This is a genomic window from Vreelandella zhanjiangensis DSM 21076, assembly GCF_000377665.1.
Taxonomy (GTDB): Bacteria; Pseudomonadota; Gammaproteobacteria; order Pseudomonadales; family Halomonadaceae; genus Vreelandella; species Vreelandella zhanjiangensis.
Map to the genome: position 1 here is coordinate 171,907 of NZ_KB898648.1, position 115,343 is coordinate 287,249.

Sequence of the window (115,343 nt, forward strand, 5' to 3'; positions counted from 1 at the left end):
CGAAGTGGTGCTGGGAATCTTTATCGGCGCAGTCACCTTTACAGGCTCGGTGATTGCCTTTGGCAAGCTGGCGGGTAAAGTCGACGGCAAACCGCGCCAGCTGCCTGGCGGGCATTTACTCAATGCTGGTGCTGCAGTGCTGTCACTGCTGCTGGCGATTCTCTATCTTAATGGCGCAGGTTTCTGGACACTGATCTTGCTGGCCGCGCTTGCCTTCTTTATCGGTTACCACCTGATCATGGGCATTGGCGGTGCTGATATGCCGGTGGTGGTCTCGATGCTCAACAGCTATTCGGGCTGGGCGGCAGCGGCTATCGGTTTTACACTCGGAAACGACTTGTTGATCGTGACGGGTGCGCTGGTGGGCTCCTCCGGGGCCATTCTTTCCTACATCATGTGCAAGGCGATGAACCGCAACTTCGTTAACGTGATTCTGGGTGGTTTTGGTGGAAGCACAGGGCCAGCGGCAGAAATTGAAGGCGAGCAGGTAGCGATTGATGCCAGCGGTGTGGCCAGTGCCCTGAACGATGCCGACAGCGTGGTGATTGTGCCGGGTTACGGTATGGCAGTGGCGCAAGCTCAAAGTGCGGTAAGCGATCTGGTACGCAAGCTGCGTGCGGCGGGCAAGAACGTGCGCTTTGGTATTCATCCGGTGGCGGGGCGCCTGCCGGGGCACATGAACGTGCTGTTGGCAGAAGCCAAGGTGCCTTACGACATCGTATTGGAGATGGATGAAATCAATGACGATTTTACCAGCACCGACGTGGTGATCGTGATTGGTTCCAACGATATCGTTAACCCGGCTGCTGAAGAAGATCCCAACAGCCCCATTGCCGGTATGCCGGTATTGAAGGTCTGGGAGGCCAAGCAGGTATTTATCTGCAAGCGCGGGCAGGGTACCGGCTACTCAGGCATCGAAAACCCGCTGTTCTTCAAGGAGAACAGCCGGATGTTCTACGGCGATGCCCGCGATAGCCTGAACGCATTGCTGCCACTGGTCGATTAACGCTCCACAACGCAGTGCAACCCAACGAACAGGGCGCCCAAGGGCGCCCTGTTCGTGTTTAGTCGGCGCGTCTCGCCCACTGTCATGGTTACCAGGAAATGGCTTTTTTACCTGTAAATTAAAAATTACTATCAAGTTGGTCGCTAAATGCAAATTGTAGCTATGGCTAATGTGCTTTAAAACTGTGTCATGTCAATGAGTCGCCCGCTCGCGCGTTTTGAAAGCGTCATGTTGAGAGACGTCATTGAGTGTTCCTCTGGTTACGCCAGGGGTAAGAGCAATAAGGGGAAACGAACGCATGAGTGGTAAATGCCCGGTAATGCACGGCGGTAACACAGCCGCCAGCAAGTCCAACACCGACTGGTGGCCTAACGCCCTGAACCTGGACATCCTGCACCAGCACGATACCAAGACGAACCCGCTGGGTGAAGATTTTAACTATCGCGAAGCGCTTCAAACACTGGATGTCGAGGCACTGAAAGCGGATCTTCGCCAACTGATTACCCAAAGCCAGGAGTGGTGGCCAGCCGACTGGGGAAGCTACGTAGGCATGTTTGCCCGGGTTGCCTGGCATGCGGCAGGTTCTTATCGCCTGGCAGATGGCCGTGGTGGTGGCGGCACCGGCAATCAGCGCTTTGCGCCGCTCAACTCCTGGCCGGATAACGCCAATACCGATAAAGGCCGCCGCCTGCTGTGGCCGATCAAGAAGAAGTACGGCAACAAGATCTCCTGGGCCGATTTGATGATTCTCTCCGGCACCATGGCCTATGAAGTCGCGGGTTTGAAAACCTTCGGCTTCGCGTTCGGTCGCGAGGATATCTGGCACCCTGAAAAGGACACCTACTGGGGCGCTGAAAAAGAGTGGCTGGCGCCTTCCGACAGCCGCTACGGCGACGTGACAAAGCCCGATACCATGCATAACCCGCTGGCCGCCGTGCAGATGGGCCTGATCTACGTGAACCCGGAAGGCGTGAACGGCCAGTCCGACCCGCTCAAGACCGCCGCCCAGGTGCGTGAAACCTTCAAGCGCATGGCGATGAACGATGAAGAAACGGTAGCCCTGACTGCTGGTGGGCACACGATCGGCAAGTGCCACGGTAACGGCACGCCCGGCGATCTAAGCCCGGAGCCCGAAGCGGCTGGCCCCGAGCTTCAGGGCCTTGGCTGGATGAAAACCAAGGGTCGAGGCATTGGCCGTGACACTCTGGTCAGCGGTATTGAAGGCGCCTGGACCAAGAACCCGACACAGTGGGACATGGGCTACTTCGAGATGCTGTTTGGCCACGAATGGGAGCTGAGGAAATCCCCCGCCGGTGCTTCGCAGTGGGAACCTGTCGACATTAAAGAAGAAGATATGCCGGTAGACGTGGAAGACCCTTCCATCCGCTGCATGCCGATCATGACCGATGCCGATATGGCCATGAAGGTCGACCCAATTTACAACGAAATCTGCCAGCGCTTCATGGCGGACCCGGCGTACTTTGATGATGTCTTCGCCCGCGCCTGGTTCAAGCTGACTCACCGCGACATGGGTCCGAAGGTGCGCTACGCAGGCCCGGACGTACCCCAGGAAGACCTGATCTGGCAAGACCCGGTGCCCGCAGGGCCAGCCGACTACGACGTTGACGCCCTGAAAGCGCGCATTGCCGCCAGCGGTTTGAGTATCAGCGATATGGTCAACACCGCCTGGGACAGCGCACGCACCTACCGCGGCTCTGACATGCGCGGTGGCGCCAACGGTGCCCGCATCCGCCTGGCGCCCCAGAACCAGTGGGCGGGCAACGAGCCCGAGCGCCTCGCCCGCGTGCTGGCAGTGCTTGAACCCATTGCCCAGGAAAGCGGTGCAAGCCTTGCCGATACCATCGTGCTGGCGGGCAATGTGGGCATCGAACAGGCGATAAAAGCCGCAGGCTTAAGTGCCACGGTGCCCTTTGCCCCCGGCCGCGGTGATGCAACGGATGAAATGACCGACGCCGAGTCGTTCGAGGCGCTTGAGCCGCTGGCCGACGGCTTTCGCAACTGGCAGAAAGACACCTACGTGGTCAGCCCCGAAGAGATGCTGCTGGACCGCACCCAGCTGCTCGGCCTGACCGCGGCGGAAATGACCGTACTGATCGGCGGCATGCGCGTACTGGGCACCAACCACGCAGGTACTAATCACACAAACATCAGGCACGGCGTGTTCACCGAGCGCGAAGGCGCACTGACCAATGACTTCTTTGTGAATCTGGTGGATATGGCCAATACCTGGCATCCGGCGGGCGACCATTATGAGATTCGTGATCGTCAAACCGGTCAGGTGAAATGGACCGCCACCCGTGTGGACCTGGTGTTTGGCTCCAACTCGATCCTGCGTGCCTATGCTGAAATCTATGCGCAGGATGATCACGCCGAGAAGTTTGCCCGCGACTTTATCGCCGCCTGGACAAAAGTGATGAACGCCGACCGCTTTGATTTAGCGTAACGCCACGCGCCCCAGAAGGGGCGCGTGAGCAGTAAGTACTATTGATGTACCCAGTCTTGCCCACATCGAAAGATGCGGGCTTTTTTAGGGCAAAAGAAAAGCTTTAAAACGCTTCCCACTCGGGCTCGGTGACGGCCTTTCTGGGCTTGGGCGCTGAAGGTGCAGAAGATGCGGCCGGTAAGCGAGGGCTACTCGCTGGCGGAGTAGCGCTTGTGGAGATAGCTAGCGGCTGAGAATCACCCAGCACAAACTCGCTCATCAACTGATCCAGACGCTCGGCGTTGTTACGCATCTGCGCAGCAAGAGAGGCATTCTGGCTAACCATGGAAGCATTCTGCTGCGTCATGGTATCCATTTCCGCAACGGCGGTATTGACCTGTTCGATGCCTGCAGTTTGCTCGCGGGCGCCAGCGGTAATTTCACCAATCACGTCAGACACCTGAGTGATGCTGCGATGAATTTCCTGCATCTGCTGGGCGGCGGATTTAACAATATGGTTGCCTTCCTTGGCATGATTAACCGACACATCGATCAGCGCGCGGATATCTTGAGCAGCAGTTGCCGAGCGACTGGCCAGCGTACGTACTTCGTTGGCCACCACCGCAAAGCCGCGCCCCTGCTCGCCGGCTCTGGCCGCTTCGACCGATGCGTTAAGCGCCAGGATATTGGTTTGAAAGGCGATGGAGTCGATCAGACCGATAATATCGCTGATCTTGTTGGACGACTCGCTGATCGCGCCCATCTTGCTTTCCATCTGGGTCATGGATTCAGTGCCGCGTTTGGAAGCGCCTGCGGCTTCAATCGCCAGGCCATTGGCCTGCTCAGACGCTTGCGACGTGTGCGCCACCGTAGAATGAATCTCCTCCATGGAGGCAGAGGTTTCCTGAATGTTGGCCGCGGCCTGATCGGTACGTGAGGAAAGCTCGTGAGTGCCATCTGCCATGTCGCTGGCACCAGCGAGTACCGTTTGGGCGTTATGGCGCACTTCCTGAAGGGTGCCCTGCATACGCTCAACGAACGCATTGAAACCGCGCGCCAGATCACCGATCTCGTCTTGTGATTTAACCTCCAGACGGCGAGTCAGATCACCCTTGCCCTGAGCAATATCGGCCATGGCACTAGCCGTATGCTTGATTGGCGCAAGCGAGCGGCGTGCCGCATAGGCAACTACCACGAGAAGCAATATCAGCAGCAACCCGCCCGCCAGCAGCAGGGATTTCAGCAAGCTGTTGGTTACGGCGGTAAAGGCGGACATCGGAACGGTCACGCCGACAACCCAGGAGGTACCTTCCACAGGACTCCACATAAGCCGGGTACGTTCGCCACTGGGCATGGTGATTTCACCGGAACCGGGGGCGCCGCTGAGAATTGACTGACTCAGCGAATCCAACCCCTGATACCCCTGAGTACGGTCGGCGTCGGTATAGTTCAGCGACATGCGATACTCTTCTACCGGGTGGGCAATGACCTGACCCTGGCTGTCAATAAGCCAGCCGTAGCTCCCCTCGCCGACATTGATTGCCGAGGTGATATCAGACACCGCCGCCATGGAAACGGTGATACCTAAAAGCCCTGCACGGTTGCCACGTTCATCGAAAACGGTATCGACTACTAACGCCGTTGGCAGCCCGCTGACCATGGAGATCACCGGGTCGACAAGCAGGCTATCCTGGCTGCTTTCAGAAATGAGTGTCTTGAAGTAGGGACGTTCCGAGATGTCTAGCGGCACGCCAGCATGGGTTATTGTGTCACCCGAGGCATTAGAGAAAAAAAGCGATTCGATGGTGCCGCCCGGAGGGTAGCGTTTGGCGAGCCATTCAAGATGCGTAGCGACAGGCAAATCTTCGGCGAGACGCTCATCTTCCGCCAGCACCGCATTCCAGTTACGGTAGCCGTTGATCCAGCGGCCTATCTCGTCGGCGCGTGCCTCGACTTGCCGTGTACCGGCATTGTCGATTAGGTCAGGGATAGCTTGGTTGAGCTGCTGATTGACAATAACGCCGAGAACGACGGCAACAATCAGTAAAGGAAGAGCGACTGCACTCAGCAATTTTTGTGTTAACGACAGACGAGAGAACTTGCTCATTAAAGGCCTCGGTGAGTGAGAGGTTGGCCATTACTGGCCGGTCATGATCCACGCAGTTTTTTTATGGCGCAGAGATCGTTTTTATTGCTGGCGCAAAAGTTAATAACGACCGTTTAGCGATTAACTTAAGTGCAATTATCTTTGTTGTAGAACAATAAATGTTGAGGGTGCTTTCATTAAGATTGTTGGATACGTTATTGGCCTCCGATGTTGTTACCGCTTGTCATATCACTTTCCTCGATAAACACGCAGGATATCGGCCATGGTCGCCAGCGCGATCTCCGCCGGTGTCTTACTTCCCAGGTCCAGGCCAATCGGCATGACGATCCGCGCGATATCGGTGTCGGTCAAACCACCTGAGCGCCGTAAGCGTTCGGCGCGCTGGGCTGAGCTTTTCTTCGACCCCATGACACCGATATAAAAAGCATTAGTGCGTACAGCCTCAATCATTGCCAGATCATCAATACGCGGATCATGGGTAAGGGCAACAATCGCCGTAGCTGCGTGGCACGCTCCTGAGGCTATGAACAGCGAAGGCAGCACGGCCTGTACCTCGACACCCGAAACATTGAAACCGCGCCGCATCTCCTCGCGTGGGTCGCAGACAATCACTTCAAATCCCAGTGCCTGAGCGAACTGGGCGCAGGGTGCGGCAATGGCGGAAATGCCTGAGATAATAAGACGCAGCGAAGGTCCGATACGCAGATAAGCGGCCTGCTCATCATATGTGGCGGCTGGCCCCGGCCCTTCGGGCACGATAAAGCGCTTGCGCGAACCGTCCAGCAGTACATGGCGTATCAACGGCTGTCGCCCCATCAGCGTGGCATGCATGACTTCAAGATGGATCAGTGTGTCGGCGCTGGGCTCAAGCCGCTCGACCAGCACATCGAGGCTTCCGCCGCAGGGCAGGCGGACGGTGTCATCACTTTCGCCACCATAATGAATCAGTTGAACCGGTGAAAATGAAAGAGCCCCCTGCTCCAGGCGTTCCAGAAAATTCTCTTCAACGCACCCGCCAGATAGTGAACCTATGAAATGTTCTTTTGAGCACGCTGCCATGATCGCCCCAGGCGCCCTGGGTGACGAACCAAAGGTTGACAGTACCGTGCATAACCAGACCACTCGGCCCTGGTTAGCCCACTGGAGGGCGCGCTCGATAACCTGAAGATCAAGATGCTGCATTACAGCGTCACCTCGACGCGCTTTTCTGTGGAGATATCGCTTTGCTCAAGCTTTTGACGAACGGTTTCGGCGGTAAACGGCGGATGTGTAAAGCGAACCCCGGTCGCATCGAACAGCGCATTGGCAATGGCCGGGGCGCCGGGGAGAGATGTGGATTCGCCGACACCTAGCGACGGCTGATCCTTTCGATCCAACATTAGAAGCTGAATATCCGGAAGCTCCGAAAAGCGCAGAATGGGGTAGCTGCCCCATTCGCGATTCATGGGTAAGCCCTTTTCGAAGGTCACCCGCTCTTTCAGGGTTCGGCTAAGCGTCTGGATGACGTTGCCATGCACTTGGTGGCGTACGCCGTCGGGGTTGATCATAAGCCCGGCATCCTGGCCCACGTACAGATGTTCGATAATGATTCGGCCGCTGGCGGGATGTACCTTCAGCTCGACGACCCAAGCTGCCAGTGCGGCGCCGAATCCGGGGAACTTGCTATGCACGTACTGTGCGTAGGCAAAGCCCCGCCCGTAATGCCAGCCCGCTTCGATACGGGGGGTAGAGCAGGCTATGCGAGGCTGCCAATGAGCGCGTGTTGCCAGGGCCTTGACGAGTTCTATGGCACGCGTATCGGTCAAGTGCCTAATTCGGAAGGCAATAGGGTCTTCCCCGGCCAAGTAGGCCAGCTCATCGATGGCACTTTCATGCGCAAACGCGTTCGGCATAGCGGAAACGCCGCGTAGCCATGAGGCGCGCACGAGCGTGGGCACATCATCACAGGCAATGCGCCGATGCGGATAGCCATAGGGCGGAACGGACGTGCGGTCACCCATCTGGAAAGGCACGTCGCTGGGTTGCTGCGCGCCTGTCAGCAAAAGTGCCAGGGTCGGTGCATTGTTGGAAGGGTAGCGCGCCACGAAACGGTAGCCTGTCAGATTACCGTCGGCATCGATACCAGCTTCAACATCCATCCGCTGGGCGGCTCCCTTGGGCTCCCAGAGATGCTCCTGTTCGCGGGTGAGCTGGACGCGCACGGGGCGGCCAACGGCCCTTGATAACAACGCCGCATCAGCACCCACATCATCAGCGCAGTTGCGGCCGTAACAGCCGGAGGCCTCCATACGCGTGATGGTAATGGCGCTTTCATCCAGCAGCATCAGGCGCGACAGCTCGGCACGCAGGCTATGAGGGTTCTGCGTACCTGACCAGACGTGCAGTTGGCCATCACGGTAGTGAGCCACCGAGCATGAAGGCCCAATTGAGCCATGCAGTTGAAAAGGCCAGACATAAGCGCGTCGAACTCGATGTTGAGCACTATCAAGAGCGTCGTCGACCTGGCCTTCTTCAAGCAGTAGGCGTTGTTGCACCGGCAGTCCGTCCAATGCCTGCTCAATGTTATGCATGGGGGGCAGCGTATCGGGCTTGCGCCAAACGATATTGAGTTTACGGGCGATAGCGGCCGCCTGCTCTTCGCGTTCAGCCACAACGCCGACAAAGTCGCCAATCGTCACGATGCTGACCAGCCCTGCCATGCCGACTACTGAGCTTTCATCAACGGATGCCAGTGAATTACCGACGAAATCGCCCCGGTCATAGCCACTGTAAGGAGGTCGAATCACGTGGCCATAGAGCATATCCGGCAGACGAAAGTCATGCACGAACGTCAGTGCGCCCGTTACCTTGCCGGGAATATCCACGCGAGGTGCTGCCTTGCCCACCAGGCTGTATTGATGGGCAGATTTGAGGGGCACATCATCGGCAAGCGTCAAGGCATGCCGGGCACCGGCGAGCAGTTCGCTATAGCCGATAGCGGGCAATGCGTCGTCTAACGGTGCAATATAACCAGCACGACAATGGAGCTGATGCTGAGGTAGACCAAAATGCAGGGCGGCTCTGGAAAGTAAATATTCACGCGCCTGAGCGGCAGCACGACGAAGCGGCTCGGCAGTAATCTGAATAGTGGCGCTAGCAATCGTCGGCCCCTGATTGGGCACCTCGAACGGGTCACCCAGAATCATGGTGACGGATTCAAGCGCTACCTCAAGCTCTTCAGCCACAATCTGGGCAAGCGCAGTGCGTATGCCTGTGCCAAGATCCACATGACCGTTGAATGCCAGCACCTGGCCCGTGCTTAGTATGGCAATAAATATTTCAGGCTCAGTAGGCACGAAATTAGAATGTGTACCCGGTTGCCCCGGCGCGGGCTTGGGAGGTGTAATCGGATCCCGATACACGATAAGAAGATCTGGATCATGTAGAAGGGCTTGTCGATCATAGACTTTCTTGTCGGTCATTTGGCCTCCTTGGTTGTTTTTAGATGCTCAGGTCTTTCATGTACCGCGAGAGGTTGCTTGAGTTTAATATAAATTTATAATGTGTACGCCATAAATTGGCGGTGAATCAGGCGGTAATTCTCGCGTTATACGTAAAGTTCTGCCTAACGTTTCCCACTGCCATACTTCAGTGACATCACTGCGCATCAGCAAGGAGTTTGAATGACATCGGACCGTTTACACGACGTCCAAAAAAACGCGCACCCTACACCGTCTGAGCAGGGGTACGATTTTTCAGAACAGGTAGGCCATCTGTTACGTAAGGCCTATCAGCGCCACATTGCCATTTTCCAGCGCCATGTCTGCGATAAGCAGCTAACGGCCATTCAGTTTGTCGCTTTGTGCACAGTGATGGAGCGTGGAGCCAGCTCCTTGACCGATATCGTTAACGCCACAGCCATTGATCCGGCCACTGTTCGGGGAGTGATCAAGCGTCTCAAGGCTCGTGAATGGGTAACGCTGACCACCGACCCCAACGATCAACGTAAGGTGATGGTGGTGATTACCGAAGCCGGGGCCGCCATCGTTGAAGCGATGGTACCCAATGCCCAACAGATCAGCGATGCCACCATGCAAAACTTAAACCCCGCCGAGCGCGTGGCGCTGATGCACCTGCTGGAAAAAATGAATGCAGACCCTGATTCATCAGCAGTGAATAGCTAAGATATTAGATGGCCTGATACAAAAAGCCCCTTTAATTTGCAAAAGGGGCTCTCAGTTGCTCTTCCTGCTTGTGTACTTAAGAGCTATGGCTAAGCAAATGATCGATCGCTGCCTGGAGGTCGATGACATCGCCGTACTTACTGTCGATATCGAACAGATTCGCCTCGTGCGGGTCAGGGTGGCGATCGCCCACGCAATCGCGCACCACCATCACGCGAAAACCGTGTTGCAGGCCGTCAACGGCAGTGGCGCGAATGCAGCCACTGGTTGAGCAGCCGGTAACGATGATCGTGTCCACGCCCATGGACACCAGCATGGAAGCGAGAGAGGTACCAAAGAAGGCGCTGGCGTACTGCTTGGTAATGACCGGCTCCGTTGAATCCGGCACCACTTCAGTGCAGAACTCGGCGAAGGGGTTGCCGGCCACCATGGCGCGCATGACCGGTGATTTCTTCACCCAGATACCGCCGTCGATCTGATCCGGCGCGTGATAGAGAATATTGGTGTGGATGACCGGAGTTCCACTCTGCCGGGCGGCATCCAGAAGTGGCGGCATATTGGCCACGGCCTCGACGACGCCGGGCGCGTAGAGTGGCGACTCCTCACGCACGTAGCCCTGCATGAAGTCCACCACCAAAAGTGCCGCCTTACGCCCGAAGCCTATGCGCCCGTCCCAGACGCCCCGATAGTTCTCTTGAGCGGAATTCTCTTCCGAGTTTTCATGAACCAAGTCGTTTTGAAGCGAGCTGTCTTGAATCGCATCAGCGTTTGCCATGGGTACGCTCCTAGTAGGCGCCAGAGAGCAAAGCGCCAGCGCCAGGCACCACCGGCTCCAGATCCAGCGCTTTGAGCATGGCGTAGGTGGTGGCGATGGCAGCTGTCACCACGGGCTTTCCGGTCAGCGCCTCGACCTTGGCGACGGCCGGAAGTGAGGGCATCTGCACGCAGGCCGAGAGCACGATGGCATCTATATCGCTCAAGTCGAGACTGGCCACGATCTCGGGCAGCTTGGCCGGGTCATGACGTGCCACGTCGAGGTTGTTAGGAATTTCCAAGGCCCGATAGTCGACCACCTCAACCCCTTCCTGGCGAATGTAATCCACCACCATTTCGGTCAGCGGCTTCATGTAGGGAGCTACCACGACCACACGCTTGGCTTTCATAACGTGCAGGGCATCCACCAGGGCACCGGCACTGGTGACAACCGGCGTATCGCAGCCGTTTTCTTCAGTGCGGCGGCGCAGACGCTTCTGAGACTCGCGATGATAGCCCGGGCCCATCGACATAATGGCTACCAGGCAGGCGTACCCCATGACGTCCACGGCGGCGTCGGAAAGCTCCAGCGCGCAACGGTCGGACTCCCCGTCCATGGCGGCCAGCTCGTCCTTGCTCACGGTCTTCATGCGCATGCGGCTGGAGTGAAAGGTGAAGCGCTCGGGACGGATCAGCTGCCGCGCGGTGAGCATGGCGGGGATTTCCGTTTCCATGGTGATATTGGAGCTCGGCACGATCTGGCCGATACGATAGGTCTTGGTTTCAAGCGTCATGGCAATCGGTCTCTCAGAGTGGGGTGCCGAGGAAGTCTTCGAAGGCAGTGAAGAAGCCTTCGAAGTCATCCCAGGGAATCATGTGGCCCGCATTCGCGGCGGTAGTGATACGAATCGGCGGCAAGAGTGTCTGGATCTCTTCGCGATCTGCTTCCTGGATCACACCACCTTTGCCGGCGCAGATCAGCAGCGTCGGTACCTCAATGGCCGGAAGATCCTGATGGATATCTACGCTATGGAACTCCTCGAACGCCTGCACGATGGCCGGTGTATAGCAGGTGTGCAGCCACTCGGCGCGCAGGCGCAGCTGCTCTTCGCTCCAGGTCGGGCAGTAGGTGCGCATGGTGTCGAGGTCTGCGCCATGGGTGCAGTCGCGGATGGAGTCCACGTACCAGGGCAGCTTGCTGGGATACTCCCGGCGACCGGGGCCAGAGACGGGGGGGTCGATTAGTACCAGTTTGGCGATGTCGCGTGCACCACGGGTCATGGCGCGCAGGGCAAAGCGCGCGCCCATTGAGTGACCGGCAAGAATCACGTTTTCAAGCCCCAACGCCTCGATGAAAGCGATGATGTCGTCGGCGCAGGTGTCGATATCGTAGTCAAGATCGGGGCCTGTCGAGGAGAGCCCGCGCCCACGCACGTCCAGCACATAAGTATCGAAGTGTTGCCCTAGGCGCTCGGCGACGAATGCCCAAGTGACGGCAGGACTTGTGATGCCCGGAATCAGCACCAGCGGTTGCTTAGTGGAGGCCGACTCGCCGCCAAAGCGCAAGTAGTGCTGGCGAATGTCGTTGGCGTGAACGTTGGCACCGTAGCGGTAGGTACTGACAGAGGTCGTATCGGTCATACCGGGCTCTCCTCACTCACGGCTTCAGGCGCCTTCAGCGGCGTTTCGAACACGTCGTAGCCAAAGACCCAGGCGGGGTCCTCATCCTGACGTAGCCAGGTGTTATCGTGGGAAACCTTCTGCACGCGGGAGGCCCGCTCGAAGCGATTGGTGCGGTAGAGCTCAAAAGCTTCGCGATAGTCGTGGGCACCCACTTCCTCCAGGCAGCGCACCAGCATGGCGGCGTCCTCGATAGCCATGGCGGCCCCCTGAGCCATGTGGGGCTTCATCGGGTGGCAGGCATCGCCCAGCAGTACCAAGCGGTTGTCGTGCCATAGCGGCAAGGGGTTGCGCTCCAGCAGCGGCCACTTGGTCACCGTCTCCGTGCAATCGATCAATGCCTGAACGGTAGGGTGGTAACCCTTGAAAGCCTCACGCATCTCCTCTTGGGAGCTGTCGACGAAGGACGTGCCGTGACACCATTCGGGCTCCGGTACGCCGGTAACGTAGTAGTACTCCTTCTCGTCGCCGGTGACGAAGTAAACCATCATGTGACGATCTTCCGACCACCATTTCACGCAGGCCTCAAAATCCAGATCATAGGCCTTGAGCTTCTCGGCGGAGATGATCGCCCGGTGCGCGACCCAGCCACTATAGATCGGCGCTTCGGACCCCAGCAGTTTTTCGCGAATTTGCGAGTTGACGCCATCGGCGCCGATCACAAGGTCCGCTTCCTCGGTGGTGCCGTCGGCAAAGGTCATGCGCACTTTGCCGCCCTGGTCGTTGACATCCACCAGGCGTTTGTCGAAGAAAAGATTTTCCTGATCGAGCGTGCTGACCATCAACTCGTGCAGGTCGCCGCGGTGAACAGTGATGTATGCCGCGCCGTAATTTTCACGGGCAAAGTCGCCAAGAGGAATGCGTGACTGGTACTCGCCGGTCAGGCCGTTGCGGCTGAACCAGTGGTCGGGGTGCGAGCCCATGGTATTGAGCTTGTCCTCAATGCCGATGCGCCGCATTACCTTCATCACGTTGGGACCCAAATGGATGCCGGCGCCCAGACGGGAAAATGCCGGGGCCTGCTCGTACACCTTGGTGGGGTAACCGGCCTGCTGCAGCAAGGCGCCAGCAGCGGCGCCGCCAAGGCCTGCGCCAATCACGGCGATGGTGGGTTTGTTATTCATAACGTTATTTTCCTCGTTTTTATTGGCATAACGCACAGGGGAGGCAATAGCCAAACCTTTGGAAGGGTATTTGAAATGTTATAAAACAACGTATACACCATTTATTTTTTGGTCAAGAAAAAATAGACAGAAATCATAAGATAATTTACATCTTCATTTGTTTTTATATAAGTATTTATTAATTATGAGTATTTATATTTTTTAAGACTGTTTTTATAAAAAACTTGCGAGATGCGAGAGTAGAGTGGTATATGTTTTATAGTCGCGTATTTGTAGTGTATGCACTATTTTTAGGCGAGTTGGAACAAGCTGCACCACGCAGGTGCATCGAAGTTGGGAGCGAATCCTGGTAGATCCAATATGGCCAAAAATAATTAAAAATTATGTTAGTGCTGCCGATTAATAAGAGATATCTAAATAAATATTTGCTTTAACAATAACGATGATAATTTCCTATGACGCTGAAGCTAAAAGTGAATGGACAGAATGTTGAGCTGGCCATTCCGCCTACAACACCTCTGCTCAACGCACTGCGTAACGACCTGGCGCTAAACGGCCCGAAGTATGGCTGTGGACTGGGCGAATGCGGTGCGTGCAGTGTGCTGGTGGATGGCATGGCTGCCAGAGCCTGCGTGCTGACAGTCGCCTCGGTGGTGGGACGTGAAGTGACGACGCTGGACGGGCTGGCCGATAAGGGCCGTCTGGATCCTGTCCAACAGGCGTTTATCGATGCGCAGGCAGCACAGTGCGGCTATTGCCTGAATGGCATGATTATCAGCATCCGTTCGTTGTTGAATCACACCTCGACTCCCTCTTCCGAACAGATTGGGGCGGCGCTGGAGCATCATCTTTGTCGTTGTGGCACGCATCTGGAAATCCTGGATGCTGCCCATCGCGCTGTCGCCCTCAACGTGATGGCGTTGGGAGGCATTGATGACTGAGCGCCATTCCACGTTGAAGTCTTATACGACTGCCTTGCCCGCCGGTTTTGAGAACCTGCGCTACGGCGTGGTGGTGCGTCCGCCTCACTACCGTTGGAACGGTGAGCATTTTGCGTGTGACCGGCTGGCGCACGTTGATACATTGGCGCTTAAAACGTTGCCATATGACGCAAGGGCTGTGATTGAAGGTAATTTTGTAGGGGTCGTGGCAGACAGTATCGAAAATGCCCGCGATGCCGCGAAGTGCCTAATTCTAAGCTGGCAGGCTCACGACCCAATTGCGGCGACGCCCGCACAGAAAGCACGCGTAAATAAAAAAAGCCACAAGGCTCCGGTACACCAAAAAAACGGCGTAGCTGATATCGAAGGCAGCCACGCTGATAGATATGAACGCGACTACGGCTGGCCCAGCCGCATGCGCTGGGGAGAAACCGAAGGTTGGGTGGTTGCCGAGTACCGAAACAACCATCTTGCGGTTTGGACACAAACCACAACGCCACAAGCGCTGCGCCAGGATTTGAGTACCCTGACGGCACTAGATGCGGATCAAATAACGCTTTATACCAGCGAGGGGACAGAGCGGCGTGTAGCCTCAGGCCTTGGCCGCCATTGTGGTGACGATGCCGCCGTGGATGCCGCCCTGATGGCGCGTGCGCTGGGCCATCCGGTCGCTGTATGGCTGGATGCGCAGTACAGCATTGATGTTAAGGCTCTCGGACAAGCGCAACGCCTGTCGTTAAGTGCCGCCTTTGGGGAAGGAGATCACATCGAGCGTTATCGCTACCGGCAAGCGCATGCCAGTGGCGAGGTAGTAGCCGTCGGGCTGCTTTTGAGCGGGCGAGCCCTTGTGCCGGGTGTTTTAACGAATACTGAAAAGCCGCTGTATTCTCCGTATACCTTCCAAAACGCGCATCTATCGGCGCATACCGGACGCCTCTCGGGGCAGGCTTTGAATGATACCCTGCTGGGCATTCAGCAAACATTCGCCCGTGAATCATTTCTTGATGAAGTTGCTCATGCGCGCGGCCAGGACCCGCTGGCATTACGCCTGCGCTATCTTGGCGACGCGCGTGGTCGCGAGCTTATTGAATCGGTTGCCAAGCGAGCCGACTGGCAGATAGACCTTCCTTCTCGTTCAGCAACGAGTGATGTATTGCAGGGCCGTGGTCTGGCGTATGCACAGCTACCTGACCGTCAACAGCGCCTGGAGAGTGGCGTACGCTCTGCCTGGATTGCCGATGTCGAGGTTAACCGGATCACGGGGAACGTGCAGCTAACGCGACTGGTCGTGGGCCAGGATTCAGGCGTCGAGGTTGATACAGCGCGTTTGCAACACACGCTCCAAGCGCGTGTATTAGGCGAAGCGCGGCCGCTGCTGGGAAGTGAGCCGGCTTTCGATGAGTGGGGCGATGGCCGCCTGGAGGACAAGCAGAATAAGCCATTGGCCAGGCGCCAGCCTTCGTTAGAAAGGCAGGTGATTGCGTCAAATGAAGCACCTTCCGCGTTGCCGGTGACCCTGGAGGATACCGAGCTTTCGCCGGGTGTGGCTGTCATTGCCAATGCGCTGTTCGATGCCACGGGCATACGTTTTCGTCAGCCGCCTTTTACGGCCAGCCGGGTGCGTCAAGCGTTGCAAGAGCACGATCTGGAAGCATCCACAGGCCGTAATAGCCTTTTTTTATCCGGTAAAAGCAGATCACCACGTCGTCAGTGGTTTGCGGCTGCTGCTTTCATGACGGTTGCCGGTAGTGCGGCCATGGCCTGGCCCTGGAAAGGAGCGATTGTGCCGGTCTCCCGGCCGGCCGCGACGCTTTATTCCGATGAAACTATCGAGCGCGGGCGGCTAGTGGCGGCGGCAGGTGATTGTGCCGCTTGTCACACCGTTGCAGGTGGCGCGACGAATACCGGCGGTCATGCTTTTGAAACGCCGTTCGGCACGCTTTACAGCACGAACATTACGCCTGATGAGGCGACGGGGATCGGTCAGTGGTCGTATGCGGCGTTTGAGCGCGCCATGCGCCACGGTATCAGCCGTGATGGTCGTCATCTGTATCCTGCGTTTCCCTATACGGCGTTTGCCAAAACCAGCGATGCCGACCTCCAGGCGCTTTATGCTTACCTGATGGCCCAGCCTGCCGTATCTGCGTCAGCGCCCCAAAACGATCTATCGTTCCCTTTCAATGTGCGTGCGCTCATGGCGCCCTGGAATGCGCTTTATCACGATCCGAAACCGTTTCAACCGGACCCTGCGCAAAGCGAGCTCTACAATCGCGGCGCTTATCTCGCCGAAGGGCTGGGGCATTGCAGTGCTTGCCATAGTCCGCGCAACGCGATGGGCGCAGAAAAAGACGGCAAGTACTACTTTGCAGGTGCCATGGTAGATGGGTGGGAAGCGCCTGCCTTGAACACGCTTTCGCGATCCCCCATTGGCTGGAGCGAAAACTCGCTATACGACTATTTACGCCACGGTGAATCGGCCCTGCATGGTGTTGCATCAGGTCCAATGGCGCCTGTGGTCGCCGGGTTGAGCGAACTGCCCGAGTATGATGTCCGCGCCATCGCCCACTATGTGGCACAGCAGATGGAAGCGCCGTCAGGGAACGGTAAGGCACAGCAAGCTGAGGCCCAGCGCCGCGTGGCGGCAGCGGCGGTTAGCCCCAATGGCATGGAAGAGGGCGAGCGCCTGTTTGACGGTGCCTGTGCCGCCTGCCATCTGGATAACGGCTTGCCCTCGTTTACCCGAGCGCGGACGTCACTTGCGCTGAATACCAACCTTTACAGCGAGCGCCCCGATAACGTTATTCAATCGATTTTAGGCGGTGTGCATGCTGACACTGTCCCTGATGTAGGTAACATGCCCGGTTTTGCCGACAGCTTCAGTGATACGCAAGTCGCTACCCTGGCAACCTATTTACGGGCACGTTTCGCGCCCGACGCACCTCCCTGGCAACAACTTGAACAACGCGTTGCCGCAATACGCCAGCCTCATCACAACAATACGCACTCTTCTCTCTGACAATACAAAACGAGGTGGATCATGAAACGCAGCAAGTGGATATGGGTCGTCTGGATAGTGGTTCTTTTGAGCTGTCTTGTGCCCTACACCTTGTTAACGAATGTCGCGGCCTGGTACGGCAGTTTCCTTTTCTGGACCTGCGCGGGGCTTGTGGTTATTGCACTTAATGTTTTCATTACCAAGGATTTCGAGGAGCACGACCATGACTGAGTCAATGATCTGGTGGTCAATTGCCATCTATCTGCTGATCGCGGTCGGTATTGCCTTCCTCTCCCGTCAGGGGCCGGCGGAAAGTATGTCGGGCTACTTCCTTGGCAACCGACAGATGAATGGTTTTGTGTCGGCGCTGAGCTATAGCGCGACAACCTATAGCGCCTTCATGATGGTGGGCTTGGCGGGGCTGACCTATGCCGGTGGCGTCGGCGCGCTGGGCTTTGAGATCATCTATTTTGCCGGCGTTTCGCTGGTAGCCGTTTTCGGTCCGCGTTTTTGGGCGGTCGGCAAAAAATTTGGTTTCGTCACGCCCAGTGAAATGCTGGGACATCGCTATAACAGCAAGCATGTGGCGATGGCCGTCTCGATTGCCAGCTGCATCTTTTTGATTCCTTACTCGGCCGTTCAGCTTGCCGGGGTGGGCTACCTGCTGGAAGGCATGACCGATGGCGCCATCACGTTTACCACTGGTGTAGTAATGGCAACGGCGATAGCGGTTTTCTTCTCTTATATCGCCGGTATTCGTTCAGTGATGTGGACCGACTCGTTACAGGCCTTGATGATGATCGTTGCCTCGACGCTGGTGGCCTTTCTGGTCATCCAGGGCCTGGGTGGCTTTAGTGGTCTGTTTGGTACGCTTGCAACCGAGCATCCCGCTTCGCTCAGCGTACCTGGGCCGGGACTTTTTAGCCTGGTTACCTTCCTGGGCTTGAGCATTCCCTGGTTCTTCTTCAGCCTATCCAACCCGCAGGTCAGTCAGCGTCTTTTCATGCCGTCTTCCCTGCGCTCCATGCGTCAGATGCTGATCGGTTTTCTGGTGTTCGGCTTCATCTATACACTGGTTTCCGTGCTGTGGGGCTTTTCGGCGCTTGCTGCATTCCCCGATCTTGCGCGTGCCGACCTTGCGACACCCGCACTGCTGGCGTCTGACTTTATCCCGCCTGTGCTGGGTGTCATTGTCATGATCGGTATCATGGCCGCTGCTGTCTCAACGATCGATTCGATCATGTTGACCCTGGCTTCCATGCTGTCCCGGGATGTTTACGCCAACGCCAAACCGGGTGTGGATGAAAAGCGCCAACTACTGATGGGCAAGATCGTGATCCCGGTCATTGCGTTGCTGGCATTGGGCTTCGCTGAGCTGCAGCTGGATCTGATCGCCGTACTTTCAGTGGCGGCTTCATCAGGCCTGGTTGCCATGGTGCCTGCCATTATCGGGGCTTTCTACTGGAAGCGTGGTACCGCTGCGGGTGCGCTGGCAAGCGTCGTGGGTACCAGCGTGTTTGTGCTGGTGATGTATGCCACGGGTAATTCCCTGCTGGGTTTACCCGCCGGTATATGGGGCATCTTTGTCTCGGCATTCCTCTTTGTGGGCGTAAGCCTTGCGACCAAACCGCACAAGGCTTCGGCCGATGCCTTCCTGAGCGCTATTTCCGAGGAACTCGGGCGTAAGAAGCGTGTGCCGGTCAGTGCACCGTCATCTCAGAACGCCGCTGTGTAGGACTATTTCTACCGACGCTATCTCTCGTTAATCGTCTGCCTCGATGCTGCCAATAAATACCGTCGGCTCCGGGGCAGAGGTTACCGCCTTCAACGTCATACTGACGATATGCAGGAGTGGTTATGGATCACGCAAGCTTTACGGAAATCTGTCTTCATCAGTTGAGAATGTCCGGCGTAAAGTCCGATGAAAGGCTCATCGTACTGACCCAGGGTAACGACCGGCTCGATTATGCCGATGCTTTCATGGCCGCCGGGCAGCGTTTAGGCGCCAATATGTACCATATGCGTCTGCCGCCACCGCCTCTTGTGGGGGGGTGGAACGTCGGCACTACAGGGCTTGCTGCAATGCCCGAGGCGGTGGAAGCGCTCAAGAACTGCGACATGCTCATCGACTGTATTTTCCTGTTGTTCTCCCCTGAACAGATGGCCATTCAGGCGGCAGGCACTCGCATTCTTACCGCGGTTGAGCCGCCTGAACTGTTGGCGCGTATGCTGCCGACCCAGGAGCTTAGAGAGAAGGTCGAGATTGCCGCTGAGCTATTGGCCAGGGCCAAGGTAATGCGCATCACATCCGCCCATGGCACCGACGTGACTTACCAGCTCAATACCTACCCGACGGTTGCCGAGTATGCGTGTACCGATGAACCAGGCCGTTGGGATCATTGGCCATCCGGTTTCGTGTTTACCGGCGGTGATGACGATGGCGTGGACGGTACCATTGTCGTAGCGCCCGGCGATATCCTGTTACCCCAGAACATGTATGTCCGCGAGCCAATCACCTACACCATCAAGAAGGGCTGGATTACCGATATTCGAGGTAGTCTGGATGCTGAGCTGGTCAAGTCCTACATGGACAGTTTCAACGATGAGCGTGGCCTGGGCATGAGTCATGTTGGCTGGGGCATGAACCCAGATGCCAAGTGGCACCGCATGGTGCCCGGCGAGTTCCCCGGTGGGATGGGCATGGAGCCGCGCAGCTTTTATGGCAATGTGATGTTCTCCACCGGCCCCAATAACGAACTGGGCGGGCCCAACGATACGGCCTGCCATCTGGATATCCCTATGCGTAATTGCTCGCTATTTTTGGACGACGAGCCTGTCGTGGTTGATGGCGATATCGTTGTAAAAGATATACAGATGCTTCGAAACTGACCGTTAGCGGCATTTCAATACAAAAGGCACCCTGCGGGTGCCTTTTGACGTTTGAGCCTTTCTTAATGGCTTACTCCCACACCGCCAGCTGGCGGCGGTGAGTCACCTGAGCCTGGGTAGCGCTCACCGGACGTAGCCAGACTTCTGTGCCGGGCAGGCATTGGGAGAGCCGCGCGCAGGCACTGGGGGTGAGCGCGCCGATGCGGGGGTAGCCGCCAATCGTCTGGCGGTCATTCATCAGGACGATAGGCTGGCCATCGGGGGGTATTTGTACCGCGCCTAAGGGAATACCTTCCGAAATCACCCCTTCCAATTTGCTTTTAAGCGCTTGGCCGGTCAGTCGAATGCCCATACGGTCGGCGCGTTGGTCGACCGTCCAGGGTTGGTTGAACGCCTGATAAAGGCTACGCCCGGCAAAGTGGGCTACCTGGGAGCCCAGCACCAGAGGAAGCTGGCAGCGATTCTGTGGCATGGGCAAACCGGCATTGTCAGGCAGTTGGCGGGGAGACGGCGCATCGCCTTGCCAGCTTAGTTGATCGCCAGTTTGCAGTGGCTTGCCGTCTTCATGCAGGCCACCGATCATTTCCCGCGCGGTGCAGGCACGGCTACCGAGGACCTCCGGGGCCTGTAGCCCGCCGGGGAATGCCAGGTAAACGCGTAGCCCGGCGCGAGGCTGGCGAAACGTCAGGCACTGCCCTGCTTTGAGAGTAAAGCACGCGTTAGGGGCGAGTGGCTCGCCGTCGATACGGGCATCGAGATCGGCCCCGGTCAGCGCAAGGCAGACGTCGCTGCCGGCTTCTAATGTCAGGTTGCCGCCCATGACGATTTCCAGTGCCGCGCTATTGGCCGGGTTGCCTAGCAGCCAGTTCGCCCAGTTATAAGAGATCCAGTCGGCAGCGCCACTCTGGGTAACGCCCAGGTGGCCTACACCGAAACGCCCCGCGTCTTGAATCAGGGCAAGCGGCCCGGCCTGTTTGACGATCATGCGGCCTTGGCTCATGCGCGCTCCTCCAGTGGTGTGGTATCGCCGCCGGCGGCTTCAAACTCCGCCCTGGATATGGACGTGAAGCGTACCTTGTCACCGGGGCGAAATAACGGTTCACCGCGCCGGGCGTACTCGAATAGGGGAACCGCCGTGCGGCCCAGAATATTCCAGCCACCGGGTGAGAGCAGCGGGTAGATGGCCGTCTGCCGATCGGCGATGCCTACGCTTCCGGCGGCTACGCGTCGCCGTGGTGTCTTTAGGCGTGGCGTAGTCAGGCTTTCATCCACCAGTCCCATAAACCCATAGCCAGGAGCAAAACCAAGGGCGAACACGCTGTAGTCGTGGCCGCAATGACGCTCGATCAACTGTTCAACGCTTAACCCCGCGCGCTTGGCCACCTGTGGCAGCTCAGGACCAACGCTTTCGTCGTACCACACTGGAATTTCATGCAGCTGGCCGTTTTGGGTATCGGCAGGCTGCAAGTCTTTAAGCGCTTCGCGGGCGAGAGCCGTGGCCTCGACAAAGGCCATCGACCGGCAATCATAATGAATCAACAGCGTCGTGTAAGAGGGGACGAGGTCGATCAGCACATCCCCGAAAGCGTGACGCAGGGCGGTGTCAGCCGCCATGATCCAGGCCATGTTGCGCTCGTCGATCGCATCGAACAGACGTACTGTCAGCGCATCCATGGCAGCGGTTTCAAGACGCAGTTTCACGCAGACTCCAACGCTTTGAAGGCATCACGGATGGCACGTACGGCCGCGATGGATTCGGGATTGTCGCCATGCACGCAGAGCGTGTCGCAGGGCAGGTGAAGCGCGGTGCCGTCACGAGCGGTCAGGGCTTCGCCCTTGGCCAGCGCAATGGCCTGGGCCACGATGGTCGCTTGGTCGTGATGTACAGCACCCGCCAAGCGGCGCGATGCCAAGTGACCGTTCGCCTCATAGGCGCGGTCAGCAAAGGTCTCAAACCAGAGCGTAATGCCCATTTTTTCAGCCAGTTCGCGGTGTGGCTCGGTATCGGCGGTGGCCATCACCATCAGCGGAAGGCTTGCATCAAACGCTTGTACAGCACGCATCGCGCCTTCCAAGAGCTCAAGGTTGGCAGCCATATCGTTATACATGGCGCCGTGCGGCTTGATGTAGCTAAGCTCGACACCTTCCGCGCGGCAAATACCGGCAAGCGCGCCCGCCTGATAAAGAATCATATCTTCGACTTCAGCCGCCGAGCAGGCCATGGAGCGTCGCCCAAAACCCATCAAGTCGGGATAGCCAGGATGAGCCCCAATGCGCACGCCATGCTTGGCCGCCAGTGCGACGGTGTGGCGCATGACATGGGGGTCGGAGGCGTGGTAACCACAGGCGATATTGGCACAGTCAACGTAAGGCATGACCTCGGCATCCAGGCCAAGGGTCCAGTTACCGAAGCTTTCGCCCATGTCGCAGTTGAGTAGAGGGAGTTTTTTGTCGGTCATTATGTACTCTCCTGGTGATCGACGTCGTTGATACGAATACCAAGCGTTTTGGCTGCCTGTTTATTGGGGCAGCGTCATCGCCTGGTAATACCGATAAGCACTCATTATGGTCTCGTACTGCACCTGATGCGCCATGATGAAATCAGCATCGTAGATCGTTTCATCTGGATATTCGGTAATCAACTGCAACGGTGTCAACTGATCGTCATCGCGAGTCAGTAGGTAAGGAATCCCATGGCTAATATCAAATTCTAGACGACCGGCATGGGCTTCAAAGATATCAATTTGACCAAGGTTATAATCAACTAGGCCGGGTACCGTAGCGAGGTGCTGGGTAACGCTGGTAAGCAGTGCTTTGGCTTGGATTTCCCATGCTTGGTGATAACGCATGATAAGAAAAAAGCCCTTGGGGATAGACCACAGCTCGAAGTTGCGCGGCACATAGCCGGTCAGCGGACGCGTCCATTCATGGGCGGGATAGCCATGCAGGTTGATATGCAGATCGGCGCCGCTCAGCGCTTTAGCGCGTTCGCGAATCGCCAGCTCGAAATCGCCGTTAATCGGCTGGGCCTGAAGGTCATTGCCAAACGCCGTATAGCGGGCGGCATGATGCATGTGGGTTGGTTGCTCGGCGACGAGACGCTGCTGGAGATGATAACCATCAGGGTTTTCCAGCGGCGAGAGCACAAAGTGCGACGTGGGTCGTGAGGCCAGCTCACGCCCGGCACGCAGCGCGCCGACGATACCTGAGGTTTCGTTGGCATGCTGGGCCGCGCTGATGATTACCGCACGGTCATTACCCTTACGATAGCGGGCAGACAATATCCGCCCGCTGCGGCTCTTGGCGGTGATAACATCACCGTCGATGGCCTCCAGCAGGTTGGTTATCTGTTGCACGCCCGGCGCACGCGGTGCCTTGATAAGCGCAATATCTGCCGTTGCTTGTGCCTGTGCGGTACACAGCGGGCGTAGCGTAATCGAAATAGACGGCGGCGCATCGATACGCGTACGTATCTCGGGGACAATTTGCCCCGGCTGGATTGAACGATCGCCCAGAGGCAAGCCCGCAAGGTGCTGATAATACTCAAGCAGCGAGAAGTAGAGATCTTCATGCAGCCCTTCGGCAAGGCTAATGTGCTCCTTGCCGAAGGGGAGCAATGTATCCTGACAGGGCAGGTTAACGCTGATATTCAACTCTTCGAACAAAGGCTGCTGGGCAGGCCAAGAGGCTTGAGTGACCGTTTGCATGGCCAGCTCGAACAGTAGGGCGTAGTCGCAGGCATAAAAGGCGCTTGCGCTTTCCCCCTGAGCCGTACGCCACTGCACCCAGCCACAGGGTGAAAGCTGCTGGGTATCGACATGGTCGATGTGGCAACGATTGGGCGCGGCTACCTCGATGTGCTCAAGCTTACCGTCAGTGTGGGTGAGCGTCAGCTCATAGTAATAGAGAGCGGTTTGCGCCTCACAAACTACCGCCTCCCAGGTAAGTGTCACGGCGTCTTTAATAAGCCCTGCCAGTGGGTAAGCTTCCAGCAGAAATCGCTGAGGCGCTTCTTTAGGGGCAGGGTAGCGGATATGAATCGCGTGAAGTGGACGCTCGCCCAGCGTTTCGATAAAGAAGTGTACCAGCGGTTTATAGGCACTCAGAAAATGCGCCTGAATACCGTGAGCCGCTAATGCCCGTTCAGCCGCCTGCCGGGCAGCTAAATCATCGAACACCCAGGCGCTTAAGTGATCACCCGCAGCAAGTTGATGCTGATACTGCGCCACGAGCGTATCGACGCTGCGCTCTAGCGTAGTTTCCAGAAGCGTCTTCATCGTGAGGTCCGCCCTGTTGGGTCAAGAGCATCGCGCAGCCAATCGCCCAATAAGTTAAGGCCTAAAACGGTAAGCAAAATCGCGAGTCCAGGAAAAACGCTGACCCACCAGGCTGTTTGCAGATAGTTACGGCCTTCGGCCAGCATGCCGCCCCAGCTGGGAATCACCGGATCAATCCCCAAACCCAGGAACGTCAGGCTGCTTTCCAGCAGAATATTGTTCGCCACGTTGAGTGTCATCAGCACGACGACCGGGCCGAGCAGGTTGGGCAGAAGGTGCTGAAAAAGAATCCGCCAGTCGCGTACGCCAATCGCCTTGGCCGAAAGAATAAACTCCCGGTCCTTGAGCGACATTACCGACCCTCTCACCAAGCGGGCGTACTGCACCCACTGCGAGATAATCAGCAGTATGATCATGTTGTTCAGGCCACCCCCGATCACCGCAATGAACGTGATTGCGAGCAGTATGAAGGGCAGGGCGAGCTGAACATCGGCAAAGCGCATGACGATCATGTCGACAAAACCGCCGTAGTAGCCTGACAGCAGGCCCATGATGATGCCGATCACGACCGCGCCGAGCGCCGAGTAGAATCCGACTTTCAGCGAAATTTCGCCGCCGATGATGACGCGTGCCAACACATCGCGGCCCAGCGGGTCGGTGCCGAACGGAAAGCTTGCCTCGGTCATGGGCGGCGTCAGGCGCATGGCGAGGTTTACCTCGCTACCGCCTCCTGGAAACAGCCAGTGGGAAAACAGCACGGCAAAGGCGATACCGCCAACCAGTACAGCGCCCATGATGAACTCGATACTTTTGAAGCGCCCCAGATCAAGAGAATTTACGGACATAATGGCACCCTAGCTCTTCCGGACGCGTGGATCGACAAACCCATAGGCGACGTCGACCAGCAGATTGATGGAGATGATCATAAGCGACAGGACGGTAATAACGCCCTGCAGTACGGGGTAATCACGCGCCGCAACGGCGTCAAAGGCCAACGTGCCCAGCCCTGGCCAGTTGAAAACCCGCTCGACGACCACAATGCCACCCAGCAAGCCGCCGAACTGCAGGCCAAAGTAGGTGATCAGCGGAATCGAGCAATTGCGCAGTGCATGCTTGTAAAGCACTGCAGAATTGGAGAGGCCTTTCGCGCGCGCAACCATGATGTACTGTGACCGCAGCGTTTCCAGCATGGTGGTTCTCACCAGTCGAACGTTCGTCGCCGTCAAGATGATGCCCATGGTAGCTGCCGGCATGATAAAGCTCTGCCATCCTTCCATACCGCTGGGCGGCAGCAGATTAAAGGTGATCGAGAACAGCAGCACCAGCATGATCGCCAGCCAGAAGTTAGGAAATGAAAGACCTACCAGCGACAGGATTCGAATCATCTGATCTGGCCACTTGCCACGCGAAACCGCGGCCTTGATGCCTAGTGGAATCGAGACAACGATAGATATCAGCAGCGATGCGAATGCCAACGCCAGCGTTGCCGGAAGTGCACGGCCAATCAGTTCGCTTACCGAGGTGCCGCCCATAAAGCTGCGCCCCATATCACCGGTAACCAGGCCTTTTAAAAATTCCAGATACTGCACCAGAAACGGCTGGTTTAAGCCGAGCGCTTCGCGAATGCGTTCAAGGTCTGCCTCGGTAATACTACCGGCGCCCTGTGCGAGCATTATTGCTGGATCGCCTGTCAGGCGAATCGCAAACGACACGATCAACGTTACCGCTACCAGCACGAACAGTGCTTGCAGCACGCGATAGAATAAAAACTTGGCCACGTGGCCTCCCCCTAAATGAAGAAATGACCGTTGCCCTGGGGCAACGGTCCATCGGGATTACTCAGAAACGTCGACATCGGTCAGGCGCACCCGGTTATCGGGCGCTGGTTCGAAGTTTTGTACCCGGTTGCTGACGCCGTAGAGCGCGTTCAGGCTATAGAGCGGCATTTCAAGCGCACGCTCCTTGGTGTAGCGGGCGACGAACTGCAGCAGGGTTTCCCGTTCTTCGCGGTTGGTGATGCTGCGCTGTGAATTGAGCATTTCGTCCAGCGTGGCATCGCTGTCATAGGGGTTCCAGCGCTCACCGGAGTGGTACATCAGGTAGGCAGTGTTGTCGAAGTCAAAGGTCCAGCCGCCCCACTTCTGTTGGAACATCTCACCGGTACGCCCTGCAGGGATAATATCGTTGAGCAATACGTTCGTTTCGTAAGGCTGGATGGAGGCATTGATGCCCACCCCTTGTAGGTAGGCCGCGACGACCTGAGCGACTTCACCAAAGGTGGCATCGTTGCCGCGTACATCAATTTGTACCGACGCGCCCGGTTCAACACCGGCTTCTTTGAGCAGTGCCTGAGCGCGCTGCGGGTCGTAAGGGTAGGGCTCAAGTTCTGAATCGAAACCAAAAGACTGGGTGCCCTGGAAGCTGGCAATGACCTGACCTTCGCCACCCAGAATGGAATCAACGATCGCCTGGCGATCGATGGCCATGATCATCGCCTGACGCACGCGTTCATCGGCGGTAATGCCCGACTGGGTATTGAACCGCAGCGCTTCGACGGTTGGCGAAGGAACGCTGACCACCTGAGAATTAGGGTGATTATTGATCGAGTCGATCATACCGATCGGAATGGTCGGCGGCAGAACGATATCCACCCGACCAGACTGCAGTTCAGCTACGGCGGTTGAGGGCTCGGAGATAAAACGATAGGTGACGCTATCAAGCTTGGGCGCACCGCCCCAGTGGTCGGCAAACGCTTCAAGCTTCACATCTGAGCGCGGCGTATAGTCGACCATCTTGAACGGGCCGGTACCCACGGGGTGGGTATTGAAGTAATCGTCGCCGTGCTCTTCGATATAACCCGGCGGCACGATCATCGCGCCGTAACCGGCAAGCTTGGTCAGCAGTACCGGATCCGAGTTATATAGGAAAAAGTCGACGGTGTAGTCATCAATGACTTCCACATGAGAAATCGCCGTGTAGTTGGAACGCTGTGGCCCGCGGGAGCCCTCTTCACCCAGCAGGCGATCAAAGGTGAATTTCACAGCGTCGGCATTGAAGGGCTCGCCGTTATGGAAGACCACGTCTTCACGCAAGGAAAAGCGGATACGCTTGCCGTCGTCCAGCTCTTCCCAGCTGGTGGCCAGGCCAGGCACTAGCTCAAGGTCGGGGCCACGGTACGTGAGACCATCAAAAATATTGGTGGCGACAGAAGCCCAGTTAACCAAAAAAGTGTCGATGGGGTCCCAGCTACCCGGGTCCTGCGGCGAAGCGATGGTCAGCGAACCGGCATAGCTTGCTGATGTTGCAAGCATGGCAGCGGTGAGAGTGCAGACTTTAAATAGCGTTGTCGTTTTTTTCATTTTGCGTTTCTCCGAACCTTTATTATTTAAACCGAGGTGCTCAATTACAGGGGGGCGGAAGCTTCACTGTGTGATACGTAGTGGCCAGGCTGAACTTCGTTTAAGGGATTAACGATGGGTTCATCACCTACTTTTCTAATTGGGCTGGGAATATCGCCGTCCAGCAGTAAGTGCTGGCGCTGATGTTTGGGGTCGGCAACCGGCACGGCTGACAGCAGTTTTTTGGTATAGGCATGTTGAGGCGTATCGAAGACGAGCTGACGAGGCCCCATCTCGACAATCTGGCCAAGGTGCAGAACGGCAACCCGGTGGCTCATCTTCTCAACAACGGCCATATCGTGACTGATAAAGAGATAGGCCAGCCCTTCTTCACGCTGAAGCTGCATCATCAGATGGATAATCTGAGCCTGAATGGAGACATCCAGAGCAGACAGGGCTTCATCGGCAATGATGAGCTTGGGCTTGGAGGCGAGTGCGCGGGCGATACAGATACGCTGACGCTGTCCGCCTGAAAACTCATGCGGATAGCGTTTGGCGTGTTCGGGCTTGAGACCGACACGTTCCAGTAATTCATTCACTCGCTGGCTAACGTTTTGGCGACCATTGAGTAGCTGGTGAGTATGAATAGGCTCGGCGATGGAGAAGCCCACGGTCTTGCGTGGATCAAGCGAGGCAAAGGGGTCCTGAAAGATATACTGCACCTGCTGGCGAAGCGTCATCTTTTCACTGCGCGACATCTGTGAGACCGGTTTGCCGGAAAAGACGATTTCGCCGCTGGTGCTTTCCTGCAGCTGCTGAATCGTCCGTCCGATCGTTGATTTTCCAGAGCCGGACTCCCCTACCAGGGCGAGCGTTTCTCCTGGGTAGATATCAAAACTGACATTTTCTACTGCGTGCACGCGGTGGCTTACACCACCCCAAAAGCCTTTATTAATATCAAAGCGCGTGACGAGATTATCGACGCGAACGATCGGCTGCTCCTGCACGCGCACCGTATCCTGAACGGTAGCTTCGCCGCGGGTAACGACGTCAGCACCGTCAAAAATCACCAGCGGCTCGGAGCAGGGCAGGTTTTGGCCTTTCATGCTGCCAAGGGTGGGTACGGCGGCCAAGAGGGCGCGGGTATAGGCCTTTTGCGGCTGCTCGAAAAGCGGCTCCACTGCGGCCTCTTCAACCTTTTCGCCCTCACGCATCACGACTACATGGTCGGCTATCTCGGCGACCACACCCATATCGTGCGTGATAAAGATCACCGCCATGCCCAACTCTTTTTGCAGGTCGCGGATAATCGTGAGGATTTGTGCCTGAATCGTAACGTCCAGCGCGGTCGTTGGCTCATCGGCAACCAGTACCTTGGGCTTGCAGGCAAGTGCCATGGCGATCATGACGCGTTGACGCATACCGCCCGAAAGCTGGTGGGGATAGCGCTTTAACAGAGATTCAACATCGGCCAAACGCACCAGACGTAACAGGCGAAGCGCTTCATCACGCGCGGTGGCACGCGTGTAATCGCCATGCAACAACAGCACTTCGGTAATTTGATCGCCCACCGTGTAAACCGGATTGAGCGAGGTCATCGGCTCTTGAAAGATCATGGAGATATCTTTTCCCCTGATCTTGCGCATCTGGCGGTCGGTGAGCTGCGTCAAATCGACAGGCGCGCTGTCCGTGCTGCGTCGAAAAAGAATATTACCGCCAGCGATAGTGGCGTTGAGGTAGTGAACCAGCCCCATGATGGCCAGCGATGTCATTGACTTGCCCGACCCTGACTCTCCGACTATTGCCAGTGTTTGACCTGGATAAAGGTCGAAAGAAAGATCCTTGACGACCCGATTGGAGCCGAAAGCAATATCGAGCGAATTAACGGACAGTAGTGGGAAGGGCGGTTGTAAGGACACAGAGCTTATACCTATATTTTTTATGTAATTTATCTAGAAATTATCTGCATGGTGTTCATATGTCAATCACGCAATGCCTATTACATATCTGTCTATGCAAAAATGCGTTCACTCGAACAAGTTGCCAAATACCCTTGAAAACATGGACTATGAGCTATTAGGAACGTCAGCACGCCACGCAAAGACGCTTTTACAATCAAAGACAAATAGAAGATGAGTCATCAATGACAGAACCCAGCCAGACCGCGTCCAGAGAGCGAGAGCCAATTGTCTCATCGGAGCATTTATCGCATACGGCACACGAACTATCAGAGTTCGAGTTCGGCGTGATTATTCAAAGCCACGCATTTAACCGCTGGATGGTGCGCTGCATGACGGCAACCGGCTACCCAGAGCTAGGCGCGCTGGATGTTTTGGTACTCCATAGGGTTAACCATCGGGCGAGAGCCAAGCGCCAATCCGATATTTGCCTAGTGCTCAACGTTGAAGACACGCATACCGTCACTTATGCATTACGAAAACTCGCCAAGCTGGAACTGGTGGTTGGTGAGAAGCAGGGGAAGGAAACCTTTTTTAGTACCACTGAAAAGGGTAGGGACGCGTGTAGCCGTTATGCGGAAATTCGCGAAGCATGTCTGATCGATTCGCTATCTTCGATGGGGATTGAACGCGCTGAAATAAGTAAAGTGGCGGGCATTTTGCGCGCCATGTCTGGGCTTTATGATCAGGCTGCCAGAGCAGCCGCATCGTTATAATAATATTTATTATTTAACACTGCTCTTCGATAGGCGGCGCCGATTTTTTTGGATGATTAGCGGCTAGTTGGCCTTTTGCGTCTGACATTACCTGTGCTGCTGCCAGCGATAAACTATGCTGCGATATAAACACTGCGCCTTCATTTTGCCATCAAAGGCGTTGAATGCAGGCGTATGCTTTTACGGTAGTGCACTGATATAACAACGATAGGCGTTTAATACGCTGAGTACTGTCACAGATGCCTACGGCCACACCTTATGTAACCGCTCCGCTAATATCAATAAGAGGATGTTCATCATGCGTATTGCAACCCCACTGCTTCTGGCCACCGCCTATGGCTTGGCTGCGACAGCGTCTGTCCAAGCGGCTCAATGGAACATGGCAACACCTTATGGTGACGCGAGTTTTCACACCAAAAATACCAAGCAGTTTGCTGAAGATGTTGCTGAAGCGACCGACGGCGAACTGACCATTACTGTGCATAGCGGTGGCTCGCTCGTCTCCCACGGGGAAATCAAGCCATCGGTACGCCGCGGCACGATTGATGCTGGTGAGGTATTCATGTCGGTGCTATCCAACGATGACCCGATTTTTGAGGTGGATACGCTGCCCGGTGTAGCCGGTAGCTATGATGATGCTTACGCGTTATGGCAAGCCACCAAGCCCATGATTACTGAACTCTTTGCCTATGAAGGCTTGATTCCGCTGTACGCCGTCGCGTGGCCTGCGCAGGGGATTTATACCGCCAACGAGCTGACAGATCCGGCGCAGTTTGAAGGTTTGCGGGTGCGGGCACCTAATATCAATACCCAGCGATTTGTGGATAACCTCGGCGGTAGTCCCACCGAAACCGAAGAGTCGGACATTCCCACCGCGTTCAGTACCGGTCGTGTAGACGCCATGATTACGTCAAGCTCTACGGGTAATTCCATGACGGCGTGGGACTACGTGTCCTATTACACCGACGCCAACTTATGGCTTCCGAAAAACATCGTGTTTATCAGCCAGCGCAGTTTTGATCGTCTGGATGAGGCGACTCAGGATGCCTTGATGGAAGCGGCTGAACGCGCTGAAGAGCGTGGCTGGCAGATGAGCCGTGACGATAACGATGCGAGCCTCGCCGCGCTTGAAGAGAACGGCATCACCGTAGCGACCCCAAATGAAGAGGTTGCCGCAGCCCTCCAGGAAGCGGGCGATAAGCTCTTTCAGGATTGGCTGAACCGTGCTGATGACGAAGCGGAAGCTGCCTTGGAAGGTTATCGGGAGCAGCAGGGCAACTAAACGGCATAAAACCTTTATGGAGGCGGCGCTGGCCGCCTCTTTTCACCCACGCGCTCGGTGAGATAACGAACATGACGTTTAAATTCGACAGACTCTACCGTTTAGGTGCTTGGGGAGCCGCGGTGTGTATGATCGCGATTTGTGCCCTCATTGCACTGCAGGTGGCTTTTCGTGCCATCGATGCGCTGTTGATACTGGTGGGGCTGAATCGCCTGGGTATCAGTATTACCGGTGTTTCCGAGATGGCGGCCTATTTATTGGTGGGTGCCACCTTCCTGGGCCTGGCGTATACCTTTGTGCATCACGCCCATATTCGCGTGACGCTTTTGATTTCACGGCTGCCCTCTGCCATTCGGGTGTGGTTTGAAGTGGCCTGCCTGCTGATTGCTTTAGCGATTAGCTTGATACTCGGTTATGGCCTGATTGGGCTGGCAAGAGAAAGCCTTCAATACAACGATGTGTCATCGGGTTTTTTATCCATACCGCTGTGGATACCCCAAAGCGTTTTGGTCATCAGTGTAGGGCTACTTAGTCTTGCTCTGATCGAGGCGCTGATTATTGCATTGCGGATAGCAACACGTGACCCGTCCAGTTTTCGTGAAGCGACATCCACCGATGACAGCGAAATGCACTAACTCTCTGCCAGCACTGCTTGGCCACGTTATGTTGGAGAAGACCTTGTGTTAACACTCAGTTTGGCAACGATTTTTACGTTATTGCTTTTGCTGGGCGGGGGCGTGTGGATCGCTTTTGCCCTAATCGGTACTGCGTGGGTGGCATTGGCATTCTTTAGCCCGTTTGACCCGGGCCCGATCCTTGCCTCTGATTTTTGGGGGGCGAGCTATGGATGGGATTTAACGGCGCTGCCGATGTTTATCTGGATGGGAGAGATTCTGTTTCGCTCTGGGCTTGCGGACAATATGTTTCGCGGCCTTTCGCCCTGGCTCAACCGCTTACCCGGCCGTTTGCTGCATACCAATATTATCGGTAGCGGCATGTTCGCAGCCGTGTGTGGTTCATCCGCCGCTACCTGCGCCACCGTGGGTAAAATGACTCTGCCGGAGCTTGAACGCCGTGGCTACGACAGCAATATGGCCATCGGTACGCTGGCAAGTGCCTCGACGTTAGGCCTGCTGATCCCACCCTCCATCATGCTGATTGTTTACGGCGTAGTGACCGAGCAATCCATTTCACGACTATTTATGGCAGGCGTCGGCCCAGGCCTGATGATTCTGGCAATGTTTATGGCCTACCTCATACTCTGGGCGCTTATTAAAGGTAATCGGGAAGGCCTTACCGGCAAAGATGAGTCTGACATGGGCTTCACTGAGAAGCTGCGTAATACCTTGGCATTAATGCCAATTCTGCTATTGATTGGGGGAATCATCATTTCGATCTACGGCGGGCTGGCATCACCCACCGAAGCCGCGGCGGTCGGGGTCGTGCTATCCATGGTGATTGCCCGCTGGAACGGCCATTTTACGACCCAGATATTTAAAAGCTCGCTATTCGCGGCTATTCGTACGGCGTGCATGATCGCATTTATTATTGCCGGCGCCTCGTTTCTGACCTCGGCGATGGGCTTTACCCAAGTTCCCATGCAGCTGGCCCGCGCGATTAGCGAGATGGGATTATCTCCCACCATGCTGCTCATCGCCCTGACCGTGCTCTTGCTGATCATGGGCTGCTTTTTAGACGGTATCTCGCTTATCTTACTGGTAACCGCGATTATCATGCCGGTGGTCAGCGCTGCGGGGTTCGACCTTATCTGGTTTGGTATTTATCTGGTGGTTGTGGTGGAAATGTCGCAAATTACCCCGCCTGTGGGCTTTAACCTGTTTGTTATTCAGGGGCTGACCGGCAAGGATATTTTAACCATCACACGCGCGACGCTGCCTTTCTTCCTATTGATGCTGCTGGCGATTGCCTTGATGCATGTTTTTCCCGCAATAGCGCTTTATCTGCCTTATGCGATGAATAGTTGACCTGGCAGGCCGCGATCGCGCGGCCTGTTTTTTTAGCGTTAACCTGCGCAATGTTTAATCCGTTTTTTTCCTGCGTATTAACCCTGAACGCTGGCCCTTGAGAGAGGCATCCCACCGACTATGCTCTTTTTGATTTTCATCAGGGTAGCGTAAAGAGACTAGGGCTTGTTTTTGGTCTTCTAGTTGGGAACTCAACATTAGAGTATGTTGGAAGAGCAGCTGGTGAGCTTCCGCCAACAGGGTCATGCTATCGACCTCGACGGACGTAGTCATATTCAACGCATTGGCAAGTATGTCAGTTTGCTGTTGAACATTATGCAACACTTCATCTATTTTCAATGCACTGATATAGCTAACCGTCTTTAACTGATAAAGCACTGCAGCTAGCTGCGACGCTGGGTTTCTTGATAACCAGGCATCAGCAATTGGCCCCGACAATCGAATACAGAGTAACGCTTTGTCGTTCAATAGAAAGCTTTCATGGCTTTGGCGTATGGTCATAACAGTATGGTCGGGCATCCCCCACTTGGCTGCCAGCCATGCGCCAACCAGCGTGTGGTCACAGCCAAAATATGCCTGCTCTGACAATGTTATTTCACCATGCGATAGCGCAGTATCTGCGTATAACGCTTCCGCTTCCTCAGGGTAAGCGGCTTGCAGCGCCAATATGCCAATATCTTGTAATAACGCCAGGGTAAATGTATTGCCACTTTTGTCAGGACATAGCTGCTCAGCTAGATAACGGGCTACCAGGGCTGAAGTGATAGCCCGCTGCCAAGTCCGGTTACGATAAGTACCTCCTTGGGCATATTGAAACAGGGTAAAGCCCAGCACCACTGCCAACGTGGCATTTAAACCCAAGCGTTGCATGGCTTCTATACAGGTATGGATGGAGGTTGAGGCGCGCGCGTAATAGGCGCTGTTCGCCAGTGCAACCAGGCGCATAGTAAGCGCAGGGTCGTGCTCAATTGCCTTGGCGTAATCATTTAAAGTTGCTCGAGAGGAGCGGGCTATATCAAGTACCCGAAGCGCAACAGACGGTAAAGCAGGCAGGCTTTTACATTGTAAAAGCGACTTACTCAAAAAAGCTGGCAGCTCGTTGGTGAGTGCCATATAAAGCGAATCGCTTGGGGATGACAGGCCCGTCATATGGTCTCCTCATTCGCTGTCAGCGTAGCGGGCGGTAATAATAGTGATCCCAATATCATATACTTCCTAAGCGTTAACGTCTTCTGTAAAGGCAAAGAATACCGAGATAATGGTTAACGTTAAGGAAGATTGAAACTCCGTGGTTAACGGCGAGCATGTTTCGTTTTACGCTAGAAACGATAATTAGTATTGTACCGGCTCATTAAAATATGGCCTGCCAAACCAAGTTGCCTCCCACCAAAAACATCGCAAGAATAACCAGTCGGTAAAATAGCGCTTCATTAACGCGGCTTTGCAGCCAAAAGCCGTTACGTACGCCGATCCAGGCGATAGGTACCAGCAGCAGCGATGCCCAGGCGCTGGTGACGTTCACCTCACCCAGCCACAAATACGGACCAAGTTTGATTGCGTTAACTACCGCAAATGAGACGGCGCAGGTGGCAATAAACGTCTCTTTGGGTAGCTTGCGTGGTAGCAGGTAAATATTCAGCGGTGGGGCACCGGCATGGGCAATAAAACTGGTAAAGCCACATACGCTGGCGGCAGGCAGTGCCCAGCGGGTGGAAATGGGTTTTTTGGCCACTGGCTTGAACAGCATATAGGTGGCAAACACCAGCGATATCCCTCCAAGCACCAGGCGTATCCCCTGTTCGCTCAGACGGTCAAATAACAGCGTGCCCACCGCTACCCCGATCAGTAGCCCTGGCAAAAAGCGCCATACTTCGGCCATATCATGCTTACCCCACCATGCCTTTACCGCAAATACATCCATCACCAAGAGCAGTGGCAGCAATAGCCCTGCCGCCTGGGTAGGGCTAATCGCCAGCGCCATGAGCGGCACCGAGAGTGTGCCGAAACCTCCGGCAAAGCCCCCTTTGGAAACACCTGTCAGATAAACGGAAAATACGATTAACAGCCAAGCAATGATGGAGTAGTCAGGGAGCACGGCAATTCCTTGGCAGGCGCGGAAAGGTAAAGCATTGAATGTTAAAACCCTGCTTTATGCAGGGTTTTCATTCGCGTGGCGGTATGCGCGCGATAAATATTAGCAGGCGAAGGGAACTGTGTCCCTCTTGCCTTCTTGATAAGCTATGCTCACAGGATAATCAACGTGGCGAGCCCCAAAAAGGATAGAAAACCCACCACATCGGTAACGGTAGTCAATATCACTGCACCCGATAAAGCGGGGTCAATCTGCAGTCTTTTCAAGACCAGGGGGACCAGTACGCCTGCGATGTTAGCTAGGCTCATGTTGAGAAAGATTGCCAGGGTTATCACCAGCGTGATCAGAGGGTCGCTAAACCAGAAATAGGCAATCAGCCCGACCACTAACGCCCAAACTAGACCATTACTCATGCCTACCCATAGCTCTTTATTGTATAGCCAGCGTTTATTGTTACCCGCGAGTTGGCCCAGCGCTAAACCACGTATAACAACGGTAAGCGTCTGACTGCCAGCAATACCCCCCATGCTTGCGACTACCGGCATCAAAATGGCCAGTGCTACAATTTGATCCAGCACGGCTTCAAACTGCCCGATAACAAACGCTGCTAAAAAAGCAGTCAATAAATTAATCCCCAACCAAATGCCTCGGCTTTTAGCGCTGCGCATAATCGGGGTAAAGACTTCCTCTTCATCACTGACGCCAGACATATGCTTAAGCGTTAGGTCGGCATCATCCTGGGTGATTTCTAATACGTCAGCGGCATTTAGTTGTCCGACCAGTAAGCCGTCGCTATCGCATACGGGCACAAAGTGAAGCTCTTTGGAGCGCAGAAGCGCAGCCGCATCGCTGACTTTCATTTGGTCATTGAGGGTAAAAAAATCATTTATATAATCATCAACCACGCCATCCTGCGGCTGCTTGATTAAATCAATTAGGGTTAAGGTACCCAGTAACCGCTTATCCTTATCGGTGATCATGATCTGCTGCGACTCATCGTCGAGCAAATGATGAATTCGGATATAGCGTTGCACAGCCTCCAACGACACGCCCTGTTTTACATTAACGGTTTCTGGGTCCATATAACGACCCACTACATCATCCTCATAGGCATGAAGGTTCTCGACCTGGGCGCGAATATCTTGGTCCAGGCTGGCGTAGACGCTGGTTTTTATTGACTCATCAGCAACATCCAATACTTCAGCAACTTCTTGAGCATCCAGGCCTTTAACAATTTGCTCAACGTCGCTTGCCGATAGATCTTCGATATAATCGGCACGAATATCTTCGTCAACTTCAGCGAGAACCTCGCCTATCACCTCCTCAGGAATAAACTCCCAAAGAGAATCGCGTGTTTTGGCCGGGAAGGATTCAAGTGTCCGCGCAATGTCTAAAGTATCGAGTTCAGTAAAAAACTCGTGTAGAGCCGCTGTTTCTGGAGTGTCTAAAAGCTTTTGAAGGTGAAGCAGCAGCTCTTCGTTATTGGTATATTTTTCATCATCGCGCATAGCGTCCGTCCTTTTTGGAAACTAGGTGTTGAAGGCAATAAAATTGCAAACTCTCGGCGGCTCGCTCTGCTGAGTTTATAGACTGGTTGAATTGAAAGCCACGCGCACCCCGCTAGCCAGGCGCTGCTGAGCGGACTCCTCTAGAGAAGGCCAATGGCTAACCTAAGCTGTGTCTTTATCGATGAGGAACAATAAGGCCCAGCCTAAGTACTCTCGCCTACCTGAAGCGTAAAACTCACGTCGTGCTGACGGCGGTAGACGCTTTTACCGCTTAACCTGCGAATGAGTTCTTGAGCAGCCAAACGCCCCATGTCTTCGCGTGGAGAGAGAATAGTAGTGAGTTTTGGGGTGATATGTTGGCCTAGCGGTAAGCCGTTGAAGCCCGCAATGGCGATATCGCCAGGCACCGTGAGGCCCTGGCGCTGGGCGGCCAACAGGGCGCCTGCGGCAAGGTCGTCGTTGGCAAAATGGATGGCCTGTGTAGCGGGGTAGTCTTGTAACACCTGGGCCAGGCTTTCTGCACCTGCCTGCAGGCTGCCTAACGTATCCAGTTCTAACAAGGGGGCCTCCAGCCCCTTCGCCTTCAGCACTGCTTTATGCCCTTCGTAGCGCATCCCCGCGCGATAATCGTGAGAGAGCCGCGCGCCAACATACACCATTCGCTGATAGCCTCTGTCGACAAGATGGCTGGCCATACAGCGACCGGCAGCCACATGATCCAGCCCAACGTTAAGATCTATGCCGTTACCGAGCTCCATCACTTCCATAATCGGATGGCCACAGTTGGCTAAGAGCGTATGGCATGCATCGTTATGGCGTAGCCCGGCGGTGACCAGGGCCGAACATGACCAGCCTAAAAACGTACGCACCAGCTGATACTCACGGTCCAGATCGTAATCGGTATTGCCGAGCAGGATCTGATATCCCTGCGCTTCCAGCGTTTCCTGCAGGCCTTTGATGACTTCCACAAACACGCTGTTGATCAGCGACGGCACGATGACTGCAATCAGCCGGGAGCGGGAAGAAGCCAGGCTACCCGCTACCAGGTTGGGCACATAGCCCAGACGCTCTACGCTTTCCAAAACGCTTTGGCGGGTACTGTCGCTCACCTTGTCGGGGTGGTTCAGTGCCCGCGATGCCGTAATCGGGGAAACTCCTGCGGCCTGCGCCACCTGGCTGAGCGTGATTTGATCGGAGCGACGGCGTGACTTGTTAGCGGCCGGGAGGTCTTTAGACATTAGTCACACGTCCTTGATGTTCAACTTGTCGATATGCTGAGAGTAATCTAGAAGTAATGGTAGCGCTATCATGACAGCGCTACCATTTTCCTTGTTAAGGTGAACAATCAGAACAGATTCAAGGGAAAGTAAACCATTGCAACGCCAGCAATTCATACAACAAAAGCGAGGTGTCGACCGGTGAGTCAACACGATAAGCAATCACTTCAAGTAGGCGTTATTGGCCTGGGTGCAATGGGGATGGGCACCGCTACTGCCTTACATCACCAGGGATTTAACGTGACTGGATGTGATATTGCCGCTGGATCACGCGATGCCTTTGTAGCGGCAGGGGGCAAGAGTGTAGCAACCCCTATGGAGCTCGCTCACTGTCATATTGTGCTGGTAGTGGTCGTCAACGGTAGCCAGGTTGAGCAGGTGCTGTTTGGTGAGCAGGGCGTGGTTGGACATCTAGCGCCAGGCAGCCTGGTCATACAGTGTGCCACGGTGGCTCCCAGTCAGGTGAAACAGCTAGGCGAGCGGATGGCGGCAGAAGGATTGATGATGCTGGATGCACCGATTAGCGGCGGTGCTGCAAAAGCCAAAAATGGTGAGCTATCAGTTATGGCATCGGGCGCCGCGGAGGCATTTAACTACGCAAGTGACGTGCTTGATGGCATGGCCGCCAAGGTTTATCGCCTTGGCGATGACCCCGGCGTGGGGTCCAGTATGAAGCTGGTTAATCAGCTGTTGGCAGGCGTGCATATCGCGACCGCCGCTGAAGCCATGGCGTTGGGAATCCGGATGGGACTGGATCCCGAGGTTATCTTTGAGGTGATTACTCACTCGGCGGGCAATTCCTGGATGTTCGAAAATCGTGTGCCGCATATTCTCAAAGGTGACTACACGCCGCTTTCTGCGGTGGATATCTTTATTAAAGACCTCAATATCGTGCACCAGACCGGGCGCGAGCTTTCGATGGCCACGCCGGTTGCCGCCAGCGCGTTGCAGCAGTTCACCTCGGCCAGTGGAGCAGGCTTTGGTCGAGAGGATGATTCTGCGGTTATCAAAGTCTATCAGCGGCTATCAGGCATTACGTTGCCTGAAGCGGCGAACGATGCTCAGGGAACCTAAGCATGAGCACGGAGCAGAGCATAGCCCTTGAAAAGATAGCCCTTGGAAAAACAGACCTTGGAAAAACAGACCTTGGGAACATAGTCCTTGGAGCGATCGCCGACGACTTTACCGGGGCAACCGATCTTGCCAATAACCTTGTACGCGGCGGTATGCGCTGCTTACAGGTGATCGGCGTGCCGCAGGAGACGATTGATCTCCAAGAAGTTGATGCCGTAGTGGTAGCTTTGAAATCGCGCTCCTGCCCGGTTGATGAAGCCATCACGGATTCCCTCGCGGCTCTTGAGTGGCTGCGTAGTCAGGGCGCTCGGCAGCTGTTCTTTAAGTACTGCTCTACTTTCGATTCTACTGATAAAGGCAATATCGGCCCCGTGGCCGATGCGCTGCTGGATCGCCTGGGTGCCTCTCAAACGGTGATGGTGCCGGCGTTTCCAATTAATGGTCGTACGGTTTATCAGGGCCATCTGTTTGTGGGTGATCGCCTGCTTAACGATAGCGGTATGCAGCATCATCCGCTCAACCCGATGCAGGACGCTGACCTGGTTCGAGTCCTATCCCGTCAAACAGCCCATCCGGTAGGCTTGCTCGGTCACTCGGTAATAGCCAAAGGCGCCAGCGCCGCTTTCGACCACTTATCCGCACTTGCCGAGCAGGGCACTCGCCATGTGATTTGCGACACGCTCGATGAGCAGGACCTGGATATATTGGCAGAAGCTACCGTGCTGATACCGTTGGTGACCGGTGGCTCCGGCCTGGGGCAAGCCTTGCCCGCTCAGTACCGTGCTCAAGGCTGGCTGGAGTCCATTACCGAACCGGGGCGTTTGCAACCCGCATCAGGCAGCACGCTGGTATTGTCCGGGAGTTGTTCTAAAGCAACCCTGGCGCAGGTAGCCGATTTCCTGGTACGTCATCCCGAGGGCGGTTTTGCGCTAGACCCTTTATCGCTTGCCGAAAGTGATCAACAGTGGGAACAGGCGCTAGCCTTTGCTCGGCAGCAGCTAACGGCACAGACCCCGGTATTGATTTACGCCTCGGCGGATCCAGAGAAAGTCAGCGCTGCCCAGCAAGTATTGGGTGCCGCGCATGCGGGCGCGCTGGTCGAAGAGGCACTGAGCCAATTAGCGATCACGCTGGTTAACGAAGGCGTTGGGAAGTTACTGGTCGCCGGGGGCGAAACGTCGGGGGCAGTAGTCTCGGCGCTGGGAATTTCCACCCTGCGTATCGGTGAGCAGATTGATCCCGGCGTGCCTTGGACTCAGGCGCCGCTGGCGGGACGTGAAGCACCGCTCTCACTGGCGCTGAAGTCGGGTAACTTTGGCAGTGTCGATTTCTTTACCCGAGCCTTTGAGGTGCTGGCATGAGCGTTCACCTGCGCCACCATCACCAAAATAGTCTGCGCGAGCAGATCAGCACGCTAGGCAAATCGCTGTTTGATCGCGGCCTGACCATGGGCTCCAGCGGCAACATCAGCGTGCGTTTAGAGGAGGGCGGCTGGTTGATGACGCCCACCAACGCCTGCCTGGGAAGACTTGACCCGGCGCGAATCTCCCATCTGGATGATAACGGCCAGCTGCTTGATGGCGATAAGCCCACGAAAGAGCAGTTCCTGCATATGGCGATGTACGCAGAGCGCCCCCAGTCGGGCGCCATTGTGCATCTTCACTCTACCCACTCGGTAGCGGTCTCGTGTTTGCCGGAAGTGAACCCTTGCGACTGCATTCCCCCGCTCACCGCCTACTATGTCATGCGGGTAGGCAAACTGCCGCTAGTGCCCTATCACATTCCCGGCGACCCAAAACTAGGCGAGGCGGTGCGGGGCTTGGCGGGTAAACACAGCGCTGTACTGCTTGCCAACCACGGCCCGGTAGTGGCCGGCAAAAATCTGGAAGCCGCGGTGTACGCCACCGAAGAGCTTGAAGAGACGGCCAAACTGTTTTTGCTACTGCGCGGCGAAAACCCACGGGGGCTCACGCCTGAGCAAGTCGCGGAGCTTGAGGCGCGATTTCCTCGAAATTAACCTACATTACGACTACAGATAAAAACAAAGAGGTATCGATACGTCATGATTCGATTAGCCGCCAACCTTAGCATGCTGTTTAACGAGCACGATTTTATGGACCGTTTTTCGGCGGCGGCTGATGCGGGGTTTAAAGGGGTCGAATACCTGTTTCCCTACGCCTATAGCGCTCGAGAGCTGCGCCAGGCACTTGATGAAACACACTTAGCGCAAGTGCTCTTCAACTTGCCGCCGGGGGACTGGGACGCCGGTGAGCGAGGCCTTGCCAGCCTGCCTGGGCGCGAAGCCGAGTTTCGTGATTCGGTCGTCGAGGCGTTGCGTTATGCCGAGACGCTTAACTGCCCACATGTTCACGCCATGGCAGGCTTGCTGCCTGAAAATGCCGACGCGACGACCCAGGCCGATCATCAGGCTACCTACCTGCGTAACCTGCGCTACGCCACTACTGAGGCTGCCAAGCTGGGCAAGGACATATTGATCGAGCCTATCAATACCCGTGATATGCCCCATTACTTCTTATCAAGACAGGCGCAAGCCATGGCGGTATTGAAAGCGCTGGGGGCGAGCAATCTGAAGCTACAGTTTGATCTCTACCACTGCCAGATCATGGAAGGAGACCTTATTCGCCATCTTGAGCGCCAGTTCAGCGCTATCGGCCATGTTCAAGTGGCGGGAGCGCCGGAACGGCATGAGCCCGATGTTGGCGAGATCAACTATCCGGCGCTATTTGCCAGGCTAGAAGCGCTGGGCTATAGCGGCTGGGTTGGCTGCGAATACAGGCCGGCCGGCGATACGCGCCAAGGTTTGGGCTGGGGTCGACATTATGGGCTTCACTCATGAGTAAGTAGCCAAAACATGGTCTCAAACGCTAACAACCTACAATAAAGCGAGGACACCTTAATCATGCATATCTTAATCACGGGCGCCGCCGGTTTTCTGGGACAGCGCCTTTTACATCGACTGATCAACCGTAAAGAGCTGTGCGGTCAGCCGATCACCCACTTGGCCCTGGTCGATCAAACCCAGGCTGCCGTACCCGACGCGCCTGATATAACGATCCGTAACGATGCCGTGGATATTACTGCTCCAGATGCGCTGGGTAGTGCGCTTGATCGAAAGCCCGATGTCATCTTCCACCTGGCTGCGGTCGTAAGCTCCGCGGCTGAGGCCGATCTGGATCTGGGGATGGCGGTCAATTTTGATGCCACTCGCGCTCTGCTGGAAGGTTGCCGTGCCCGTGGTCTGCATAAGACGCGCCTAGTCATGGCAAGCTCCGTGGCGGCTTACGGCGGGGATCTTCCCGATGTGCTGGATGACATGACGGCTTCGCAGCCGCAAACGTCTTATGGCACGCAAAAAGCAATGTGTGAGCTTCTCATCAACGACTACAGCCGACGCGGCCTGATTGACGGCAGAGTACTGCGTTTGCCGACTATTGTGATTCGCCCTGGGCGGCCGAATGCCGCGGCGTCGAGCTTTGCGTCCAGTATTCTGCGCGAGCCCTTAAACGGGGAGGAAGCCATTTGCCCCGTACCGTTGGATCAGGCGCTTTTTGTAATGTCACCAGATAAGGTGATCGAAGCGTTGATACATGGCGCCGAAGTGCAGGAAGAAGCGTTGGGTAAATTTCGCGCGTTCATTCTGCCGGGCATCACCACCAATGTTTCCGAAATGCTCGAGGCGTTGCGTGAGGTGGCGGGCGCTGAAGCGGTGGCGCGTGTACGTCATGAGCCAGACCCGCGTATCGAACCCTTGGTGGCAAGCTGGCCCGCGCGCTTTGAAACTGCTAAAGCGAACCAGCTGGGTTTTGTCGGGGACCGAGATTTCAAGCAGATTATCGATGCCTATGTGGCAGAGCATCGCTAATGGATCTTCGCCTGCCTGGCGGGCGAGCAATAAGGGGCTACTACTCCCCATCGTTCTTACCAATAAATACAATTAGGAGTATCACCATGACCACTCGTTTCGCTCGGCGTACGCTTGCGACCGCCATCGGCACCGCTACCACTCTGGCCCTGGCAGGTCTGTCATTTCAGGCTCAGGCCGCCACAGAGGTAAGTGTGGGCTACGCTATCTCCAGTGACTCTCACTATGGCGCCGGTTCGCGGGCATTTAAAGAGACCCTCGAAAACCTCTCTGATGGTGCTTTTACCGTAACGGATCACCCCAGTGGCTCGCTCGGCGGGGAACGGGCCATGATCGAGGGGCTGCAAATAGGCACCGTCGATATAGTCATCACCTCCTCCGGGCCATTGGGTAACTTTGTGCCAGAGACCTACGTTCTCGACCTGCCGTTCCTGTTTACCAGCTACGAGCAGGCTCGCTGCGTGCTTGATGGCGAGATTGGCCAGGAACTGCTCGATAAGATGGGCGACCATGACCTGGTCGGCCTGTCCTGGTCGGAAAATGGCTTTCGCCATATCACCAATAGCCAACGCGCTATCGCAACGCCTGAGGATGTCCGTGGCCTGAAGATACGCACCATGGAAAACCGCATCCATCAGCAGGCTTTTCAGGGATTAGGCGCGAGCCCGACACCCATGGCCATGCCAGAGCTATTTACTGCCTTGCAACAAGGCACGGTGGATGGTCAAGAAAATCCCCTTACGGTCATTGTGGCTGCGAACCTCTATGAGGTGCAGGACCAGCTATCGCTGACTGGCCACGTCTATTCGCCTGCCATTCTGCTCGGCTCACCGGTCTTGCTTGATGGGCTAAGTGAAGAAGAGCGCGCCTGGTTTGATGAGGCTGCCCAAGCCGCTACCGAGGCGACCCGCGCTGAGGTATCACGCTTGGAAGAGGAGGGCGTGGCATTCCTGCAGGAGCGTGGTATGACAGTGACCGATAACGTTGATCCAGCACCTTTCCAGGAAGCCGTGGAAGCGGTCCACGCCGATTTCGTTGAGCAGTACGGCGATGAGATGCTGGAACGCATTCGCAACAGCAGCTGCTGAACCCATCCTGTGGCGCCCTTGGGCGCCACTTTCCTATTACCTGGCGGATGAGGTGACTCATGGTGTTCTGGTTTCTGCGTGTCGAACATGTATTGACTCGGTTGGCGCTGGCGATTGCTATTCTGATGCTGATCGTCTCGGTATCGCTGGGGTTCTATCAGGTGCTCACGCGATTTCTCTTCAATGCGCCCTCAACCTGGTCGGAGACGCTGTCACGGGCGACGATGATCTGGTGCGTGTTTATGGCCGCTGCCGCCACGTTCCGCGGCGGCTTTATGATGGCCGTAGAGGTTATCTACAAGCTTGTGCCCAAGCCCACCCTGCTGGCGCTTGAATGGTTTATCGGCCTGTGCTGTCTCCTGGTGCTCTTTGTATTGGTGTTCTACGGCATCCAGATGACCCAGCGGGTCAGCAACCAGACGTTGTCCGCACTTGAGGTCTCGATGTCCTGGGCATATGCGGCCATTCCCGTAGGCAGCGCCTTTGCGATGCTGGCCGTTATTGCGCGGCTGCTGGCCCAAAGTTGCGGTCTTGAAGCTTTAGGGCCAATGCATGATGAGGCAGTCGAGCAAGAGATAGCAGCAACGTCCGCCATGCCGCCTGCTACCCCGAGTGAGCCGCGCTTATGAACTTAGCCATTGGTCTTTCTCTGTTGATTTTGTTCGCCACCGGCGTGCCGATCGCGATCTCCATTTTGCTGGCATCGATCATCGGCATTGAGTTTTTTTCGCGCTTTCCCTTGATGATGGTGCCTCAACAGCTGTTTGTAGGGCTGGATAACTTTCCGCTGATGGCGATTCCTTTTTTCATCTTGGCGGGCAACCTGATGGCGGCCGGTGGTATTTCTAGCCGACTGGTTGATCTGGCCAAGTCAATCGTGGGCGGCGTTCAGGGCGGGTTGGCGATGACCTGCGTGCTGACCTGCATGATGTTTGCGGCAGTTTCAGGCTCTAGTGTGGCGACGACCTTTGCTATCGGTGCGATTCTTATTCCAGCAATGGTCAAGCACGGTTATCCCAAACCCTTGGCCGCCTCCATCCAGGCTTCATCGGCAGAACTGGGGGTGCTGATTCCGCCCTCTATTCCCTTGATTCTATTTGGGGTAAGTACCAATACCTCGATTGGCCAACTGTTCATTGCAGGCATTGGCCCAGGGTTGTTGGTCGGCGGTGCGCTGCTGGTCTTTGTTTATATTTTCTGCAAGCTGCGCGGTTTTGGTCTTCAAGATCGCAATGACCGCACCCGCTTCACGACAGCCTTCCAGCGCGCCTGGGCGGCGATGCTGATGCCGGTGGTGGTCATCGGCGGCATCTATGGCGGTATTTTCACACCCACTGAAGCCTCGGCAGTGGCGGTGTTTTATGCCTTGGTCGTCGGCGCTTGCTACCGTGAGCTTAAGCTTGTCGACCTGATACCCGTGCTGCGCCAAAGTGTTGTGTCTACCGCCGCGGTAATGCTGATTATCTCAGCGGCCGCTCTATTTAGCTTTCTGATCAGCCGCTCCGGCCTTCCCGCCCAAGTCGCCGCTGGGGTCACGGCGATGTTCGAAAGCCCTTGGGCTTTTTTGCTGGCCGTCAACGCCCTGCTTCTTGTGGTGGGAATGTTTGTAGAGACCGGCGCCGCCATTCTGGTACTGGCGCCAATTCTAACCCCGATTGCCATGCAGTTTGGGGTTCACCCAGTGCATTTCGGGCTAATCATGGTGGTCAATCTGGCCCTGGGGATGATTACACCGCCGCTGGGCGTCAACCTGTTTGCCGCGTGTGCAGTGGCGAAGATTTCCATTGATCAGATGCTGCCCTGGCTAGTGCGCTTTGTGCTGGTGGTGCTGACGTGTCTGATGGCAATTACCTATATGCCCTGGATCTCCATGGGGCTGGTTAATCTACTGTATGGCTAGGAGCCTGTTGATGATTGATTTCGAATTTCCACCCCAGGCGGCGTTGATAGGCAATACCTGGGTCGATACCGGCGCGACGCTACCCGTAGAGGCGCCCGCCCGTGGCGAAGTCGTCACGCATATCGCCCGCTGCACTTCCGAGCACGTCGATGATGCCGTCACCGTAGCGCGGCGCGCCTTTTCTGGTGAGCTGGGGGAGTGGGCTCAGTGGAGTGCCCGCCAGCGCAGCGCCTGGCTATTTAGCTTTGCCGATGCCATCGAGGCCAACCATGAGCATCTATCGGTTTTAGAATGCCTGGACACGGGGAAACCCTTAACCCAGGCGCGCGCAGATATTAAAGCCTGCGCGCATTACTTTCGCTTTTACGCCGGTGGCGCCGATAAATTACATGGCGAGACCCTGCCTTATGAAGAGGGCTACACCGTCATGACGCTGCGTGAGCCGTATGGTGTTTGCGCTCAGATTATTCCCTGGAATTACCCGTCACAGATTTTTGGCCGCTGTGTGGCCGCCGCCTTGGCTGTTGGCAATACCGTAGTTCTCAAGCCTGCCGAAGACGCCTGTTTGAGCGTCTTGAGCCTGTCAAAGCTGGCGATAGATTGCGGCTTGCCAGCCGGAGTGCTCAATGTGGTGCCGGGGCTTGGGCGGGAAGCCGGTGCTGCCCTGGCCGCGCACCAGGGTATTGATCACCTCTCGTTCACCGGGTCGCCTGAGACCGGCACCCAGGTAACCCAGGCGGCGGCAAAGCATCACGTCCCCGTCACGCTAGAGCTGGGTGGCAAGTCGCCGCAGATTGTCTTTGCAGATGCCGATCTGGAGGCGGCTTTCGAAGCGGTGGTGCGTGGGATTATCCAGAATGCCGGGCAAACCTGCTCGGCGGGAAGTCGCCTGTTGATACAGCGCGATATATCGCAAGCGTTTACGGATCGTCTGATAGAGCGCTTCTCAACACTGCAGTGTGCGTCGGGCGAGGAAGACGCTGACTGTGGCCCGCTGATCAATGCCCGCCAAAAATCGCAGCTCGATAAGCGGCTAGCCATGGCCGAAGCAGACGGTATTCGAGTTGCGGCAAGAGGGCAGCTCGCTAAAAACGCCTCACCGGCTGGTCATTTTGTTGTCCCGCATCTGCTTACCGATATTCCCGATGATCATGACGTGCTGCGCGAAGAGCTGTTTGGCCCCGTGCTGGCCGTTCAGATATTCGACGATGAAGCGCAAGCGCTGCGTCTGGCCAATGCAACCGATTTCGGGCTGTGTGCCGGTGTCTGGACGCGCGACGGCGGCCGCCAATTGCGCTTGGCAAGAGGCATTCGCAGCGGCCAGGTTTTTATCAATAACTACGGCGCGGGCGGCGGTATTGAACTGCCTTTCGGCGGTGTCGGGCGCTCAGGATTCGGGCGGGAAAAAGGCTTCGAGGGACTGCGCAGCTATACCCGGATAAAAACGGTCGCCATTCGCCATGGCTAGAACAAAATCATAACTACATTAGGCTAGGAGCTTATTCATGAATCAATCCGTTCGTACAGAGCATCGCATCGGTATGGTGGGTGTAGGTTTAATGGGCCACGGCATTGCCAAGAACATTCTCAACGCGGGGTATTCCCTGGCCTTTCTGGACCACCCAGGCAATCAGCCCGTGGACGATCTACTGGCAGCGGGCGCCGTGCCGTGCTCAAGCGCGCGGGAAGTGGCTGAAAAAGCCGACGTGGTATTGCTGTGTGTAACGGGGTCGCCCCAGGTGGAGGCCGTGCTGTTTGAGCCAGATGGCGTGCTGGAAGGGCTTGCCCAAGGCGCCATTGTAGTGGACTGCTCTACCTCGTTGCCAAGCTCCACGGCTAAGGTTGCCGCCAGGGTAGAAGAAGCGGGTGGCCACTTGGTCGATGCGGCGATGACGCGCACTCCCAAAGAAGCCGAGGAGGGGCGGTTGAACCTTATCGTCGGTGCAGATGAGACGCTGTTTGAAGCGTTGCACCCGTTACTCGAAAGCTTCGCTGAGGTCATTACCCACGCAGGAGACGTAGGCTCAGGGCATACCCTTAAGCTGCTGCATAACTACGTGTCGTTGGGCTTTTCAGCCGTATTGGCCGAGGCGACTGCGGCTTCCCGGCGGGCGGGGATCGATGACCACGCTTTTCTGGAGGTCTTGACCAAGGGCGGCGGGGGCGGCGTGGTGCTGGAACGGCTACGTCCCTTTATTGAAGCAGGCGATGCATCGGGGTTTCGCTTTAGCGTGGCGAACGCGCATAAAGACTTGGGCTACTACCACACCATGACCGATGAACTGAATACGACAAGAAGCGTGGCTGGCGCGGTGGCGGCGCTGTATGCCGGTGTGGAGGATCAGACCATGGCGGTACCGGAGTTGATTCGCCTGCTTGAGACGCGCAACGAATCCTGATAGCGGTACAAATTCGCCAGGCGCATAGCTTGGCTGAATGGGGTATCAGCTAGGGTCAGTGGTAATCAATAAGGGCAAAGCTCAATGAGCTTTGCCCTTATGTTTTAATTGAGCTTACTGAATAGCTTAATCCCTTGGGAACCGGGCTTCCAATTCAGCAACCTGTTCAGGCGTCAGCGCGCGCGGGTTTTCGCCGCGCAACAGCAGAAACAGCTTCGCCGTTTCCTCAAGCTCTTCAGTGGCATACACCGCCGCTTCAAGGTTTTTACCGGCGACGACCGGGCCGTGGTTGGCAAGCAGCACGGCGCTGTGCTTGCCTGCCAAGCCGCGTACCGCTTCGCCCAGCTGTTGGTCGCCCGGGATATGGTAAGGCACCAGGGGAAGCTTGCCCACGCGCATGGCGTAATAGGCGGTGAGAGGCGGAATGCAGTCGCAGGGGTTGATACCCGGCAGGCAGGAAACCGCCACCGAATGCGTGGAGTGCAGGTGAACGATGGCGCCGGACTGAGGGCGCTCATCGTACATCGCCATATGCAGAAACTGCTCTTTGGTGGGCTTATCACCACTGATCAGTTGGCCCTGGGTATCCAGATGCGAGATGCGTGCAGGGTCCAGGCGCCCAAGGCAGGCGTTGGTAGGGGTCATCAGCCAGCCGCCGTCATCCAGGCGCACGCTGATATTGCCGCTTGAACCCATGGTCAGGCCACGATCAAACAGTGATTTACCCAGCGTGCTGATCTGTTCGCGCAGGCAGTTCTGGTCGTGATTACTCATGCCAATACCTCAAACGCTCGGGTGAAGAAATCAACGCCCCCAAAGTTGCCTGACTTGAGCGCCAGTGAAAGCGGTGCCTCGCGGTTAGCTAGTGCCGCCTGTGTCCAGGGCACGCCGGGGTCGATCTGCTCGCCGATACGTAGCGCTGAAATGCCCAGGGCAGATACCACTGCCCCCGAGGTTTCGCCACCGGCAACCACCAGCCGACCAACGCCTTCAGTAACCAGAGTAACGGCAAGCTGGCTTAACGCTTCTTCGACTAGCAGGCCAGCTTGCTCTACGCCCAGTTCCGCCTGAGCGGCCTTGACCTTTTCAGAGTCCGCCGAGGCATAAATCAGGGCAGGCGCATCTTGTTCAAGGCGCTCGAACGCGAAGGCCAGCGCCTGCTCCCACTGTTTGTCGCCCTTGGCCAGGGCCTGTGGGTCAAGCGCAAAGCCAGCGCCGGGATGGCGGGCTAAAAAATCAGCGACCTGAGCAAGCGTTGCCCGTGAGCAGCTGCCTGACAGTACCAGCATATTGCCAGAGGCGGGCTGAAGGCGGCCGGGCTCTGCAATCTCGGCAAGCCAACCCTGCTTGCGGTACTGAGCGGGCAATGCCTGTCCAAGCCCCGAGCCGCCGGTTACCAGAGGCATCGTTACCGTTGCCTCCGCCAGTGCGTCAAGATCGCTGTCATCGACGGTGTCACAAATGACGTGGCGTATGTTTTCAGCTGCTAAAGCGTCAAGGTGTTGGCGAGTAGCTTCGGCCCCTTTGGCTAGCGTAGCGCGGTTGGCCAAGCCAACGGCGTGGGAAGTCTGGCGCGAAAGCACGCGTACCAGATCCGCATCGGTCATGGGCGTCAGCGGGTGATGCTGCATGCCGCTATCGTTAAGCAGACGGTCGCCAACGAACAGGTGCCCTTGATATACCGTACGGCCATTAATCGGAAATGCCGGGACCATCACGGTTTGCGAGACGCCAAGCCGATCGAGCAGTGCATCGGCCACCGGGCCGATGTTGCCCTTGTCGGTTGAATCAAAGGTTGAGCAGTATTTAAAAAATATCTGCCGGGCACCCTGTTCACGCAGCCATTCAAGAGCTGCTAGTGAGTCGCTAGTGGCCTCTTCAACCGGGCAGGAACGCGACTTAAGCGCCACAATCACGGCATCCACGTTGCTTAAATCGGGCGGGGTGGTCGGCACGCCAATCACCTGAACGCAGCGCATGCCGCCGCGTACTAGGTTATTGGCAAGGTCTGTGGCACCGGTGAAATCGTCGGCGATAGCGCCCAGTACGATGGTCATAGCATTCTCCAGGATACGGGCTTCAGGTAATGGCCTTGCGACGTGCGCGTTTGATCAGCGGCGTAATCAGCGTGACGGCCAGTAGAACGAAAGCAATGCTCAGCAGCGTGGCGCTGATAGGACGCTCAATAAAGATGCTGAAGTCGCCTTGTGACATAGACAATGCACGGCGCAGCTCGCTTTCTGCGATAGGGCCTAATACCAAACCTAAAATGATGGATACCAGGGGGAAGTTGATCTTCTCAAGCAGATACCCCAGTACGCCAAAGCCAAGCATCAGCCATACATCAAACATCGAATTGCGCACCGAATAGGTACCCACGATGCAGCACATGATGATGATAGGGCCCAGCGCTGAATAAGGTACGTTCAACAATTTGGTGAACAGCATGATGAACGGTTTCGAGAACAGCAGAATCATGAAGTTGACGATAAACAGCCCGGCAAAAACAGCGTAGATCAAATCGCTACTGGTCAGCATGAACATTGGCCCAGGCTGTAAACCGTGCATGATAAACGCGCCTAGAATAACGGCCGTTGTGCCGCTACCCGGGATGCCCAGCGCAAAAAGCGGCACCAGTGCACCCATGGCCGCTGCGTTGTTGGCAGACTCAGGGGCGGCAATACCTTCCGGCGCGCCCTTGCCAAATTTCTCGGGGTGCTTGGACCAGCGCACCGTTTCGCTATAGCTCACCATCGCTGCGGTACTGGCACCGATACCCGGCAGGATGCCGATGACGACCCCGATAATGGATGAGCGCGACAGGGTCATGCCAATCTGGCGCAAAATGGGAAGATCGAAAATCTTGACCTTCACCTTTTTCAAGGGCTGATGGCTTTTATGGTCCAGCGTGCGTTTCATGACTTCTGAAACGGCAAACAGACCCACAATGACCGGAATCAAGCCCACGCCTTCGGCCAGGTTAAGATTGCCAAAGGTAAAGCGGCTGGTGCCGGTGAGCGGGTCAATGCCAATGGTTGCAATAAATAGGCCTAGCGCCGCCCCAATCAAGCCAAATATGAGACGACCGCCTAGTGAAGCCACCACGGTTAAACCGAGTACCGCCAAGGCAAAGTACTCGGGAGATGAAAACTTCAAGGCCATTTTGGCCAGCATGGGCGTGAATATAATAAGTGCTACGGTACCCACAAGCCCGCCGATAGCCGAGCTTAAAACACCGATGCCCAAGGCTTTGCCTGCCTCGCCACGCTGCGTCATGGGATAGCCGTCAAACGCCGTCATCACCGCTTCAGGCGTGCCGGGAGCCCGATAAAGGATAGCGGTAATCAGGCCCGAAAAGACCGTGGCGCCATAAATGGCGGTCAGCACCATAAAGGCTGTGGTCGGCTCCATGCCATACGTAACCGGCAGCAGGATAACCACCAGAATAACGCCACTGATGCCGGGCAGTGCGCCGCCGATAAAGCCGATAAACACGGCAGAGGTTAAGAGCAGCAGGTTGAGTGGCTGCATCACCACGGCTAACCCGCCCAAAAAATGTTCTAGCATGGTCGACTCCCTAGAAGGTTGGGTCTGTTATGGGTCAGCCTTACGGCATGGGGATACCGAGCAGCGAAACGAAAACGCCCTGCATCAGTACGCCAGCAATAACTAACGTAATGGCAATGGTCAGCCATGAGCGGGCGCCTAGCAGCAACGTGCCGATAAACGTAAATATCAGGCTGGCGATTAAAAAGCCCACGCTTTGCATCAATAGCGTGTAGGCGATAGCCGCCGCTATAAACCACCAGTGACGGGTGCGGCCAAGGGAGAAGCGTGACGAAGTTGGCGCGGTTTCAACTGGGGTATCCTGCGTGCCTTGCGGCTCCGATATCATTGCCTGCTTTCGGTCACGCCACGTGATAGCGAGTAGAACAATGCCCAGCGTAAACAGAATGATCAGCAGTGTCAGTGGCCAAACGCGTGGGCCGATAAAGGTGGATACTTGTGCAGAGCTTGGGAATTGCAGCGTGGGATAAAGACTCACCACCGCGAGTGACACGACCCCAAGCGCAAAAAGAGTGATCCTGGCGTGCATGGTAAACCTTGACGGGGATAGTGGAAGAACGGCCCCGCAAGGCCGGTCTTTCAGATGGATATAGGAGGGGACATGCCCCTCCACCAACCAGTAGCTGCTGGTTTAGTCGTTTTGCAGCAAACGCGAGTAAAGCTCGTAGTTGTTCTCAAGCCGCTGACGATACTCGTCGCTGCCCATCCAGCCTGCACGGTAATCAAGGTTTACGCGCTCTGCGTAGCTTTGGTACTCCTCGGAGTCATATACGTCTTTAAAGGCATCTTCCAGACGCTTCATGATCGGCGCAGGCGTATCAGCATGCACAAATATGGCGCGATCGTTGCCGTCTGTCAGATCCCAGTCGTTTTCAACCGTAGTCGGCACATCTGGGTAGTCTTCAAGGCGCTCATCGCTGAAGACCAGAATTGGCATCATCTGGCCGGCTTCGATGTAGCTTAATAGTGGGCTTAGCGAGGTGGTGGTCGCATCAATATTGCCGCCCAGCACGTTCGCAGTGGCGTTGCCGGTGCTGTCGTAAGGGATAAAGTTCATGTCTAGCCCAGACGCATCACGCAGCGACAGGAAAGCTACATGATCTGGACTTGCCGTATGGGTGCCCCCAACGGTGACTTTGCCGGGATTTTCCTCAGCGTATTTCACGAAGGATTCAAAATCAGGAAAACGCTCCGGATTAACAAAAAGCGCCATTACGTCAGACTGCATACGCGCAACCGGCGTTAATTGATCCAGGCCCACTGGGTTCTGGCCTGCCGCAAGTGAAGTCACAAGCGTAGTGGAGGCAAAGTCCAGAGTGTGGCCATCAGCTGCGCTTGTCGCGGTACGCTGGTGGGCTAAAGCGCCGGATGCGGCTGGCAGGTTAACCACTGTAATACGCGCGCCGCCAATGGCTTCTTCAAACATCGGGCGAACGACCCGAGCAAAGTTATCAGTACCACCGCCAGCACCCGCAGCTACCAGGAACTGGATCGGTTTGCTGGGGAAATCATCGGCATCGCTGGCGCTTGCGCTGGTAGCCGCGCCAAGCATGGCAAGAGCTAGAGTGGCGTATTTAACACTATGTTTGATAAACATAATTTTCTCCAAGGTGATTATTGTTGCTTTTAGGGTCCATCAATATAGGAAGTAAAGCACCTTAAAGGCGCTCTACCGTTAGTTACTGGCTGTCGCCTGCATAAAACAGTTTGTCCTGTTTAAGGCGAAGCTCATGTAATCGGGAAGATGGTAACGTGACATCGGCTAAAGTAATGGGTTGATTAGGCGCGATATCGCGAATAACTTCGGCGCCTGGTAACAGATAAAAGGGGACTTTGGCGTCATCTGAAAGCGCCGCGGCGGGGTGAATTTCCGGACGCAGCCCTTCGATGTGCCGATGATGGCCCTTCATCTCAAGCCGCTGGCCCGCCTTAATCGCTTGGGTGGCGCGCGCGGTCAGGTCGAATTTAGGCGTGGTGGCATGGCCGCCACCGGACGTTAAGCCGTTGAGTACCACATCCAGCAGCGAGATAGGCGCTTCCAGGCCCAGCAAATGGCGCGGCAGATAAACCATGGCGCTATTGCCGCTGCGGCTTAGTACGTGACCTTTATCGCGCAGCAGTGTCCAGACATGCGGGTCTTCACAGCGCACCACCACAAACACACCGCCAGCAAAGCTCAGCTCGTCTGGGCGGCGCAGGCAGTTAAAGACTTCAAGGCGCTCGTTACCTTCCAGAACACCGCCCTCTGCCTGGGTATCCAAAAGTGTAGGTACTTCTGTGGTTCTCAATACCATGGCATGAAATTCGGGCAGGTCTGGCTGCAGGCCGGTTGCGTTGGCAACGTTGACCATTTCACATAGGTCAGGCACTGAAATCTGCGGAATAGCGGATAGAGCCTCGCCGCGGGATTTGACTGTGGCGCGCGCATCGCTATCGTCAAGCTTCCAGAGTGCGGCCATTTCAGTGGCATCGTACTGGGTACCATTACAGGTCACGGTGCCTTGCGCTTCATCCCAGATAAAGTCGTATTCGCTGCTCTTGCCAGCAGAAACGATCTCAAACCCTAGCGTTCTGGCCCATGTGACAAGGCCAATTAGTAGGCTTGGCTGGTCGCCATCCAGCGGCGTGAAAAGACGTCCCTGGTCTTCGGCCAAGCGAGTCAGGTAAGGCCCGACCACCGATTCGGTTTCCTTGGTGGCAATACCGACATGTTTACCCGCCAGCAAGGCCGCTTCTGCATAACGGGCGCCGACATCAGGAATACCGGTAGACTCAACCAGAATATCGAACGGAAGTGCCGCGACCGTTTCGAAAGAAGCCGTGGCAATAAAAAAGCCTTTCTGCCAAGCGTCTTCGGCATCGCTTTCAGAATGGCATACCATTATTTGCGTGTCGGGAATACCCGCATGGCGCAAGGCTTCAGCCGCCTTTTCAGGATTGATGTCGATCGCAATGCGCGCCGACAATCCTGGCATCTGGCGGGCTTGACGCAATACGCCACGACCAAAATCACCAGCGCCCGCGATACAGGCTTCAACTACCTTGTTCGTGTCAAAGTGTTGTAAGTAATTCATAGATAAAGGGTATTCCCTGTTTGGGTCAAGACTTTCCGAACGGTGACATGAACTTATTAATGCTTCTTTGCCACGCAAACGTAGTATACAGATGCTGGAATGTAGTGGTATACCATTTTGGGGGTCAATATAAGCGGTGTAATACTTTAGTCTTGTGAAACCAGTTGAATGAGTTAAGGTATTGATTTTAATTATTTAATTAAAACGTCTATAGGCGTGTGCTTATTTGAAAGGAATTTTTTGGTATGCCATTCTTGATGATTGCTAATAAAAGTGAATAACTCCATGGAAGATATCGCTCCAACCCATAACGCTGGGCTTGTTGAAAAAGTCGCGCATTATTTGCGCGAACATATCGTCATGGACCATTTTCAACCGGGACAGCGGTTACCCGAGCGCACGCTGGCAGTTGAGTTACAAGTGTCGCGTACGCCGCTACGCGAGGCGCTCAAGATTCTCGCGACAGAAGGTTTAGTGGTGATTTCCCCCAATCGCGGGGCTGTGGTTGCGGATGTCAGTGCTGCGGATATGAAAGAAAAGGCCTATGTATTAAGCGTCCTTGAGCAGTCAGCCGCGCAACTGGCATGTGTCAGGGCTAGCGACGAAGATATTGCTGAGTTACAGGCGCTGCATTACGAAATGAAAGCTTCTTTCTTAAGAAGGGATCGGCAGAACTACTTTCGGCTTAATCAAGATATCCACAACCGGATCGTGGCGCTTTCAGGGAACACGACCCTGATTGATATACACGCCAACCTCAGTCGGCAGCTTTATCGGGTGCGCTATCTGTCCAATCAAAAGACCGATAAATGGGCGAAAGCCATGGAGGAGCACGAGGCCATCATGGCGGCTCTGGAGGCCCGCGACGCCGCACGCGTCGGCGATGAGCTGCGCAACCATCTGGGTAAAACGTGGATCAAATATGCTAATGGGGAGCCGGTCAGCGGCGAGGCGTCATAAGCCGGGTTGTATAGGTTGTTACAAATGAACGGCTGTTTGCCGATCAAGCTGTCCTGTGGACAGAAAGCACTAATCCCGAGTGGCGGGTTCTGGCCGGGTGATAAGCCAAGCTGCCACCCCAATCAGCAGGGCGATAATGGCCCAGCGTAGCCAGCCACTGCCCAGGTGCAGCAAGATAAACAGGGCGCTGGCGCTGATCATGCCGACTGCAATGAATTTGGCGCGCCGCGGAATGGCGCGCTCACGCTCCCAGTTGGTGATAAGTGGCCCTACATAGCGGCGCGAGCGAATCCACGCTTCAAAGCGCGGAGAGCCTTTAGAAGCGCAGTAAACGGCGCCCAGCATAAACTCAGTGGTCGGCAGCAAGGGCAAGAAGATACCGATGACACCAATGCCGAAACTTAGCGCAGCAAGGCCTACCCATAAGGCACGTACTAGCGTGATGGGTTCTTTTGCTGAGGGCTTTTGCGGCGAGCTAATGGGCGGTTTCTCGTTCATGCATCCAGCTTCTCATGGATAACAGTGATTAGCGATGCGCCAAGTCAGTTTTGCCTGGCTAATACGTTGATGTGCTAAGCATACTACGCCGTATTTAAAACTGCTTAACTCTCTCGACGCATTAGCGAGCGAGGGCAAGAAGCGGAGGTGAGGCTTTGTGGCTCGTGGTCGCTTGAAACTCTGCGCCGTACACATCAGCGATGCGTTCGGGGGTTAGCACGTGATGGGGCTTGCCGTAGGCGATGCGTTGCCCCTGATGAAGTAGCCACACCCCGTCGGCGTAAGTAGCGGCCAGGTTCAGGTCGTGTAGGACGCATACGATGGCCATATGATGCTGTGTTGCCCAGGTGCGTAGTTGACGCATTAGCCGCTGCTGCTGGCCAATATCCAGTGCGCTGGTAGGTTCATCCAGCAGAAGCAGACCGCCATCTCTTGCGGTTTTTGAGCGCCGCGAGAGTAACTGGCAGGCGCCGCGAGCAATCATCACTCGCTGGCGCTCGCCGCCCGAAAGCGAGAGTACGCTGCGCTTGGCGAGCGGGACGAGGTTCAGGTCATCGAGCAGTTCGGCGATGAGTGCTTTATCGGGGTTGCTCCCCAGACACACCAATTCTTCCACTCGCCAATCGAACCCGACAGGCTCCTGCTGAGCGACAAGCGCACGGCGGCTGGCGAGTGCAGTAATCTCCCACTCGTCAAGCAAGCGACCATCCAGCTGTACGGTGCCCTGTTCGCAGCGGCGATAGCCTGACAGCATGCTGAGCAGCGTACTCTTGCCCGCACCATTAGGCCCTACAATAGCGAGCAGTTCGCCCGGATGGAGCTCGCCACTAATAGGTGCTAGTGCGGGAATTGAGGCTAGCCCCGCTTGATGCAGGGTCAGCATGACGGGCTCCGGCGCATAAGCAGATACAGAAAGTAGGGCCCGCCCAAAAGGCTTGTTAGCAGCCCGACCGGGATCTCGGCAGGTGCACCTAGCGTACGTGCCAGGGTATCGGCGACCACTAACAGCAGCGCCCCGCCCAGCATTGAGGCAGGCAGGAGTAGCCGGTGTCCAGGCCCTAGCCAAAGCCGTAAACAGTGGGGAACCAGCAGGCCAAGAAAGCCAATGACCCCGGTGAGCGCTACGCAAAGCCCGACGCCAAGTGAGGTGGCCACAACAATGCGGCGTTTCAGGCGTTTGGCATCCAGCCCCGCCGCATGGGCTGTGGTTTCGCCTAGCTGAAGCAGGTCAAGCTCGCTGGCGCTGCGCATTAGCATCCACAGTGCCAGACTAATCAGTACCAGAGCGATAGCGGTGGTTCGCCATAAGGCATGGGTTAGCGTGCCCATGCCCCACAGGCTCAGTTGGCGAAGCTGTTCATCGCTGGCAATAAACGCAAGAACACCGCCCCCGGCACCGGCCAGGGTGTTAATCGCCAGGCCCGCTAGCAGCAGGGTCATAACGGCGGCACTGCCACCCTGGCGTTTGGCCAAGCCAAACACGATCACACATACGCTCAGCGCGCCCAAAAAGCCAGCAGCAAACTGGCCGTAAAGGCTGTTGACGGCGCTATCCTGAAAAATAACGATCCATAGCGCCACAAATAGCCCGGCACCGCTGGCAAGGCCGAGCAGCGTTGGGTCGGCTAAAGGATTACGAAATAGCCCCTGCATGGCAGCGCCGCTGCCCGCGAGCATGGCGCCTACGGCAACCCCTAGCAGCAAGCGCGGTAAGCGCAGCTGCCACCAAACCTGTGTGCTGAGCGTATCTGTATTGCCGCTTAGCAGTGCCCATGGGGAAAGCCCTAACGCACCCGATGCAGCGCCCCACGCCAAGGCAAGTAACAGCGCAAGCGTTAAACCGATAAGGACTCGTGGAGTGCGCCCCATCGGTCGCATCGTACGCTGACGACAAGCCGTTAAGCTGACCATTACGGCGCAGCCAGCGCAGTGGGCGAGGCGTTGAGCAGCGCTTCAACATCCTGGCGTAAGGCTAACAGTTGGTCGGGCGCACGTGGCCCAAAGCCCAATAGTGCCTGATCATCGATAACGATTAACCGCTGCGCTTGGCCTGCCGGAGTAAGTGCCATGCCGGGTAATTGCCATAAGGCCGTTGGGCCGCCCATGGCGTCTAAACCGCGCGCCGACATAATGATCAGCTCAGGCGCCTCGCGCACCAGCGCCTCGGTGCCAACACTGTGGTAGCCCTCCATTGCTGCAAAGGCGTTTTCCAGCCCGACGGCTTCAAGTGCCGTATGCGCCGCGGTTTGGCGACCAGCCGCACGCGGCGTTAAGCCGCTATGCTGGAGAATAAACATCGTCCGGGTTGAAGGTAAAGAGGGCAAATCGGCCAGGTATTCAAGCTTGTCAGTCAAGGTTTGCGCTAAAGCGTTGGCTTGTTCACGCCGGTCAGTGTAGCTACCCACCGCACGAACCTTTTCAGCAATGGCCGCTAGCGTAGCGGGTGCGCTAACCACATCCAGCGTAACGCCGACAGCGTCCAGCTGCTCAAGCACTTCTTTAGGGCCGGCATGCTGATTGGCAAGGATACGGTCAGGCTGAACCGACAGTACGCTTTCGGCCGAGAGCTGGCGCAAATAACCCACGGAGGGCAGCGCTGTCAGGGTCTCGGGATAGAGAACCGTATCGTCGCGGGCGACCAGATTAATGTCAGTATTCAAGGCCGAAAGCGTTTCAGCAATATCGCCGCCCAGCACAACCCAACGTTCGCTGGCGCTCGTTTCCAGGCTGAACAACAGCGCAAGCAAAACGCCGGAGAGCAGTCGAGCATGCTGCTTCATGCCACGGCCTCACGCTGACGAAGCTCATTCAATAGCTGCCGCCAGGCGGCGGATTCTGGGTTGCCCTCGCGGCGCTCGGCATATAGTTGCAGGACTAATGAGCCTTGTGCGTCAAATGCTTCAATGCTGGTGACGCCTCCATCACGATTGGGTTTAGACACTTGCCACACCTGATCAATGGCGGTGTCGTCCAGGTGCAGGGTAAAGCTATCGCCAAACAGATTCAGCCAGCCCCGTGCGCGCTGGGGTGTGGGCAGCGTGCCCGTGCGGATTTGTACGCAGCCGGGGCTGGCGACAAACAGCATGAGTGGCAAGGCGTGTTGGCTTGCCTGATGGAGCAGGTTTTCCAGTATGTTAGCCGGTAGTGCACGGGTGTAGTGGCCCTCCATCAGCTGGTTGGCCTCAATACGCTCCAGACGATGGCGCTGCAGCAGAGCGAAGAATTGATGCACGTCCTGCATCGCTCCCCATTCGCTCGCAAGATCGGGGACATTGGGAAGCGGGCGTTTAAGGCGCGGTGCACTCTGGGTGAACGCTGGAGTGTCCTGGGTGCCGAGTGCTGCTAACGCGTTCCAGGCGCTGGGAAGCGGTGTTTCCAGCGCAAAGCATTTGTGCACGGCGCAGCCGTGCTGGTTAAATATTTGCAGGCTCCAGCGCCACTCCTTTGAGCCATCTGGTGAAGGCATGGCATCGCGAATCAAGCACACCCAGTGCCAGTGGGGATACAGCAAGCGAAGATCCAAACCGCCAGGGTCGAGCAGCAGACCTGTTTGGGATCCGCCACGCAGTTCAGGATAGACCCCGGTTTGTTCAAGGACGGCCAGGCGTGAGCGGGTCAGCGATTTTACGCGGCCAAGCGTGGGCAGATAGCTTGCGATCTCGCTGGGTGGCAAGGGCAGTGTCCATACATCACGGCCCAGGCGAGCCGCCTGTAACTCGCCTTCGCTAATGGCCAGACGCTCGGCAATGTCGATGGCGGGCAGGCGCGGCTGGGCCGCCCGCGCAGCATCAAAGGCTTCCAGAATAGCGATTTGTTGGGATTGAGTCATAGCGCACCTATATCGGGTTCACTGAATGGATTTACCACTGCCAGTTGAGGGTAGCGAACAGGCTGCGCCCATCGCCTAAGCTGCCATCGGGGCGGTACCACACTTTATCGCCCAGGTTAGCCAGGCGTAGCGAGGTATCGATGGCGGGGGTAAGGCGCCAGGCCAGGTGCACATCGTGCAGCCCATAGCCGGGCAGACGCTCGTCATCGCCCTGTTTATCAAAATCACGCGCCAAGCGGCTTTGCCAGCCGATACGCACATCATGGTTGTAGAGCGCCACTTCACTGCCGAGGGTCACTTCCATGGGTGTCTGGCTGCCTAGCGCGCCGCCGCTGTCGCGATCTTTACCGGAAACTTCTGAGAGTCCTATAAAGCTTGTAAGTAGAGGAAAGGCGCCGGGCTGCCAGGCAACGCGAGCGTCATAGCCCCATAGTTGGGCGCGCTGTACGTTCACGGCCTGAGTGGTACCCGCCATAATGTCGACCTGGGTGTCGATAAAGTCATCGGCGCGGGTGTCGAAGTAGCTGGCGCGCACCTGCCAGTCGCCTTGATGCCAGACCACACCACTTTCCCAGGTATGGCTGGATTCAGGAGACAGGTTAGGGTTAGGCACCCAGTAATTGTCAGGTGTACAGAAGAAAGGCCCGGCGCAGAAACCGGCAAAGTGGCGCTCGTTGGCGTATAGCTCAGAAAGGCTCGGCGCGCGGAAGGCTTCGGCGTAACCGGAGAACAGCATCAGCGCTTCATCGGGGCGCCAGGCCAGGCGAAAACGTGGCGAGACCTGGTCATGCACGCTATCGGCATCGCCTTGGCCGGTGGCGTCGTAACGGTCATAGCGGGCCCCCAGGCCCACATCAAACTGGCCGGCACCGCCCTCTGCTAGGTAGCGGCCAGCGGTTAGCGTGGTGTCTAAATAAGCGGCCTGGGTGTCGATATCGGCTTTCGGAAAGCCGTTGGCGTTACCCTCCGGGCGCTGACGCGCCTGCTCCAGTTCGCCACCAAATACCAATGTTTGGGAGAGCCAGCCGTGATTGATGGTGTGGTAGCCATCGCTTTGCAAGCCAACGCGTTCCAGCGTGCGGCTGGCTTGGGGCTCATCAATATCCTGCTGACTAAACGTCAGTCGTGAGGTGATTTCTGTCGCTTGGCCGGGCTGCCAGCGGTGGCCAAGCTGTAGATTGTTACTTTCGACATTCCGGTCGCGCAGCGGGTTACTGGCATCGCGTGATAACTGCTGAGGGTTAGCGGGCTGGGTGGCACGCTCATCGTAATGCTGCCAGCTGATAAACACCCGCTGATCGCTACTCGGCTCCCAACCGCCTTTGACCAGCAGGCTGTTGAGTGAGGCATCGTCTTCGGCCTCCTCGCCACCTGCGCGGCGAATATCACCGGACTCGCTACGGCCTATTGAAATCAGGCCATCCACTTGACCACTGGGTGCAGCGTGACGCCCAAAGGCTGTCAGACTGCCACGCAGCTCATCATTCGCTGTAGCGCCGCCAACCGAAAGCCGGGCGCCGCTGTCTTGGCCGGGGGCAAGCAGGTCCTTGGCTTCCACGCTCGTGAAACTTACCACGCCGCCCATGGCGTTACTGCCATAAAGGCTTGATAGTGCGCCGCGCGCTATCTGCACTTCCTGGATCAGCGCAGGGTCCAGGAAGAAGTTGCCTACGTGGCCAGTGGAAATATCCTGGCGAACGCCATCCAGACGAACCAGCACGCCCTGGCGGCCAAAACCCCGCATGCTCAGCGTTTGACCGTTACGCCGCCCTGGCCCGGCCACGTGCAGGCCTGGTTGACGACTCAGTACATCTTCAATGCGGCCAGCGGTAGCCAGAACGGCATCATCACGGTCAATAATATCGATAATCAACGGTGCGCGAGAAAGGTCGGTAGGCGCCCGCGTGCCGGTAACGGTCACTGGATCCGCCGTTGACTGCGCTAACGCAGGGGCGATAAACAAGGGGCAAAGAGCGAGGTAAAGCGGGCAAAGCGAGTGAACACGTTTCATGAGCCAGACCGTTCCAACAATAAGGAGGAAATAGGCGCTGGCTGGGTGCGTGGGCTACCTGGCTGGCGTTAAGGGGTGTAAGAACTGATTGAGCGTTACGCCGTTAAAATAAGTTTTCCGCTTTTGGTAATGCGCAATACGTAGCGGCGATTGTCATGTTGAATCACCAGTTGGCCTTGTGGCCCAAGCAATTCGCGGCTTTCGACCTCGCGAGGCGCAGGCGTATTGTCTGATGCTGTACCCCTATCGGCAAGCTGCATGAGATACTGTTCCCTATGTTAATGATAATTATTGCCGATAAGATAGCAGGCCATTTGCGCCAGCTCAAGTAGCTGAATAAGGAACCTGACCAAGCGTAGGGGAAGGGGAGAGAAAGGCGTAGACAATGAAAGCGCCTTGAATCGTGCGTTAAGTCGTAATATGGCCTTAAAAGTTATGCATGAAATTTAGGCGAGCTATTAACTATCAGCTCACCTAAATTAATAAGACTTAAAATTGGCTTTCAATGAAGCCATATCATATAGGTTGGATATCAATAATTAACCGTTTGTTGGATAACGTACGGCCAATACGACCAACCATTGATGGCTACTTCATTAAATGGGTTTTATCCCGCTTTTTGGTTAACCAGCGTCTCAGCCAACTGGGTTAGCTTATTATCGGTGTTCTTTTCTTCTTCAAGCGTTTCAGCCAGAATATTTTTGGCTTCGGTATAGCCTAGCTGCTCGGCAAGAGCACACAGTGTACCGTAGGTCGCAATTTCATAATGTTCGACTTTCTGAGCCGCGCCGATCAGGCCTGCATCGCGCACCGGGCCTTTCTCAGTCGCATCGATCAGCTCTTGGCCTTCTTCGATTAAACCTTCCATTGCATGGCACTTCATGCGCTTGATTCGGATATCTGGCAGGCTGTCAGCTACTTTTTCAAGCCTTTCCAGCTGGCCTTGGGTTTCTTCCAGATGGTGCTTGAATGCCTCAGCCAGTTGGGGGTCATCAGCTGCCCGAGCTAATTTGGGTAGCGCCTTTGTTATCTGCTTTTCAGCACTGTTCGTGTCGGAAAGAAGATGAATGAAAAGGTCCTTGGCGTTTTTAATAACCATCGTATCGCTCCTGTTTGATTAAAAAGGATCATCCGTAATAAACGTTTACAGCCCTTTTAAAGCTAGCAGGGAATTTGTGCTGGATAAATTTACGTAAGTTAAGCTTTTAGTTGTATATTAAGTATTTTAATACATCATTTTTTAAAGTTTTCAAAAAGGAGAGTTGATGAAAGTTAAGGTGGTAAAGGTGGCTGAATAATATACGCGCTACAGCCCACCGATAAGCAATTGAGCAGCCACGGTAAACATCATAAGCGCTACGCCAATATCAATAAGACGCCAGGTAACTGGGCGCGCAAGCCAAGGCGCAAGGCTTGCGCCACCTAAGGCCAGTGCGCTGAACCATATAAATGAGCCGCTAGTGGCCCCCAAGGCGTAGGCGCCGGGCATCGGCTGCTGGGCGCCGAGTGAGCCAATCAGCAATACGGTATCTAGGTAGACATGTGGGTTAAGCAGCGTGACCGTCAGCGCGGCTAGCATTACGGCGCTTAACGAGCGGCATGATGTGTCAGTCGCCCGAAGCGCTTGCGGACGCCAGGCGCGGTATAACGCCTGGCTGCCATACCAAAGCAAAAACGCAATGCCGCCCCAGCGTGCGATAGCAAGCAGTAGCGGGCTTTGCGTCAATATACTTGCCAGGCCAAATACGCCCGCGGTTATTAGCGTGGCATCACATAAAATGCACAGCAACGCGACCGCTATATGATGCTCGCGCCGCAAGCTTTGCGATAAAACGAACGCATTCTGCGCACCAATCGCCATGATCAATCCAATCGCCACCAGCAGGCCGTTGCTATAACTCTGCCACATTGCGTGTATTCCTTATTAATCGCTATTTAAGGCGCGTTATGCCGCCCGTAGTGGCCCAGTTTGCTAGAATCATTTTTATAAGCAAAATGAATACTCCTGATGCCCTATAAGGAAAACTGATTGCTCGACTATAAATTGCTGGCAGCCCTGGCCGCCGTGGTAGAACAGGGCGGGTTTGAGCGCGCCGCGCATATGCTGGGGATATCCCAGTCGGCGGTATCGCAGCGGGTCAAGCTGCTGGAGGCGCGTATCGGCCAGCCGGTGTTAGTGCGCGCGACGCCGCCTGCTCCAACCGAAATCGGTCGACGGCTGCTCAACCATGTACAGCAGGTACGCTTACTCGAGCGTGATCTCACGCGCCAGGTACCCGCGTTGGATGACGCAGTGCCGGAGCGCCTGCGCCTGGCGATTAATGCAGACAGTCTGGCCACCTGGTGGCCCTCGGCGGTGAGTGGTTTTTGTGCCCACCAAAACGTACTGCTGGAGCTGGTCGTCGAGGATCAGGAGGTGGGATTAAAGCGTATGCGGGCAGGCGAAGTGGCAGGCTGTGTATGTGCGGCCGAGCGCCCTGTCGCGGGGGCAAACAGCGTCGCGTTAGGCGCCATGCCGTATCTGGCGGTTGCAAGCCCAGCTTTTATGAAACAGTACTTTGCTGATGGCGTGGGTGCAGACGTCTTACCCCAGGCGCCAGCTATCGTGTTTGGTACCGATGATTTGCTACAGCATCGCTACCTAGCGGCGCTTGGTATTATCGGCAGCTTTGCCTATCACCTGTGTCCTTCATCGGAAGGCTTTGTACGTTTGCTGGAAAGCGGACTGGGTTGGGGAATGGTGCCGGAGCTTCAGGTGCGTGATGCGCTGGCCCAAGGCAAGCTGGTGGAGCTGATACCTGGGCGCGCCATCAATGTACCGCTCTATTGGCATTACTGGCGCAACGGCGGGCGCTTGCTGGCAGGTTTGACGCAGCACCTTCGCCGTGAAGCGTTAGAGGCATTGGTGCCGCTTTAACCGCGATTAAATCTGTCAAACAACTGTCATCATTTGTGGTTAGGGTGCTTCTTTTTATTCACGGTGCTACCCGATGCCCATTCCTGCGCTTGCTATTGAAGGTCTGCATAAATCGTTTGGCGATAAAAAGGCACTGGACGGTATCGACCTTCACCTGTCGAGCGGCAAAGTGCTGGCCCTGCTAGGGCCATCAGGCTGTGGTAAAACGACATTGTTGCGCTGTATCGCTGGGCTAACCGGGATTGATAACGGACATATTTCTCTGGACGGGCAGATTGTAGCTCAGCCTCAGCGCCATTTGAGTCCTAATGATCGCAAGCTCGGCATGGTCTTTCAGGACTATGCGCTCTGGCCGCATATGAGCGTGGCGCAAAACGTCGCGTTTCCTCTGGAAATGCAGAGCGTTAACGCCAAGGCACGCAAACAGCAGGTGGCCTGGGCGCTGTCGCTGGTTGGCCTTGGCGACTATGCCGACCGCCAGCCGGGTTCGCTCTCCGGCGGGCAGCAGCAGCGTGTTGCTCTGGCCCGCGCCATCGTGGGCAAGCCCAAGCTTTTGCTGATGGATGAGCCGCTCTCCAATCTGGATAAAGGCCTTCGTGACAATCTGGCGTTGGAAATCCGAGCGTTGATTGAAGAACTCGCGCTGACGGCCGTTTTTGTCACCCACGACCAGCATGAAGCCTTTGCCCTGGCCGATGAGGTGGCAGTGTTGCAGGAGGGGCGTTTGCAGCAGGTGGCTTCTCCAGAAGCGCTTTATCAAGCGCCCGCCACCCCCTCTATTGCCGAGTTTATTGATGCCGGTGCGTTACTGAACGGGCACTTCGATGCAGATGGATTTCATGTCGCAGGCCAAACGCTACGCGTCATGACTCGACGTAATTACACCGGCCCGGCACGCCTTCTGCTGCCTCGCCAGGCTCTGACGCTGACGTCACCAACTCAGGCCGACGTAATTGCCAAGGTAAAAGGCCGGCTGTTTCAGGGCGACCATACCGCACTAACGCTGTCGCTTGATCAACATACCCATATAAAACTGCGCGTTCACGACACGCTGGTGCCGCTGGAATCCGTTGGCCTAGCAGTGGATATCGCATCACTGCGCGCCTGGCTACCCTCTGGCGAGGCGCTTTCATGTACTCCTCTACATGCTGCTGAGCTTTGTTAACGCATTAACCCCACCATAAGGAATGTTGCATGTTTTCTCGATTGCTTTCCCGCTCTGCGCTGGTTTCGCTTACGGGCGCCGCACTGTTTAGTCTGGGTAGTCAGGCTCATGCTCAGGCGCTGACGGTCTACTCAGCAGGCCCGGACTCACTGATTGAACGTCTGGCGGCCGATTTTACCCAGCAAACCAACATTGATGTGAATGTGTTTCAGAGCACGACAGGCCAATTGATGGCCCGATTGGAAGCCGAGCGCGCCAATCCGCTGGCGGATGTGGTCATTTCCGCCTCGTGGGACAGCGCGACGTCGCTTTCGGAAGATGGCCTCTTGCACGCTTATCAATCGCCTAATGCGGCCAACGTACCTGACTTTTTGCAGGCTGATGACTACGTCGCTCAGGGTGTTTCGGCGCTGTCGCTGGTCTGGAATAAAAATAGCGACACGCCGCCACCCAGCGACTGGGCTGACCTGGCTGACCCAGTTTACGCCGATCAGGTAACCATGCCTGATCCTGCTCAGTCGGGGACCGCTTTTGAACTGGTGGCCGGTCTCTTGACGGCGACGGGGGAAGACGCAACGTGGTCGCTGCTGGAAGCGCTGATGGACAACGGTATGGTGGTGCCCGGGCCTAACGCGCGCGCGCTGAACCCGGTATTGCAGGGCGCCAAGTCGGTAGTGTTTGGCGCCGTCGATTATATTGCCCTCGCCCAGCAGCAAGACGGTGAGGCGATTGAGGTAATTTTCCCAGAAAGCGGTACGGTTATCGCGCCGCGTCCGATGATGATTCTCGCTTCAAGCTCCCTGCAACATGAGGCCGAGCAGTTTATCGATTTCGTGCTTTCTGACCAGGGCCAGCAGCGGGTTGCGGAAAGCTACCTGATGCCAGCGCGTAGCGATATCGAAGCGCAGCGTCCGACGCTTAATGAGTTGACGCTGATTGATATCGATAGCGATGCAATGAACGAGCAGCGTGGCGTCATTTTAGAGCGTTTTCGTGAGCTGACGGGCGGCTGATGAAATCGATCAAGGCCCTCAACCTGCCCCGCTTGGACGGGGCAGGCATCGTGCTGTTGCTCACGGTGCTGATACTGCTTTTGTTAGTGGGTTTGCCGCTGCTGTATATTGTTTTGCAGGCCATCTTTCCGCTGTGGTCGCGCGGCGATCTCTCCGGCGCGTTTACACTTTTTGTACCCACCCTTGTCGACCCTGCGCTACTCAAACTGCTGGGTAATACATTGCGCCTGGGCCTTGCTGTGGTTGTGGCCTGTGCCGTATTAGCGGTACCGCTTGGCGCGCTGCGGGCGCTTACCCGTGTGCCGGGCGGCGCGGTATGGGATCTGATTTTTCTGATTCCATTTATGATTCCGCCGTATATCGCGGCGCTCTCCTGGATGTTGACGCTTCAGCCGCGCGGTTATGCGCAGCAGTTAACGGGTATTGAAGCGAGTCAGTTTCTGTTTTCCTTCTACGGTATTGTGTTCGTGATGGTGCTGAACGTCTTTCCCGTGGTCTATTTTGCCGTTTCGCGCACCATGATGAGCGTGGGCGGGCGTTACGCGTCGGCTGCCCGCGTTTGTGGCGCGGGCAAATGGCAGGCGCTTTGGCGCGTCACTCTGCCTCTCTCAACGCCCGGTATTGCAGCCAGTCTGCTGCTGGTTTTTGCACTCACGATCGAGGAGTTCGGCACGCCAGCCACACTGGGCGCGCAAGCGGGCTATCACGTTTTGGTAACCGGGATTCATCAGCGCTTTTCCGACTGGCCAATCGATATCCCCGGTGCTGCCGTGCTGTCGCTGCTGCTTGTGATGCTGGCGATGGCCGCGTTCTATATCCAGCACTGGCTGGTAACGCGGCGCTCGTTTATCAGCCAGACTGGCAAGCCGACCACGGGTGAGCGCGCCGAGCTTGGAAAATGGAAGTGGCCGGTCATGGTGTTTTTTTCAGCCGTAGCGTTTATCTCGGTCGCCGTTCCACTGCTGGCCGTATTGGCCACGGCCTTGACGGGGACGCTATCGGGCGGGCTTACGCTGGATAATCTGTCGCTACGCCACTTCGAGGCGCTGTTTGCCAATCGCGGTGGTGCCATGCAGGCATTGGGAACGAGTCTCAGCCTGGCCGTTGGTGCCGCCTTAATCACGGGCGTATTGGGCGCTCTGATTGGCTATCTGGTGGTGCGCGCTCAGGTACGTGGTAAAGGGGTGCTCGATTTACTCTCGCTGCTGCCCAATACCCTGCCTGGCGTCGTTGTGGCGGTAGGTTTGATTCTGGCGTGGAACCAAAGCCACTGGCCTATTCAGGTGTATAACACCGGGGCGATGCTGCTGCTGGCGTATGCGTGCCTGCTGCTTCCTTACCCCGTGCGCTATGCCAGTGCGGCTTTCCGGCAGATGGGCGAGAGCCTGGAGGCGGCTGCCAGGGTGTGTGGTGCCGGGTTTGTCACGACGTTTCGGCGTATCTTGCTGCCGACGCTGGCGCCGAGTCTTCTGGTATCCATGCTGCTGGTGTTTGCCATCGCTTCCAGAGAATTGGTGGCATCGCTGATGGTGGCGCCAGCAGGTATGAGCACCGTATCGACGTTTGTATTCGGGCAGTTCGAGCAGGGCTCGCCGGGGGTGGGAATGGCAATGAGCGCCGTGGCGATTTTTACCACCACGGCGCTATTGGTCGGGCTAACGGCCTTTAGCCGCAAACGCCTGCCTATCACCAGCTAGATGGGCCTTTAGAAAATGGCGCGGACGGCAAAATACAGGACTGAAGGGGCAAGCAGCGCGCCGAGGCCAGTGTAGAACGTGGCCGTCATGGCACCATAAGGCACCAGCTTCGGGTCAGTGGCGGCAAGGCCTGCTGCCACGCCGCTGGTGGTGCCCATCAAGCCGCCGAAGATCATCGCTGAACGTGGGTTATCCAGGCCGATATGACGGGCAGCGACGGGGGTTAGAATCATCACCAGAATCGATTTGAATAGACCTGCGGCAATCGAAAGGGCGATGATCTCTGAAGACGCGCCGATTGAAGCACCCGCAATGGGCCCGACAATATAGGTTACGGTACCGGCGCCAATGGTTGTCAGCGAAACAGGGTCGCGATAACCGAACGCGTAGGCTACCGCCACGCCGGCAATGAACGATACGAACACACCCAGAAATAGAGCGATAATACCGCTGAGACCCGCCTCGCGAACTTCCTGAAAACGTACCCCGTAGGCTGTGGCAATAATCGCCAGATCGCGCAGCATGCCACCGCCCATTAAGCCTAGTCCGGCAAACAGGCTGATATCGGCAAGACCTCGCGTACCGCCCGTATGAATACCGCCAAAATAGGCCAAGCCTAGCCCCACGATAATCGCAATAGCCGAGCCGTGAATACGCCCTTTGGTCAGCTTATCGCTGATCAGGTAGGAGAGATACATGGCGCCGCCCACTAAGGCAAACGCCGCTATCAGGTGCTGTTTCTCAAGCTGAGTGACTAACGATTCAATCATAATAGTGACCTCCAGTTAGCGGGCATGGCGCGCGCGAGCACGAGCATGAGACGGTGAGGAGGCACTTAACACTTTACGCGGCTTGTGGGGCGGAGTGCTTTCCTGAGTATCGGAGTCCTTGGGGCGGCCAAGCTTGTTGAGAAAGGGGATTAACGCAAAGCTTGCGACTACCGCGACCAGGCTTGCAAGTAGCGCAATCAGGCCGCCATCAAACGCGGCGGCGACATTCTGGCTAGCGGCCATCGCGACCACAATTGGAATATACATGCCGTTCCAGAACTTGATGCCGTCTTCCGTGCTGGCGGGCATCTTCTTTTTGTCCATCAGATAGCCGCCCAGGAAGATCAGCATCAGCATGGCAATGCCAACACCCCCTACGTTCGAATTTACGCCGAGCAGCATGCCCAGCACATCACCAGCCCACAGGCCGACCAACATACACCCTGCCAGAAGGGCAACACCGTAAATCACCATGGCACAATTCCTGTCTTATCGTTGTTGTGAGGAGCACATTTTATGGCCGCAGTCAGGGCTTGGCCCGATCCCCTGCGGCGCGGGAAGTAGGCTCAAACGTTAGCCGTCGCACGCTCCTGAGTGAATGTATCCGTGTAGGTAGTGCGCAGCTGATTCTTCTGAATCTTGCCCATCACGTTGCGCGGTAGCGTATCGGTAAAGAAGACTCGCTTAGGCTGTTTGTAACGGGCTACCTGATCCTTGAGAGCTGCGAGTATCTGCGCTTCGCTAATCGCGTCTGAAGCGCTGGGCACGACCACTGCCACAACCCCTTCGCCAAGATCACCATGCGGCACGCCAATCACAGCCGATTCCACCACCCCCGGTAAGTCATCGATCAACTGCTCGACTTCTTTCGGATAGACGTTGTAGCCACCGGAAATCACCAGGTCCTTGTCACGGCCCACGATGTTCAGGTAACCGTGCTCGTCGATAAGCCCCAGGTCGCCGGTGATAAAGAAGCCGTCATCACGAAACTCGGCCTGGGTTTTTTCCGGCATACGCCAGTAACCCTGGAAAATATTCGGGCCGCGTAGCTCAACCATGCCGGTTTCGCCCTGAGCGAGCGCCTTGCCACTTTCGCGGTCAGCGATACGCACTTCCACACCGGGAAGCGGCATGCCGACCGTGCCCGGGCGGCGCTTACCGTGGTAAGGGTTGGAGGTGTTCATATTGGTTTCGGTCATGCCGTAACGCTCAAGAATGGCATGGCCGGTGCGCTCTTCGAATGCTTCGTGGGTTTCAGCCAACAAGGGTGCCGAGCCTGAAATAAACAGGCGCATATTGGCAACCACCTCGCGGTTCAAACGCTCGGAGGCAAGCAGGCGGGTATAGAAGGTCGGCACGCCCATCAGCACGGTGGCGTGGGGCATGAGATCCAGCAGCTCATCAACGTCGAGCTTGGGCAGGAACGTCATCGAAGCGCCGTTGATCAGCGTGATGTTGCACGCCACAAACAGGCCGTGGGTGTGGAAAATCGGCAGTGCGTGGATCAGATGATCCTGCTCGGTATACTGCCACGCTTCGCTCAGTGACTGGCTATTGGAGGCCAGGTTCTTGTGGCTGAGCATGGCGCCCTTGGAGCGTCCGGTGGTGCCGGAGGTATAAAGAATCGCCGCCAGATCGTCGCCTGCTACTTCGCATACCTGTTCGGTTTCCGGTGCATTGGCGACTTTTTCCATCAGGCTGCCGTCGGCCTTGGTGCCCAGGCTTTCTACATGGGCAACGCCACTGGTGCTGGCGCGCTCTTGAGCCTCTTTGAGTACTGCCGGGCGGCACACGTAAAGCTGTGGTTGCGCATCTTCGAGGAAGTAGGCAATTTCGCTGTCGGTATAGGCCGTATTGAGCGGCAGATACACTGCGCCGACCTGTAGGCAGGCAAGATACAGCATGACGATTTCAGGACTTTTATCGACCTGGACGGCGACCCGGTCGCCCGGTGAAACGCCTAGTTCCAGAAGGACGCTGGCCATTTTCCGACTGGTCGTTAGGACATCGCCATACCGGTAGCGCTTACCCTCCAGCGTATCCATCAACACCTTGTTGGGCTGGCGTTCAAAGTGCGGGTAAAACTGCAGGTAAAGGTTGTGGTTCATGAAAGGTGCCTTGTTATTTTGCGAGCGCTAATCGTTAAGCGCTCGCTTCGGTATTGAAATGCTGGCTAGCCTGGCTTGCCAGTCGACGAATATCATTGGCGCATACCACGCTGTGATCGCGGGTATAGGCTTCATGGTTTTGTTCGATGCGGTCCAGCTGATAGAGGTAGTTGACCATCAGCCCGTGTGCTTGTTGGTGCCCTTTGGGGGAGGTGTCGCCCAGCCAGTTAAGCCGGTGAAGGCTTGCGCCATTGCCTAAATGAAAGCGTGCGACAGGATTAAGTGGCTGGCCGCTTCGGTGCTTGGCCTCGACCAGATAGTGCGCGGCGAGGCGCATGAATTCCTTATGCGCGGCCGCCGGTAGCTCGTTTGTTTCAGGGTTATCCAGAAAGGCTTCCAGAGGATCGGACGGCGTGATGGCCTGAGAGGCACGCTGCTCGGCCAGCCAGTCAGCAAAGCCCGGTACCGGTGACAGGGTGACGAAGTTCTTGAGCTGCGGCAGTTCGCGACTGAGCTCCTGAACCACCTGCTTGATCAAGAAGTTGCCGAACGATACGCCCTTAAGCCCCGCCTGGCAGTTGCTGATACTGTAGAAGACTGCGGTATCGGCCTCATCCAACGGCACCTCTTCGCCGTGTTCCAGAATGCGCTGCACGTTGTCGGGGATACCTTTGCATAGCGCCACTTCCACAAAGATAAGCGGTTCATCACCGGTTGCCGGGTGAAAAAAGGCGTAACAGCGGCGATCTTCCGGGTCCAGCCGGCGGCGCAGGTCACGCCAGTCACTGATGGCGTGCACGGCTTCGTATTGAATCAGCTTTTCCAGCACGGCGGCGGGCGTGTTCCAGTCGATGCTTTCCAGCACCAGAAACCCACGGTTGAACCATGAATTAAACAGATGGGAAAAGTCGCTATTCAGCGCGGCAAGCTCGGGTGCGTGACGTAGCTGCTTGAGCAGGTCGGCACGCATTTTCACGAGCTCAAAGGTGCCGCCCGGGCAAAGGTTCAAGCGGCGCAGTAAATCCTGGCGACGTGGCTCACAGGCGTTAAACAGCTTTTCAAGGGCTGCGTTATCTTCAGTCTCACAGTAAGCCTGGTACGCGGCATGGATGGCCCCCGGCTCGGCAGCGTAATCACTGGCAAGCAGCGAGAAGAAGGCCTGGCGTTCTTCGGGCTCTAACTGCTGATAGTGGGTTAAGGCGCGTTGCGCGGTCATTATCTGGGAAGCTTCACCGCCGCGCTGCATCAGCGTTTCACAAGCCGAAGAGAGAGCGTGAAGGTGCGCATCACTGCTTTGCGTGGCGTTAGCAGCGCTACCCAATAGGCGAGTACGCGTGCTGATATTGGAGAGTAGTCCTTGAAGAAACGTCATGTTCACATTCATGCACATCGACCTCTGGATGGACAATTCGCTAGCAGCGCACGCTCGATGACGCTAGAGAGATGTATCAGGTGGCTTGTTATATATAACAAATAGAGGTTTAAAATATCTGGGTCAAGAGGCAGAAGGGTAGACATAGGGCGAAGAGGCCGCTGAAAGCCACAGCCAGGCGGGTTTAGCTGGAATGGTGAGGTGCAAATGAAGTGTGAAAAGCGTATTGCAGAGCAAGAGAGTGGCTTCGGTACAGAGGGCTTAAAGCTGCTGCGCGGTCAGGACATGGCATAGAGCGCATATCGCCATGATCATCACCGCACAGCCGTCAAACTTTCAGGCAGGCGTTTAAAAATGCTTACGCGTTTTATCTGCGCTTAGCCATTATTCGGCGTCGCGGTTGATGTTAAACGGCGACCACGCCTGGCGGACCGGCATGATTTCCAGACGGTTGATATTGATATGCGCAGGCAGCGTGGCGAGGTAATAAAGCTGCTCGGCAATATCTTCGGCCTGTAGCGGCGTGGTGCCGCGATAAAGCGCATCAGACGCCTCCTGGTTGCCCTTGGTGCGTACCAGCGTGAATTCAGTTTCTGCCATGCCGGGGGCAAGGTCGGTCACACGAATACCGGTGCCCAGCAGGTCACAGCGCAAGTTGTAGCTAAATTGCTGCACGAATGCTTTGGAGGCGCCATACACATGGCCGCCGGGGTAGGGCCACTGGCCAGCAACAGAACCAAGGTTAAGAATGCTGGCGCCTTCCCCCTGGGCAAGCAGGAGTGGAAGTGCGGCGTGGGTAACGTTAACCAGGCCCGTGATGTTGGTGTCGATCATGGTGTGCCAGTCTTTAAGATCGACCTTCTGTGCCGGTTCTGGAGCTAGCGCCAGACCTGCATTGTTGATCAGGCAGGTGAGTGGTAAAAAGCTTTCGGGTAGCTCGCCCAGTGCCTTGGTGACAGCATCGCTATCGCGAACATCCAGGGCCAGAGTGAGTACCGGCACCTGCTTGGAAAGCTCTTCCTCCAGCGCTTTTAAGCGCTCTTCCCGACGGCCGGTCAGAATCAATGACCAGCCGGCTTGTGCAAAACGCATGGCGGCGGCTTTACCAAAGCCAGAGGTAGCACCGGTAATTAAAACGCTAGGCATCGCGACGACTCCTTCATCAAGGGGGGCAAATAGGCTCAGCTCTAATGTAGCCTGTTTGGGCTTGTTTGATGAAGACTTGGTAAGTATTAATAAGCAGGCTGTATTTCCATGTCTGCTTTTAAAGTGATGATTTTCTAATTGCTCTATGTATAGCGCTTTGCTTTGCCCGCTGCTGTGTTTTAGCCGACAATGCAAAGCATCGCGATGGCTGAGCTTGAGGATTTTACATGCAGGGAAACGGATTTTTTGATCGGGTAGGCGAGACCATTGGCGATGTGATTCGTACAGTGGTGGAGTTTTTACTGGCTATCTTCACTAACTTCTTCGGTGCGTTGGAGGAGTTTGTCGATGGGTTAAGCCGCTCGCTGGGGATCAATGCTTCTTTCTTCAGTATTCTGGTACTGATTATCGGGCTTTGTCTGCTGTGGGGTGGCGTGAAAGCCATACTCCGCGGGTCGATATTCGGAGCCATTTTCAGAATTGTGCTGGCGCTATTTATTCTTTCTTGGCTAATAATGTAATTAAGAGTGCCAGACTGAAACATAAGTAAGCATGCTAAGTATTTGTATTGATAGCGTTAATTCGGGTAGGCGTTTAAGGCGTGAGTTCAGCTCATAACGCTATGACGATTTATCATTTGCCTATTTGTTGCAATTTGCCATCATTTCGCACTTCTTTAGTGCAAAGTGAGCGAGATGAAAACGTATCTTGGCAAAATGCGTGGCGAGCCGATTCAGCGTAATCGGGTAGGTTGGCAAGACGCCGTGTGGTCCTGGCTGGGGGCGTTTACCGGCATGGCGGTCATTTGCTGGTTAAGCGCCTCCTGGCTTTCCCAGCAGCTGCTGATTGTGGGCTCGTTTGGGGCAACGTCAGTACTCATTTATGCCGCCCCTGAAAGTCCCTTTGCCCAGCCAAGCCACGTGCTGTTTGGCAGCGTGCTTTCGGCCTGCATAGGCGTCGGCTGCTATCAGCTGCTCGGGGCGACGCCGATTTCCATGGCGCTTTCGGTATCTCTTTCAATTTTGGTAATGCAGCTAACCCATACCGTGCACCCGCCAGGTGCAGCGGCGGCTCTAATTGCCGTAGGCGGCGGTGCTAGCGTGCATCAACTGGGCTGGTGGTATCCGCTGTTGCCTATCGGCATGGGCTGCGTGGTAATGCTGGTGATCGCCATTCTGGTCAATAATCTGGCTCGCCATCGCCGCTACCCGCGCTACTGGTAACTCTTCAACGGTTAAGCCATTAATGCCTAAAGGCTATTTAACTGCTGCTCTAGTGCGAAGATATGCGCATCCTCAACCTTCAAGTGACGCAGCGCCTGGGCTAGATTGACCAGGTAGTCGCGGTTGGGGCCGCTAGGGCCGGAGGCGCGGGCAATCTGATTTGCCATGGCTTCAAGCGAGGCCGGCCCTAGAAAAGCAGGATTATCCTCGGTGGCCAGATACACCAATCCTTTTGTTTGCTCTTGAGAGCCATCGGTAAAGTATACCGGCGTCAACTCACGCAAATAGCCGTTTTTTTCGCGATGATCCAGCGGTGCCAAGGTTTCTGGCGTAATGCGGTAAGCCATACCATGGCAAATGGCGTCGGAAACAGGGGTTAATGTGACCACGCGTCCAGGGGATTCCAAGGTACCGCGATGGTCGTGGGAACCCTGCCAGAAGCGGCGCTCCCAACCGGTAATATAAGCGCTGCGTCTTTCCAGATACGCAAAATCCGCTTTCCAGATCAACGACCCGTAGCCAAATAGCCAGATGTCGGCGTTTTCATCCAAGTGGTTGCGCTGCTGGTTAATGGCCGTGGTATCGATCAACATGGGTAATCTGAATGTGGCTTAAAACGCCATGGTACCATGCCCTAGCACCTTCTTCTGGAGCGATCATGCGCGCTATTTTTCTCGTCGATAATGGCTCACTACGTCCGGCAGCCACGCTAAATTTACGCCGCGTGGCGGTTGCCCTCAGCCAGCAGATAGGCGAAACGGTACAGGCCGCCTCGCTGCTCCACTCCAATAAGATCCCCGCTGATCAACTCGATGGTACGCCCGCGCTGACCCTTGGCCCTGCGGCTGAGCGCAGCGCTGAGCAAGGGGCTACCGAGATCATCGTAGTGCCGTTCTTTTTCGGCCCGAGCAAAGCTTTGACCGGTTATTTACCCGAGCGCATGGCGACACTGCAGGCAACGTTCCCAAACGTTAGCGTGCGCGTCGCCCAGCCGCTGGTAGACGAGCGCGGTGGCAACGATCTGCGTTTGGCTCACCTATTGGCTGACAACGTGCGTGAGCACCTTAACGGCAAGCCGACTCGCGTTGCTCTTGTTGACCACGGCAGCCCGATTGCCGAGGTGACCGCTGTTCGTAATCGACTGGCCGGGCAGTTGAGTGCCCTTTTGGCAGACGACGCCTTGTGTGTAGCGGCAGCGTCAATGGAGCGGCGTGAGGGTGAAGAGTATCGCTTTAATGAGCCTCTTTTGGAAAACCTGCTGGACTCCGATGAGTTTCAGGCCGGGCCGGTAATTCTGGCCATGCTGTTTTTGTCACCTGGCCGCCACGCGGGTGAGGGCGGCGATATCGATGAGATCTGTCGCGCGGCACAAAAGCGTCATTCAGCGCTTAGCGTGGTGACCACAAAGCTTGTGGGCGAGCATCCAGACGTTGTGGATATTCTCTATTCCCGGTTGCGCCAAGCAATTGATGGCGAACGTTTTCTGCTCAAGCTGCCTGCGCTGCCCCGTACGCCACATTAGTCGATAGGTGTAACCACGCCCAAGAGCGCGTAGAATCGCGAGCCTTTGTACGCGCAATTCGCCAACCAGGGTCCACATCTTGATCGCTACCGCCAATATCACCATGCAGTTTGGGGCCAAGCCCCTGTTTGAAAACGTTTCCGTCAAATTCAATAACGGCAATCGCTACGGTCTGATTGGCGCCAACGGTTGCGGTAAATCGACCTTTATGAAGATCCTGGGCGGTGAACTTGAGCCCTCTTCGGGTCAGGTCATGCTGGATCGCAGCACGCGGCTGGGTAAGCTGCGTCAGGATCAGTTCGCCTATGAAAACGAGCGGGTCATCGATACCGTGATCATGGGTAATACTGAGCTTTGGAAGGTTGCCGCCGAGCGCGAACGTATCTACAGCCTGCCGGAAATGAGCGAAGAAGACGGAATGGCCGTGGCCGACCTTGAAGTACGCTTTGCCGAGCTTGACGGCTACACCGCCGAAGCCCGCGCGGGCGAACTGCTTCTGGGTCTGGGGATTCCCATTGAGCAGCACACAGGGCCGATGAGTGAAGTGGCTCCCGGCTGGAAGCTGCGCGTGCTGTTAGCCCAGGCGCTGTTTTCAGACCCTGATGTGCTACTGCTCGACGAGCCTACCAACCACCTGGATATCAACACCATCCGCTGGCTGGAAGATATTCTGACGGCGCGTAACAGCACCATGATTATCATCTCGCACGACCGTCACTTCTTAAACAGCGTATGTACGCATATGGCGGATCTGGATTACGGTGAGATTACCCTGTTCCCGGGTAACTATGATGACTACATGACGGCGGCAACCGCCGCGCGTGAGCGTCAGCACTCGGATAACGCCAAGAAAAAAGCCCAGATTGCTGAGCTTCAGCAGTTTGTCAGCCGCTTCTCGGCGAACGCCTCAAAAGCCAAGCAGGCGACCTCGCGGGCGCGCCAGATCGATAAAATCAAGCTCGAAGACATCAAGCCTTCCAGCCGGGTAAGCCCGTTTATCCGCTTTGATCAGAACAAGAAGATTCACCGCAATGCGGTCAACGTGGACGCGATTACCAAAGGCTATGATGGCAGTGAGCCGCTGTTCGACCGGTTCTCAATGACTGTCGAAGCCGGTGAGCGTATCGCAATCATCGGCCCCAACGGTATCGGCAAGACAACCTTGCTGAAAACCTTGGCGGGCGATCTGCGCCCCGATAAAGGCGAAGTGAAGTGGACTGATGCGGCCGACGTTGGCGTATTTGCTCAGGACCACGCCGATGACTTTGCCGTCGATATGACGCTCTTCGAGTGGATGGGGCAGTGGACCCAGGGTGGGGAGCAGGTAGTGCGCGGGGCGCTGGGGCGCATGCTGTTCTCAAGCGACGATATCGGAAAGTCCATTAAGGTTATTTCCGGTGGTGAGCAGGGGCGGATGCTGTTTGGCAAGCTAACCCTGACCAACCCTAACGTGCTGCTGATGGATGAACCGACTAATCACCTGGATATGGAGTCTATTGAGGCGCTTAACCTGGCGCTGGAAAACTATCCAGGCACGTTGCTGTTCGTAAGCCACGACCGTGAGTTCGTCTCAAGCCTAGCCACGCGCATTATCGATATGCAGCCAGAAGGCATTGTCGATTTCAGCGGCAGCTATGACGACTACCTGCGTAGCCAAGGCGTTGTGTAAGGCTAGCCAATAATCTGCTGGTAAGTCTCTTCGGTAGCGCTTTGATGCTGGGTATCCAACACATCGGCGTTAAACAGCGCTGCCGCTTCTTTCGCAATCGCCACAAAGGCAATCATCTGTTGATTGCGGCGTTTGCGCAAAGGTGGCTTAACGATCAGGCTGATGCCTTTGATAGGATCGTCAGCGCTTTCGTCTCTGAATAGATCCGGCAGCTCGCCAGGTAAGAAAGCGTTGGCAATCGTAATGGGATTGGCGGGTTGTTGACCGGCGACCAGAAATATCTTCTTTAACGGGTCGTAGTCGGCATTGATCTGTTTAAGCCACTGGGTAAGCGTCTGCTCGGTGACTTGCCCGGGTTCCGCAAAAATAATAAATAAAGAGTGCTGAGAAACCTTGGCGGCAGGTTTGGCATGGACAGGGGCGGGCGCTGGTTCGGGCACGTCGCTCACGGCCACTTTCTCTTGCGACTGTTTTTTCAAGACGGCTTGCGCCTTTTTGCGCTGCCGAATGGGGCGAACGATAAACACGAAAAGAGCCAACGCCACGCAGCCCAATAGCATGGAACCCAGTGCCAGTAGTGTTGCCAGCGATGTATTTTCCAAAACTTGCCTCTCCTTGTTTTTCGATCATTGATACTACCGTTTCCATGGACTATTTCATGGTCACTATTCCATAACGACTATGGCTGCTTGAGCCGCAACATGGCGGTAGCAAAGCAAACGCGTCTTGGGCGTCATCCCCGCTCTGCTTTGTACAGCCTCTTAGACTACCAGCCTTTCCCGACGTTGAAGCATAAAAAAAGCACTACCTAAGTAGTGCTTGGGATAGTTCTTTTCAATCAGTTAGCGTTTAAAGCCTACGCCATGGTTAGCCAATACGGTCATAACCGTTATCCATGAACGGATAGTCGGTATAGCCTTTCTCGTCACCACCGTAAAACGTGTCGTGATTGGGTTGGTTAAGCGTAGCCCCTACACGAAAGCGCTCGGCCAAGTCAGGATTGGCAATATAGGGTCGCCCGAATGCCACCACATCGGTAGTTTTATCGTTAATACGCGCTTCGGCGTGTTCGGCATCGTAGTTACCGCAGTAGATCAGACTGCCGGTAAAGCGCTCGCGCATCTGCTCACGAAAACCGTCAGGGAACTGGATGTCGCCACCCGCCCAGTTAGGTTCGTTCAAGTGCAGGTAGGCAAGACCGCGCTTGGAAAGCTGCTCTGCCATATAGAAGGCCATCTCTTTCGGCTCATCATCGGTCAGGCCGAACAGTTCGATGAACGGCGTCATACGAATGCCCACCCGATCTGCGCCATACACCTCAATGACCGCATCAATGACCTCTAGCGGGAAGCGGGCGCGGTTTTCGATCGAGCCACCGTATTGATCGGTACGCTGATTGGTGCCCGTCGCCAGAAACTGGTTGAGCAGGTAAGCGTTGGCCGCGTGTACTTCCACCATGTCAAAACCGGCACGCTTGGCGCGAACGGCGGCCTGGCGGTAGTCGTCCACAATGCCGGGAATTTCGTCGGCCTCCAGCGCACGGGGTGTGCTGGTGGGGTGCTGCCCGGCGGTACCGTCTTCAAACTCAACAAAGCACTGGGCGCCTTCGCCTTTCAATGCGCTAGGTGCCACTGGCTGCTCGCCGTTGGGTTGAACCATTTCATGAGAAACGCGGCCAACGTGCCACAGCTGTAGCGCAATACGTCCGCCTTTAGCATGTACGGCATTGACGACGCCTTGCCAGCCAGCTTCCTGTTCGTCGGTCCAGATACCCGGCGTGTAAACATAGCCGCGTGCGGTTGGAGAAATGTTGGTGGCCTCACTGATGATCAAGCCCGCGCCAGCACGCTGGCCGTAATAGGCTTCCTGCATCTTGCCAGGAACACTATCGGGAGTACGAGAGCGGGTAAGCGGTGCCATGATCACTCGATTGGGAATCGACAGGCTACCAAGTTTGGCCGGGGTAAAAAGCGTTTCATACGCCATGCAGTGAACTCCTTTTGTGCGCTTGGTTTAAAGTGATGGTTAGAATAGACCAGTTTACTAGTAAGCGCCAAATTGTTGCTTCCTAAATTTGACTAGCCCCTTCCACCAAGCTCGTTGATACGAATGGCAGCTTATGCAAGTGGGAGCAGATGTGCGGAAAAGAAGATGCCTACCAAGCGACGCAGAACGCCGCTTGATAGGCTTGTCAGGAAATCAGGACGTGGTGAAGAACGTTTAATGGCTTATTTAATAGCCGACCAGATGCCCGACGATCAATCCGACCCAGGCCAGCATATAGACCAGCGCCATAAAGGGCAGAATAGCTTTTAGCCACTGTGCGTAAGAAACGCGCCCCAGCGCGAGCATGGCCAGCGTGCCACCTGAGGTGGGGATAATCAGATTCGTTAAGCCATCGCCTACCTGAAAGGCAGTAATCATCAGTTGCCGGCTCATGCCGACAAGATCAGCGACAGGGATGAGAATAGGCATGGTTACCAGCGCCTGGCCGGAGCCTGAGGGTATAAATAGATTGATTACCCCTTGCACCACGCTTGCCATGATAGCGGAAAGCACCGAAGGCATGCCGTCGATCAGTGAGCTAAGCGAGTTAACGATGGTATCGATAATGACCGCCTGCTCTAGAATAACCTGAATGGAAGCCGCCAGACCGATCACTAACGCACCCGCCGTTACGCTGGCCGCACCTTCTATCATTTGCTTGGCAATGCCGTTGGCCGACAAACCATTGATAGCCCCAATCAAGATAGCCAGCAGTAAGAAGATTCCTGCAATTTCATTAATGTACCAGCCGCGGGTAAAAACACCGGCCAGCATGGCAATCAAACCGCCGACAAAAACAATCAGGGTAAGCACATTGCGCCCGGAAAGCCGGTACTCACTTAAATGTTTGCTGAGTGACTCCGCGTTGTCAGGTTCTTGAAACTCCATTTTCACGACGCGCTTACAGATATACGCTGCCAGCAAGCCAAGTGATGACAGCACTAACAGTGTTCTAAGCCAGGCACCTGAGAAGGTGGGTAATTCAGCAATGCCCTGGGCGACCCCTACGGTATAAGGGTTAATCGGTGAAAGGGCAAAACCTATCCCAATACCCCCAACGGCCATTGTAGTGCCCACTAAACTTGAGCAACCAATGGCGCTGGCAATCAGGACGGCGATGGGTACCAGGGCGATATTATTTTCAAAACCGACGGCAATACCGAAAAAGCCATAGATAAAGGTGCCTACCGTGATAATGACATTGCGCCGCTCGACGCCAACACGGTTAACGGCAACGCCAATCACGTTTTCCAACGCGCCTGTCTTTTGCAGAATATGAAAAAGGCCGCCGGCGATAAATACGATAAACAGGTAGCGAGAGGCGTTAATTAATCCTTCAGGAATAGCCACGAAGATATTAAATAAGGGAATGTTGGCAACATTATCGAGATAGGTGAATGAACCGGGTACAACAACGGTGCGGCCATCTTGCGTAATACGCTCAAATTCACCGGCAGGAATAATAAAGGTCAGCAGATATGTCGCGACCAGTATTATGAAAATGAGCACCATGGGATCAGGGACTACTCGGTACCACTTTTTCGGTTTTTCGTGATCGGGCAGGGGAGTTTGTTCAGTCATGAGGGACCTTTTTAGAATTGATGCTTTAGTATCGAGTGCTCATTTTAAATCAACATCAGAGAAGAATGTGTCAAGCAGAGTGACCAATAGGCCCTCGCGTGTACGAAAAGGTATATCCATACACGCGAGGGCCTATCTATCAGAAAACAGGTGAGAACTATAAGAGCGCGATAATTATCGGCGCAGCCAAAGCCAGCGGCGTTTGGAAGGCACTGCCATCATTTGAAGCGCGGTATCAAGCGGCAGCATGATAGCCGCTAGCTGGCGGTAGCACAGGGCGCTACTCAGCACGCCCGGGCACTGCTTTAACAAGAGCTCACATTGCTGTGAGGCAACAAATAATTGCTCGACCGTGGGCGCAGCAAACAGCGGTTTGGCCTGTTGGCTGCAGCGCATCAGCTCGCGCGATAACATCGAAAGCATTCCCGCATCCAGCCAGCAGGGGAGCGGGTCGTCCAGGCGACCTGCGATCGAGTGTTGAATCGCTTCAAACGAGGTTCGTAAAAACACGATGGTTTGGCGAAGCTGTCGCTGTTCACTGGTCATGTCGCTTACCTGCGTATTATTACTGGCTAAATGATTCCAAAAAGATATTGTTTCTCATTTTCATCTATCGAGACGATAGCGCCAGACAATTGCCCTGTCAATCAAAGGTGCGGGCTTTGCGTATTGCCCAGCACCTTTAATGTTTAACGGCTAAGCAGGTAAATCCCTTGGGCAAAATAGAACACGCCAATACCGGTGACAATCCAGCGAGTCCATGTGCGGAAGTTGGCATCGGTCAGGCGATGCAGAATGCGTGTGCCCGTTTGGGTACCTAGAATGGCAAACGGCGCTGCCAGCAGTACCATGCCCCATTCCCCAGTGCTAAGCGAAAGTGCGGCACCCAGGTAAAAGAGAATTTTAATACTATGGGCAACCACCTGGATCATCGCCTTGGTGGCCACGACCTGGCGGCGATCCATATGCGAGCGGACGAAGAAGATATCAATCAGCGGCCCCGAAACCCCGGCGGCAATGGTTAACCCACCAGACGCCATGCCGCAACACAGCGCATGGCTTTTGCGATTAGCGTCCAGATGAAACCAGCGCTTGGGCATCCACACCAGAACCGGCATCAGACCGATGAGGATCGAGACGGTGGCCGCATTGGGGCTGTAGTTAAACAGCAGCAGCAGCCCCGCTGCGCTCAGCACGCCCAGCGTCATAAACGCGACAATACGCCAGACAATAAATCGCCGCGATAGCCACGCACGTGAGCCGTTGGCGGTAAGTTGGATCACGCCATGCACCGCCATGGCAGTGCCCGCAGGAAAAATAATCAGCAAAAACCACAGCAGCACCAAGCCGCCCGCCATGCCGAAGATGCCTGACAGCATCGAGGTTAAAAAGACAACAAAGACAAACGCTGAACCGATGAGTAGTGACATGTTAGGGCTTCTTAACGACGGCAATTAACTACGGCAAAAGGGCCAGACCTGATAAAAACGGCGGCATTGAAACTCGGCTTCGCAAGCATTGAGCTGGGCCTGATAGCGGCTTGTGCGGGTAGCAATCTGTTGCCCGGCGCGCAATACATGCGGCTTATTACGGTAAGTACCGCGTCGATAGCCGCCAGCCCCTTCGTGATAGGCGTAGTAGAGGTGTTCTGGGTTGGTCAGTGAAATGCCCGCCTGCTGCTGGGAGCGGCGGTTATACCAGCCGATAAAGTCAGTGGCGTGCTTCATGCTGGTACGCCGGGCAAATAGGCTGCCGGCCTGGTCGCGGTACTCGCCCCATACCGGGTCCTGCGCTTGGGCATAGCCTTTTGCCGAAGAGGGGCGAGGGCCGGGAATAAAGCCAAGGTAGTACTTGCGATCCGGGCGGACATGGCTTTTGAAGGAAGATTCCTGCTGAATGAACGCCATCTGGGTAGCAATTGAGGTACCCCATTTTGCCTGGGAATCCCGCGCGTAGTCGTACCAGGTAGGCTGTTCGCGGAATATCTCGCAGATATTGCTCTGATCCTGCGGAGGGTTGGGCGCAAACGTTGCACAGCCTGAAAGCAGTAGAACGATGCCGATCAGTCCCCAGGTGCGTAATGTCATGCACCAGGACAACGTCGCAGCGGAAAAACTATCAACAGGGCGAAGCATGATGAGTTCCTTGTGGATAATATTGTCGTCACTGACTTTTTTATGATTATGGATATCAGGTTTTTTATAGGCGGCTAGCGTAACAGGTTTTCCAGACAGCGGCGCAGCCGCTGAGCCTCGCGGGCCAGCGTCTCACCTGAAAGCATCCCCACCCCCATTACCAAACCAACGCGTGGGTCATTCGCGGCGCACACCGGGCTTAAAGGGCGCACGATCAAATGTTCCTTAAGCAGTGCTTGGGCAAGCTTTACGTCATCAATAGGCGGTTCAAATTCCACGCACAGGCTGATGGCGCTACTGGGCGGTGAAATACGCTTCAGCCGAGGCAAGGTACGCAGCTGGTCATGCATTACCTGTTGGCGGCCCAGGTAATCGCGCTGAATGCGCCGGCACCAGGCGTCCAGGTCACCATCAAAGATAAACTGGGCGAGTACCGCCTGATCCAGCATTCTCCCCTCCCGAAACAGCTCGCTGCGCAGGCGATTCATGGGTTCGGATAGCTGGCGCGGCACCACCAAATAGCCCAGCCGTAGGCCGGGAAACATCATTTTGGAAAAAGAGCCCACCAGAAAGTGACGCTCAGACTGTGGATCAAACAGCAGATTGGCATGGTCGTCGCGGCTGAACTCGTAGTCATCTTCAATGATGTACGCAGACGCTAACGCATCACACAGGCGCTGCTTATCGTGAGCGCTGGTGGGCACGCTAAGCGGGTAGTGATGGGAGCCGGTGAGATACGTGAGCTGCACAGGGGCAGACGCCACGGGTAGGTTATGGCCCTGGCCGGGCTGCCACGGCAACATTTCAATATTTAACCCTGCAGCGGTAAATACGTTGCGCGCTCCCCAGTAGCAGGGCGACTCCATTACCACGGTATCTCCCACATCCGCCAAGGCCACGGCGCACAGTTCAATACCGTTGTGCGTACCATCGGTAATAATGATCTGATCAATATCGCAGCGAATATTGCGCCAACGCTCCAGAAAATCGCGTATTGCACGCTTTAAAGGCCCGTAGCCACCGGTCGAGTAGGAGAGCAACAAGGCGTTTTGCGGCACGGTCACGCTGGAATATAGCTGGCGCCACTTACGCATGGGGAACTGGGCAATATCCGGAATGCCCGGCACAAAGGCACCGCTTTGAATCAGACTGGCGCCTGGGCCTTGGAGTACTTTCTGCGCGCGTTGAGAAAGCGGGCGTTCCTGAATAAAGGCAGCCGGTTTGGTTGCTGGCTTACGGGTCCAGGTGCCCTGGCCGTGGGCCGTTTTAAGCAAGCCTTCGTTAAGTAGCGTATTGATCGCTAACGCCAGCGTTTGACGGGCGACCCCCAGGCTTTCTGCCAGCTTGCGATGAGCCGGCAAACGCATCCCCGAAGGCCACTCCTGAGTAATCGCATAGCGCAGTGCCTGTTCGATACGCACCTGCTTGCTCAGCCGTTCAGGTTGAAGTGCATAAAGATGCACAAGTTGGTGCACGACCTGTTCACGCTCCATTAAAAGCCCCTTTATCTCCTCCAAAAGCCCTAATAGTGCGGGCTTTCAAATGATTAACGTGAGTCGATTGCGCACCAATATGGTGCAAGCCAAAAGTGGTCTAGTTAAACACAAAAGTGGTATATACGCGTTCTTTGCCCAGCCTGCTAGCGTGTTGAGATACCGTTTAAATCGGTATCAGGATACTGCGCCATAGAGCGCCTACGACAACATCCAATAACTTGCAGGACACTTAGCCATGACCGCTCCCTCTTCTGAACAGGATAAGCTCGTCCGGGTACTCGCCCGCGGCGATGTATTGGCACTCGCCTTTGGCGCCATGATTGGCTGGGGCTGGATTGTTCTTACCGGCACGGCGATTCAATCGGCTGGCAGCCTGGGCGCTATTCTAGCCTTTATCGTCGGCGGTTTAGCTATTGTACTCGTGGGCCTGACCTACGCCGAGCTCGCCTCTGCCATGCCCAAAGTGGGCGGTGAGCACGTTTACAGCTATCGTGCCCTGGGCCATTTGCCCTCCTTTCTATGTACCTGGGCGATCATCCTCGGCTACTTGAGCGTGGTGGCGTTTGAAGCCGTCGCACTGCCCACGGTTATCGAACACCTAGCGCCTAATTACGCCGTTGGGCACCTGTGGACGATTGCCGGCTGGGAAGTAAAAGCCACCTGGGTGGCCGTAGGTGTGGGCGGTTCGCTCGCCATGATGCTGATCAACTACTTCGGTGTTACTACCGCCTCGCTGGTACAGAAGGTTGTTACCGGCATGATTCTCCTGGCGGGCGTGATGTTTGTGACAGGCTCCCTGTTTGAGGGTGAGGCCATCAACATGATGCCGCTTTTTGCCCAAGGTGATAACGGCACCATGGCGGGGATCATTGCGGTGTTAGTCATGGTGCCCTTCCTGTTTGTGGGCTTCGACGTCATCCCCCAGGCTGCGGAAGAGATCAATCTGCCTTATAAAGCCATCGGTAAGGTGCTGATGCTCTCGGTCATCCTGGCGGTCGTGTGGTACGCGCTGATTATCCTGGCGACCAGCCTGGCGCTTGACAGTTCTGAGCTTGCCGCAAGCTCCTTGAGCGTCCCGGACGCCATGGGCGCGCTGTTTAACGCTTCCTGGGCCAGCAACTTGATGGTAGTGGCAGGTATTGCCGGCATCATTACCAGCTGGAACGCGTTCTACATTGGCGGCTCGCGGGCCATCTATGCGCTGGCTAAAGCCGGCATGCTGCCCGCGCCGTTTGGCAAGCTGCACCCGCGCTACAAGACGCCCACCAACGCCATCTTCCTGATGGGCTTTCTCTCCTGCATCGCACCGTTTTTTGGTCGCCCGGCGCTGGTCTGGATCGTTAACGCCGGTGGCCTGGGGATCGTGATTGCGTACCTCTTTGTAGCCATCTCCTTTATGGTGCTGCGCGTTCGTGAGCCGGATATGCCGCGCCCGTTCCGCATTCGTCACGGAAAACTGTGCGGCACCCTGGCCATCGTCCTTTCATTTGGCATGGCCTGCCTCTATCTGCCGGGCAGTCCGGCCGCGTTGAGCGGTGCGGAGTGGAGCATTTTTGCTGGCTGGTCGGTATTGGGCATTGCGCTGTATATCCACGCGCTCTACACCTACGGCCGCGCCTATAGCGACCGGCACATGATGGCGGATCTGTAAGCCGTCTACGACATTCACAGGAGCATTGCATGAGCTTTATTGAAAAGTGGTTGCACGAAGCCGTCCCCGCCCTGGTAGGCGGCGAGTGGCGCAAGGGCACAGAGACCTTTGCCGTGGACAATCCCGCCACCGGCGAGACCATCGCCCGCGTTGCAGAATTAAACGCAGAGGATACCCGTGATGCGGTCGCCGCCGCTTATGAAGCAGGTAGCGCTTGGCGCGCTACCCCGGTAAAACAGCGCTCGGCCCTGCTGCGCCGCTGGTTTGAATTGATCACTGAACATGCCGATGACTTAGCGCGGCTGATGACCTTGGAGCAGGGCAAGCCGCTTTCGGAAGCCAAGGGCGAGGTCACTTACGGCGCCTCGTTTATCGAGTTTTTCGCTGAAGAAGCCAAGCGTATGGCCGGGGAAACTCTTCCAAGCCACGGCGCCGACAAGCGCCTGTTAGTACTGCGCGAGCCGGTAGGCGTAGTTGCCGCGATCACGCCCTGGAACTTCCCGCTGGCGATGATTACCCGCAAGTGCGCCCCGGCGCTCGCCGCCGGCTGCACCGTGGTGATTAAGCCCGCTGAAGCGACGCCCTTAACCGCACTGGCCGCGGCTTATCTTGCCCTGGAAGCGGGCCTGCCTGCAGGCACCATCAACGTGGTGACCGCCTCCAAACCAGCGGAAGTCGGCGAAGTGCTCACCACCGACCCGCGGGTGCGCAAGGTATCGTTCACCGGCTCCACACCGGTGGGTAAGCGCCTACTCGCCCAATGCGCCAGCACCGTGAAGAAGACCGCCATGGAGCTGGGCGGCAACGCGCCGTTTATCGTGTTTGACGACGCCGACGTGGACGCTGCGGTGGACGGTGCTATCGCCTCCAAATTCCGCAACGCCGGGCAGACCTGCGTGTGCACCAACCGCTTTCTGGTCCAGGACGGCATTTACGATACGTTCGTCGAGAAGCTCACCCAACGTGTGAGTGCGTTGAAGGTGGGTGACGGCTTGACGGAAGGCAACACCATCGGCCCGCTGATCAATCAGGCCGCGGTCGATAAAGTACAGCGCCACGTCGACGACGCCATGAACCAAGGTGCGCGCCTGATGTGTGGCGGTGAGCACCACACCGCTGGCGCTCGCTTCTTTACGCCTACGGTACTCGCCGATGTGACGACCGCCATGGCCGTGGCCGATGAAGAAACGTTTGGCCCCGTCGCGCCCGTATTTCGGTTTACGCGTGATGAAGAGGCCATCCAGATGGCCAACGATACGCCGTTCGGCTTGGCAGCCTACTTTTACGCCACCGACTACCGCCGCATCTGGCGCACCATGGAAGCGCTTGAATACGGCATGGTCGGCGTCAACGAAGGCCTCATCTCGACCGAGCTTGCCCCGTTTGGCGGTGTAAAAGAGTCCGGCTTGGGCCGTGAAGGCTCCCACCACGGTCTCGATGAATTTACTGAATTGAAATACGTCTGCGTCGGCGGCTTATAAGGGGAATGGACATGACTAATCACGAACTGAACGAACTCAAAAACCGCTATGTGGCCAACGGCGCAGCGACTCCAAATACGGCCTTTGCCGAGCGTGCTGAAAACGCCGAGCTTTGGGATGCCGACGACAATCGCTGGATCGACTTCGCGGGCGGCATCGGCGTTTTGAACCTCGGCCATCGCCACCCGAAAATCGTTGCCGCCGTAGAAGCGCAGCTCCACAAGGTTATGCACACTAGCGCCGCGGTGATCTCTTACGCGCCTTATGTGCAGCTGTGTCAGAAACTGTGTGAACTGACCCCGGTACGTGGCCCCGAGCGTAAAGCCATGCTGGTCAACACCGGTGCCGAAGCGCTGGAAAACGCCGTGAAGATTGCCCGCGCCGCCACTGGCCGCACCGGCATCATCACGTTTGATGGCGCCTTCCACGGCCGCACCATGATGACGCTGGCCATGACCGGCAAGGTGCTGCCCTACAAGAACGACTTCGGCCCGATGCCGGGCGACGTATTCCGCGCCCCATTCCCGAATCCGCTGCACGGTATCAGCGAAGAGGCGTCACTCGATGCCATTCGCACGTTGTTCAAGACCGATATTGCGCCGCATCGCACGGCGGCCATCGTGATCGAACCGGTACAAGGCGAAGGCGGCTTCTACATCGCCTCACCGGATTACCTGAAAGCCCTACGCGCCCTGTGCGACGAGCACGGCATTCTGCTGATCGCCGACGAAGTGCAGTCCGGCTTTGCGCGTACCGGCAAGCTGTTTGCGCTGGAGCACAGCGGCATCGAGGCGGATATTCTGACGACCGCCAAGAGCCTGGCCAACGGCATGCCACTTTCCGCGGTAGTGGGCTCAGCCAAGGTGATGGACGCCTCCGGCCCCAACTCGCTCGGCGGCACCTACAGCGGTAACCCGCTCTCTTGTGCTGCGGCGCTGGCGGTCATTGACGTAATCGAGGAAGAAAACATCCTTGAGCGCAGCGCGCAGATGGGTCGCTTGCTGGCTGAACGTTTTGGCGTCTGGGAAAAACGCTTCCCCGCCGTGGCGCACGGCCGCCAGCTGGGCGCCATGGCCGCGTTCGAGCTTTTGGATAGTAACGGCAAGCCCGACACCGCGATGACCCAGCAAATTTGCGCGAAAGCGCGTGAGAAAGGGTTGATCCTGCTTTCCTGTGGCTTCTACGGCAACAGCATCCGTATTCTGGTGCCGTTGACCGTTTCTTCCGAGGTGCTGGAAGAAGGCTTAAGCATTATCGAGCAGTCGCTGGAAGCGCTTAGCTAATACATCGCGTAGGCAACTAGAGCCTGTCACCGCCAACAGCATGCGCTGTTGGCGTTTTGGTTTTTAAGGCGCTGATGTAAGCAACAGGCCGTCCGCTGACGGCCTATCTGCCGATCAAGAAGTGAGTGGCTTAATCCAGCACTTCGGGCTCGTTGGCATTGGCCGGGGTGAGCAGGTAGTAGAGTGCGGGCACTACCAGCAGCGCCAGCAGTGTGGCCGAGATCAGCCCGAAGATGATCACTAGTGTCAGCGGTCGATACGCGGCGCTGCTTATCGCCAGCGGCACGAGTCCGACGATAGTAGTCACGGCGGTAGTCAAGAGCGGGCGCAACCGGCGGGCGGCACCTGCAGAAGCCGCCTCGGCCACGCTCATGCCCTCCCTGAGAAAGCCGTTCATGGTATCCACCATGATGATGCCATTGTTGATCGCGATGCCGATCAGCGATACCAGCCCGATCATGGCGAAAAACGAAAACGAGATGCCGAACGCCCAGAAACCCAGCGCGGTGCCAATGATCGCCAGCGGCATGGTGGCAAAGATGATCAGCGCCTGGCGGAAGCTGCTGAACACGATCACCAGCACGCCGACCACCAGCACGATAGCCACCAGCATGGCGATGCCGATCGAGCCGACGGTGTCGGCGGTCTCGGCAGATTCGCCGCCCACCGCGATGCGATACCCTGCGGGCCAGTCGCGCTGCAACTCCTCAAGGCGCGGCGCAACGTCGTTCATGATCTCGGTTACGGTGCGGCCCTGGTTCTTGGCCAGAACGGTCAGCGCGCGCTCGCCATCGACATGGGAAATCGCAATCGCGCCTTCCGACTGTACAGGGCTTAACAGCTGGAACATGGCGATGGAACCGCCGTCCGGTAGGTAAGCGCGCACTCGCGAGAACTCCTCGACATTGCTCGGTCCGCCCGCTTCGCCCGGTTGGCTGGGCCACTCCATGCCTAAGCGGATGTCGATATCGTCGGTTTCGCCGGAGGTGGCGAAGGTGCCGATGATATCGGAGCTGTAGGCGATGCGTACCTGGGCGGCGAGCTCTTCATGGGTGATACCGAAAAAGCTCAGTGCGTCACGATCCGGGCGCAGCGCCAGCTGGGGCTGCGGCGCGCCCAGGTTGTCGCGTACGTCCACCACGTTCGGGGTTGAAGTGAGTACCTGCTGCACCTGCATCGAAAGCTCCTTCAAGGTATCCATGCTGCCGCCAAGCAGCTGGATCTCAATGGGATCCCCCGGTGAGGGACCGCCGCTTTCCGGCACCACGAGCAGCTCGGCGCCCGCGACGTTACGGGTCAGGAAGTCGGAAAGCTCTACGCGCAGCTCTTCCGCCAGCACGTAGGAGTCTGCGTCGCGCGCCTCGCGCGCCTTGAACATCGCCGAGAAGCCGATGAAGTTCTCGGCATCGCTTGGCTGCAGCGAAGAGGCACCGCCTCCGCCGGCAAACGGGCTCTTAAGCCCCACCAGCTTGATGATGCTTTCGAAGTAGGGCTTGTCGCGTAGTATCTCGCCGATCTGATCGGCCACGACCTGAGAAGTCTCCAGCGGCGCGGTGGGCGGTAGCTCGATATTGATGCCCAGCCGCTCACCGTCCGCAGCCGGGAAGAGTTCGAGACGCGTTTGAGTAAACGCGAATAGCGAGATCACGAACAGGACAACGGCGCCCAGTATCCAAAGCCAGGCACGGCCGCGGCTGGCTACGATATAACGGCCGTTAAAGCGTTCCACTCCGTCGACGGCGCGCTGGGTTACACGATCCGCCAGTCCCGGCTTTTCCTCACCTTCCGCGCGGCGCTGTTTGCCCAACAGCACCCGTGACAGCGGTACCGCGCAAAGCATCGCCACGGCGAACGAGAGCACCAGGCAGATGATGATCGTGGTGGGCAGTACGCGGATAAAAGCGCCCATGGTACCGCCAATCGACATCAGCGGCGCCATGGCCAGAATCGTGGTTACCTGGGCTGCAAAAATGGGCACCGCGTAGCGTTTGACGCTGATCAGCACGGCCTGGCCGAAAGTGCGCCCATGGCGGTAGATTTCGTCGTGCAACCCCTCCATCAGGATAATGAAGACATCGATGATCATCACCAGCGCGATCACCATCCCGATGATTACCAGTTCGTTGAGCGAATAGCCAAATGCCCAGATGGCCAGCAGCACGCCAGCAAAGGTAATCGGCACGGCCAGCCCCGAGACGATCGCCTCACGCCAGGAAATGGTGATAAACAGGATGACAAAGACCACCAGCATGGTCTGCAGGGCGCTGACAAAGACTTCCGTCAGTGAATCCCATATCTGCACGGCATCGTCTTGCAAAACGGAGTAGTGCACCTGGGAGGGCCAGGTGTTGGCCGCCTCCAGATCGGCGAGCGTTGCGCGAATGCGCTCCACCACCTGCACCGTATCGGCGCCCGGCGTTTTGGTAATCGACATCTCAAGCGATGCCTCAAAATCGCTGCCGCGCTCGCTGAAAAACGCCCGCGACTGTTCGGTTTCCTGCATGCGCTGAACGGTGGCTACCTCGCCCAGAGTCAGTGCGCGGGAGCTCTGGTTGTTCTCAAGCCTTGATACGGGCAGCGTGCGCAGGTCATCGATATCCGAAAAGCGTCCTTCCAAACGTACCACGGCGCCCATGTTCTGGCTGCGCACTTCGCCAAAGGGCTGTTCGATGTTGGCCTGCTGCACGGCGTCGCGGATGGCGGTGGGCGAGAGCCCCAGCGCCAGCAGCCGCTCGGGGTTGATCAGGATCTGGACGATATCTTCGCGCTCACCGCCGATATTGACCTCGTTGATGCCCTGCACACGCTCCAGGGCATCGCGAATTTGGCGTGCGGTCTGGTTGAGCGTGGCGGAGCCGGCGCTCCCGTGCAGCGCCAGAGTCAGTATTGGACGGTCGTCCACCGAACTCTGGTTGATGCTGGGGCTTTCGACGTCCGAAGGAAAGCCCGATTCCGCATCGGCCACGGCGGCGCGCAGCCGTGTCATGGCATCCACGGTATCGGTTGATGCATCGAACTCGACGGAAATCACCGACAGCGAATCGAAAGAGGCGCTGTTGACCGTGTTCACGCCGCTGAGCGTGGTGATTTCGTCCTCGATCAAATCGGTGATCTGCTCTTCCACTGAGCGCGGATCGGCGCCTGACCACACCGTGGTGATGCTTGCCTGGGGAATGTCCAGCGCGGGCAGCGCTTCCTTGACCAGCGCCGAGTAGGCGAACAGCCCGCCCAACACCATCGTGACCGTCAGCAGAATACCGAAGATCGGCTTGAGAAAGAAAAAGCGCATCAGCCGGTGGGCGTTACGCACTTCATCGCTTTCGCGCGGCGTCGGCAGTGACGCCTGTGTGGACTCCGAACTCATGGCTGGCCCTCGATAAGCGTCACGCGCTCGCCATCGCTCAGTCGGGTGCGCCCTTCGGTTACCACCTGCTCACCGGGGGAAAGCCCCTCAAGCACTTCGCGCCGATCGCCGGCCTGCTGGCCGAGCTGTACGCTGCGCTCTTCTACCCGGCCGCTCGCCTCATCGTAGACGAATACGAAGGCCTGATCGTTGAGAAAGCGCAGGGCATTGAACGGCACGCTCAGCGCATCGGTCTTCTCGGGCTCGGCCATCCAGACGGCCACGAAAGCGCCGTCCTGCAAGCGCGGGTTGTCGCTGGTGGTGCGAATGATGATCTCGAAAGTGCGCGACTGCGGATCGACCGACGGGCTGATCGCGTGTACTTCACCTACTTCGCTGTCGCCGAGCTCCTCGGGGTCCAGGCTATCGGCGTGCTGTGGCGGGCGCCCACCGATAATGGCACGCGCACCCACTTCGACGCGGTCGAAATTATACGCTGGTAGGTCGACTCGCACTTCGAAGCGCGAAGGGTCGATTACCAGCGCCGGTACCGTCTGAAGCGCCCCCTGCTCGGAGGCGGTATCCACGGTGCTGGGCATAAAATAGCGGCCCTGCTCGATGTTAAGGCGCGCCAGTACACCGTTGATGGGCGATACCAGCCGTGACTCCTCGAGCATGACCTCGGCCTGGGCGATCTGTGCGCGGGCGTTGTCGCGCGTGGCTAGCGCTTGCTCGACCTCCACACGCGCCTCGTCCAGCTCCTGGGCAGACGCCGAGCGCTGGTTGATCAGCGTCTCGTAGCGATTCTGGGTGACCCGCGCTAGCGACAGGCTGGCTTCGGCCTCGTTCAACGACGCGCGGGCGGAGGCCAGCTCCGCCTCTAAACGCCCGGGGGCCTGATGAGCAATCAGTTGGCCCTCTTCCACCGGCATGCCTACCCGCAAGTCCTGGTCCACAAAGGTGACCTTGCCCTGCTCGGTAAAGGTCAGGTACTCCCGGCGCAGCGAGCGAGCGGTGCCCTGGCTGTATTGCCATCCCTGCAGGGCGATCACCTCAGCAGGTATGACGCTGACGCTGACCGCGGGCTCTTCCGGAACCTGCGCCTCAGCGCTATCTTGCCCACCTTTTTCTCCACTACTGTCTCCACCACTACAGGCGCTCAGCAGCAGTAAAAGCGCAAGGCTAAAGGCGGCGATGTGTTTGATGTTCATAATGCAGACGTTCCTGTTGAGGACGGATCAAACGCAGAGACGGCGTCAAAACCGCCTCCCAGGGCAAGATGCAGGTCGATGCGATTTTCCAACCGATCGTATTGGGCCGTGATAGTGGCGCTGCGGCTATCCAGTGCGCGCTGGTAACTTTCCAGCACATTCAGGAAGGGCTCAATGCCCTGCATGTAGCGGTTGAACGAGACGCGAACCGCTTCCTCGGCGTAGTCGGCCGCTTCATTGCTTTCCACAACGCGCCGGTCCAATAGAGCGTCCACTGAAAGCGCCGTCTCGACTTCTGATAGTGCCGTTAGCGCGACATCCACGTAGCCGTAAAACGCCTCATCGCGCTGTCCTTCAGCAGCGTCAGCCTGGGCACGTAGCCGCCCGCCCTGAAAAATGGGCTGTACGATATTGCCTGCAATCGTCCAGATAAAAGAGCCGCTGCTGAAAAGGTCCGCCAGTTCGCTACCCGTCGAGCCGGTGTTGCCGGTCAGTGAAATGGAAGGCAGAAAGGAGCGCTCTGCGGCATTTAGCCGGTAGTCCGCTGCTTGAAGCGCCCACTCGGCGCTGCGCACATCGGGGCGACGAGCCAAAAGCTCGGCGGGAACCCCGGCCGTGGGAAGCGGCGGCACGGCAGGAAGTTCGCTGGTTGTGATCAGTTGTCCTGCAGGGTACTCGCCCATCAGCGTTTCCAACTGGCGCGTCACGCGGGCCAGGTTTTCCCGGCGTTGCTCAAGCCCCGCCTTGGCAGAGCCCAAGTTGGCATAAGCCAAGGTGACATCGGTGGGCGAGACGATCCCGGCATTGGCGCGATTCTCGACCTGACGCGCAAACTCGCCGAGTGCCTTTACGGTGCTTTCGGATAAATCCACCTGGGCTCTTGCCTGCACGATGCCGAGATAGAGTGACACTACGTCGGCGACCAGGGATTGATGCATGCCTCTTAGCTGCTCGCTGGCAGCGAGAAAATCCGCCTGCCCTGCGTTGGATAGAGACGAGAGCCGCCCCCATAAATCGATTTCCCAACTGACATCCAGCGACGCGCTATGGCTATTGGAGATGCTTTTTCCGCCGCCTTCAGACCCCGGTACCGGGGCACCCTGGCGCTGCTGTCGAGAGCTGTTCAGCCCGGCGCTGATCTGAGGAAAGAGATCCGCACGATCACTGCGTGACTGCGCCTCGGCGATACGCGCCTGGGCGATGGCCTGGGCAAGCCCCGGGTTATAGTCCAAGGCATTTCTAACGAAGATATTCAGCTCTTCGTCCTGGAAATCCTGCCACCACGTATCGCCAGCAAACACCTGCTGCCCGGGTGATGCCAAAAAAGCACCAGGGAGTTCCACCGGTAGCGGAGGGGGCTTAGGAGAAGGGGTGGCCGCACAGGCGGTTAATAACACCCCCAAGCTTGAAAGATAAACGAGTCTGCTAAATCCATTGAAGGGCATCGGCATGTGTTCAGTCCGTTGAAAGGAGTCGTAGCATTACTTCGCGGTGGCTGGCCTTGATGGCGGCGATCTCAGAGGCAGCACTTTCGCCTCCAATGATCATTTGCCAGAACATGGCCAGTACTGCCGGTGAAAACGCCAAGGCAATTTGTCCAGATGTCAGCGTGGTGTGTGACGTATGCTGGCGCAGGTAGCTTTCCAGTGCGCGTTGACGTTTTTGGATATAAGGCCGATAGGATTGCTGATACCACTGCTGGACTCTCTGCGGGTTTCTGCCGCTTTCGACGAGCAACAGCCGCATGATGGTGAGCCTGCGTGTCGTTTTGCTATCGCCATAGAGCATGTCGAGAAAGCTATCGACGGCGGATTCCAGCGTGCCTTCGCTGCTCAGTACCCAGGCGTCATCGGTCACGACCGGCAGCATGATCGTATCGAGCAGTGCTTCGAACAGCGCTTCCTTGCTGGTGAAATGCGCATAAAGACCCGCTTTGGTGATGCCTGCCTTACGTGCAATACGCTCAACCGTGGCCCCTTCGAATCCTGACATACTGAATTCGTCGAGCGCGGCATCCAGAATGTATTGGCGGCGAACCTCAGAGGGCAGGCGCGTGCGTTTTCTCGGGGAAGAGTTGTCCGTTTTGGATGTCTGCGTCATGGGGAGCTAACCGAGTAGAAACCGCTAATAAAATGTTACTATACACTAACGACCATTTGGTAGTTAAACGCTCGCTCGCCGATCCGGCCACAGGACTTATGACATGACGTATACATACACACATCGCCGATCATTAACGTTAGCGCTCGCCTTTGGCAGTTTTGCGCTCAGCGCGACGGCGTTAGGGGCTCAGTGGGAAGGAACCCTGGGGGCAGGGGCAATTTACGCGCCAGACTATCTGGGCAGTGACGATTACGAGTGGACGCCTTTTCCGGCCTTTGAAGCCACCTACGACGACACGCTGTTCGTCAGCATGCGAAACGGCATTGGTTGGAATGTCATTAATCGGGATGGCTTTAAAGTGGCGCCCTTTATCGGCTACACCTTCGGCCGCGACGATACCGGCGATATCAGCAATCTGGAGGAGGTCGACGGCGGCGCCACGGCCGGCCTGCGTATCAGCTACCAAGGTGGCAGCTGGCGCTACAGTGGATCGGCCGAAACGCCCTTCACCGGCGATATTGACGGCTACCGGCTTGCGGCCAGCGCTACTTATGTCAACCGGTTTAGCGAACGTACCGTCATTACGTTTGGGCCTGAACTTGCTTACACCAGTGACAAGTGGACAGACGCGCTGTTTAGCGTCTCACCAAATGAGAGCGCAAGGTCAGGCATTGCCGCCTATGAGTCCGATGATGGCGCTTTCTCAGTAGGTGCCAATGCATCGTTGAGCTACTACCTGACGCCGCAATGGTCGGTCACTGGTGTCCTTGGCGTATCGAAGCTCACCGGTGATGCCAGCGATAGCCCGATCGTTGATGATCTGGGTAGCGATGTGCAGTGGCGTACAGGTGCGTTCATCAACTACCACTTCTAATCGAGATTGCTTTCACTGCCCGGCCCGCCCTCGTCAAACAGCGAAAGCTGTTGACGGTTGGCGGGTTTTTTCGGTTTAGAGTGGCGTTTTGGCGGGCGGCGCTGGCTGGCGAGTTTGTCCACAATGGCCTGGCTGGCTTCTTTGGCTTCGGGCGTGCGCCTGAGCTCGTAAAGCGTCTTTTTCCAGTGGCGGGCTTCGGCTTCAAAATCGTAGGGCAGGGGATAGTGCTCGCCGGGCTGAAAGCCGAAGCGTGTTTGCAGGCTTTGGGGTAGCGCCCAAGGCGTGGCGCGCCACTCTATGGGCAGCACGGTGAGCTCCGGCACCCAGCGGGCGACAAACTCGCCGCTCGGGTCGTTGTCCTCGGCCTGCTTGACGGGGTTGTAGACCCGAAGCGCGTTGGTGCCGGTCGCGCCCGCCTGCATCTGCACTTGAGGATAGTGAATACCGGGCTCGAAATCGGTGAACAGGCGCGCCAGATGTAGGGCGGGCTCATGCCAGTGCAGCCCGAGGCCAAAGGTGGCGTGAGAGATCAGCATGGCGCGCATGCGAAAGTTGATCCAGCCGGTGTGAATCAGACAGCGCATGCAGGCATCCACCAGCGGAACGCCGGTTCGGCCCTGTTTCCAGGCGATCAAGTTGGGATGTTCAGAGCCGCGTTCGCGCAGGCCGCGCAGCGACGGGTGCAACGTGTGCGACTCCATGCCGGGCTCGCTTTCAAGCTTTTGAATGAAGTGGCAGTGCCAGTGAAGCCGCGAGGCAAGGGCGCGCAACGAACGACCCCAAGCGGAGTCGTCTGCGTGCTTCTTGCGCTGGCGGCGCAGCGACTGCACCACTTCACGCATGGAAAGCGTGCCCCAGGCCAGGTGCGGCGAAAGCCGCGAGCCGAATTCCTCGGCAAGCAAGGGCTTTGATATCGAACCCCGGTAGCGCCGCCCGCGCTGGGTGATGAAGCTGTGCCACAACGCCCGGCCCGCCTGACGGCCCCCGGGCTGGCGCTCGGGGCAGGGCGTGGCGTCGAACCCGAGCGTCAGCCCGTGAAGCTCGTCGGCTTCAATATGATGAAAGGCTTCCCAGCCTTGGGCTACTTGTGCATTTTGTGGAGCCGGACAGGTCGGTGCGGTCATCAGCGCCTCCCACTGCGCTTCCCAGGCACTGCGGTCCGCCACGCGGGATTTCAATCCGCGCACTACACCGTGCTGGCGTGCTTCGTGCCATGGGGTTTGGTGCTCTCGACACCACTCCTTGACTTTGAGATCACGGGCAAAACTCCAGGCGTTGCCGGTTTCTTCATGCGAGTGCAGGACGATATCGCCATAGTGCGCTTTGAGGGCGACCAGCAGATCCAAGATATCGCCCTGCCACAGGCATAGCGGCAACCCACGGGTTTTAAGTGCTTGCGTCAGATCCAAAAGCGAATCGGCGGCAAACTGCCAGTGACGCAGCGCGCTGTCCGGCGCCTGCCACTGCCCCGGTTCAATGGCGAATACTGGCAGCACAGGCCCTGCTGCGGCGGCGTTTGAAAGCGGCGCATGATCGTGTATGCGTAAATCGCGTTTGAACCAAACCACCTGGATGCCGGTCTTTGCCATAACGCCCCCTTAGGCTACCTTGGGCTATCCGTGCCCAATTGACGACGTTACCATCAAGCACTGCAACGCCACCATCTCAAAAGGAGTAAGCGCATGTATATCGCCATGAACCGTTTCCGGATTGCCCCAGGCCGCGAAGAGGACTTTCTGGAGGTGTGGCGCAACCGCGATTCGCATCTGGATGAGGTGCCGGGCTTCAAGCAGTTCAAGATGCTTCAGGGGGCCAGCCAGGAAGACCACACCGTGTTTATTTCTCACAGCGTATGGGAATCGGAAGAAACCTTTCGTGCCTGGACCCAGTCAGAAGCCTTCCGTAAAGCGCATGCGGGTGCCAAATCGCCAGAAGGTATTTACTTGGGGCCGCCCAAGTTTGAAGGTTATGAAGTGGTGCTTTAAAGAGCACGACTATTTTTAAAGCAATATTACCTTTAGTTAATTAGCCCGCAAGTCAGCGGGCTAGCAAGCGGTGCTATTAGTATAATTGCAAATTCTTAAATTGCGCTGTAACCAGTTCAAAAATGATAAGCCATTTTGGGGAGTGAATAGTTTTGAACCTAGGCAATATGATAGCGCGACAAGTACATAGTAGGCAGTTAGGTAAATTGGCATCGGAGGTCTTTTCAAACGGCAGGGTGGCTTATTGCTGGGTTGCCTAAATCCAGCGCCTGCAACTTTTTCTTCAATCACCATGAATCATTAATGCTATCGTGGGTATAGTTTAAAAATTCAGGCGACGAAAGACAGGCAACGCGTATTGATTTTAAAGGCGCACCTAGATAAAAACTTATAAGTTGCCCAAGCATAAGAGATTAAAATTACTGATTGAATGCAGAGTAGTCAGATATAGCAGATATACATTAATATCATGCTTTATATGATTTTTACGTCAACCCAATATTGTGCCGGTTTAAATTTTAAAATGATGAGAATATATTGATTGTTTATAGTTTGGATCAGGCTTTTTGTTGACTTAAGTTTTTATGGTGAATGTTAAGCTAGTTGGTTAGATAAGATGTAAATAGCATGCTTAAAGTTGGTTGCTGGATTTTAATTATATTGCTGTACCTAATAATAAAATATTAAGATGAAAATGTGCTCAAGGTTTTTGCGGTTTTAGGTTAATGTTTGATGCTTGTTTTATGTGCGCTGGTCGTCAATTAAAATATAGTTCTAGTGGTAGTTTGAACAAAGATCGTTACAATAGTTGAATAAAGAACGTTAAGTATTTTTTAAAAGAGTGAGGATGGAGTGTGTTTCTAGGATTGAATGATAACGATGTCCGTGATAGATCAGAACAAGGTGGGTTATCCAGCGTTGCCTATGAAGCTATCATGCGCATGATACTCGCTCGCGAGCTTTCTGGGGGCGATATCGTACAGGAAAGGCGTCTGGCCGATGAGCTGAATATGTCTCGTACGCCTGTACGCGAAGCCTTGCGACGCCTTGAGGCGGAAGGTTGGCTGGTGAGATTAAATGCGCGCACCATCGGGGTAAAGAAGATTGCCATCAATGAGTATGTGGCGGCGCTTCAAGTAAGGGAGCTGCTCGAACCCGAGGCAGCAGCCTTGGCGGCAATGAAATCGCAAACGAAGATGATTGCGGAATGGGCTGCAAAGCTCTCTACCATCAGGCAATCGAAGCAAATTGGCCTCAAGCAGCAGTGGGAGTTTGATCAAACGCTTCACATGGGCATCGCGCAGGCGACAGGTAATGAAGTGCTGCTCAAGATCATCTCCGAACTGAGAAAAACGACGCAGATATTTGAAAACCAGACGCTGCCCGCCAAGTCGTTTCCTGGTTACGATGCCCACTTGGCGATTATCGATGCCATTGTAGAAGGCGATGCCGATAAGGCGCGCAAGGCTATGCTGGATCATTTACGCGAAACGAAAAGAAATATATTCGAAGCGATCTAGTTTTAATTTACTTTTAAGGCACTAGTTTGGTGCTTCAGAGTCTCAATTTAAACGATTTAGCCCTTTTTTTACTTATACTAAAGGTTTAATGGTAGCAGTAAAGTAAAGTATTTATAAGAATGCACAGGGTTTGTGCAATCCACATAATTTCTCACCTTTTTGAAGCATAAAGGCGATCAGGCGTCTTCTGTTTTATAAGTTGACAGCTGGTATACCACTGGTCTACAAATAGGTTATCAACTTCTAAGAGAAACAATTATGAAAAAATCTATAGCTGTTGGGATTGCTGCAATTGCCTCTGTATGTTCCACATTTTCTTGGGCTGAGAATTTAACATTGAGGGCAGGTCATTCGGCCAATTTGAGCGAGCCTTATCAAAAGGGCTTGGAAAAGTTTGCTGAAGTAGTGGAGCGCGAAACAAACGGTGAAGTTACCGTTCAAATATTTCCTAACAATCAGTTGGGCAACGAGCGGGAAATGATCGAAGGAGTGCTTTTAGGCACTCTGGATATTACCGTTCCTACCAACGGTGTCTTGACTAATTTCGTTCCTGAACTGTCGCTTTTCGACCTGCCTTTCCTGTTCGATGACCGTCCGCACATGTATCGCGTCATGGACGGTGAGGTGGGCGAGCGTCTGGCCGGTTCCATGCAGGAGAATGGCTTTCAGTTGCTGGGGTTCTATGAGGCAGGTATTCGCCATATCGTGACCAAGGAGCCGGTCAACAGCATCGAAGATCTTGAGCGGCAAAGCATCAGAACCATGCAGATTCCGGCCCACGTCGCCGCTTTCAACGAGTTTGGTGCCAACGCCGCGCCACTTGCCTACAGCGAGCTTTATGCGGCGCTAGAATCCGGCGTGGTGGACGGCGCTGAAGCCGCCTTCACCAACTATCAGGCGCAGCGGTTTTATGAAGTGGCGCCGTACCTTGCCGAAGTGAGCTGGACCACGCTGGTCGCGGATCTGATCATGTCCGAGCAGCGCTTTTCAAGCCTGCCCGAAAACGTGCAGCAGGCGTTAATGGTAGCCGGTAAAGAGTCTGCGGAGTACGAGCGCCAGGTATACGCCGAGATGGACGCGCGCATTCGCGAAGAGCTTTTAAGTGCTGGCGTCGAGTTTACCCAGCCCGATCTGGAACCCTTCCGCGAAAGAGCTCAGGCGGTCTATAGCAAGTTCGTCGATACGGATCAAAAACAAGAGCTTTTGGACACTATCGAGCAACTACGCTAGCAGGTTAGATAGTCAGGGCTATAAGTAATTATTATGAATAGCCCTGCTTCTTCAGGGGGGAGTTATGGCACTTATAGTGCAAGTAGCCAAACGAGTGTTGCAGGGTATCAGATTCTTGATTGCCGTATGTGTCGTTGTCTTGTTCAGCTATATGGTCGTCGCGATACTGACACTTGTAGCAGGACGCTACATCTTTGGATTCTCTGTGGCAGGGGCTGCTGAAACGGCTACCTTCGCCCAGATATGGGTTATTTTTCTAGCCGCTGGTATTGCCATGCGTGAAAAACTTCATATCGGCGTTGATATTCTTTATGAAGTCCTTCCCGCTGTTCTCAAGCGAATTACCGCACTTTTTATTCTGCTTTTGGGCAGCTGGTTTTTATGGCTGGCTATTCTCGGCAGCCAGCGGCTACTTCAAATCGGCCAGATGCAAACTTCGTCGGCGCTAGGTATTCCCATGTGGATACCTTATCTCTCCTTGCCGGTAGGGCTGGGCTATTTCTTCCTCGAATTCAGTATTGCTTATTTAAAGAAGGTTTTCGCTAAAGAGTGCGCTGACAATAATAAAGAGGAAACCGCATTATGATAATGGTCATGGTGTTATTCGTACTTCTTTTAATTGCCGGCGCCCCCATCGTGTTTACCATGGGCGTCTCGGCGAGTCTCGTGCTGATGGGTGAGGGGATTCCCAGTAGCATCATTTCCCAGCGTCTGTTCGCGGGGCTAGACAGTTTTACAATCATGGCCATTCCGTTTTTCGTCCTGTCGGGGCTTTTGATGGAGCGCGGCGGTATCGCGCGACGCATGATTGATTTTGCAACCGCGCTGGTCGGCTGGATTCGAGGGTCGCTGCTGCTGGTATCGGTGGTGTCGGGCACCGGTCTTGCCGCCGTGTCGGGCTCAGGCTCTGCCGATACGGCGGCCACCGCCTCTCTGATGCTGCCCGAGATGAGAAGGCGTCGTTACGATATCGATTTTGCCGCTGGTTTGATGGCTGCGGCGGGCTCTTTGGGCCCCATCATTCCTCCCTCCATTATGATGATCGTGCTGGCCTCTGTGGGTAACGTCTCGGTAGGTGATATGTTTATCGCAGGTATTGTGCCGGGGTTTCTAATGGCGCTGGGTCTGCTGCTTGCGGGGTATTTTCACGCTCGCCGTTATGGCGGTGTGTATAGCCAGGTACAGCCTTTCTCTTTGAAGGAGCTGGGCGTGACCGCTTGGAAGGCCATCCCGGCCTTCCTGATGCCCATCATTATTATCGGCGGCATTGTCGGCGGCGTTTTTACCCCGACCGAAGCCGCCTCGGTAGCTGTTGCGACCGGAATGCTGGTGGGACTCTTTATCTATAGAGAACTCAAGCTTCGTGATCTGCCACGCTTGATACTGCGGGCGGCGAGTATTTCGGCCTCCGTAATGATGATCATTGCCGTGGCCAACATCTTTTCGTGGCTGGTCGCCAGAGAAGGCGTACCCCAGCTGCTGGTGGGGTTTTTGCAGTCCTTATCCGACAACCCTTGGGTATTTCTGGCGCTGCTCAATGTGGGGCTGGTGTTTGTCGGCATGTTCATGGAAAGCATTGCCGCCATCTTGATCCTGGTGCCGGTATTGATGCCCGTCGCGCAGAGCTACGGCATCGACCCGCTGCATCTGGGCGTAGTAATTATCATCAATCTTTCCATCGGCATGATCACGCCGCCCTACGGTATCACGCTGTTTGTCGCCAGCAGTATTGCTCAGCGCCCCATCATGCGCGTTGCAGCCAAAATCGTCCTGCCCTTGAGTTTCATGCTGGCCGTGCTCGTACTGGCGACTTACGTCCCTTATGTCGTGACCGCCTTACCCGATTTTTTTAGATCCCGTTAACGTTGAGCCGGAGAGTTAAATGTCCCAGTTTGCTGGTACTTATAGTGTTCTTATTACACCTTTCGATAAAGATCTGAACGTCGACGTAGAGAGACTACGCACGTTTATCGATTGGCAGATTGAGCAGGGTATCCATGGATTGATCCCGCTTGGCAGTACCGGTGAATTTCTTTCGATGACCGACGACGAGCGCCGTCTAGTGGCCAAGACCGTGATCGATCAAGCCGCCGGACGTGTTCCCGTGCTGGTAGGTACCGGCGCTGAAAATACCAATGATGTCATACGTTACAGCCAGGAAGCCGAACAGCTTGGTGCAGACGGGCTGATGATCATTCCGCCTTACTACAGTTGTCCCACCGAAAACGAGCTTTATCACCACTACAAGCAGGTATCCGACGCCGTCTCGCTGCCAATCATGATCTATAACAACCCCAACGCGGCTAACGTGGACATGATGCCCGAAACGGTGGCACGGCTTGCCGAGATCGAAAACGTGGCTTACATCAAGGAGTCGACGCTAGAGATTACGCGCGTGCGCGATATCCTAAGACTTTGCGGTGACAAAATAGGTGTGTTTGGCGGGGTTTTGGGGTTTGAGTCCTACGTGGAAGGTGCGATCGGCTGGGTAGCGGTTGGCTCCAACGTCATGCCTAAGGAGTTTGCCGATCTATACACCGCCACGGTGGTGGAAAAGGATCTGGATCGCGCCAGGGAGGTGTATCGCCACATTCTGCCGGTCATCGATTTCGTGTTCGGTCATCGCTACGTATCCGGCACCAAGGCCTTACTTGAGTCGATGGGCAAAAGCGTGGGGAATCCACGTCCTCCCCGCCTTTCCTCGCCCCCCGAAGACAAGGCATGGGCTGATGATATCGTTCGCAAGCTTTCGCTGAAGTAGGAGGCTTTAATGGACGCGCTGGGACACAGGATCTCAAAAAACGCTAAAGAGATAACTTTTACTTTCGAAGGCGAGAAGGTCGGTGCCATTGAAGGCCAAAGCTTGGGCGCGGCACTTGTCGGCGCGGGCCATCTGTCTCAGCGCGAAGGCCGCCTGGAAGGAACCCATGGTCATTATTGCGGCATGGGCGCATGTTTCGAGTGCCTAGTAAGCGTTGACGGCCGCTCTGGCGTGCGCGCCTGCATGACGCCTGTTCAGCAGGGACAGGCGGTCAAGCATCATCCCTATAAAACTCCGTTCGTTATCGATGCGCAATGCCAAAGCACTGCCCGAAAAGCGTCTCATGACGTCGTGACGACAGACGTACTGGTCGTCGGTGGAGGGCCTGCCGGTTTGCAGGCCGCGCTTTCAGCGCGCGAAGCGGGGGCGAGCGTGCTCTTGATCGATGAGCGCACAAGTCTGGGTGGTCAGTATTTCAAGCAGCTGTCATCGGCCTATTCAACAAAAGACGGCAATGCGCCGGATAAGCAGATGCAGGCGGGTCGCGCGCTGATCGATGAGCTCGAAAAAGCGGACGTTCAGCAGTGGCGCAATACGCTGGTCTGGGGAGCGTTTCGTGAGCGTGCCGATCAGATTCAAATCGGAGTCGAGCGAAACGGCCAGGCGCTGATCGTCGAGCCCCGGGCCATCGTTATTGCCACCGGCGCCACCGAGCGGCCCTACCCCGTACCCGGCTGGACGCTTCCCGGCGTGATGACCACCGGTGGGCTGCAAACGCTGCTGCGCTCCTACCGCACGTCACCGCCTGGGCCGATTCTGGTCGCGGGCAACGGGCCGCTCAACCTGCAGGTCGCGGCCGAGTTGGTTGCGGCAGGCGTCGATGTAGCGGGGGTAGTGGAAAGTGCGAAACTGACGTCGTTGGCAGCGTTTAGCCAGACCGGGCAAGCGACCCGCCATGCGCCTTCCTTGATCGGTGCCGGGCTTGGCTATTTGCTTACTCTCAAGCGTGCCCGCGTACCTATTCTCGATGGCTACGCGATTGCGGCGATCAAGGGCGAAAGCGCCGTCGAAAGTGTGGTGCTGGCGCCTGTTACCTCCGAGGGGGAGCTTGGGCAGCCGACTCGACAACTTGATGTGAAGGCGATAGGGCTTGGCTATGGCTTCCAGCCGCAGGCTGAAATCAGCCGGTTGCTGGGCGTCGAGCACCATTATGCGCCCGCCACGGCTTCAGCCCTCAAGGTGCTTTCAGCCGCGCGCGCGGTGGACGGCAGCTGCAACGTCGAGGGCGTTTTCGTTGCCGGTGAGGCCGGCGGATTCGGCGGCGCCCAGCTGGCGCTTGCCCAAGGTGCGCTTTCGGGCATCTCTGCCGCCAGACACTGTGGTTATCAAACGGATGTCCCTACCTCGCGCTGGCAGGCCCGGCAGCGAAAGCATCGGCGTTTTCAAAAAGCGCTTTGGGGCGCCTTCGCATCGCCGCTCAAGCCGCTAGCGGGTGTTACCGACGATACGATCGTCTGCCGCTGCGAAGGCATTACCGCCAAAGAGATACTGAGCGGACTTGATGCATGTAGCGACGTGGCCTCGATCAAACGTCAGACCCGCGCGGGCATGGGGCGCTGCCAGGGTCGCTATTGTGCCTCGACGGTCAGCATGCTGATCTCCACCGATAAAACCCCAGGCAGTCAGTTTGATCTCCCAGCTCCGCAAAACCCTATCAAACCGATTGCCATTGGAGCTTTAGCCATTGAAAAGGGTGAGTGGGCGGGCCATCGGCGCGTAGAGACGCCGTCAATGTCTGTTCATCAAGAGCCCACCAATTCTCAAGCCGCTCTTGAGGTCGACGTATTGGTGATCGGCGCTGGCGTTGCGGGAAGCTCTACCGCCATGGCACTGGCCAAGCAGGGTGTCGAGGTGGCGGTATTGGATCGCGGACTGCCCAACGGTCAGGCATCAGGCGGCAATGCGGGCAGCTTGCATGTTCAGCTGCTGTCGTTCGATTTTGGCGCGAAAGCCGAAAGGGGAGGTGGCCCCGCCGCCAGCACGCTGCCGCTTCAAAAAGCCAGCGCCTCGCTTTGGGAGACCTTGGCTTGCGAGCTCGATAGCGATATCGAGTTCAAGCGTAGCGGTGGCATCATGGTCGCTGAAAGCGACGCGCAGATGCGCTTTCTTGAGAGAAAAGCGACATTGGAACGCTCGCTGGGAATCGATACACAGATTGTCGACCGAGCCGATATCGAGCGTAAGCTACCCGCAATCTCCGATGCCGTGATTGGCGGGGCGTGGTGTAGCGAAGAGGGGAAAATCAACCCGCTACTTGCCACCCCCGCCCTAGTTCGGGCGGCCAAGCAGGCCGGCGCGCGCTTTTTTACCAGCGATGCGGTTAAAAGCCTGGAACATGCTAACGGCAAATGGTTGGTCACCACCGGTAGCGGCTGTCGATATCGGGCGAATAAGGTGGTGAACGCTGCCGGCGCCTGGGCGGGGGAGATCGGCAAACTGGCCGGGGTACACGTACCCGTTCACGCGGCCCCTTTGCAGATGATCGTCACCGAAGCCGCCGAGCCCATAGTAGACGTGCTGCTTGCCCATGCCGATCGCCACCTGACGTTGAAGCAGGCGGCTAACGGCAACGTGATCATCGGGGGCGGCTGGCCTGCGGGGCTGAGTATTCCCTTTGGCTACCAGCGTCCGCTTCTGGAAAGTATTGAGGGCAACTTATGGGTCGCGCAGCATGTGCTGCCGGCATTGAATCAACTGCGCGTATTGCGCTCATGGGCGGCGATCAATATCAACATAGACGGCGCGCCGATACTGGGTGAAGTGCCGCATCGCCCGGGCTTTTACAACGCGGTGACGTCCAACGGATTTACCTTGGGGCCGTTGGTTGGCCGGATCACGGCAGATTTGATTATCCGCGGCAAGAGCGATTGGGATCTAGCGCCTTTTTCGCTTGATCGCTTTGAAGGGCAGCCGGTAACGTGAGCGGGGTGACGATGCCGGCGCATCGCCCGCTTCGCGGCATCGCCTGCATGCTCGCCGCTGCGGCGCTTTTCGTGGGCATGGACTCTCTGGCCAAGTATCTGGGCGATCACTACTCGCCGGTGCAGCTGGCGTGGTCGCGTTATAGCGTTCACTTGGTTGTACTGGTCTTGCTGCTGGCCCTCATGGGGCGGCTCACTCGGACCGAGCTCGAAAGCCGTGCGCCCTGGGGGCAGTTTGGCCGGGGGCTGCTGCTGCTTGGCGCTACGCTATTTGCATACCTGTCTGTGCGGGTTCTGCCGCTTACCCAAGTCTACGTCGTCAACTTCAGCTCGCCGCTGATCGTTACGCTGCTGGCCATACCCCTTTTGAAAGAGAAGGTCGGCGCCAAGCGCCTGCTAGCGGCCGTGTGTGGATTTTCAGGCGTCTTGATTGCGGTGCAACCCGACGTAGATGGCCTTGATGCCAATCTTTTGTTGCCGGTCGGCATGGCGGTCTGTTTTGCGCTCTATCAATTGGCGACGCGCTACTTCGCCGGCCAGGATTCCGCGCTTACTTCGCTTTTGTATACCGCCGCCGCTGGCGGCGTGGTAAGTACCTTGGCGGTTCCCTTTTTCTGGGTGCCTGTTCACCGCGAGGACATTGCCTTGTTCGTGCTGATCGGTGTGCTGGGCGCGCTTAGCCACTTCGCGCTGATCGAGGCCATGCGATCGGCCTCGGCGTCGCTGGTATCTCCTTTTTTATATTCGCAGCTTATCTGGGCCACGCTCATCGGCTACTGGTTTTTCGGCGACTACCCGACGAAAGCCACCTTTGTCGGCGCGGGTATTGTTGCTTTGGCAGGCAGTTATCTGATTTTCAATGAACGTCATCGACATTAAACAGTAAATAGAGAGGAAATTTTATGAGCGAGCAACCGAAAACGGTACTGATGTTTGTCAACGGTCAGGCGATGTCCGGTGGAAGTATCAATTTTGCCTTGCAGGACGCTAAGTTTCTGGGAGCCGTTAAGACCGCCGCTAAGTATCGTTTTTACTCCGTACGCGATGAGTTCCCAGGGCTATGGCCTGTAGAGCAGGACGGACAAGCCATCCCCGGCGAGCTTTATGAGCTCCCTTACGCGCAGCTTCGTGAGTCACTGCTGCCTAATGAGCCCTCCGAGCTGGAACTGGGTGTTATCGAACTCGAAGATGGTAGCGGCTCGTTGAGTATGAAAATGCGTGAAGAGGAAATCAATAGCGAGGGTGTCGTGGAGATTACCGACCAGGGCGGCTGGCTTAAGTATCTAGCTGCTAAACAGGCATAGTCTTCAGAATAACTAAGAAATAATAGCTGAGATAGTAACGGTTAACGTATCACTATAATAGTAAAGGCACCTTTATGACCGGATTCGATTTGATCATCCGTAATGGAACCGTGGTTACCGCAAGCGATACCATGCTGTGCGATGTGGGTATCCGAAACGGCAAGGTGGTGGCATTGGCGGACAAGTTAGGTGCGGCTGATCGTGAGATCGACGCGACCGGCTTATTGGTTATGCCCGGCGGAATTGACAGCCACGTTCATCTGGCGCAGCCGACAAGCGACGGCAGCGTCATGGCTGATGACTTCGAGTCTGGGACCCGGTCGGCAGCCTGCGGCGGTAATACGACGGTTATACCTTTCTCGCTTCAGGAACGGGGCAAGTCGCTTCTCGCATCGGTCGAGGAACACCACCAGCGTGCCGCAGGCAAGTGCTACATCGATTACGCCCTGCACGCCATCATTACCGACCCGACGCCCCAGGCACTGGAAAAGGACTTGCCCGAGGTGGTTCAGGGCGGGGTAACGTCGATCAAGATCTTCATGACCTATCAGGACATGGCGTTGAACGACGGCGAGATATTCAAGGTGATGGAGGCCACGCGTCGCGAAAATGCCCTGACCATGGTGCACGCCGAGAATTTCGACGCGATCCAGCAGATGACCGAACGCCTGGAGAAGGCGGGACAGACCGGGCCGCGCGGCCATGCCCAGTCGCGTCCTATCGTGGTCGAGCGCGAAGCGACCCACCGTGCGATCAGCTTTGCGGAGCTGGTGGATGTGCCCTTGTTTGTCGTGCACGTATCCGGCGGCGACGTCATCGAGCAGATCGAGTGGGCGAAACGTCGTGGTTTGCCTATCTACGCTGAAACGTGCCCGCAGTATCTCACGCTGACCGCAGACGATCTGGATAACGCCGACATGGAGGGCAGCAAGTACGTATGCAGCCCGCCGCCGCGTGACGAAGCCAATCAGAAGGCCTGCTGGGATGCGCTGGCCAGAGACGTTTTCTCGACCTTTACCTCTGACCACTGCCCGTTCATCTACGAAAGCGAGACGGGCAAGAAGAAAGCGGGCGCCGATACCAGCTTCAAATATGTGCCCAATGGCATTCCCGGCGTCGAGACGCGTCTGCCGATTCTGTTCAGTAAAGGCGTATCGGAAGGGCGTATCAGCCTGAACCAATTCGTTGCGCTATCGGCGACGAACCACGCCAAGGTGTACGGCATGTATCCACAAAAAGGCACCATCGCGATCGGCTCCGATGCCGATATCGCGATCTGGGATCCTGCCAAACGCGTGATGCTGTCGCAGACCATGCTCAATCATAACTGTGACTACACGCCCTACGAGGGTATGGAGTTGACCGGTTACCCCGTTACCGTGCTTTCCCGCGGTGAGCTAGTGGCTGAAAACGGGCGTCCGGTGGGCAGCGCTGGAAAAGGCAGGTTCGTTCCTCGAGGCGTATCCAGTCTGATCCCTCAAAAGCGCCGGTAAACGCTCATCGCTTCGATGAGCTTTCTCTGGTGGGTCGGCACCGCCGTGCGTATCGTTGGCCTACCGGAGATAGAGTTCTCCTTTACCCACCAGCACCGCGTGACCTCCCACCTGTACCAGATCGCTTTCCATGTATGTCTCGATCACGCTGGGTCGGCCCATCTCCATGCCCATGCCCTGATGAATTGTCCAGCGCGTCGTTTGTGCCGACAACGTGGTGGGATTGCAAGCCGAGTAATGCCGCCGCCGTTTCCTGGTCCAGTGTGCTTGGCGTAATGCTGGCGGGCCTTGCGGTCGTAAACACGGCTTTCTCACCCGAGTAGTGAATGGAAAGCTCTCCTACAGGTGGATGGAGCACCAGCGTTTGCGTGCGGTTAATCAAGCCAAGCTCGGCTAGAAGCTGTGCGGTGCCGACGGTCGGGTGTCCGGCAAACGGCAGCTCCTGGGTGGGTGTAAATATCCGCATCGGGTAGTGGTTTGGCTCAATGGGCGCACTTAAGAACACCGTTTCGGCAAGATTAAGCTCATTGGCGATTGCCTGCATGGTGGCCGCTGGCAGCCCGTCGGTGTTTAAAAATACCGCCAGCTGATTGCCCGCGAAAGGCTGGCGGGTAAATACATCAAGTAAGTAATATTCAGCGATTTTCATACTGGTCTCTTTAATTTGTGTGTTTCCAAAAGGATTTACGGCCCTCCTTTTGCGCCTGGGCACGAGTGATTCCGATATCTCTTAGCAGTCGGTCATCAAGTGTCAGCAACTGGCGGCGGCTGCGGCGACGCTCGCGATAGGCACGCATTTGAGAACGTAGCTGATAGCGAAGCTGAATAAGGCTAAAGCGGGACATGGCGAATCCTCCAGTGGTTTGCCACTTCAGGTTACGCAATCGGCTATTGGCAATACAGATATAGACTTCTGTATTTTATCAATACAGATAGCGTATCTTATCTCTCTGTATGGCGCCTTTAAAAGGTGTCTGTATTGCTTTGGAAGGAGGTGAGCTATGACGCGCTATGAAAAAGTCGCGACTGTATTGCGCGAACGTATCGAACACGGCATTTACCGTGTGGGTGACCGCCTTCCTTCCATTCGTGCTGTTTGCGAGGAGATGGAGGTCAGCATCTCGACAGCACAAGAGGCTTACCGCCAGCTAATAGATACTGCTTTGATCGAGTCGCGGCCTAAGTCGGGCTATTTCGTGCTGCCAAGCCGGGTGCCGAGCGTGCTGCCGTCGGTATCTCGCCCCGCCCAACGGCCGTTGGATATTTCCCAGTGGGATCAGGTGCTGGAGCTTGTTGCTACACAGCGTGACGATAATCGACTTCTGTTGGGCCGCGGCGTGCCGAATCTTGATTATGAGACGCTAAAGCCGCTATCGAAAATCCTTGCTGGCCTGCACCGCAGTAGTGATCTCAATGGCTTCAATTACGATAAGCTGAGCGGCAGTCCTGAGCTTCGCCAGCAGGTGGCCAAGCTTGCCGTGGCCTCGAACTGTCTGCTTCACCCCGATGACATTCTGATCACCACAGGATGTCAGGAAGCGCTTGCCATTTCGCTGCGCACGCTTACCCAGCCCGGCGATGTGGTGGCGGTGGATTCACCGAGCTTCTACGGCACCATGCAGATTCTCAAGGCCAACGGGTTGAAGGCCTTGGAAATACCCACCGATCCACAAACCGGCATTAGCCTGGAGGCGTTGGAACTAGCGCTGGAACAGTGGCCCATCCGTGCGATACAGGTGACGCCTACGTTCAATAATCCGCTGGGTTATACGATGCCTGAGGCGCGTAAGCGGGCGCTTTTTCAGCTTGCCCAGCGCTTTGATGTGGCGATTATTGAAGATGATATCTACGGCGATCTGGCCTTCACCCAGCCCAGGCCGTGCACTATTAAATCCTTTGATGACGACGGGCGCGTACTCCTATGCAGTGGTTTTTCCAAAACGGTGGGGCCAGGCTTGCGGGTCGGCTGGCTGGCGCCGGGACGCTATCGTGATCAAGCGCTGCACATGAAGTACGTCTCGACCGGAGCGTCGGCCACATTACCGCAGCTAGCGGTGGCAGAGTTCGTTGCCAAAGGGCACTACGAGCGCCATCTTCGTTACGTCAACCGCCAGTATCAGCGCCAGCGGGATATCATGATCAGTTGGGTGCAGCGCTATTTTCCTGAAGGTTCAGGCATTAGCTACCCACAGGGAAGTTTTTTGTTATGGGTGGAACTGCCAGCAGCGGTGGACTGCGTACGCCTCAATGAGCGGTTGGCGCAAAAGAACCTCCATGTGGCGCCAGGCTCGCTGTTTTCCGCCTCCGGCAAGTTTCGTCAATGCCTACGCTTGAACTACGCGTTTACGTTAACACCTGCCATAGAGGACGCCGTGCGCAGTGTGGGCGAGCTTGCCACTGAAATGGTCGCGCAAGCTCGAACACATACGGATGCTTAAACCAGCGTGCTTTCTTCAGCCTGAAAACGCGATAAGCGCTACGTGAACCAACCTTGAAATAAGAAATGACCGTGTAAACGGTGGCTTTGGTCTGGCGGGCCGCTCGTAATAGGGTTATGAAGGAAGCGCGCTTTTGAAGGCGCATTTTCAAGCCGCGGCGAGTGATGAAGCTACGCCGCGCGAACCGCACAAAGGAGATGGCCATAATGTTACGTTCACTTGGATGGATAGCTTTCACGACCATGGGCCTATCAATCAGTGTCGCCAGTGCTCAGGCTGACACACAACGTGCGGTCGATGAGCAAACAATGGCACCGGAGGTAATAGCCGCACAGCTGAGCGATACCTGTGTTTCTATTGATGAATCGCTCGGTATTGTACCGCAGCACTATGCGATGGATGATGGCGACTTATGGCTTGTGCCGTGTAACGCAGGCGCGTACCAGACTTCCTATGAAGCCATTTATCAAGCGGAAGACGCCGAACCGCGCAAGCTGCTATTCGCCCTATGGCGTAACAGTAGCTGGACCGGCACTGAGTTGCTTTTTAATCTTGAGTTTGATTCCGAGACGGGCATTCTCAGCGATCAATACAAGGACCGAGGCGCCGGTGGCTGCGGCGGCGAGCGCTCCTGGCAGTGGCAAGAGGGTAATTTCCGGCTGGTTGAATATCGCGCTAATGAAGCGTGCGAAGACGAATCGCAGTCATTTCCAGTGGTCTTTAAAGCCGAGTAACGTCGACTTCTCCGCCGGAATCCTGAACGCTCGCTTTCGTTATTGGAGGCGAGCGTTTTACGTCAGGTCCATAAAGGGGTTATAGGCGACTTCCCAGTAGTGGCCTTCTGGATCGCGAAAGTAGCCGGAGTAACCGCCCCAGAACACTTCTTCCGCGGGTTTGATCAGCTCGGCGCCTGCCGCAACCGCTTGTTGAAGCACTTGATCAACGGCTTCTTGGCTGGCGACGTTGTGGGCCAGGGTGATACCGCTGAATCCACCTTTTGAGTCATCG

The 115,343-nt window shown here is 56.2% G+C and carries 102 protein-coding genes (2 of these 102 only partly in view); 47 read left to right on the plus strand and 55 right to left on the minus strand.

Annotation, left to right across the window (positions count from 1 at the left end; translation table 11 throughout):
- A protein-coding gene (locus tag D467_RS0107915) for an NAD(P)(+) transhydrogenase (Re/Si-specific) subunit beta (protein ID WP_018916968.1) crosses the window boundary here: on the plus strand, nucleotides 1–1,006 show its 3' portion. Its footprint begins 437 nt before the window's first position; 1,006 of the gene's 1,443 nt are visible here — the last part of the coding sequence; its start codon lies off the left edge, out of view; the stop codon is at nucleotides 1,004–1,006.
- A 298-nt stretch (nucleotides 1,007–1,304) separates the two neighbouring features.
- Nucleotides 1,305–3,470 carry a catalase/peroxidase HPI gene (katG, locus tag D467_RS0107920; protein WP_040460243.1) on the plus strand — a complete coding sequence of 722 codons (2,166 nt, stop codon included), beginning with the start codon at nucleotides 1,305–1,307 and terminating at the stop codon, nucleotides 3,468–3,470.
- 103 nt (nucleotides 3,471–3,573) lie between these two features.
- On the opposite strand, the gene D467_RS0107925 is transcribed toward katG, so the two are convergent.
- The 3 genes from D467_RS0107925 to D467_RS0107935 form a co-directional block, all read right to left on the minus strand.
- Nucleotides 3,574–5,556: a methyl-accepting chemotaxis protein gene (locus tag D467_RS0107925; RefSeq protein ID WP_018916970.1), complete on the minus strand. Its 1,983-nt coding sequence runs from the start codon at nucleotides 5,554–5,556 to the stop codon at nucleotides 3,574–3,576.
- A 228-nt stretch (nucleotides 5,557–5,784) separates the two neighbouring features.
- A complete protein-coding gene (locus tag D467_RS0107930; protein ID WP_018916971.1) occupies nucleotides 5,785–6,738 on the minus strand; it encodes an XdhC family protein in 954 nt (317 codons plus the stop codon).
- Entirely contained in the window at nucleotides 6,738–9,017 is a 2,280-nt protein-coding gene (locus D467_RS0107935) for a xanthine dehydrogenase family protein molybdopterin-binding subunit (RefSeq protein WP_018916972.1), read from the minus strand. The genes D467_RS0107930 and D467_RS0107935 overlap by 1 nt, the downstream gene beginning before the upstream one ends.
- A gap of 201 nt (nucleotides 9,018–9,218) precedes the next feature.
- Between D467_RS0107935 and D467_RS0107940 the strand changes: the two genes are divergently transcribed.
- Nucleotides 9,219–9,719 (plus strand): MarR family winged helix-turn-helix transcriptional regulator, encoded by a 501-nt coding sequence (locus D467_RS0107940; protein WP_018916973.1) that lies wholly within the window; start codon nucleotides 9,219–9,221, stop codon nucleotides 9,717–9,719.
- Nucleotides 9,720–9,795: 76 nt separating this feature from the next.
- Here D467_RS0107940 and D467_RS0107945 read toward each other — a convergent pair whose 3' ends face one another.
- The 4 genes from D467_RS0107945 to D467_RS0107960 are packed head-to-tail and all read right to left on the minus strand — an operon-like array spanning nucleotide 9,796 to nucleotide 13,276.
- Nucleotides 9,796–10,494: an isochorismatase family protein gene (locus D467_RS0107945; protein WP_018916974.1), complete on the minus strand. Its 699-nt coding sequence runs from the start codon at nucleotides 10,492–10,494 to the stop codon at nucleotides 9,796–9,798.
- A gap of 10 nt (nucleotides 10,495–10,504) precedes the next feature.
- Entirely contained in the window at nucleotides 10,505–11,266 is a 762-nt protein-coding gene (locus tag D467_RS0107950; RefSeq protein ID WP_018916975.1) for a maleate cis-trans isomerase family protein, read from the minus strand.
- A gap of 13 nt (nucleotides 11,267–11,279) precedes the next feature.
- Nucleotides 11,280–12,113, minus strand: a complete 834-nt coding sequence (locus D467_RS0107955) for an alpha/beta fold hydrolase (RefSeq protein ID WP_018916976.1) — start codon at nucleotides 12,111–12,113, stop codon at nucleotides 11,280–11,282.
- Nucleotides 12,110–13,276, minus strand: coding sequence for an FAD-dependent monooxygenase (locus tag D467_RS0107960; RefSeq protein ID WP_018916977.1), 1,167 nt, complete (start codon nucleotides 13,274–13,276; stop codon nucleotides 12,110–12,112). The genes D467_RS0107955 and D467_RS0107960 overlap by 4 nt, the downstream gene beginning before the upstream one ends.
- A gap of 455 nt (nucleotides 13,277–13,731) precedes the next feature.
- On the opposite strand from D467_RS0107960, the gene D467_RS0107965 reads away from it, so the two are divergent.
- The 5 genes from D467_RS0107965 (at nucleotide 13,732) to D467_RS0107985 (ending at nucleotide 20,101) form a co-directional block, all read left to right on the plus strand.
- A complete protein-coding gene (locus D467_RS0107965; RefSeq protein WP_018916978.1) occupies nucleotides 13,732–14,217 on the plus strand; it encodes a (2Fe-2S)-binding protein in 486 nt (161 codons plus the stop codon).
- Entirely contained in the window at nucleotides 14,210–17,233 is a 3,024-nt protein-coding gene (locus tag D467_RS0107970; protein WP_018916979.1) for a c-type cytochrome, read from the plus strand. The genes D467_RS0107965 and D467_RS0107970 overlap by 8 nt, the downstream gene beginning before the upstream one ends.
- Nucleotides 17,234–17,254: 21 nt before the next feature.
- Nucleotides 17,255–17,443, plus strand: a complete 189-nt coding sequence (locus tag D467_RS0107975) for a hypothetical protein (protein WP_018916980.1) — start codon at nucleotides 17,255–17,257, stop codon at nucleotides 17,441–17,443.
- Entirely contained in the window at nucleotides 17,436–18,947 is a 1,512-nt protein-coding gene (locus D467_RS19110; RefSeq protein ID WP_018916981.1) for a sodium:solute symporter family protein, read from the plus strand. The genes D467_RS0107975 and D467_RS19110 overlap by 8 nt, the downstream gene beginning before the upstream one ends.
- A gap of 122 nt (nucleotides 18,948–19,069) precedes the next feature.
- Nucleotides 19,070–20,101, plus strand: coding sequence for a 2,5-dihydroxypyridine 5,6-dioxygenase NicX family protein (locus D467_RS0107985; protein ID WP_018916982.1), 1,032 nt, complete (start codon nucleotides 19,070–19,072; stop codon nucleotides 20,099–20,101).
- 70 nt (nucleotides 20,102–20,171) lie between these two features.
- On the opposite strand, the gene D467_RS0107990 is transcribed toward D467_RS0107985, so the two are convergent.
- From D467_RS0107990 to D467_RS0108025, 8 genes are read right to left on the minus strand one after another with little or no spacing between them, the layout of a single operon-like run.
- Nucleotides 20,172–21,101 carry a 5-oxoprolinase subunit C family protein gene (locus D467_RS0107990; protein WP_018916983.1) on the minus strand — a complete coding sequence of 310 codons (930 nt, stop codon included), beginning with the start codon at nucleotides 21,099–21,101 and terminating at the stop codon, nucleotides 20,172–20,174.
- The gene (locus D467_RS0107995; protein WP_018916984.1) at nucleotides 21,098–21,802 is read right to left on the minus strand and encodes a 5-oxoprolinase subunit B family protein; all 705 of its coding nucleotides are present in this window, start codon (nucleotides 21,800–21,802) and stop codon (nucleotides 21,098–21,100) included. The genes D467_RS0107990 and D467_RS0107995 overlap by 4 nt, the downstream gene beginning before the upstream one ends.
- A complete protein-coding gene (locus D467_RS0108000) occupies nucleotides 21,799–22,560 on the minus strand; it encodes a 5-oxoprolinase subunit PxpA (RefSeq protein ID WP_018916985.1) in 762 nt (253 codons plus the stop codon). The genes D467_RS0107995 and D467_RS0108000 overlap by 4 nt, the downstream gene beginning before the upstream one ends.
- 60 nt (nucleotides 22,561–22,620) lie before the next feature.
- Complete coding sequence (locus D467_RS0108005; protein ID WP_018916986.1) at nucleotides 22,621–24,378, minus strand: M14 family metallopeptidase; 1,758 nt, start codon at nucleotides 24,376–24,378, stop codon at nucleotides 22,621–22,623.
- On the minus strand, nucleotides 24,375–25,223 hold the full coding sequence (locus D467_RS0108010) for an ABC transporter permease (protein WP_018916987.1): 849 nt from the start codon (nucleotides 25,221–25,223) through the stop codon (nucleotides 24,375–24,377). Before D467_RS0108010 ends, D467_RS0108005 begins: the two co-directional genes overlap by 4 nt.
- Before the next feature lie 9 nt (nucleotides 25,224–25,232).
- Nucleotides 25,233–26,156, minus strand: coding sequence for an ABC transporter permease (locus tag D467_RS0108015; RefSeq protein WP_018916988.1), 924 nt, complete (start codon nucleotides 26,154–26,156; stop codon nucleotides 25,233–25,235).
- Nucleotides 26,157–26,213: 57 nt separating this feature from the next.
- Nucleotides 26,214–27,737, minus strand: a complete 1,524-nt coding sequence (locus tag D467_RS0108020; protein WP_018916989.1) for an ABC transporter substrate-binding protein — start codon at nucleotides 27,735–27,737, stop codon at nucleotides 26,214–26,216.
- Nucleotides 27,738–27,781: 44 nt separating this feature from the next.
- Nucleotides 27,782–29,635: an ABC transporter ATP-binding protein gene (locus D467_RS0108025; RefSeq protein ID WP_051081713.1), complete on the minus strand. Its 1,854-nt coding sequence runs from the start codon at nucleotides 29,633–29,635 to the stop codon at nucleotides 27,782–27,784.
- Nucleotides 29,636–29,859: 224 nt separating this feature from the next.
- Here D467_RS0108025 and D467_RS0108030 point away from each other — a divergent pair, with 224 nt between their 5' ends.
- The 4 genes from D467_RS0108030 (at nucleotide 29,860) to D467_RS0108045 (ending at nucleotide 33,657) form a co-directional block, all read left to right on the plus strand.
- Nucleotides 29,860–30,390, plus strand: coding sequence for a winged helix DNA-binding protein (locus D467_RS0108030; protein ID WP_018916991.1), 531 nt, complete (start codon nucleotides 29,860–29,862; stop codon nucleotides 30,388–30,390).
- Between the two features lie 298 nt (nucleotides 30,391–30,688).
- A complete protein-coding gene (locus D467_RS0108035) occupies nucleotides 30,689–31,672 on the plus strand; it encodes a TRAP transporter substrate-binding protein (RefSeq protein ID WP_018916992.1) in 984 nt (327 codons plus the stop codon).
- Nucleotides 31,673–31,743: 71 nt separating this feature from the next.
- Complete coding sequence (locus tag D467_RS0108040; RefSeq protein ID WP_026285669.1) at nucleotides 31,744–32,307, plus strand: TRAP transporter small permease; 564 nt, start codon at nucleotides 31,744–31,746, stop codon at nucleotides 32,305–32,307.
- Between the two features lie 45 nt (nucleotides 32,308–32,352).
- Nucleotides 32,353–33,657, plus strand: coding sequence for a TRAP transporter large permease (locus D467_RS0108045; protein WP_018916994.1), 1,305 nt, complete (start codon nucleotides 32,353–32,355; stop codon nucleotides 33,655–33,657).
- Between the two features lie 54 nt (nucleotides 33,658–33,711).
- Here D467_RS0108045 and D467_RS19115 read toward each other — a convergent pair whose 3' ends face one another.
- The 4 genes from D467_RS19115 to D467_RS0108065 form a co-directional block, all read right to left on the minus strand.
- Nucleotides 33,712–34,806, minus strand: coding sequence for an HDOD domain-containing protein (locus D467_RS19115; RefSeq protein ID WP_018916995.1), 1,095 nt, complete (start codon nucleotides 34,804–34,806; stop codon nucleotides 33,712–33,714).
- Nucleotides 34,807–35,008: 202 nt separating this feature from the next.
- On the minus strand, nucleotides 35,009–35,752 hold the full coding sequence (locus D467_RS0108055) for a sulfite exporter TauE/SafE family protein (protein ID WP_018916996.1): 744 nt from the start codon (nucleotides 35,750–35,752) through the stop codon (nucleotides 35,009–35,011).
- A 149-nt stretch (nucleotides 35,753–35,901) separates the two neighbouring features.
- Nucleotides 35,902–37,257, minus strand: coding sequence for a magnesium transporter (gene mgtE / locus D467_RS0108060; RefSeq protein ID WP_018916997.1), 1,356 nt, complete (start codon nucleotides 37,255–37,257; stop codon nucleotides 35,902–35,904).
- Between the two features lie 203 nt (nucleotides 37,258–37,460).
- Complete coding sequence (locus D467_RS0108065; RefSeq protein WP_018916998.1) at nucleotides 37,461–38,495, minus strand: LacI family DNA-binding transcriptional regulator; 1,035 nt, start codon at nucleotides 38,493–38,495, stop codon at nucleotides 37,461–37,463.
- A 180-nt stretch (nucleotides 38,496–38,675) separates the two neighbouring features.
- Here D467_RS0108065 and ltnD point away from each other — a divergent pair, with 180 nt between their 5' ends.
- The 10 genes from ltnD to D467_RS0108115 all read left to right on the plus strand — a co-directional run bounded on the left by ltnD (nucleotide 38,676) and on the right by D467_RS0108115 (nucleotide 48,878).
- The gene (gene ltnD / locus D467_RS0108070; protein ID WP_018916999.1) at nucleotides 38,676–39,608 is read left to right on the plus strand and encodes an L-threonate dehydrogenase; all 933 of its coding nucleotides are present in this window, start codon (nucleotides 38,676–38,678) and stop codon (nucleotides 39,606–39,608) included.
- A gap of 2 nt (nucleotides 39,609–39,610) precedes the next feature.
- The gene (gene otnK / locus D467_RS0108075; protein ID WP_018917000.1) at nucleotides 39,611–40,969 is read left to right on the plus strand and encodes a 3-oxo-tetronate kinase; all 1,359 of its coding nucleotides are present in this window, start codon (nucleotides 39,611–39,613) and stop codon (nucleotides 40,967–40,969) included.
- Entirely contained in the window at nucleotides 40,966–41,625 is a 660-nt protein-coding gene (gene otnC, locus D467_RS0108080; RefSeq protein ID WP_018917001.1) for a 3-oxo-tetronate 4-phosphate decarboxylase, read from the plus strand. The genes otnK (D467_RS0108075) and otnC (D467_RS0108080) overlap by 4 nt, the downstream gene beginning before the upstream one ends.
- Before the next feature lie 45 nt (nucleotides 41,626–41,670).
- Nucleotides 41,671–42,465 (plus strand): 2-oxo-tetronate isomerase, encoded by a 795-nt coding sequence (otnI, locus tag D467_RS0108085; protein ID WP_018917002.1) that lies wholly within the window; start codon nucleotides 41,671–41,673, stop codon nucleotides 42,463–42,465.
- Between the two features lie 63 nt (nucleotides 42,466–42,528).
- Nucleotides 42,529–43,491, plus strand: coding sequence for a D-erythronate dehydrogenase (denD, locus tag D467_RS0108090; RefSeq protein ID WP_018917003.1), 963 nt, complete (start codon nucleotides 42,529–42,531; stop codon nucleotides 43,489–43,491).
- 86 nt (nucleotides 43,492–43,577) lie between these two features.
- Nucleotides 43,578–44,579 (plus strand): TRAP transporter substrate-binding protein, encoded by a 1,002-nt coding sequence (locus tag D467_RS0108095; protein ID WP_018917004.1) that lies wholly within the window; start codon nucleotides 43,578–43,580, stop codon nucleotides 44,577–44,579.
- 59 nt (nucleotides 44,580–44,638) lie between these two features.
- A complete protein-coding gene (locus D467_RS0108100) occupies nucleotides 44,639–45,208 on the plus strand; it encodes a TRAP transporter small permease (RefSeq protein WP_018917005.1) in 570 nt (189 codons plus the stop codon).
- Entirely contained in the window at nucleotides 45,205–46,479 is a 1,275-nt protein-coding gene (locus D467_RS0108105) for a TRAP transporter large permease (RefSeq protein WP_018917006.1), read from the plus strand. Before D467_RS0108100 ends, D467_RS0108105 begins: the two co-directional genes overlap by 4 nt.
- Before the next feature lie 10 nt (nucleotides 46,480–46,489).
- Nucleotides 46,490–47,947 (plus strand): aldehyde dehydrogenase family protein, encoded by a 1,458-nt coding sequence (locus D467_RS0108110; RefSeq protein ID WP_018917007.1) that lies wholly within the window; start codon nucleotides 46,490–46,492, stop codon nucleotides 47,945–47,947.
- Nucleotides 47,948–47,984: 37 nt separating this feature from the next.
- The gene (locus D467_RS0108115; protein ID WP_018917008.1) at nucleotides 47,985–48,878 is read left to right on the plus strand and encodes an NAD(P)-dependent oxidoreductase; all 894 of its coding nucleotides are present in this window, start codon (nucleotides 47,985–47,987) and stop codon (nucleotides 48,876–48,878) included.
- A gap of 126 nt (nucleotides 48,879–49,004) precedes the next feature.
- On the opposite strand, the gene otnC (D467_RS0108120) is transcribed toward D467_RS0108115, so the two are convergent.
- From otnC (D467_RS0108120) to D467_RS0108145, 6 genes are all read right to left on the minus strand, one after another.
- A complete protein-coding gene (otnC, locus tag D467_RS0108120; RefSeq protein WP_018917009.1) occupies nucleotides 49,005–49,652 on the minus strand; it encodes a 3-oxo-tetronate 4-phosphate decarboxylase in 648 nt (215 codons plus the stop codon).
- Entirely contained in the window at nucleotides 49,649–50,935 is a 1,287-nt protein-coding gene (gene otnK, locus D467_RS0108125; protein WP_018917010.1) for a 3-oxo-tetronate kinase, read from the minus strand. The genes otnC (D467_RS0108120) and otnK (D467_RS0108125) overlap by 4 nt, the downstream gene beginning before the upstream one ends.
- A 22-nt stretch (nucleotides 50,936–50,957) precedes the next feature.
- Nucleotides 50,958–52,445 carry a tripartite tricarboxylate transporter permease gene (locus D467_RS0108130; RefSeq protein WP_018917011.1) on the minus strand — a complete coding sequence of 496 codons (1,488 nt, stop codon included), beginning with the start codon at nucleotides 52,443–52,445 and terminating at the stop codon, nucleotides 50,958–50,960.
- Between the two features lie 40 nt (nucleotides 52,446–52,485).
- On the minus strand, nucleotides 52,486–52,974 hold the full coding sequence (locus D467_RS0108135) for a tripartite tricarboxylate transporter TctB family protein (RefSeq protein WP_018917012.1): 489 nt from the start codon (nucleotides 52,972–52,974) through the stop codon (nucleotides 52,486–52,488).
- 102 nt (nucleotides 52,975–53,076) lie between these two features.
- Nucleotides 53,077–54,042 (minus strand): tripartite tricarboxylate transporter substrate binding protein, encoded by a 966-nt coding sequence (locus D467_RS0108140; protein ID WP_018917013.1) that lies wholly within the window; start codon nucleotides 54,040–54,042, stop codon nucleotides 53,077–53,079.
- An 82-nt stretch (nucleotides 54,043–54,124) separates the two neighbouring features.
- Entirely contained in the window at nucleotides 54,125–55,519 is a 1,395-nt protein-coding gene (locus tag D467_RS0108145) for an NAD(P)H-dependent oxidoreductase (protein WP_018917014.1), read from the minus strand.
- A 285-nt stretch (nucleotides 55,520–55,804) separates the two neighbouring features.
- Here D467_RS0108145 and D467_RS0108150 point away from each other — a divergent pair, with 285 nt between their 5' ends.
- The gene (locus D467_RS0108150; RefSeq protein WP_018917015.1) at nucleotides 55,805–56,479 is read left to right on the plus strand and encodes a GntR family transcriptional regulator; all 675 of its coding nucleotides are present in this window, start codon (nucleotides 55,805–55,807) and stop codon (nucleotides 56,477–56,479) included.
- A 69-nt stretch (nucleotides 56,480–56,548) separates the two neighbouring features.
- Here the strand turns inward: D467_RS0108150 and D467_RS0108155 are convergent, their stop codons facing one another.
- The 9 genes from D467_RS0108155 to D467_RS0108195 all read right to left on the minus strand — a co-directional run bounded on the left by D467_RS0108155 (nucleotide 56,549) and on the right by D467_RS0108195 (nucleotide 64,726).
- Nucleotides 56,549–56,977: a YbaN family protein gene (locus D467_RS0108155; protein WP_018917016.1), complete on the minus strand. Its 429-nt coding sequence runs from the start codon at nucleotides 56,975–56,977 to the stop codon at nucleotides 56,549–56,551.
- Nucleotides 56,978–57,098: 121 nt separating this feature from the next.
- Nucleotides 57,099–57,860, minus strand: coding sequence for an ABC transporter ATP-binding protein (locus tag D467_RS0108160; RefSeq protein ID WP_018917017.1), 762 nt, complete (start codon nucleotides 57,858–57,860; stop codon nucleotides 57,099–57,101).
- Nucleotides 57,854–58,846, minus strand: coding sequence for a FecCD family ABC transporter permease (locus D467_RS0108165; RefSeq protein ID WP_018917018.1), 993 nt, complete (start codon nucleotides 58,844–58,846; stop codon nucleotides 57,854–57,856). Before D467_RS0108165 ends, D467_RS0108160 begins: the two co-directional genes overlap by 7 nt.
- Nucleotides 58,847–58,887: 41 nt before the next feature.
- A complete protein-coding gene (locus tag D467_RS0108170) occupies nucleotides 58,888–59,757 on the minus strand; it encodes a heme/hemin ABC transporter substrate-binding protein (protein ID WP_018917019.1) in 870 nt (289 codons plus the stop codon).
- The gene (locus D467_RS0108175) at nucleotides 59,754–60,806 is read right to left on the minus strand and encodes a heme degradation protein (protein ID WP_018917020.1); all 1,053 of its coding nucleotides are present in this window, start codon (nucleotides 60,804–60,806) and stop codon (nucleotides 59,754–59,756) included. The genes D467_RS0108170 and D467_RS0108175 overlap by 4 nt, the downstream gene beginning before the upstream one ends.
- Nucleotides 60,807–60,837: 31 nt before the next feature.
- Complete coding sequence (locus D467_RS0108180) at nucleotides 60,838–62,817, minus strand: TonB-dependent receptor domain-containing protein (protein WP_018917021.1); 1,980 nt, start codon at nucleotides 62,815–62,817, stop codon at nucleotides 60,838–60,840.
- Nucleotides 62,818–62,912: 95 nt separating this feature from the next.
- Complete coding sequence (hemP, locus tag D467_RS19680; RefSeq protein ID WP_018917022.1) at nucleotides 62,913–63,077, minus strand: hemin uptake protein HemP; 165 nt, start codon at nucleotides 63,075–63,077, stop codon at nucleotides 62,913–62,915.
- A 347-nt stretch (nucleotides 63,078–63,424) separates the two neighbouring features.
- On the minus strand, nucleotides 63,425–63,916 hold the full coding sequence (locus D467_RS0108190; protein ID WP_018917023.1) for a YciE/YciF ferroxidase family protein: 492 nt from the start codon (nucleotides 63,914–63,916) through the stop codon (nucleotides 63,425–63,427).
- A 207-nt stretch (nucleotides 63,917–64,123) separates the two neighbouring features.
- A complete protein-coding gene (locus tag D467_RS0108195) occupies nucleotides 64,124–64,726 on the minus strand; it encodes a LysE/ArgO family amino acid transporter (RefSeq protein ID WP_018917024.1) in 603 nt (200 codons plus the stop codon).
- A 120-nt stretch (nucleotides 64,727–64,846) separates the two neighbouring features.
- On the opposite strand from D467_RS0108195, the gene D467_RS0108200 reads away from it, so the two are divergent.
- From D467_RS0108200 to D467_RS0108215, 4 genes are all read left to right on the plus strand, one after another.
- Nucleotides 64,847–65,734 (plus strand): LysR family transcriptional regulator ArgP, encoded by an 888-nt coding sequence (locus D467_RS0108200; RefSeq protein ID WP_018917025.1) that lies wholly within the window; start codon nucleotides 64,847–64,849, stop codon nucleotides 65,732–65,734.
- 73 nt (nucleotides 65,735–65,807) lie between these two features.
- On the plus strand, nucleotides 65,808–66,899 hold the full coding sequence (locus D467_RS0108205) for an ABC transporter ATP-binding protein (RefSeq protein ID WP_018917026.1): 1,092 nt from the start codon (nucleotides 65,808–65,810) through the stop codon (nucleotides 66,897–66,899).
- Between the two features lie 29 nt (nucleotides 66,900–66,928).
- The gene (locus D467_RS0108210) at nucleotides 66,929–67,912 is read left to right on the plus strand and encodes an ABC transporter substrate-binding protein (RefSeq protein WP_018917027.1); all 984 of its coding nucleotides are present in this window, start codon (nucleotides 66,929–66,931) and stop codon (nucleotides 67,910–67,912) included.
- A complete protein-coding gene (locus D467_RS0108215) occupies nucleotides 67,912–69,609 on the plus strand; it encodes an ABC transporter permease (protein WP_018917028.1) in 1,698 nt (565 codons plus the stop codon). The genes D467_RS0108210 and D467_RS0108215 overlap by 1 nt, the downstream gene beginning before the upstream one ends.
- Nucleotides 69,610–69,617: 8 nt before the next feature.
- Here the strand turns inward: D467_RS0108215 and madM are convergent, their stop codons facing one another.
- From madM to D467_RS0108245, 5 genes are all read right to left on the minus strand, one after another.
- A complete protein-coding gene (gene madM, locus D467_RS0108220) occupies nucleotides 69,618–70,379 on the minus strand; it encodes a malonate transporter subunit MadM (protein ID WP_018917029.1) in 762 nt (253 codons plus the stop codon).
- Nucleotides 70,380–70,394: 15 nt separating this feature from the next.
- Nucleotides 70,395–70,853 carry a malonate transporter subunit MadL gene (madL, locus tag D467_RS19120; RefSeq protein WP_018917030.1) on the minus strand — a complete coding sequence of 153 codons (459 nt, stop codon included), beginning with the start codon at nucleotides 70,851–70,853 and terminating at the stop codon, nucleotides 70,395–70,397.
- Between the two features lie 92 nt (nucleotides 70,854–70,945).
- Nucleotides 70,946–72,487, minus strand: coding sequence for a malonate--CoA ligase (locus D467_RS0108230; RefSeq protein WP_018917031.1), 1,542 nt, complete (start codon nucleotides 72,485–72,487; stop codon nucleotides 70,946–70,948).
- Nucleotides 72,488–72,521: 34 nt separating this feature from the next.
- A complete protein-coding gene (locus D467_RS0108235) occupies nucleotides 72,522–73,859 on the minus strand; it encodes a malonyl-CoA decarboxylase domain-containing protein (RefSeq protein ID WP_018917032.1) in 1,338 nt (445 codons plus the stop codon).
- Between the two features lie 384 nt (nucleotides 73,860–74,243).
- Nucleotides 74,244–75,005, minus strand: coding sequence for an SDR family NAD(P)-dependent oxidoreductase (locus D467_RS0108245; protein ID WP_018917033.1), 762 nt, complete (start codon nucleotides 75,003–75,005; stop codon nucleotides 74,244–74,246).
- 227 nt (nucleotides 75,006–75,232) lie between these two features.
- Between D467_RS0108245 and D467_RS0108250 the strand changes: the two genes are divergently transcribed.
- Nucleotides 75,233–75,526, plus strand: a complete 294-nt coding sequence (locus D467_RS0108250; protein WP_018917034.1) for a hypothetical protein — start codon at nucleotides 75,233–75,235, stop codon at nucleotides 75,524–75,526.
- Nucleotides 75,527–75,700: 174 nt separating this feature from the next.
- Entirely contained in the window at nucleotides 75,701–76,228 is a 528-nt protein-coding gene (locus tag D467_RS0108255) for an HPP family protein (RefSeq protein WP_018917035.1), read from the plus strand.
- Between the two features lie 26 nt (nucleotides 76,229–76,254).
- On the opposite strand, the gene D467_RS0108260 is transcribed toward D467_RS0108255, so the two are convergent.
- Nucleotides 76,255–76,821 (minus strand): gamma-glutamylcyclotransferase, encoded by a 567-nt coding sequence (locus tag D467_RS0108260; protein WP_018917036.1) that lies wholly within the window; start codon nucleotides 76,819–76,821, stop codon nucleotides 76,255–76,257.
- A gap of 65 nt (nucleotides 76,822–76,886) precedes the next feature.
- Here D467_RS0108260 and D467_RS0108265 point away from each other — a divergent pair, with 65 nt between their 5' ends.
- Nucleotides 76,887–77,750 (plus strand): sirohydrochlorin chelatase, encoded by an 864-nt coding sequence (locus D467_RS0108265; protein WP_018917037.1) that lies wholly within the window; start codon nucleotides 76,887–76,889, stop codon nucleotides 77,748–77,750.
- A gap of 79 nt (nucleotides 77,751–77,829) precedes the next feature.
- Nucleotides 77,830–79,419: an ABC-F family ATPase gene (locus D467_RS0108270; RefSeq protein ID WP_018917038.1), complete on the plus strand. Its 1,590-nt coding sequence runs from the start codon at nucleotides 77,830–77,832 to the stop codon at nucleotides 79,417–79,419.
- Nucleotides 79,420–79,421: 2 nt separating this feature from the next.
- On the opposite strand, the gene D467_RS0108275 is transcribed toward D467_RS0108270, so the two are convergent.
- The 7 genes from D467_RS0108275 to D467_RS0108305 all read right to left on the minus strand — a co-directional run bounded on the left by D467_RS0108275 (nucleotide 79,422) and on the right by D467_RS0108305 (nucleotide 86,674).
- A complete protein-coding gene (locus D467_RS0108275) occupies nucleotides 79,422–80,021 on the minus strand; it encodes a cell division protein ZipA C-terminal FtsZ-binding domain-containing protein (protein WP_018917039.1) in 600 nt (199 codons plus the stop codon).
- A gap of 265 nt (nucleotides 80,022–80,286) precedes the next feature.
- The gene (locus tag D467_RS0108280) at nucleotides 80,287–81,405 is read right to left on the minus strand and encodes an alkene reductase (RefSeq protein ID WP_018917040.1); all 1,119 of its coding nucleotides are present in this window, start codon (nucleotides 81,403–81,405) and stop codon (nucleotides 80,287–80,289) included.
- Between the two features lie 246 nt (nucleotides 81,406–81,651).
- Complete coding sequence (locus D467_RS0108285; protein ID WP_026285673.1) at nucleotides 81,652–83,046, minus strand: YfcC family protein; 1,395 nt, start codon at nucleotides 83,044–83,046, stop codon at nucleotides 81,652–81,654.
- Nucleotides 83,047–83,220: 174 nt separating this feature from the next.
- Nucleotides 83,221–83,592: a hypothetical protein gene (locus tag D467_RS0108290; RefSeq protein WP_018917042.1), complete on the minus strand. Its 372-nt coding sequence runs from the start codon at nucleotides 83,590–83,592 to the stop codon at nucleotides 83,221–83,223.
- 143 nt (nucleotides 83,593–83,735) lie between these two features.
- Nucleotides 83,736–84,476, minus strand: a complete 741-nt coding sequence (locus D467_RS0108295; protein ID WP_018917043.1) for a sulfite exporter TauE/SafE family protein — start codon at nucleotides 84,474–84,476, stop codon at nucleotides 83,736–83,738.
- Nucleotides 84,477–84,500: 24 nt separating this feature from the next.
- Nucleotides 84,501–85,181 carry a transglycosylase SLT domain-containing protein gene (locus tag D467_RS0108300; RefSeq protein ID WP_018917044.1) on the minus strand — a complete coding sequence of 227 codons (681 nt, stop codon included), beginning with the start codon at nucleotides 85,179–85,181 and terminating at the stop codon, nucleotides 84,501–84,503.
- 74 nt (nucleotides 85,182–85,255) lie between these two features.
- Nucleotides 85,256–86,674, minus strand: coding sequence for an aminotransferase-like domain-containing protein (locus D467_RS0108305; RefSeq protein WP_018917045.1), 1,419 nt, complete (start codon nucleotides 86,672–86,674; stop codon nucleotides 85,256–85,258).
- Between the two features lie 238 nt (nucleotides 86,675–86,912).
- On the opposite strand from D467_RS0108305, the gene D467_RS0108310 reads away from it, so the two are divergent.
- The 3 genes from D467_RS0108310 to gabT are packed head-to-tail and all read left to right on the plus strand — an operon-like array spanning nucleotide 86,913 to nucleotide 91,092.
- Nucleotides 86,913–88,328 carry an APC family permease gene (locus tag D467_RS0108310; protein ID WP_018917046.1) on the plus strand — a complete coding sequence of 472 codons (1,416 nt, stop codon included), beginning with the start codon at nucleotides 86,913–86,915 and terminating at the stop codon, nucleotides 88,326–88,328.
- A 29-nt stretch (nucleotides 88,329–88,357) separates the two neighbouring features.
- Nucleotides 88,358–89,809 (plus strand): NAD-dependent succinate-semialdehyde dehydrogenase, encoded by a 1,452-nt coding sequence (locus tag D467_RS0108315; RefSeq protein WP_018917047.1) that lies wholly within the window; start codon nucleotides 88,358–88,360, stop codon nucleotides 89,807–89,809.
- An 11-nt stretch (nucleotides 89,810–89,820) separates the two neighbouring features.
- On the plus strand, nucleotides 89,821–91,092 hold the full coding sequence (gabT, locus tag D467_RS0108320) for a 4-aminobutyrate--2-oxoglutarate transaminase (protein ID WP_018917048.1): 1,272 nt from the start codon (nucleotides 89,821–89,823) through the stop codon (nucleotides 91,090–91,092).
- Between the two features lie 130 nt (nucleotides 91,093–91,222).
- Here the strand turns inward: gabT and D467_RS19125 are convergent, their stop codons facing one another.
- Genes D467_RS19125 through D467_RS19545 form a run of 4 tightly spaced genes read right to left on the minus strand, consistent with a single transcriptional unit; the run spans nucleotide 91,223 to nucleotide 97,746 of the window.
- Nucleotides 91,223–94,456, minus strand: coding sequence for an efflux RND transporter permease subunit (locus D467_RS19125; RefSeq protein ID WP_018917049.1), 3,234 nt, complete (start codon nucleotides 94,454–94,456; stop codon nucleotides 91,223–91,225).
- A complete protein-coding gene (locus tag D467_RS0108330; protein WP_018917050.1) occupies nucleotides 94,453–95,646 on the minus strand; it encodes an efflux RND transporter periplasmic adaptor subunit in 1,194 nt (397 codons plus the stop codon). The genes D467_RS19125 and D467_RS0108330 overlap by 4 nt, the downstream gene beginning before the upstream one ends.
- Nucleotides 95,643–97,097 carry an efflux transporter outer membrane subunit gene (locus D467_RS0108335; RefSeq protein ID WP_018917051.1) on the minus strand — a complete coding sequence of 485 codons (1,455 nt, stop codon included), beginning with the start codon at nucleotides 97,095–97,097 and terminating at the stop codon, nucleotides 95,643–95,645. The genes D467_RS0108330 and D467_RS0108335 overlap by 4 nt, the downstream gene beginning before the upstream one ends.
- A 4-nt stretch (nucleotides 97,098–97,101) precedes the next feature.
- Nucleotides 97,102–97,746 (minus strand): TetR/AcrR family transcriptional regulator, encoded by a 645-nt coding sequence (locus D467_RS19545; protein ID WP_081621231.1) that lies wholly within the window; start codon nucleotides 97,744–97,746, stop codon nucleotides 97,102–97,104.
- Nucleotides 97,747–97,849: 103 nt separating this feature from the next.
- Between D467_RS19545 and D467_RS0108345 the strand changes: the two genes are divergently transcribed.
- Nucleotides 97,850–98,623 carry a MipA/OmpV family protein gene (locus tag D467_RS0108345; protein ID WP_018917053.1) on the plus strand — a complete coding sequence of 258 codons (774 nt, stop codon included), beginning with the start codon at nucleotides 97,850–97,852 and terminating at the stop codon, nucleotides 98,621–98,623.
- On the opposite strand, the gene D467_RS0108350 is transcribed toward D467_RS0108345, so the two are convergent.
- Nucleotides 98,620–100,212 (minus strand): cryptochrome/deoxyribodipyrimidine photo-lyase family protein, encoded by a 1,593-nt coding sequence (locus D467_RS0108350; RefSeq protein WP_018917054.1) that lies wholly within the window; start codon nucleotides 100,210–100,212, stop codon nucleotides 98,620–98,622. The genes D467_RS0108345 and D467_RS0108350 overlap by 4 nt on opposite strands.
- A 93-nt stretch (nucleotides 100,213–100,305) precedes the next feature.
- Between D467_RS0108350 and hmuQ the strand changes: the two genes are divergently transcribed.
- From hmuQ to hydA, 10 genes are all read left to right on the plus strand, one after another.
- The gene (gene hmuQ, locus D467_RS0108355; protein WP_018917055.1) at nucleotides 100,306–100,608 is read left to right on the plus strand and encodes a heme-degrading protein HmuQ; all 303 of its coding nucleotides are present in this window, start codon (nucleotides 100,306–100,308) and stop codon (nucleotides 100,606–100,608) included.
- 854 nt (nucleotides 100,609–101,462) lie between these two features.
- Nucleotides 101,463–102,128 (plus strand): GntR family transcriptional regulator, encoded by a 666-nt coding sequence (locus D467_RS0108360; protein ID WP_244147814.1) that lies wholly within the window; start codon nucleotides 101,463–101,465, stop codon nucleotides 102,126–102,128.
- 258 nt (nucleotides 102,129–102,386) lie between these two features.
- Complete coding sequence (locus D467_RS0108365) at nucleotides 102,387–103,358, plus strand: TRAP transporter substrate-binding protein DctP (RefSeq protein ID WP_018917057.1); 972 nt, start codon at nucleotides 102,387–102,389, stop codon at nucleotides 103,356–103,358.
- A 76-nt stretch (nucleotides 103,359–103,434) separates the two neighbouring features.
- Nucleotides 103,435–103,944 carry a TRAP transporter small permease gene (locus D467_RS0108370; protein WP_244147816.1) on the plus strand — a complete coding sequence of 170 codons (510 nt, stop codon included), beginning with the start codon at nucleotides 103,435–103,437 and terminating at the stop codon, nucleotides 103,942–103,944.
- Nucleotides 103,941–105,221 carry a TRAP transporter large permease gene (locus tag D467_RS0108375; protein WP_018917059.1) on the plus strand — a complete coding sequence of 427 codons (1,281 nt, stop codon included), beginning with the start codon at nucleotides 103,941–103,943 and terminating at the stop codon, nucleotides 105,219–105,221. Before D467_RS0108370 ends, D467_RS0108375 begins: the two co-directional genes overlap by 4 nt.
- A 19-nt stretch (nucleotides 105,222–105,240) precedes the next feature.
- Complete coding sequence (gene dapA / locus D467_RS0108380; RefSeq protein ID WP_018917060.1) at nucleotides 105,241–106,119, plus strand: 4-hydroxy-tetrahydrodipicolinate synthase; 879 nt, start codon at nucleotides 105,241–105,243, stop codon at nucleotides 106,117–106,119.
- Nucleotides 106,120–106,128: 9 nt separating this feature from the next.
- Nucleotides 106,129–109,101, plus strand: a complete 2,973-nt coding sequence (locus D467_RS0108385; RefSeq protein WP_018917061.1) for an FAD-dependent oxidoreductase — start codon at nucleotides 106,129–106,131, stop codon at nucleotides 109,099–109,101.
- Entirely contained in the window at nucleotides 109,098–109,979 is an 882-nt protein-coding gene (locus tag D467_RS0108390) for a DMT family transporter (protein WP_018917062.1), read from the plus strand. Before D467_RS0108385 ends, D467_RS0108390 begins: the two co-directional genes overlap by 4 nt.
- A gap of 23 nt (nucleotides 109,980–110,002) precedes the next feature.
- Nucleotides 110,003–110,404 (plus strand): allophanate hydrolase-related protein, encoded by a 402-nt coding sequence (locus tag D467_RS0108395; RefSeq protein WP_018917063.1) that lies wholly within the window; start codon nucleotides 110,003–110,005, stop codon nucleotides 110,402–110,404.
- 74 nt (nucleotides 110,405–110,478) lie between these two features.
- A complete protein-coding gene (hydA, locus tag D467_RS0108400) occupies nucleotides 110,479–111,897 on the plus strand; it encodes a dihydropyrimidinase (RefSeq protein ID WP_018917064.1) in 1,419 nt (472 codons plus the stop codon).
- A gap of 82 nt (nucleotides 111,898–111,979) precedes the next feature.
- On the opposite strand, the gene D467_RS19550 is transcribed toward hydA, so the two are convergent.
- On the minus strand, nucleotides 111,980–112,546 hold the full coding sequence (locus D467_RS19550) for a PhzF family phenazine biosynthesis protein (RefSeq protein ID WP_051081714.1): 567 nt from the start codon (nucleotides 112,544–112,546) through the stop codon (nucleotides 111,980–111,982).
- Nucleotides 112,547–112,556: 10 nt separating this feature from the next.
- Nucleotides 112,557–112,742 (minus strand): YjiS-like domain-containing protein, encoded by a 186-nt coding sequence (locus tag D467_RS0108410; RefSeq protein WP_018917065.1) that lies wholly within the window; start codon nucleotides 112,740–112,742, stop codon nucleotides 112,557–112,559.
- A gap of 156 nt (nucleotides 112,743–112,898) precedes the next feature.
- Here D467_RS0108410 and D467_RS0108415 point away from each other — a divergent pair, with 156 nt between their 5' ends.
- Both D467_RS0108415 and D467_RS0108420 read left to right on the plus strand, forming a co-directional pair.
- Entirely contained in the window at nucleotides 112,899–114,335 is a 1,437-nt protein-coding gene (locus tag D467_RS0108415; protein WP_018917066.1) for an aminotransferase-like domain-containing protein, read from the plus strand.
- 206 nt (nucleotides 114,336–114,541) lie between these two features.
- Complete coding sequence (locus D467_RS0108420) at nucleotides 114,542–115,069, plus strand: DUF1176 domain-containing protein (protein ID WP_018917067.1); 528 nt, start codon at nucleotides 114,542–114,544, stop codon at nucleotides 115,067–115,069.
- Between the two features lie 57 nt (nucleotides 115,070–115,126).
- On the opposite strand, the gene D467_RS0108425 is transcribed toward D467_RS0108420, so the two are convergent.
- Nucleotides 115,127–115,343 carry the 3' portion of a VOC family protein gene (locus D467_RS0108425; protein WP_018917068.1) on the minus strand. Its footprint extends 188 nt past the window's final position, so 217 of the gene's 405 nt are visible here — the last part of the coding sequence; its start codon lies off the right edge, out of view; it ends in the stop codon at nucleotides 115,127–115,129.

Bases quoted from the DNA above. Each gene is read 5' to 3' on its own strand.
- katG (WP_040460243.1), top strand. From the start codon at position 1,305: ATGAGTGGTAAATGCCCGGTAATGCACGGCGGTAACACAGCCGCCAGC.
- D467_RS0107925 (WP_018916970.1), bottom strand. From the start codon at position 5,556: ATGAGCAAGTTCTCTCGTCTGTCGTTAACACAAAAATTGCTGAGTGCA.
- D467_RS0107930 (WP_018916971.1), bottom strand. From the start codon at position 6,738: ATGCAGCATCTTGATCTTCAGGTTATCGAGCGCGCCCTCCAGTGGGCT.
- D467_RS0107935 (WP_018916972.1), bottom strand. From the start codon at position 9,017: ATGACCGACAAGAAAGTCTATGATCGACAAGCCCTTCTACATGATCCA.
- D467_RS0107940 (WP_018916973.1), top strand. From the start codon at position 9,219: ATGACATCGGACCGTTTACACGACGTCCAAAAAAACGCGCACCCTACA.
- D467_RS0107945 (WP_018916974.1), bottom strand. From the start codon at position 10,494: ATGGCAAACGCTGATGCGATTCAAGACAGCTCGCTTCAAAACGACTTG.
- D467_RS0107950 (WP_018916975.1), bottom strand. From the start codon at position 11,266: ATGACGCTTGAAACCAAGACCTATCGTATCGGCCAGATCGTGCCGAGC.
- D467_RS0107955 (WP_018916976.1), bottom strand. From the start codon at position 12,113: ATGACCGATACGACCTCTGTCAGTACCTACCGCTACGGTGCCAACGTT.
- D467_RS0107960 (WP_018916977.1), bottom strand. From the start codon at position 13,276: ATGAATAACAAACCCACCATCGCCGTGATTGGCGCAGGCCTTGGCGGC.
- D467_RS0107965 (WP_018916978.1), top strand. From the start codon at position 13,732: ATGACGCTGAAGCTAAAAGTGAATGGACAGAATGTTGAGCTGGCCATT.
- D467_RS0107970 (WP_018916979.1), top strand. From the start codon at position 14,210: ATGACTGAGCGCCATTCCACGTTGAAGTCTTATACGACTGCCTTGCCC.
- D467_RS0107975 (WP_018916980.1), top strand. From the start codon at position 17,255: ATGAAACGCAGCAAGTGGATATGGGTCGTCTGGATAGTGGTTCTTTTG.
- D467_RS19110 (WP_018916981.1), top strand. From the start codon at position 17,436: ATGACTGAGTCAATGATCTGGTGGTCAATTGCCATCTATCTGCTGATC.
- D467_RS0107985 (WP_018916982.1), top strand. From the start codon at position 19,070: ATGGATCACGCAAGCTTTACGGAAATCTGTCTTCATCAGTTGAGAATG.
- D467_RS0107990 (WP_018916983.1), bottom strand. From the start codon at position 21,101: ATGAGCCAAGGCCGCATGATCGTCAAACAGGCCGGGCCGCTTGCCCTG.
- D467_RS0108000 (WP_018916985.1), bottom strand. From the start codon at position 22,560: ATGACCGACAAAAAACTCCCTCTACTCAACTGCGACATGGGCGAAAGC.
- D467_RS0108005 (WP_018916986.1), bottom strand. From the start codon at position 24,378: ATGAAGACGCTTCTGGAAACTACGCTAGAGCGCAGCGTCGATACGCTC.
- D467_RS0108010 (WP_018916987.1), bottom strand. From the start codon at position 25,223: ATGTCCGTAAATTCTCTTGATCTGGGGCGCTTCAAAAGTATCGAGTTC.
- D467_RS0108020 (WP_018916989.1), bottom strand. From the start codon at position 27,737: ATGAAAAAAACGACAACGCTATTTAAAGTCTGCACTCTCACCGCTGCC.
- D467_RS0108030 (WP_018916991.1), top strand. From the start codon at position 29,860: ATGACAGAACCCAGCCAGACCGCGTCCAGAGAGCGAGAGCCAATTGTC.
- D467_RS0108035 (WP_018916992.1), top strand. From the start codon at position 30,689: ATGCGTATTGCAACCCCACTGCTTCTGGCCACCGCCTATGGCTTGGCT.
- D467_RS0108040 (WP_026285669.1), top strand. From the start codon at position 31,744: ATGACGTTTAAATTCGACAGACTCTACCGTTTAGGTGCTTGGGGAGCC.
- D467_RS19115 (WP_018916995.1), bottom strand. From the start codon at position 34,806: ATGACGGGCCTGTCATCCCCAAGCGATTCGCTTTATATGGCACTCACC.
- mgtE (WP_018916997.1), bottom strand. From the start codon at position 37,257: ATGCGCGATGATGAAAAATATACCAATAACGAAGAGCTGCTGCTTCAC.
- D467_RS0108065 (WP_018916998.1), bottom strand. From the start codon at position 38,495: ATGTCTAAAGACCTCCCGGCCGCTAACAAGTCACGCCGTCGCTCCGAT.
- otnK (WP_018917000.1), top strand. From the start codon at position 39,611: ATGAGCACGGAGCAGAGCATAGCCCTTGAAAAGATAGCCCTTGGAAAA.
- otnC (WP_018917001.1), top strand. From the start codon at position 40,966: ATGAGCGTTCACCTGCGCCACCATCACCAAAATAGTCTGCGCGAGCAG.
- otnI (WP_018917002.1), top strand. From the start codon at position 41,671: ATGATTCGATTAGCCGCCAACCTTAGCATGCTGTTTAACGAGCACGAT.
- denD (WP_018917003.1), top strand. From the start codon at position 42,529: ATGCATATCTTAATCACGGGCGCCGCCGGTTTTCTGGGACAGCGCCTT.
- D467_RS0108095 (WP_018917004.1), top strand. From the start codon at position 43,578: ATGACCACTCGTTTCGCTCGGCGTACGCTTGCGACCGCCATCGGCACC.
- D467_RS0108100 (WP_018917005.1), top strand. From the start codon at position 44,639: ATGGTGTTCTGGTTTCTGCGTGTCGAACATGTATTGACTCGGTTGGCG.
- D467_RS0108105 (WP_018917006.1), top strand. From the start codon at position 45,205: ATGAACTTAGCCATTGGTCTTTCTCTGTTGATTTTGTTCGCCACCGGC.
- D467_RS0108110 (WP_018917007.1), top strand. From the start codon at position 46,490: ATGATTGATTTCGAATTTCCACCCCAGGCGGCGTTGATAGGCAATACC.
- D467_RS0108115 (WP_018917008.1), top strand. From the start codon at position 47,985: ATGAATCAATCCGTTCGTACAGAGCATCGCATCGGTATGGTGGGTGTA.
- otnC (WP_018917009.1), bottom strand. From the start codon at position 49,652: ATGAGTAATCACGACCAGAACTGCCTGCGCGAACAGATCAGCACGCTG.
- otnK (WP_018917010.1), bottom strand. From the start codon at position 50,935: ATGACCATCGTACTGGGCGCTATCGCCGACGATTTCACCGGTGCCACA.
- D467_RS0108130 (WP_018917011.1), bottom strand. From the start codon at position 52,445: ATGCTAGAACATTTTTTGGGCGGGTTAGCCGTGGTGATGCAGCCACTC.
- D467_RS0108135 (WP_018917012.1), bottom strand. From the start codon at position 52,974: ATGCACGCCAGGATCACTCTTTTTGCGCTTGGGGTCGTGTCACTCGCG.
- D467_RS0108140 (WP_018917013.1), bottom strand. From the start codon at position 54,042: ATGTTTATCAAACATAGTGTTAAATACGCCACTCTAGCTCTTGCCATG.
- D467_RS0108145 (WP_018917014.1), bottom strand. From the start codon at position 55,519: ATGAATTACTTACAACACTTTGACACGAACAAGGTAGTTGAAGCCTGT.
- D467_RS0108150 (WP_018917015.1), top strand. From the start codon at position 55,805: ATGGAAGATATCGCTCCAACCCATAACGCTGGGCTTGTTGAAAAAGTC.
- D467_RS0108155 (WP_018917016.1), bottom strand. From the start codon at position 56,977: ATGAACGAGAAACCGCCCATTAGCTCGCCGCAAAAGCCCTCAGCAAAA.
- D467_RS0108160 (WP_018917017.1), bottom strand. From the start codon at position 57,860: ATGCTGACCCTGCATCAAGCGGGGCTAGCCTCAATTCCCGCACTAGCA.
- D467_RS0108165 (WP_018917018.1), bottom strand. From the start codon at position 58,846: ATGGGGCGCACTCCACGAGTCCTTATCGGTTTAACGCTTGCGCTGTTA.
- D467_RS0108170 (WP_018917019.1), bottom strand. From the start codon at position 59,757: ATGAAGCAGCATGCTCGACTGCTCTCCGGCGTTTTGCTTGCGCTGTTG.
- D467_RS0108175 (WP_018917020.1), bottom strand. From the start codon at position 60,806: ATGACTCAATCCCAACAAATCGCTATTCTGGAAGCCTTTGATGCTGCG.
- D467_RS0108180 (WP_018917021.1), bottom strand. From the start codon at position 62,817: ATGAAACGTGTTCACTCGCTTTGCCCGCTTTACCTCGCTCTTTGCCCC.
- hemP (WP_018917022.1), bottom strand. From the start codon at position 63,077: ATGCAGCTTGCCGATAGGGGTACAGCATCAGACAATACGCCTGCGCCT.
- D467_RS0108190 (WP_018917023.1), bottom strand. From the start codon at position 63,916: ATGGTTATTAAAAACGCCAAGGACCTTTTCATTCATCTTCTTTCCGAC.
- D467_RS0108195 (WP_018917024.1), bottom strand. From the start codon at position 64,726: ATGTGGCAGAGTTATAGCAACGGCCTGCTGGTGGCGATTGGATTGATC.
- D467_RS0108205 (WP_018917026.1), top strand. From the start codon at position 65,808: ATGCCCATTCCTGCGCTTGCTATTGAAGGTCTGCATAAATCGTTTGGC.
- D467_RS0108210 (WP_018917027.1), top strand. From the start codon at position 66,929: ATGTTTTCTCGATTGCTTTCCCGCTCTGCGCTGGTTTCGCTTACGGGC.
- D467_RS0108215 (WP_018917028.1), top strand. From the start codon at position 67,912: ATGAAATCGATCAAGGCCCTCAACCTGCCCCGCTTGGACGGGGCAGGC.
- madM (WP_018917029.1), bottom strand. From the start codon at position 70,379: ATGATTGAATCGTTAGTCACTCAGCTTGAGAAACAGCACCTGATAGCG.
- madL (WP_018917030.1), bottom strand. From the start codon at position 70,853: ATGGTGATTTACGGTGTTGCCCTTCTGGCAGGGTGTATGTTGGTCGGC.
- D467_RS0108230 (WP_018917031.1), bottom strand. From the start codon at position 72,487: ATGAACCACAACCTTTACCTGCAGTTTTACCCGCACTTTGAACGCCAG.
- D467_RS0108235 (WP_018917032.1), bottom strand. From the start codon at position 73,859: ATGACGTTTCTTCAAGGACTACTCTCCAATATCAGCACGCGTACTCGC.
- D467_RS0108245 (WP_018917033.1), bottom strand. From the start codon at position 75,005: ATGCCTAGCGTTTTAATTACCGGTGCTACCTCTGGCTTTGGTAAAGCC.
- D467_RS0108250 (WP_018917034.1), top strand. From the start codon at position 75,233: ATGCAGGGAAACGGATTTTTTGATCGGGTAGGCGAGACCATTGGCGAT.
- D467_RS0108255 (WP_018917035.1), top strand. From the start codon at position 75,701: ATGAAAACGTATCTTGGCAAAATGCGTGGCGAGCCGATTCAGCGTAAT.
- D467_RS0108260 (WP_018917036.1), bottom strand. From the start codon at position 76,821: ATGTTGATCGATACCACGGCCATTAACCAGCAGCGCAACCACTTGGAT.
- D467_RS0108265 (WP_018917037.1), top strand. From the start codon at position 76,887: ATGCGCGCTATTTTTCTCGTCGATAATGGCTCACTACGTCCGGCAGCC.
- D467_RS0108280 (WP_018917040.1), bottom strand. From the start codon at position 81,405: ATGGCGTATGAAACGCTTTTTACCCCGGCCAAACTTGGTAGCCTGTCG.
- D467_RS0108285 (WP_026285673.1), bottom strand. From the start codon at position 83,046: ATGACTGAACAAACTCCCCTGCCCGATCACGAAAAACCGAAAAAGTGG.
- D467_RS0108290 (WP_018917042.1), bottom strand. From the start codon at position 83,592: ATGACCAGTGAACAGCGACAGCTTCGCCAAACCATCGTGTTTTTACGA.
- D467_RS0108295 (WP_018917043.1), bottom strand. From the start codon at position 84,476: ATGTCACTACTCATCGGTTCAGCGTTTGTCTTTGTTGTCTTTTTAACC.
- D467_RS0108300 (WP_018917044.1), bottom strand. From the start codon at position 85,181: ATGCTTCGCCCTGTTGATAGTTTTTCCGCTGCGACGTTGTCCTGGTGC.
- D467_RS0108305 (WP_018917045.1), bottom strand. From the start codon at position 86,674: ATGGAGCGTGAACAGGTCGTGCACCAACTTGTGCATCTTTATGCACTT.
- D467_RS0108310 (WP_018917046.1), top strand. From the start codon at position 86,913: ATGACCGCTCCCTCTTCTGAACAGGATAAGCTCGTCCGGGTACTCGCC.
- D467_RS0108315 (WP_018917047.1), top strand. From the start codon at position 88,358: ATGAGCTTTATTGAAAAGTGGTTGCACGAAGCCGTCCCCGCCCTGGTA.
- gabT (WP_018917048.1), top strand. From the start codon at position 89,821: ATGACTAATCACGAACTGAACGAACTCAAAAACCGCTATGTGGCCAAC.
- D467_RS19125 (WP_018917049.1), bottom strand. From the start codon at position 94,456: ATGAGTTCGGAGTCCACACAGGCGTCACTGCCGACGCCGCGCGAAAGC.
- D467_RS0108330 (WP_018917050.1), bottom strand. From the start codon at position 95,646: ATGAACATCAAACACATCGCCGCCTTTAGCCTTGCGCTTTTACTGCTG.
- D467_RS0108335 (WP_018917051.1), bottom strand. From the start codon at position 97,097: ATGCCGATGCCCTTCAATGGATTTAGCAGACTCGTTTATCTTTCAAGC.
- D467_RS19545 (WP_081621231.1), bottom strand. From the start codon at position 97,746: ATGACGCAGACATCCAAAACGGACAACTCTTCCCCGAGAAAACGCACG.
- D467_RS0108345 (WP_018917053.1), top strand. From the start codon at position 97,850: ATGACGTATACATACACACATCGCCGATCATTAACGTTAGCGCTCGCC.
- D467_RS0108350 (WP_018917054.1), bottom strand. From the start codon at position 100,212: ATGGCAAAGACCGGCATCCAGGTGGTTTGGTTCAAACGCGATTTACGC.
- hmuQ (WP_018917055.1), top strand. From the start codon at position 100,306: ATGTATATCGCCATGAACCGTTTCCGGATTGCCCCAGGCCGCGAAGAG.
- D467_RS0108365 (WP_018917057.1), top strand. From the start codon at position 102,387: ATGAAAAAATCTATAGCTGTTGGGATTGCTGCAATTGCCTCTGTATGT.
- D467_RS0108375 (WP_018917059.1), top strand. From the start codon at position 103,941: ATGATAATGGTCATGGTGTTATTCGTACTTCTTTTAATTGCCGGCGCC.
- dapA (WP_018917060.1), top strand. From the start codon at position 105,241: ATGTCCCAGTTTGCTGGTACTTATAGTGTTCTTATTACACCTTTCGAT.
- D467_RS0108385 (WP_018917061.1), top strand. From the start codon at position 106,129: ATGGACGCGCTGGGACACAGGATCTCAAAAAACGCTAAAGAGATAACT.
- D467_RS0108395 (WP_018917063.1), top strand. From the start codon at position 110,003: ATGAGCGAGCAACCGAAAACGGTACTGATGTTTGTCAACGGTCAGGCG.
- hydA (WP_018917064.1), top strand. From the start codon at position 110,479: ATGACCGGATTCGATTTGATCATCCGTAATGGAACCGTGGTTACCGCA.
- D467_RS19550 (WP_051081714.1), bottom strand. From the start codon at position 112,546: ATGAAAATCGCTGAATATTACTTACTTGATGTATTTACCCGCCAGCCT.
- D467_RS0108410 (WP_018917065.1), bottom strand. From the start codon at position 112,742: ATGTCCCGCTTTAGCCTTATTCAGCTTCGCTATCAGCTACGTTCTCAA.
- D467_RS0108415 (WP_018917066.1), top strand. From the start codon at position 112,899: ATGACGCGCTATGAAAAAGTCGCGACTGTATTGCGCGAACGTATCGAA.
- D467_RS0108420 (WP_018917067.1), top strand. From the start codon at position 114,542: ATGTTACGTTCACTTGGATGGATAGCTTTCACGACCATGGGCCTATCA.